Origin of the sequence: Serratia sp. Ag1 (genome assembly GCF_000743355.1) — a bacterium.
Lineage (GTDB): Bacteria > Pseudomonadota > Gammaproteobacteria > Enterobacterales > Enterobacteriaceae > Chania.
On record NZ_JQEI01000003.1, the window covers coordinates 1 to 115,343 of the forward strand.

The following is a 115,343-nucleotide window of genomic DNA, read 5'->3' on the forward strand; positions in this document are numbered from 1 at the left end:
GTATTACTGATCCACTACACAGTGAGTTTATCAAGTTCCGCTTTCGTTCCGGCAACGACCATTCTGGAGCCCATAAGTTTGTCCACCAGCGGTGCTAAATGACTGGACGTTAGTGATACTCCAAACGTACTTTGCTTATCCCGCGTCACGAACACGTAAGGGCGTAGGTCCTCATTGGCTAACGTCGGTTCAATCCCAGCCCATCCCACTACCCACTCATTTTTCAGCCATTCGTTTATGTCGGGATGCTCGGCCACAGTCTCTTTGTCAGCAGAGATGGGATCCTGTTGTTGTTTTGACTTTGTTCCCCTAACCAGCTTTTCAAACTGTGCCAGCACCTCCGGTTTACCCTCCTTGTGACCGCTTGCCTGTCTGACAATTTGTTCGTAGAAGGTGGGGTAGAAGCGCTCAGCCAGCATGACCTTCGCCAACACTGGTCGTTTAATGTCCTCGCCAAACCCCCGTTCATACGCGATAGCCTGACGCAGTATCATCGAGTTGAGGAAGCGTTTTATCTGGCGCGGGTTGCCTCGGGTGCCTTTACTGAGAAGTGGCGTTACGTGCGCGCTAATCTGTAGTGCCTGCTCAATTTCATCTGGTATCTTCTTACCTAACGCCTCAAGCACCACTTCTCTGTCAAATCCTCTACTCATCCAAGGACGTTTCATCTCCTCACGAGCGATGTCGAGCAAGATGGCAAAATTCTTATGTTCTGAACCGAGAGCATTTTCGGCAAGCAAGAGTGTGGTATAAACGCGGGTCTCTGCACTTCCAAGCGCAGGTATCCGAAATGGGACCTGTATCAACTTCTCCAAGTAGTTACGTGCGTAGGTCAACGGTCCAGTGCTTTGAGGTAGATCGGGGAAATGTTTGCGTACCGCATATTCGATCATTGCTTCATCAGCGCCAATAACAAATGCCGTTTTTTCAACAAAAAGGAATAAACGGATCGCTTCAAGCGTAGCTATGGCCGTTTCTGGCAAGCAGCGGTCGAGATCGTCAACAATAACCACCAACTTGTCGACGTCAGCCGCCTTGAGAAGAGCTTTAAATTCTTCGCGGAAAGCATGGATGTGCTTGGGGAGTGTTTCCGCATCGGCATCTGCTTCTTTGATGAAATCACCGGCCATGCCTGCAAATTTCGTCATATCCTCTATGGATATATTATTTTGCGGTTTTTTCAGCATACCGGTGGCAATTTCATAAACACTTTTAAGCTGCTCCATCGTAGGGATACCGGTAAACGACGTGAAGGCAAAACCACCAGCCTTACGTGCCAATTTCAACCAGTCGACTCGGCGCAGCACTTTTTTTGCAGCGTCAGCCACTTTGGTGCAACCCGGGCGGGCCTGCATGAGTTCTTCAACCAGAGTTTCGATGACGACCGTTTTGGCATCCTCAAACCCTTCAAACGTCCATCCGTTGAACCAAATGCAGAGCGTCTTATCTTTCCCTTTGTACGATGCCTCCAGCATCTTCAGAACACTGGACTTACCAGCCCCCCAGTCACCATGTACACCAATAGTAATAGGCGCATCTGGGGTGTGATCGATTAGCTTAACTACCGTTCGAGCAATTGCTTCGTAATATAAAAGGTCTGTTGCTGTTTCCTGATCATTCAAAAACATGTGCATCTCTCCTAAGTACCGCGCACCAACATCGCCCCCCTTGTTGAACCTCAATATCACCCGGATCAACTTAATGGTCAATATTTCAACCGAATAAGCATAAAAATAAAGCATTTACACAAGGGGATATAGTTACCAGCCGCTGTATCGTCAACGTCACATCTTTGCTCGTGAGGGTGTTGAATTCACCATCAGCACACTCGCTGGCTGGGTCGGTGCAGCCGATGTTGCCTTGGAGCCACTGGCGTTGTTGATGCGTAATGGTGCGGTGAACTCACATTGACGCAACTGACCGATTCCGCATGACAAAGAACCAGTTAATCAGTGAAGGTATTTTCCAGGAAGGGAGGCCGTTCGCGCAGACGCTCTTCCGGCCATTCCGGCCAGCGCGTCAACACCAATTTTAACCACGTATACGGCTCCAGACCGTTCAGCCATGCGGTTTCCAGCAGGCTCATCATTTTGGCAACCCGTTGGCCTGCCGCCAATGCCCCGGCGAAAAACCAATTCGATCCCCTTCACCGTAACGTAACACAAACCCGGTTTAAATGACCGGGGATCATTATACGACAACTAAAATAAAGACGCTGAATACTCTTTCAGCTTTGAAATTATTTCGTCTATCTCATTTTTTGGGATAATTATATCTTCAATAAGTGGGCGCTCTATATTCTCCCAAATATTTCTATCGCCGCCATCAACTAATTTCGATATTTTCCCACCTATAACCCTTACTGAATTTTTATTTGAAATGGCAAAAAAATATGCACCAGATTCGTTAATGATCGTAGTGGACGCAAGGAAATCAAGCACTTGCTCAGGATACTCATCATCCTGAGTCGATTCTGGATATGCCAGTTTAAATAAGGTATTAAAAGCATCATTTGTTGATGCATTGAAAATCTCATCATTGCACGGCAGAGCAATAAGAGCATTTGCGTCATCAATGACATCATTAAAATCAACATCTAACGTTGCTGTTCGGATGTCATTTGGATACATATTTCCATTTACAAAAAAGTAAAAAAAACCATTCTTGTAAGATTCACTCCACTGAGGTATGCATTCTACCCAGATAGCAAAACGGTACGGATCGCCAAATATCATACTTACCTCCATTTTCCAGGTAACCCAAACTCTTTTTTAACAGCGTTTGGTATATCACTTTTTTTCAATGGAACTGATGCATCCCCAGTACTTCCTGACCAATGCCATGAGCCATCATTTGTATTTGTAAATTGATGAACATTACCTTGCTCATCCAGTGCGTACATTTTTTTCCCATACGGTATAGAATTACCAAATAATTGAATAGAGTTTGCAGGTTCAGTTCCGGCATTTCTGTTATATCCAGTTTGACCAGGAGTATGCTTCCCATTTGATTGATAAATCAAGCCATTAGTTGCTGTAGTTGGGGTAGGTACAGGCATCGCACTTCCTTTGCTGCCACTATTTCCTTTACCAATCCCAGCCGCAACTCCTGCAGCGCTTGTCCCGGCCACCTGAGCCAGTGAGTTTATAGCAAGCTGTTTTGCTTCATCGGAATCACCAGACATCAGCGCATTATGGATCGCAGCATTTCTGTCTGCTTCCAACTGGATAGTAGTTACCTGAAGAATAGATAATTCGTTCTGTTCTTCCGGGCTTAACCCACCATTAGCTCGCGCTTTTTCCATCAACTCGTTGGTACGATTAGCGTAATCTGCCTGTAACTTGCCAACTTCATTAGCCTTATCAACACAGTCTTGAGCACCGGTACAGTTCACAACACTTTCATGCTGTTCGGCGTTAATCTTCTTATATTTCTCAACTACAGCGCCGCAAGCTTCAGTTCCCTGACACTGAGTCATTTCTTTGGCTCGGTCCTGGTTTTCCTGCACACTCAACGCGTTATTCTCAAGAGCGTTCTTCCCAGCCTGTGCCCCTGCAACAGCATTAGCACTGCTATCACCCACCACGCCACCAACCAGCCCTGCAGCCAAGGTTCCCAGCGCACTGATGGTCTGACGCTGTTCTTCCGTCAGATCGTCACGACTGATACCGGGGTACATCTGCTGGGCGATAAACTCCCCCATTACCGCACCACTGGCTCCTGCCAACGCACTGTTGCCATTCACTGCCGCAGTCACTGCACCCAGCACCGCGTGCGCCATCAGGTTGGCTTCCGTGTTGACACCCCCTTCTCTGGTGGGGTCAAGGGTCAGCTTGTGGATCACTTCTGCCAGATACGGCGCACTGGCACCCGCCAAGGCTTTCGCCATATCACCGCCTGCCAGCCCCTGTATGGCTGCTGTTGCCGCCTGAATACCCTGCTGCAGTGAGCTACCGGTGCCATATTGCTTCATGGCATCTTTATAGGCTTGGGTTTCACGCAGTTGCTCAACTGTCTTATCCGGGTACTTCTCTTTCGCCGCTTTCAGCCCGTTGATATCCCCCTGCGTACGGGCAATATCTGCCGCCTGGCTGCCGATTTCCCCAATAAGCTGCGCTTCCTTCAGCCGGTTCTGCTCTTTTTCCTTGTCAAAGATTTTGTCCAGACCCGGATTGGCGTTCTCAACATCTCGGCTCAGGCCTGCCACGTCTTGCTTCTGGTTGGCCTGGTCACGGACGGTAATCGTGCCTTCACTCACCGCCGATTGGGTCGTTGAACTGGCGCTGCCGCTGCCATTTACCCCGGTCAACAGACCGTTGGCCATATTCCCGGCGAACTGCCCGCCGATAGGGCCACCGCTGCTGATACCCACGCTCTGGTGCTCAACATCATACTCGGCTTGGTTCTCAATATTGCTGAAGCCCAGGGTGCCGGTATCGAGCTTGTTCTTATCCGCCGTGGCGGTAGAACCGATAACCGCCCCGTTGAGCTGGGTATGCTCACCTACGGTGATATCAAAGCCACCTTTTCCGGCGAAGACCCCGGTCTGCTCCTGCACACTGTCGTAGGTCGAGTGCATCTTGTCGCGGCTCAGGTTGACCGAACCACTGGCAGAGCCGAACCCGACGCTGCCACCCGCGCTGACGTTCTGCTGCTTCGAGTCGTAGTTGTCGCTGTCGCGCTCACTGGTGAGCGTCAGGTTGCGCCCCACATCCATCGTCACCTTCTCGCCGCTCACCTGTGCCCCGGTCAAGGTGGTGTCGCGCCCGCTGGTGATATTGAGATTATTACCGGCGTTCAACGTGGTTTCGGTGTGCGTCAGCATATTGCCGCTCTCAGAACCGCTACCTTTGTTGGCGCTGGCGTTCAGAGTCAGGCCGTTCTTGCCCTGGCCGAAGTTCACGCCCACGCCGACAGAGCCGCCGTGGCTTTCGTTCTTGCCATCCACGGTCTGGGTGTTCTGCGCTGAGAGCAGATTGACGTCCCGCGCGGCATTGAGATTGATGTCCTTCCCGGCCTGCAACTGGCTGCCCTGAACGTTGATATCGGTGCCGGTCGAACGGATGTTCAGGTTGTTGCCTGCGGTCAGGGTGCTGCCCTGGCTCTGCGATTGATTGGTCGTCTGCTCGGATTTCGACGACTGGCTACCGTAGGAAAGATTCAGCCCTACCAGGCTGGTTTTTTCATCCCCGGCATTGTTCAGTTCGTTGGCCTGGGCAGCCTGTACCCCACTGAGTGCTGCTTTCATGCCCTGCAAGGCAGCAAGACGGCCACTGCTTTCCTTGCTGGCGTCATTGGCGCTCGATACCGCTGAACTCACCGCACTCCCCACCGTACCGGACAGCGCCAGCGTCAGGCCGCTCTGTTTCTGCTCCACCACATGCTTCTGGGTGCTCTGGTTTTCTGCGGCAAGAACATTCACTTCCTTGCCGGTCAGGTTGATATCTTTTCCGGCCAGCACGTCAGAACCCTGTACCGTCAGGCTATTACCCGCGTTCAACGTGACATTCCCCTGGGTGCTGCCCACGGTGCTGCCGACGCTGGTCCGGGATTTGCCGTCATCGGTGGTTTTGGTGTCGTTGGTGCCATAGCTAAAGCCGATACCGCCGGTACCGGACAGGCCACTTTTCTTCTCCCGCAGCATATGGGTTTCATCGCGCTGCTCGGTGGCGGCTTGCAGGTTCAGATTGTTACCGGCGGTCAAATTTACATCTTGTGTGGCGGCCACGCTGCTGCCTGTGACGGTCAAATCACGTCCGGCCTGCATGCTCACCGTGTCGCCGCTCAACTGGCTGCCATTGACGGTCTGCTGGCTGATCGTGTCCCGCGACTCGGTGGTAGTTTTCGAGAGCATGCCGCTGCTGCCGGTGGCCTTGTAATGCTGGTCCAGTGTGGTGCTGTCGATACCGTGCTGAATATTGATATCGTTACCCGCCGCCACACTGAGCTTGTCACCGGCAGAGACGTTGCCAGCGGTAATATTCACATTATGTCCGGCACCCAGTTGGACGTTACCGGCACCGACCACTTCGCTGCCGACCTGCTGGCTGCTGGAATGGTGCTGCCAGTTGTCGCCCCAGTTGAGGTTGTCCGTGCTGCCGGTGGTCACCGTATTGAGGTTCAGGTCGCGCCCCGCCGTGATGGCGGTGGTGCCGCCTTCGCCGCTGTTGACCACCTGCGCCGCCGTCAGATTCACATCGCGCCCGGCCTGCAACGCTAGCGTGCCATCCGGTTGCTGCACATACAGCCCGGCGACGCGATCCAGCGTGTTACGCACAAAATCGCCACCGGCGCTCTCGGCGCTGCGGGTGGTGGTAATGGCGTTGATATCCCGCCCGGCAGTTGCCACCAGGCTCTGTTGCCCGGCGATCACGCCGCCGACGTTATTGATATCGGTGCGCGCTTTCAGCGCCACATCGTTACCCTGGATCAGCCCGCCCAGGTTGTTGATGTTCTCCGCCAGGATCTGCGTGCTCTGCTGGCCGTTAATGCGCCCGCTGTTGGTCAAATCGCCACCCAGGTTCAGGCCGACATTTTTCCCGGCCAACAGTGCACCGCTACCGTCCAAATCACCCGCCTTGACGGTGGCATACACCTGCGGCACCAGCACCTGCTGGGTGCTGCCGTCCGGCAGCGTCACGGTCTGTGCCACCATCCAGACGATATCGCCCGTCAGCAATGCCATCTGTTCGGCGGTAAGCGCCACACCCAGAGTGAGGTTATATTTTTTACCAAACTCCACCCCGTTGTTCATCAACGCCTTGAACTGATCTTCGTCGTTGGTAAAGCCGTCGAGGTAACGGTTACCGGATAGGGCAATCACCTGCTCGCGGATCAGCCGCTGCTCGTAGTAGCCATCCCCCAGGCGTTTCAGCACGTTGTTCGGATCGGTGGTAAAGGCCTGCATCATGTAATCCGAGCCCAGCCACTGCTTCTGGTTGGTGAAGCGTGGATCGGTTTCCACCAGATACGGACTGCTGTCCGGGCGCACCTGGAACAGGCTGTTATCCGGCAGTTGGGTATTCGGCCCAACGATGCGTACCACCTTGCCCGACTCCCCCAGGCTCACCTCGAAGGTTTTGCCCGCAGGCAGGGTGATCGCCCCCGGCACCACCGGCAGCAGGTTGCCTGCACCCGGCCCGGCAATCGGCGTGGCGTTAATGCCTGCGGTACCCTGAATATCACCATTAATCTCCGCTTTTTGCTGCGCATCAATCACCAGACTGCTGCCCTGGCCCTGGGTGTATTCCGCCAGCGTGCTCGGTTTCAGGGTGATGGCCTGGATCACCGTTGGCGGCTTGTAGTCGGTGACATCAACATTGGACGAGTCACCGCCCTTCTGCTGGTGACGGGAATAGTAAGTCGCCGTGCCCACATCGTTGATCTGACGGTTGGCTTCCACCTCGACGTTATCCAGCGATCCGGCCTGGAGCGCCAGTGCGCCACCGGCAATGATCTGGCTCTTGTCATTGAGCACACTGCCCGCATTGATGCTGAGATTACCCCCAGCAATGATTTTGGCCGGGTCAGACTCTTTCACGCGATCTTCGGTGATGGTGCGGGTGTAGTCGTAGTGGGTAAAACGGTCGCCGTCGGTGGTATGGCAGATCACCCCTTCAATACACAGAACGTTCACTTCGTCCTGGTAGATGTAGATGGTGTAATCCTTATCGTTGTAACGCACGCCGTTATTCAGACGCGCCACTTCGTATTCGGAGATCTGCTCCTGGGAAACCAGTACGTTTTCCAGCGAGAAGTGGTCGTTGACGTTGTTGATTTGCCCGATATTGAGCGCCATATCCCCGGCGGACTCAAGGGTGGAGCTGTGATTATTCAGTACCCCGCCCTGGCCGATGGCCTGGAAGTTGCCATCCAGCGCCCCGCCAATCGCCATAAAGCCATCGCTGTAAATCAGCGCATGGTCGTAGTTGTTGAGGGTGCCGACACCCAGATCCAACCGCTGGCGGGCCGCAATCGTCGCCGCCTGGCCGTTTTCTGCCAGGTTGTTCAGTGTTCCCGCCTGGATAGCTAGCGCATCGCCGTAAATCCGGCCACTGCCGATATTGTTGACAGTGGTGCCGTTGAGGCGGGTATAGAAACCGTCAATCAGGCCATAGTTGGTCATGGTCTGGGTGGCGGTGAGTTGCGTAGTGCCCGCGCTGATTTCCGCAGTGGCACTGTTGAACAGGTTAGTGGCCGTCAGATCCAACTGGTTGCCCGCTTGGATCAGTGACTGGTTGGTCAGATTGCCCTGGGTGGTCAAGCTCAGGTCATGGCCCGCCTGGACTGACCCGGTATTGAAGAAATCCTGCGCCAGCGTGAGCGACATATCGCCCAGCGACAACAGCGAGCCGTCGCCGGTCAGGGAACCGCTGTTCAACGTGAGTTGCTGACCCGCTTCCATGGCACCGGCGCTATTGGTGACCTGTTGGGCCTGGGTGTGCAGGCTGTTCTGTGCGCTCAACAGCCCCGAGGTGTTGTTCAGGCTACCGCTCAGGTTGAGCGTCAGCACATCATCCACGCGCAGTGCACCCAGACTGTTATCGACATCCTGCGCATTCAGCGTCAGGCTGCCGCCCTGGATGCCATGCTGTGCGTCGAGGGTGTTCTGGTTGAGAATGGTCGCGGCATTGAGCGTCACGTTCAACGCGCCCTGGATCAGCCCAGCCCCGTTGTCGATCACCGATTGAGCCGCGTTAAGCGCCATATTGCCCAGCGCCTGGATCTGGCCTTGCTGGTTGTTGATGTGGCTGGCGCTGAGATCCAATGTGCCTTTGCTGAACAGGTTGCCTTGCTGGCTGTTGTCGAACGCAGCGGTATTGAGTGACATCGCTCCGCCGGAGGCCAGCAGCCCCTGCTGGTTATTCACCTCAGCGGTGGTCAGCAACAGATCCCCCTGTGCACTCAGGGTGCCGTTCTGGTTATCGAGTGCATAACCCTGAGTATTCCACTGCACATCCTGACCGGACTGCAAGGTGCCCCAAGCGTTATTCAGCGCCTGCGTCAGCGCATTGATACTGCCCAGTGCGGCGATCTGGCCCTGCTGATTATTGACTGCCCCGGAGGTCAGGGTCAGTTGCTGGTTGCTGATCAACACACCCTGCTGGTTATCCAGAGTGCCAGTTTTAAGCGTCAGCGAACCCTGGCTGGTAATGCCGCCCTGGTCACCGCTGCGGGTGTTGCTGAGTGTTCCGCCCTGGGTGTCAATCAGCAGGTCGGCAGCGCTTTGCAGCAAACCGCCGTCATCGTTGAGCAGCCCGGTGTTGAACAGCGACAGAGTGCTGAGAGAAGCCAGTTGACCGCCCCGGTTATCCAGTAACCCAGTGTGCAACTGCGTATCGCCACCGCCCACCAGCTTACCCTGGCGGTTATCGAGCGCACCGCTGGCGAGCGACAGCGCACCGGTTGCGCCGATCAACCCGCCTGCCGAGTTATCGATGGTCTGGCCGTGGGTGTTCAACGTCAGTGCCGCGCCGGACTGGAGGTTGCCCGCCTGGTTGTTGAGGGCGCCGCTGCCGAGCGTCAATCCGTTATCGGCCAGAATCTTGCCTGCGGCATTGTTGATATTGCCAGTCTGGGCATTCAGCGTATTAGCCGCAATCTGGCCGTTACGGTTGTCGAGGTTGCCGGTCGCAAGCTGCATATCGCCAGCGCTGACCAGTCCACCTTGTGCGCCGCTGTTGCGGTTCAGCACCTCGGCACCGCGACTGTCGAGGCTCAGGGTGGAACCGGCCTGCATCAACCCGCCGGTGTTATCCACCGCGCCGCTGAGCGAGGTCAAACGACCATCGGCGGCAATCAGGCCGTCCCGGTTGTTCAGCGCACCGTCGAGGGTCAGCGTTACATCGTGCTTATCGGCAGCAATCAGCTGACCTTGCTGGTTATTGAGTGTTCCAGCGGTCAGCGACAACGCGCCGTTGGAGAACACAGAACCTTCCAGATTATCGAACAGATCGGTGACGTTGAGGTTCAACGTGCCGCTGCCGGTCTGGGTCATCTGCCCGCCCCGGTGCGACAGGCTACCGGCGTTGAGGGTGATGCTTCCAGCCTGGGTCGTGGTATTGTCCAGTTGCAGTTGGGTACCCGTCAGTGCCAGGCTACCGTTGGACACCACCGCGCCGTTGTCGCCGTTTATCTGTGCGGCCTGAATGGTCAGCGCACCGTCACCGGCATGCACGATGGTGCCCTGCTGGTTGTTGAGGTTGGCGGTCTTGAGCGTCAGGTTTTTACCGTTGCTGGCAATCGTCCCCGCACGGTTGTTAATGCTGGTCGTGTGCGACAGGGTTAAATCCTGCTGGCCGAGCTGCTGCACGTTGCCCTGCTGGTTGGACAGCGCCTTGGCGGTCAGCGAGAGCTGGTCGGCACTGAGTTTACCGCCGTCGTTATTCAGCATCCCGCTGGTACGCGCAGAGAGTGTTTGCGTTGCCGCCAGATTGGCCCCGGCGGTGCGGATATCCCCCACCGTAGCCTGCAAATCGATATTGTCGCCATAGGTCTGGCTGCCGCTGAAATCCAGCGCCGTACCGTTGGCGGAAAGTTGCCCCGCCGCCGAGTTCTGGCCGTTGGCGTTGAGTTGCCCGTGGCTGTTGAGGGTCAGATTGCCACTCGCGCCCAGCTTGCCATCGCTGGCCATACCTGCCGCCAACACACCCTGTGAGGTACTGTTGATACTGGCTGCGGTGAGGGTGGTGTTACCCTGTGCGGCCAGAATGCCGCTGTGGGTCAGTGCCCCTGCCGTCTGAACCTGGGTATTGCCTCCGGCATACAGCTTGCCACTGTTATCCACGCTGCCCGAGGTAGTCAGTTGCAGATTCTGCGTGGCGGTAATGGCCCCGCTGTTGGTGAGCGTGCCATCGGCATTAACCACTACATCACCGGCAATCGCATTAAGCGCCCCGGCATTGTGCACGCCCACCCCAGCTTCGGTGCCCAGCAGGCGGATTTTATTGGCGTACATACCGCCCAGTTGGGACACATCCACCGCGACAAAGGGACGGGGGCTGCCATCGGCAGTTTTTGTATTCACTGTCTGGTGAGTTGCATCCACCTGGTTGCGTCCGGTAGTGACGTTGAGGTCATTGGCCCAGACACCCGCGTTGATTTTTATGGAACGAGCGATCAGGTCGGTATGGTCCTGCAAGCTGCTGTCCAGCCCGCCGCCCTGCACCACAATCTCGCCGCGCTCGACGTTGTAACCGGTCAGTTGGCCGTTGGTCATTTGTGCCTGGCCGGTGGTGAGCGTGGCGCGGTTGGCGTTGATAAAGCCACAGCCGCTGCAGGTGATACCTGCCGGGTTGGCAATCACCACCTGCGCCTTCTGCCCGGCCACTTCGATAAAGCCGTTCAACTGGCTGGGGTTACTGGCATTGACCTCATTGAGAATGACTTTGGCTTCACCTTTTGCCAGCCACGGGTTGGCGGTCACCATCCCGGCGATCTGGGTCTGGGTGTTGAGGTGGCTGTTGTTGAGCACCACCCCTTTGTTATCGACGTCGAACTGGCTGTAGACGTTGCGCGAAACGCCCTCTGCACTTGGCGTCTGGATATTGACCTGTGGCGTGCCGTTGGCACTGCTGATGATGGTCGGCTGCTGGTTGCCCGGCGCGCTGCCATCGGCCACCACCCCTGCCTGCACCGGCTGGATGGCCCCGAGGGCCAGCAGCAGGGCGAAACTCACACCATGAACTTTACCTATCATCTGGCTGAGGGTGTGACCGGTGCCGGACGGCGACGACGCAGCCCCCGCACGGCCAGCCCCGGCGATATCGGGCACCACCATCAGCATGCCACGGGCGGTATTGAAGACGATACGGTATAAATTCTTGTTCACGGCAACATCCTTGAGCGGTCTTGCGGGTATTCGGGAAGAGAAACAGATAAGGGGTGGGCCGCACGCCAGGCGCGAGCCTGCGCGTGACTGATCTGGTCACCCTTGAAATTCATCACACGCTGGCCTTTTTCAGTGCCACGGTGGTAGAGGGAACGGAAACAACGGTCAGGAAACAGCGCATGGGTCACCAGGTGGCGCATAGCCCGAACGTCGCCAAACGGGGCGATCCAGTCGCGTATCCACAGCCTGTAGCCGCAGGCCCAGTCGGCTTCCTGCACCAGGATGGCCGGTTGCGTGAGATAACGCACTTCCGCCTCAGCGTTCAGCCACATCCAACTGAGGAAAAACAGCGGCTGCGTCCCTTTGCTGACCAGCATGTAGTGCTGGTGTTTGATGATCGGCAGCAGTACTGTGGGCAGCGCATGCAGCGGCAGATCCTGGTGCTGGGGCGAGTGCATCCACAGCCAGACGGATGCCCCCAGGACTTCCGCTTCGCTGCGATCCCCGCCCAATATCAGTGGGGCATGGACGTCATAAGCACCTATCTGCATCGTCCTTCCCTCAAAAATCCCAGTTCAATGTAAAACCCAGTGTCACCGGGTTGGTCTTGAAACCGTCGGGTTTAGAGAGGGGGACTCCGGCAAACAGGTCATAACGCGTCTTGAAGGCGCTGCCGCGCACACCGAGCACACTACCGGCCAGATTGGTTCCTGTCAGACCGTCACTTCCACGACCGCTGACGTGACCGTAGTCAGCCCCCAGATACAGTTCCTGGTTCGGCACTGACGTGGTCCAGGCCAGTTCATTGCGTACTGTCCAGCCCGCATTGGCGTTCAGCGTGCGCTCTCCGTCAAAGCCACGCACTGTAAAACGGCCTCCGATGGCAAACTGGTCCTGCGGCGTCAGTGGGGTGTTACTCATCTGGCGCTGGTACTGCACGTTGTAGCGGAATGTCTGTTTGCCCAGTGCAAATGGCACATTCAACTGGCTGGAAAACTGAATGATCTTGCTGAGCGCAGTGGCTTCGCCGTAAAACTCTTCCGGTGCGGGCAGCGCCCCGAACCAGCGGGTGCCGCGCTGGTAGGTAATACCGGCGTCCAATGTGGCCTGCTGGATAAAGTGACGGTGTTGCAGCCCCACGCGCCAGGCGGCGGTACGGCGGCGATTCACCTCTATCTCAGTGTCATTGATGTAGTTCTTCGAGCCACGCGTCAGGATGTCATAGGTGAAGGTGGTCTTCTGGCTGCCGCTGCGGTGCAGGACGCGGCTCAGTTGTACCGTCAGGTTCTGGCTGTCACCGCTGTAGCGAAAATCGCTATTCAGCCCGGCCACGGTCTGGTGATAGTCATAATCGCTGGCGGTCACCGACAGCATGGCGTAACGGAACGGCACCGAGTAGTGGGCGGTGAGGTTTTTGCTGCCCTTGTCATTACCGGGTTGCAGCGCCCGGGTACCGGAAATGTAGAAGAGGTCGCTCAGAGACAGCGGGTTATCCAGTGACAGGGTCAATCCACCTTGATAGCGCCCGGTGTCTTTCGTACCGGAATCATCCAGCGAGGCACCCAGTCGCCAGATTTTAGCCTGCTGCCAGTTGAGCTGAATATCGCTTTCACCGGGCTTTTCAGCGGGAACGATTTCCATATTGGCCTGTACAGTCGGCAGGCGTTGCAGGTTCTCCAGGCCTTGCTCGACAGCACGTAAATCCAATAATTGACCAGCTCGTGGCGGGAACGCATTGAACAGCGTGACATGGCTCCCGCTGTCCGGCGTCAGTTTCACCTGACGGATAAAACCAGGCAGGATATTGAGCTTCAACGTGCCGCTTTTTAAGTCCTGCTGCGGGGCTAGGACGCGCGTGGTGATGTAACCGTGGTCCACCAGGCGGTTCTGCATCGTGCTCATCAGCAGGTTGATGCCCTTGCCCCCCAGACACTGGCCCTGCGCCTGATTGGCGATGCGTTGTAACGGTAACCAGCGCGGCAAAGCTTCCTGACCACTCAGTTCCACGCGATCGATGTTGAAGCAGGGTTTTTCCTGCGGGAACATCAGGCTTCCCAGGCGGGAGGCTGGGGGTAACAGACGCACATCGGGCGTCGACGGCAACAACTGTTGTTCCAGCGCGCGCTGACGTTGCTGTTGCAGTATCAGTTGCTCACTGCCTGTCGCAGCAAACGCTAACGGGGAAATCAGAAACGCAGGCACAGCAACAACGCAGGTGCGGAAATAACACGCCCGACGGATAAAACGGGGGGATGACATCAAACAATCCTTGTTGGAAAACGCTTAATATTTACTTATGTAATTTTGTGTGAATACTATCCACAGGAGCGCTGGTTTGCAACGGTTATTACCATGGTGAATGCAATGCATCTGTTCATAGATTGGGCATTACTCTGGTCGGTAGTATCGCTCACGCAGTCCAGTATATTACTGTGGGTGCTCAGAGGACAGTGAACCGATTTATCATCAAATTTGGTGATATTACTCACGTTCACTGTATAAGTAGATTGCATTACCATATATACCAAGGTAATCCATAGCTAATAAAACCAGCCTTATAGATCTCGAAGATAATACAAATGAACATGATATCTGATGGTTCTACGTTTGAAGAGCAGTGCAATTTTTTACTCGACCAGTTTTGCAAAACTATGGCTTATTTTTACAACAAAAGATTCGTTACACCAAGCCCGGCTGATACCGAGCGCTACGAGGCACTGTTAGAAGAAATCATTAAACAGTCTGACAACGGCAAAAACATCACGACATCTATTTTTGCTGATTACAGTTTTGAGGCAACGCTAGGGCAAAAATTTCATAATTACTTCCCTTGCATCTTGGGTTTTTATCTGAGCGCAAAATTCAACTATGAAAACAATAATATTGACAAGGCATGGTCTGCCTTGGTTGACGCCTTATATTATCTAGGGGTAATCAGCGGGATTTGTCAGGAACGATACCCGGTCAGTCTTGCTACGCAGGAACATGAAGACTCACTGTCATCCCCCAAAAGTATAGCTGGTAAGACAAAGGCTCTACGCTTACACCCAATCAAACACAAACTTGTTGAACTGTTGGATGAAAAAAAGCCAGAGCAGGGCTGGTCATCAAAAAACATGGCTGTCAACGATATTCTCGACGAACTACTTCAATTTAATAAAGATACGAGATCTCCCCTGGCTCCCACAAATCTCAGCAATACCGTACTTAAGTGGTCCTGCAAAGATGAAATCATCAAGGCAGCTTTCGCTCGTGTTGTTACACGATAATGCCAATGACTTAGTGATTTTGAATGAGGTGCGTTTCTATCTCTACTAATGCAAGATGCACCTTATCACCAAGAGCTTTTCACGCTGTCTCAACATACTAGCATCGTAAAAATACGCAACTCAATGATAAATCTGTAATCATTGGTCATATTGACGCTTAGACCGACTTGTATACGTATACAAGTCGGTAATTCGGCACTTATGACGTTCAACACCCTTTAGTCATGCCGTCAATGAGCGTTGCTTCGTTACAGCGGTTAGACTACATCAGCATATAATGAAACAATACCGAATGTGGGCTGTGCTTTTGGCAGAACCATTGGAGCATAAAGGTCTGCTTCGGTCACAAACTTCAGCATCAACTCCACCTGTTCAAGCATAGCCTTGTCATTCTCTGTCACATACAGACAACCAGGATACTCATACACGGTTCGTTCACGTGTATCGATAAAATAGCGTCCATCCCCCTTCGTCACCGTCTGCTGCCAATGCTCACCGAGGCATTGCGCCAATACAGGCCCTGTACCCGCCTGCCCAGCAGAACAGAAGAATATCATTTGCAGGTAATAGCCTTTCAACCGAGCATATCCTAGTTGCCACATTGCACCTACACAGTGCTCTAACCCAGGAATTGCTCGCATACCATCTAACAGTTGCTGGCAATCCTCTGTGATCCGTTTAAGTGAGATATTAGGCTGTACATACGTCAGTTCTATACCAACCGATACAAAGGACGGAGAATGACGGCAGATTTGCTCCAATGCCTGAAATGCCGCCAGTCGATTTTTCGTGCTTTCACGCTCCCAGTCGGCCACCACTTGTTGATGAGATGCAGAGCAGCGACCTTCAACAAGCCCGACGATAAACTGGAACGTTGCGGTATCTTTGAGATCGGTGGATATCGGCTTGTATTGCTCAGCCTGCTGTCCTACCGCAGCAAGCAGCCGTAAATCAGGATGGAGCATCCGATGATCAAAGGCTGCGGGCAACGCAGGTAATAAACGTATATATAGGGAATACAAATCATCTCCAGTATAGGGTTTTGACGCCAGGGTTGACTCCAACTTTCTCAACACCTGATGAAGTTCACTTAGGCGTTCATGATCGCCTGTGATTAGTCGAGTACATTTAGCCGCATGTTCATCTGTGTAGCTAGTTGACAACGTAAGATGTAACTCATACTGACTCAGCATTGATATAGGCAATAATTTATTGATATTCACAGTTAATTCCTTGATTAAATTAAAAGGTCAGATTGCTGTTAACAGACTGACGGGGACGGCCACGCGGCGTGTCTGCCAAAGGAGGTAACTCCCCCTTGCCAAACGAGCGCCCATTCTCAGGTAGAGCCAAGCGAATCCATTCATCCACTTTGGTCAGGTAACGCACTCCGCGTAATAACCCTTGCTGCATGCGAGAATCGTTCCAGGAAACCATCCCTATGCCTAACTCGGTATATCGCTCTTTATGGGCATTACAGTTGAAATAACACCCACGCCCCTCTGTGATTTGGTGTTTCCAGTACTCACCGATCAACTCAGCCAACGTCACGTCTTGCCGTACCAGAGCACCATCGAAGAAAAAGAACATGTGATAGTGATAACGCTTCTCATTACCAAGCTCGAGCTTCCAGGCGTACCCTACTAGGTATTGAAAAAGTCGATTGGCTTTGGCATTACGAAAGAGTCGTTCACGGTCATCACACGCCTGTTGGGCAGTAATCGTTCGTTTTGCATCTTCACCGTATGAAAGGTCAACGCGCACCACCAGTAAGCGACTATAGCGCTCAAACAACCGTGTAATGTAGCGCTCGGCACTACGGGTATTCTTCACACTTGCACGTTCAAACTTAGCCAGTGCCTTACGGTGTTGTGGAGTCCGCACTGCAGCACGAAGATCAGCCAAGAACAGATTCAGGATTTCAGCCGAAAGAGGTTCTGTCCCTGCCAAGACCGAGGAAGGGTGAAATGACTCATCAGCCAACAAACAGTTGGCCAACCGGATGAACACCAAGACTGTCTGATGCAAAGTACGATTTATGTAAGTTAACGATTGCCACTGATGAAACTCCAATGCCTTCAATAACGACTCGCCTACTCCAGCTATACGGGGAAAGGCGTTCCGTGTTATAGGAATATAAGCCGTACTTTCAGCTAACTTCAGAACACATTTAACTTGTTCGATGAGAGCATCCAGTTCATCATTATCTCTAAGTGCAGATAACGTATTGTAATCGTATGTACCAAACGTCTCATCGTGAAATAATAAATCCGATTTGTTAACCAATGACGTTGCTGACGTTTCAGGTATAGGCAAGTTACTCTTTAAGAATTTCTGCATAATATCTCATGGCTCTCCTGCAGGCATAACCAGCCCACAGGAGAGCATGCTCCTAAATAAATTTATACTATGAAATAAAGCACAGTCAGTTTTTTATCAGCTACTACAGAAAATATTACCCAGCCAACGCTATTACTAGTAACGCTGATACCACCTTGCAAGTGAATATATGCAGTCATAATGTTAACAGTGACAGATATTAATTGATTACCTGCTTTATTAGCATTACTTCATGACACTACTATTGATATTACTGATATATAAAAAACTACAATAATCTACTGACTTCAAATATAAGCTATAGCCTGTACTTTATTTCCCGTTGATAGCTATAGATGCAGACCCTACCGCAGCCTGGTTATAGCAAGTTAGTGATCACGCTGGTCACATTTCACCGCACCATCACGTTGTTTTTTACGGCCATCAATCCAGGTATTGATCTCTTCCAGATCCCAACCCTTACTTCCATTCGGGTTAGGCCCCAAAGGAAACGGTAGTGGGAATGTGGGATCGTAATGCTCCGACTTCTCATTCTTGCGGTTGTCTATCGTCGATTTTGACACCGCAAGCATTTTGGCAAGTTCGGCCTTACGAATAATACGCTGCATAACATCAACCTCCAGAACAAGGCTGAGTGAACATGTCAGGTCAGCCCTGTTTGTTCAACTTGATAGCATCCTGGTAAAGGATCCGACTTATCAGAATGCCAACCAACAAAGGCTGTCCCTCGCCTGTGTTGCAGAAAATTTAGCGCATTACGGAAATCAAAAACACTCATTTAGCACCCCTTCTTCTGTAATTTTTTACACGAAGGAAGAGGTGCTAAAGGTCTTGACATTCCATAAAACCCAAAGTCATTCACGTTGATATATTCAAATTAACTATTCCAATACCCCTTGCTACAGGTGCTATTCAGCTATTCGTAGCGGAATAGCACCTGTAGCAGGGTCCTCTCAGGCACGTTTTTTGAAGCCTAATGCCCAGATAACCCAGAGTGTTATCGGCTTTGTTGAATAAATAAAACTTTCAGAAGATTGGCGGATCTGATCGCTACAGTCGTTTCAGTATCGGATCTCCATGGCAAAGCAAAAGTTTAAAATCACCAACTGACCAACCTACAACAAGTCGCTCAGACAGCGCGGTTCGCTGACAGTCTGGCTTGATGAGTCAGCCATTGCTGCATGGACTGAGAATGCACAACCTGAAGGTTGTGGTCGACCGCCTCACTACACCGATATGGCCATTACCACGATCCTGATGATGAAGCGCGTGCTCAACCTGCCGCTGTGCTGCCCCGACTACTCTGGTCAGCAAACGGGTGAGGAGCGTTAACATCACCATAAAAATGCCAACCCGTGGTGAAATCTCGCATCTGGTCATCGACGCTACCGGCCTGAAGGTCTTTGGCGAAGGTGAATGGAAGGTCAATCAGCATGGGGCTAACAGACGAAGGAGTGCGCAAGCTTCATCTGGCAGCAGACAGTGCGACGCACGAGATTATCTGTGCCGATTTATTGCTCAGCGGCACGACAGATGCGCAGGCATTGCCAGGGCTGATCAACCAGACCTAAAGGAAAATCAGGGAAGCCTCTATAGATGGCGCTTATGACACGCGCTACTGCCATGAGCGTTACCATGCGATAGCGAATCAGCCTCTGAGAGGCAGCAATGATGTCTGGAAAAAGAAAGCGGGCTATCACCATCGTTCAGTGGCAGAAACGGTGTTCCGTAGCAAAACCTTGCTGGGTGGCCATCTGAGCTTGCGGGACTATGATACGCAGGTGGGTGAAGCGATGGCGAAGGTTAAAGCGCTAAACCGGATGACGTTGTTAGGTATGCCGCACAACATCCGGATCGTATAACAGGTGTGCCAGCGTGAGCCACGCCTGCCAGCTAATTCTGATTTATTCAACAAAGCCAGTGTGATCACAAAAAAGCCTCCCCAGAATCAGTCTTGGAGAGGCGTTGTGTAAAACTCGTTTACTACTTTGATATTACGTTGAAAAATAAATTTTTTCAGTCAAGTGAATGAATATCTTACCCGTCTTACTTTGGGTAGAGGTGATACACCCTTGCCTGCCCAGATATGACAAAGCACCTTCAAGCGACTCTTTGTTTCGAACAGAGCTGGGTCCTAATTGCAATATTTCATTCTTCGCAATGGTTGTAGTGTTTTTCTTATAGCTGTACGCCAACAACCATTTTTGCAGCGATGACGCGTCAGCAATGAGTTTTACAAAATGGAACTCATGAGGAGAGGAAAAAATACGGCATGCTTGATGGGCATACCACTGGCATATGTAAAAAGCACGTTCTACCATGGAGGCAGATATCTCAGCTTCCTCTCCAGTAAAATAGTGAAAAAGCCCTGCAAAACGCGCAATATTATTGGACATTTTGGATGCGAAGTCACTGATCTCACAATAGGCACCGCCAGGTGCAAGGTGTTTTTCAAAATAATTATGGTATTCATACCAATACATTTTAGCTTCATGAGAAAAAGTCAGTGTAATACGTGGCTGTTCTTGCTGCTGAACCAATAGCTCACGAATTCTTTCATGGAAACGATCCAGCCCCTGACGATGTAATAAGCGGTCATCAAGCAACCGTGTTCCTTTCGTCGATGTTGAGGCATCGATTCGGACAGGCAAACAGCGTGCAAAAAAACCACTGCCACGAGGAATATCCCCTTGGCGTTTCAGAAAACGTTGGAAAACAGCCTCCTGCAGCAGGATGGAGAAAACCAATCGCCCATCAATAACACGGATACTCTCTGTCGTTTTACGGTCCACTGACAGGTCAGCATTATCCCAGAGCAGATTTAATGAACTGAGATCTTGCATCACACCACGCGAGAGGACGTTGCCACCTTCATCTGACATAAGCCCAACGGAACGTCCATGTCCCTCCATCGCCTGTAACAAAGCTTCTATTGTTACATTGGCATACAACATTTTATGCAGTTTCGGGGGGGGAGGCGCAGAGGCATTGTGTGTCAGCAGACGTTCCTCCTCTTCTGTAGTCGATTCATTGCGTTTAGTCTGGCGTTTGATGGCACTCAGAATAGCAGATCGCTTTGCATTCCAAACCAGCCACTCTGTTTCGTGAGTTTTTTGGGCAGCCGTATAAGCCTCGGCGGCGACTAACTCGTGTTCATGGAATGGTTGCATCACCAAGCGATCAGTACTGGACTTACGCTCCCCAGACTCTGCCAGTGTCAGTAAATACAAAGAACTGGATAAATTCATGCCTTCACGAGGGCAAATATCAATTAAGCTCTGGCAGGCCAGGGACATAGCGCCGAACACAGAGTTCATGATCAGCTCAATGGGGGCCTGCGTTATTCCGTCCACATTCTGAACAGCCTCTTGTAGTGATGGAGGCAATGCATCGAAGGGAAAAGGATACTGTACTAACGGTGAAAGTGGGGGTTGGTAAATGATTGGGGGTTTATACATAAAGCCTACCTTAAGTGATTGATGACTATTTTTTCGCACCAAGAGATATAAAACCGCCTAAACATCATATTTTACGCAGACATTATCCTGCCTAGAACAGGCCATAACTACATAAGGTCGGGAATATATCCTAGTAATTTCTCTCAACCTTATTATTTGAATTTTAGAAGTAAGTTTATTTTTACGAAAAAAAACACAAATCCAATTCAATATCAGTTTATTTATCTCACGTTCCTTTCACACTTCATCGTGTCGTGAGGTGCTCGTCATTAACCATAGTTACTGGCATCAACAAAAGCCCTATTTTCCAGCATCAGACTAATGCAGAGTATCAGCACCAACTTTTATTTAAAAATGGAAAAATAAAATCCATGGCGGTATTTTTACGACAACAAGAATTTCACGTCAAGCCAATTTTTCACTCATAAATTGAATTGGGTGATATTGGGCCGCATTGTTAGATAAATATAAAATAGACAAACCAAGAAGTCGCGAGAAAATGCACGCAGTGCCTTAATAGAACAGCATAGTAACCTCACCATTAATTTGTCAGGCTGATGGTGAGATATACCAAGATGAAACTTACTCAACAAAAATACGCTATAACTCGATTGATAGCTGGCTTTGGTATAGCGAATATCTTTCATCGAGCCTCCATTAACTGATGATGATTTCGCATCCTGTCCTCGATAGACATTTTAAACATAAATACATGCCCATTATCCTTGCTTCGATAATTGTAATTAGTCGTTTTTTGTTCATGTTGCCCAATCAATCTATTTTCACACCTATATCACTGAAGGGAATTACGCCACAGCATTAAGCGTGGCGTGTGTTTTCCACTCAATGACGCAGGTTGTACTATGCATGATGAGACACTCTCTCTTTCACCGTTATCCCGCTGGCTGGAGGTTTTATACGCCAAAGCTCTACAAGGTGGCCCAGGTATCAGTTCCGCCTACCAGTTGGCAGAGCAGTACCGCAATACCTTCTCACCCCCGCAAAGCGCTGCCCTGAGTCTGGTCCGCTGGGAAGCCGCCAAGGCGGCCACCAGTGGGTTTATGCTCGGCGTAGGGGGCCTGGTGACACTCCCCTTCTCGCTACCTGCCAGTCTGGTTGGGCCACTGTTGCTACAGTTCAGGTTGATTGCTGCCATCGCTTTGCTGGCTGGGCATGATGTTCACGACGTGCGTACCCGCCATCTGGCTTATCTCTGTCTCGGCGGTACCGTCGCTAAAGACGCCTTGCAGGCGTATGCCACCGGCCTGTTCCAACAGATGTCAACACGCGCCCTTGAACAGGCGACTGAAAAAACAGCTACAGGCCTGGCCACTCGGCTGGCTGCCCACCTCCCCACGGCTCACCTGAGCCATCTTGTGCCACTGCTGAGTGGCGTCGTCAGCGGCAGTCTGGATTATCTGGCAGTACGGTCAGCAGGGGCATTGGCCTGCGCCGCCTTTTTGCACAAGGCCTGAGCCGGTTTTTCCTTACTTGCTACGTCACATCCTGTCCAATTCAGCACCTCGGTGTCAGGAAAATCACCATTTTGACCGCCATACCCTGTCAGGCCCCTCCGTTACAGTAGTCGCCAGTTCACGACCTACGGCCAACACAGGAGAAATACCATGGCGACCTACCGCATCGACCCCGACCTGACATTTTTAGGGCAGTGCTCCAACGACGACCTGGGCGCACTGGTCTCTGTGCTCACCCACGACACCAAAGACGGTAAAAAACGCTGGTCGGAAAGCTTGACCAGCACCCCGGAATACACCCTGTTTTACCCCGACCACCAGAAGTATTGGACGGCTATCGGGGCTGAACTTCAGGCCTTTGGGGCCAACAGTCTGGCGACACTGACCCGACTCAACAAAGGTGTGCTCTACCGGGAGTTACTGACGGATGTGTGTAAAAAACTCAAGGTCAACTTCAGCAAGGAGAGCTCCATTGAAACGATTGAACTGAACATGTTGTTGAAAGTGATGGAGAAAAGCCTGGCGGAAATGACCGAAGAGGCGCTGCAGCAGTTGTCACGTGATATGCAACTCAACCTGTCCAATCCAACGCCTCAACTGGTGTTGATGGCGTTGCAAGCCGCCATTCGCACCTCGGGAGTCGCAGCGCTGGAATTGGCTACATTGGCGGCCATCAGTGTCATCAATACTCTGGGTGGGATTGCCACTATAGGTGCTCTGTTTGCCGCACAACGGGCGTTGACCGTATTGGCTGGCCCCATCGGCTTGACGCTCAGCTCCGCCTGGCTGATTGCCGATATCACCGGCCCGGCTTATCGGGTCACCGTACCGGCCTGCATCATCGTGGCCTACCTGCGCCAGAAACACCTCGCACAACAATAACTCGCGCCCCTGTATGGTCGTACAGGGGAACCTTTCACTCAGGGAATCGATTATGTCCGCACAGGAACGTCGCCATGACAGGCTCGCCTACCGGTTGGCCTCCATCATCAGTCGACTCTTCAATGGCGAATCCCTCTCCGTGGCTGCGTTGGCACGGGAGTTCAATGTCTCGTTACGTACACTGGACCGGGATTTCAACACGCGTCTGGTCGGTCTGGATATGGATTACCGTGAGGGCTGCTATCGGCTGGCTGACTCGCAACGCCCCTTTCGTACCGACAGGGACATCATCCAGTTTGCCAGCATTACTGACGTGAAGCAGTTCTTTCCCGCACTGGACAGAAAGCTGCTGTCCGTGTTGCTCAACAGAGAACGGGACTCGCCCTATATCGTCTATAATGCGCCCCCCAAGCGGTTGCCGTCGTTATTTGGCGGGTTCTATGTCATTACTCAGGCCATTGTGGAAAACCGCATTATCCGTTTTGTTTACGAAGGCCTGAAACACTCAGCCGCAGAGCCCTACAAACTGATTTATTTTGCCGGGGATTGGTATCTGTGTGCTGCCATCAACAACATCATTCAGGTGTTTGACATGCATCACCTGAGCGATATCACACTGACCATCAGCACGTTCGTCAAAAAGGAGGCTATCAACAACATCATCAGCGAAGAGAAGTTCATCACCGCGTTACCGCATTTTCAATATATCAAGGCGTTGACCGCATCCGAATCGGGTCAATAAATATCACAGCATCGTCTATGACCTTATCAATGAGGGGAGCACCATGTCTCTATTTCGCCACCTTGCTACTGCAACGGGAATTATCGGCACCCTGTTTACGGCCTACCAGGCACAAAAAGCCGCCGCAGACACCATGAAAGCGAATGCCTTTTCATCAGGGAATATTCGTGCCGGGCGAGTGGGTGTCCTCTTCATTACCACACTGTTTATCGGTGGCCTGGCAGACGCCCTTATCAAACGGACATTCTCCTGAAAACAATAACGCCATCGACAGCACTATTCACAGACCCGTTTTATTCACACGCCATAATCAATAAGGAATCTTTAATGAAACTGACATTATCTCAATCTCTCGTAGCAAGCCTGATTTTTACCTCCACGCTGACGATAGCAGCCCCGTGGCAAAGTGGTTACAGCAACGGTAACGACGTCTATACCACCAAAGATAAAAGTGGTTCGGTCAAATTCGTGTTGTCCTGTGATGGCTTTGCCACAACGGCGGCCGAAATCGTCAATGCCAGGAATAACAAACAGCTTGCTTACAACTATGCCATTCCCGGCGTCACCGTTATGTCAGTGACGATTGATGGTCAATCCTACACTGCGCCATTCAGTCAGGAGGTGTACAACACGCCACAGAAATTTTCGGCCTTCTATAACGCTTTCCGCAATGCACGCAGCCTGGAAATGACCGTGGGGAATAAAAGCTATACTTTCCCAACCGACGGGCTCAAACAAGCGTTTCCCGCTTATGGCAGTCCTGATTATAAATGCCATGTGGAAAAATAACGGTATTGATTATTGATGAGCCCCAGCGTTTTATTTCCTGTTAATAGCTATTCATACCCGCGTGATTAACTGGATTTAATCAGGCAAGAATACTGACGTTCTTCTTGCCTGTTATCCCTGTTATTCTTTAACACTCGAGGAGGTATTAATACTGACGTATTAATACACTTCATAAACCTCCCTTCCTGAGAGGTTTCCCTCCTTACGGATTGTTTTCCATATTATTAACGACATTGGTGTAAAAATAAATTAGCAGTGTTCAACAGGCTCCCCGGTTATCCGGTGGAGCCTGTTTTGTTATTTAGCGATATTTGAAAAAGGAAAGACTCATGACACGTTTAGCCTCCCGTTTTGGTCGGGTGAATTCCGTTCGCCGCGACCGCCCATTAACCGTTGATGAGTTAGCCCAGTACGTGCCCAGCGTCCTGGGTGACGACAAACATCAATCCCGCAGTGCCCGATACGCCTACATCCCGACCATTACGTTGCTGGACCGGTTGCGCGAAGAAGGTTTTGAACCGTTCTTTGCCTGCCAGACCCGTGTGCGGGATATGGATAAACGTGAACATACCAAGCACATGCTGCGACTGCGTCGTTCAGGGCAAATCACCCAGAAAGAAGTCCAGGAAATCATTCTGTTAAATAGCCACGATGGCTCGTCCAGCTATCAAATGCTACCCGGCTGGTTTCGCCAAATTTGCAGTAATGGCCTGGTCTGTGGTCAGAGTTTTGGCGAAATTCGTGTACCACACCAGGGGAATGCCGTGGAAAAGGTGATTGAAGGGGCTTACGAGGTGCTGGGGATATTTGACCGGATAGAAGAAAGCCGCGAAAGCATGCTGGCATTAACGTTGACACCGGAACATCAGCACGCACTGGCGCACGCCGCACTGACCTACCGTTACGGCGAAGAACACCACCCGGTGACCGAAAGCCAAATCCTGATGCCCCGCCGCTGGGAAGACAAGAAAGACGATTTGTGGACAACGTTTCAACGGGTTCAGGAAAATTTGAGTAAAGGGGGATTATCGGGTCGCAGTGCCAAAGGCAAACGGGCTCAAACCCGTGCCGTCAATGGCATTGACAGCGATATCAAACTCAATAGAGCCTTGTGGGTAATGGCGGAGCAACTTAGGCAGGTGGTAGCCTGATGCAACATGTTCCCGCTGACGCACAGCAGGCAGACGAACATCCGGTGCCATTGGACAACGAACCTGGCAGTCGTTCGATATCTGATGATGATCTGTGTGCCTGGTGCAGCCATCTTTGTTATCGGCCGGGTGAAGTCAGCTTGTGCCAGTTAATTGAAGAGGATGGTGACTGGCCTGCCTGCTTCGATTCTGGTGGTTATGCCCAATCCTGCACCGAATTGCACCTGATAGTGCCAACCATGCCTCAAAACAGCTAAGCACAGTCACGCTCCCTTTTTTACCTGACGATAAACGATCGGTTTCGACGATCGGTTTCCGATTATTGATCTGTACAACCCATTATCTTTGCCGTTTATAGGCCGATAAGATAGGTGAGGTTGTCTGTCGGTATTTCCATAACACTCCAGCAGCATTTTTGTTACGCCAACATCAGGGAAACACCTTGTCCGTTATCACTGCGATAACGGTTTTCAAGAAGGTAAGGGAGAGGCTGTCAATGACCACCTGCTCCTCAATAAGCCTCCATTAAATCAATACGTTATTTTATTACCTACCATAACGTGCAGGCCCCACCGGTTTTTCCGGTGGGGCCTGTTTTGTTATTTATCTCATACAGACGGATATTTTACGTGAATACACATCTTACCGCGTCTACAGCAACGCCTCTGGAAAGCGCAATGACCGCTACGCTGGTGCCTGGCAACCAGCGCTCTTATTTCTGGCCCAAGCACTTCGGCAGCATACCGCAATGGCCCATTTTGGAGCCCCATGCCTTTGGTTGGCTGGATCGCCTGTGCACCGATTATCACGGTGGGCAGTGGGAGTTTTACACGCTAAGCAACGGCGGTGCCTTTATGGCTCCAGAAGGCGATGAGCGGTGGTCACTGTTTAACGGTATGAATGGTAATGGTGCCGACATGAGCGCCGAAGCCGCAGGGATCACCGCCTGCCTGATGGCCTACAGCCACCACGCCTGCCGTACCGAAAGCGAGGCGATGACCGATCATTTCTACCGGCTACGGGAATACGCGTTGCACCATCCCGACAGCCGCGCTATTTTCGCCCTGATTGACTGAGAACACCGACATGAATTCCTCAACATTATTGGCGTCAACCGCATTGCCGTTAACGGCACAGCGCACGGTGAAACGGGCTCTGTCATTACTGGAAAAACACCTGCGCGAACCAGGGGCAGTGTTCACCTCCACCAGCACCGCACGCGACTGGTTACGTTTACAACTTGCCGGGCAGGAACGTGAAGTCTTTATCGTGTTGTATCTCGACAATCAGCACCGGTTGCTGGCATCCGAAACACTGTTCACCGGCAGCATCAGAAGCACGGAAGTCCATCCCCGAGAAGTGGTGAAGGCGGTACTTCGCCATAACGCAGCCGCTGTCATTCTGGCGCACAATCACCCGTCCCAGTTGGCCGAGCCCAGTCAGGCCGACCGACAAATTACCGAAAGATTAGTCAACGCACTGGCCCTGGTTGATGTGAAGGTATTAGACCATCTGATTGTCGGTGGTCTGGATATTGTCTCCTTCACCGAACGTGGCTGGTTACCGGGCTGATAGCCACTTTCTTCCATTCTATTTTTCAGCATTGCGCTGATGTCATGCATCTCCCATTTTATAAGGAACCTTCTCTATGGGCTGGTTATTTTCACACCGCTCTCGCCGTGAGCTGATCGCGGCACTGATCCAAACCGATGACACCGAACACTATCAACACGTGACGCTGGCGCATGCGCTACGGGGTAATGTCCTGTGGTCGGTTGTCCAGAGTACCCCCAAAGATCCGGCAAAAGTCGCCCAAACGGTCATTCATTGCATCCTGATGCAGGGTTCAGGCGGCAGTTGGGGCTATAAAGCGATGGATGAATCCGTACAGCCTTGTTATTACTCCTGCCCAAAAAGCTACCTGACAATGGCCCCGGTCATCAGCCCAGAATGGCGCGAGAGGGTATTGGCGCATCATCAACACCGTTATCCGCAACGGAGTGTAATAAAGGAGGCGAACCAATAATGGTAACAACGCCACTTTTACGTTTTGGTCTGCAATGCAGTTCCGCACATATCAGTGAAAAGGATAATGAGGTGTTGTATCGGATCTCGCATTGTCAGGATGAGTTCAGCGACGGTGAATGGATTTCCTTTTCGGGCACCGGCTATTTGCTGCGATTGGATGCGTGGACCCACCCGGTGTTGCAACTCAAACGGCTGGGGCTGTCCAAAACCTGCCGCCGTCTGGTCACCACGCTGATGAAACGTCATCAACTGAGCTACCTGCATATCGATGCCCTGGGTGAGGTCTTGCCCGACTTTACCACCTTCGACTGGTAATACTCCCCAAGTTTCGCCTTCGCATTATCTCTTTATTTTACAAGGATATTATCTCATGAATACAAACGTATCACCCGTGCCTGGTATCTTTCATTTTCTGCAACATGGCAGCGTGTCACCACAAGACTGGCAAGCCTTATGCCAGGCAATCACCACCGCGTATCTGACGCTGTATTGGCAACCCGGTACGCTGGATTTAGACACCGCGCCGGTAATCTGTGAACACACTGGCAACTGTCTGTACCAATTTGACGATAACCTGGTGAGATTAGGTATGACTGGCTTTAACGGTAAGCGCTTTACCCACCTGGCAGGCGATCCGTTCATTCTCTACCGGCGTCAGACACCGCATGCGCTGATCCGCTGTGATACACGTGGCTATCCCTATCACTGGTTGGTGATGGCCACGCTGTTACTGACCAATACGCTGTGCCCCACAACCTGGACGATTGAATCGGATGTCCCTGTGAAACACTGGCGAAAGGTTGCTCACTGGTTGACCTACTACTACCAGATACCAGTTTCCCTACTTTCTTAAGGAACTGCCCGTATGAAAACCCTCGACAAAATACCCCGCATCACGCCCAGCGCCAATCAGGCTCGAACTGAATACCAGCAACTGCTTGCCTGGTTGCTGGCGCACTGTTACGGCCTGGAGCTTAACGATACGCCCTATCACGACGATCAGGCGATAGCACAACAGATTGAGCATGGCGTCACTGTACGGGAAACCGTCAATGAACTGGTGGAGAAGTTCGACCTGGTACGCATTGATCGCCCCGGTTTCAGCTTGATGGCACAAGATCCCACCTTAAGCAGCGGCGATATGTTACACGCCCGCAGTGCGCTGGGCTTGCGCAGTCCCGTCATTCGCCGCCTCGCCTGACAGCCTTTCACTTACCTCAGTGATCGAACAACACGCCAGCCTCACCGCTGGCGTTTTACTTTTTCAAGTTCAAGGAGTTTTGACGATGAAGGAAACCCAATCCAATACCATCAGCAACGACAGCACTCCGTCTCCTGTCTGGGGTCTGCAATCTGCTATCACGCCACACCTGGGAGCCCGGTTAGTCCAGCAGGGTAATCACCTGCATTTTCTGGCCGACCGTGCAGGTTTTGTCGGTACGTTCTCCCCTGATGCTCTTAAAAGGCTGGATGCCGCTTTTCCGGTGTTGATCGAACAGTTGGAGGCCTGTCTGCGGTCTGGCGAACTCGATCAACGCCGTCAGCATTGCGTCACCGTGCAGCACGCTGATTTTACCTGCGATGCCGATACGTTAGGTAGCTTTGGCCATCTCTATATCGCTGTTTATCAGACAACACCGCCCAACCCGGCATAAGCCGTAAGCACTCACACTCCCCAACCTTTAACCCTGCCTGCGACAACGCGGGCATTTTTTTCTAAGGAACTCAGCGATGCCAACCACATTGAATACTGTCATTGAACCTGAAGTTTTAACCGGTCACACCGACGTGATTTGTTCTACCAGCATTGAACGTATCGTCACTGGCCGTAACGCTGCACTGACGCAAATTGAAGCCCTTATCCACCAGCTTGAAGATATCTCAGCCATCACCAGCAGCATTGGCGGTAGAGTGGCAAGGGACTGGGCAATGAAACAAGATTTCCGCTGTGGCTGCTGGCTGATGGAAAAAGCAGAAACGGCCATGCCGGTGATCACCCGCAACCTTGATCGCGACATATGGCGAGATCTGATGAAGCGCTCCGGTATGCTGTCGCTCATGGACGCTCAGGCCCGTGATCAGTGGTACAGAAATTTGGAGGGAAACGATATTCCTGCCATTAGCAAAACCAACATCCTCAGTACCTTTGAGCAACTGCATCAGAGCAAAAATGAGGTGTTCGAGCGAGGGGTGATCAATGTCTTCAAGTCGCTCTCATGGGATTACAAGTCGAATCACCCTTGCAAATTTGGCAAGAAAATCATCGTCAACAGTTTGGTGAGTTACAACCAATGGGGATTTACACTGAACCACAATTATCGGCGGGATCAACTGGCGGATCTTGAGCGGATGTTGTTCCTGTTAGAAGGCAAGGCTATCCCGGATAATCGTAGCGATCTCACCGCTCGGCTTTATGAGCATATCCGTGCCAATCCGCAGATGGCGAAGGTGTATGAGGATGAGTATTTTTCGATCAAATACTTTATGAAGGGTTCGGCACATCTGACGTTTAAAAAACCAGGGCTGCTTGATAAGATGAATGACATCGTGGCAAAACACTTTCCAGGAATGCTGGCATCACGCTTATGATGGCGGAGCAGGCTGAAGCTCAACGTAATACTAAATCCCTACTACCACGTCTCTTTCTTGTTCGCCATCATTACCAAAACATCACGCAATGCATAGCGTGTTCTTCAAATATCTCCCCAACACAAGGTAAAGGACAACAACTGAAGCCAACACCCAATGGCATACTGGATGGCATACTGAAAACTACTAAAAACAAAAAACCCCAAGATTATTATAATCTTGGGGTTAGAATATGGCGGAGGAGCAGAGATTCGAACTCTGGAACGGTTTCCCGTCGACGGTTTTCAAGACCGTTGCCTTCAGCCACTCGGCCACCCCTCCGCAACGAAGCGAACTATAAACACAGCCGTTCGGCTTGTAAAGCCTGAAACCGTTCAACCGCACGAAAAACCGGCACATAGCGACTGTACGCTGAATAAATCGCCATTTATCCCACAACATACTTAATCGTGGCAGTTCATCATGAGTAAAGATGAGTAAACACTCTTTAATCAAATGGTTGTGCTGCCTATCATCGTAGCTAATTTTGTGATGACCTGATAAGAGAGATCATTATGGACCGCATTGTCGTCTCATCCTCCGCACGTGATTCATTACTTAGCACACACAAAGTGCTGCGTAATACCTATTTCCTGCTGTCATTAACGCTGGGTTTCTCAGCCTTAACCGCAACAGCAAGCACCATGCTGGGCTTACCTGCCCCAGGGTTGTTGTTAATGCTGGTTGGTTTTTATGGTTTGATGTTTTTGACCCATAAACTGGCAGATAGCCCCTTAGGGATCCTGGCAGCGTTCGCGTTTACCGGCTTTATGGGTTACGCCCTGGGCCCGATCTTGAGTTCTTTCCTTAACTCTGGCGCGGGCGATCTGATCGTGCTGGCGCTGGGCGGTACTGCAGTTGTCTTCTTCTGCTGTTCAGCTTATGTACTCACCACCCGTAAAGACATGTCGTTCCTTTCAGGCATGCTGATGGCTGGATTTGTGGTGTTGTTAGTGGCTGTTATCGCTAATCTGTTCCTGCAGATTCCTGCTTTACACTTGGCAATCAGTGCACTATTCATCCTGTTCTCTGCCGGTGCCATTCTGTGGGAAACCAGCAACATTATTCATGGTGGCGAGACCAACTACATTCGTGCAACCGTCAGCCTGTATGTTTCGCTATACAATATGTTCATCAGTTTGCTCAGCATTTTAGGCTTTGCCCGCAGCAACTGATCTGTCGATTGTTAGACGTAAAGCCCCGCAAATCCTGCGGGGCTTATTCGTTTATGCCAATACCCTGGCAACTCGAATTATTTTGGGCCCAGCCGCGTAGAGAAATGCAAAAAGGCCCAATCAAGGGCCTTGGTAACAGCATTTGCAATACTTAATTAAGCCAACTTGCTGATACGTGCAAACTGTTCAAAGTAATCAGGAAACGTTTTCGCGGTGCACTTGGGGTCAAGGATAGTCACCGGGGTGTCAGACAGCGCAACCAACGAGAAACACATAGCCATCCGATGGTCGTTATATGTGCCAATCTCAGCAAACTGCAGTTTGCTTGGTGGCACAATGTGAATGTAATCCTCACCTTCATCCACTTCTGCTCCTACTTTGCGCAATTCAGTTGCCATCGCCGCTAAACGATCGGTTTCTTTCACTCGCCAATTGTAGATATTGCGGATTGTAGTCGTTCCAGAGGCGAACAAGGCCGTGGTCGCAATCGTCATCGCCGCATCAGGGATATGATTCATGTCCATATCAACCCCTTTCAATTCACCACGGCTACATTCAATATAATCATCGCCCCAGGTGATGCACGCACCCATTTTTTCCAACACATCGGCAAACTTGGTATCGCCCTGAACGCTTTTCTTACCAATTCCCGTGACCCGTACCTTACCGCCCTTAATTGCCGCCGCCGCCAGGAAATAAGAAGCAGAAGAGGCGTCCCCTTCCACCAAGTAATCTCCCGGTGAATGGTAGGTTTGCTGACCGCGAATATGGAACACACGATAATTGTCATGAGTCACTTCAACACCAAAGGTTTTCATCAGGTGCAAAGTGATATCAATATAAGGCTTGGAAACCAGCTCACCTTTGATATGGATGGCGGTATCCTGTTGCGCCAAAGGAGCCATCATCAGCAAAGCGGTCAGAAACTGGCTGGAAACGCTGCCATCAACGCTGACATCCCCCCCGACAAAACCACCGCGCAGGCGCACGGGCGGGTAGTCGGTCTGTTCCAGATAGTCTATTTGTGCACCGCCCTGACGTAACGCATCCACCAAATGGCCGATTGGGCGCTCTTTCATGCGCGGCTCACCGGTCAGCACAACATCGCCAGCCCCCAGGCATAGCGCAGCCGCCAGTGGGCGCATCGCGGTACCCGCATTACCGAGGAATAATTCCAGCGGTTGTTTTGCTACCAACGCACCGGCAGCACCCTCTACGCAACAGGTTGTGCGATCATCAGAAAGCTGATAATTCACCCCTAACGCCTGTAATGCATTTAACATATGGCGCACATCATCGCTGTCCAGCAGGTTAGTCAGCCGGGTTGTCCCCTGCGCCAGCGCAGCCAGCAGCAGAGCACGGTTCGAAACGCTCTTGGAGCCAGGTAAATTGATAGTGCCATCGATCAAAGCAACCGGTTGTAACGTCAGGGAATCCACCATGTGAATAAAGCTCTCCAGAATCTGATAAACGAAACGGCCCCGGTGGTCATGCCGGAGCCGCTTTAAGCAACTGCGTAGTATGTTACCCGCTTAACGCAGGCAACGGCAATCAACCGTGGCGACGCTCAAAATCGACCATAAAGTCAGTCAAGGTCTTCACACCAATCAGCGGCATTGCATTGTAGATAGAAGCACGCATCCCACCCACCACACGGTGGCCTTTCAGCGCCTGCAGGTTGATGGCCTCTGCTTCGCTGAGGAACACTTTGTCCAGAGCCGGGTCAGCAAGCTGGAACGGCACGTTCATCCACGAACGGTTGGCAAGCGCCACTTGGCTGCGGTAAAAATCAGACTTATCGATAGTGGCATACAGCAGCTCGGCTTTCGCCTGATTGCGTTTTTGCATTTCAACCAAACCACCTTGCTCTTTCAGCCATTTGAAAACCAGGCCAGAGAGATACCAGGCAAAGGTTGGCGGGGTATTAAACATCGAACCATTTTCTGCCAACACAGTGTAATCGAGGATCGAAGGCACTTCGCGGCGAGCTTTACCCAGCAGATCGTCACGCACAATCACCAGCGTCAGGCCTGCCGGGCCGATGTTTTTCTGCGCACCCGCGTAGATCATGCCAAAACGGCTGACGTCCAACGGGCGCGAAAGAATAGTAGAAGAGTAGTCACCGATGACGACCTTATCGCCGAAATCAGGCGTTTCATCAATTGCCACGCCGTCGATAGTTTCGTTCGGGCAATAATGCACATAAGCGGCATTATCACTCAGTTGCCACTCTTTCATCGGTTTGATGCCGTTTAGGCCATCCACAGAGGTTTTTACATCGATCACATTCGGCTTGCAGTATTTTTCTGCTTCCAGAACAGCACTGTGCGCCCAATAGCCGCCGTCGATATAGTCAGCGGTAGTATGATCACCCAGCAAGTTCAGCGGTAATGCGGCGAATTGTGCACGAGCACCACCGTGGCAAAACAGCACTTTATAGTTGGCAGGGATTTTCATCAGATCGCGCAGATCCTGTTCGGCCTGCTCGGCAACTGCAATGAATTCTTTACTGCGATGGCTGATTTCCATCACTGAAGTACCAAGACCGTGCCAGTTGCACAGTTCCTGTTCTGCACGACGCAACACTTCAACCGGCAGCATTGCCGGGCCAGAGCTAAAATTATAAACCTGAGTCATTTCCCCTCACCACATTCACTGTTCGCCGCAGAGAACGGCCTGCGTAATTCGCCCGAAGTTAACGCTAGTTAACCAACTCCATCGAGTTTTATCACTCACATAACGCTCCTGCAACGCTTATTCGCCCATTAGCAGGAAACTGTACAGATTGCGGGTAACAGGCTCTGTCGTCTCACGGTTTTTTTCTGCGATAAAACGCTGTGACGAGGGCGGATTCAACGGGTTAGCATGGGGGTTTATGCTGAATTATGGGGGCTTAACGCCCCCTTGCTAAACAGCGATTAATACTGATTAAACATCGCCTGGATCTGTTTGGCGTCTTTGGTCTGCGTCAGTGCTAATTGCAGTAGAATTCTCGCTTTCTGTGGGTTCAGCGTACCGGAAGCCACAAAACCAAACTTAACATCATCTATTTCTGCATCTTCGGTCGTGGAACCTGTAGGAACACGCGAGGATCGTACGATCGCCACGCCATTGTGCGCAGCCGTCGCTAAGGTATCAAACACCGTTTTGTACAGATTGCCATTGCCAACACCAGCACTGACAATCCCTTGATACCCTTCGGCGATCAATGCCTTAGCCGGTGCATCTGAAGCGTTGGCGTAGTTATAGATAATCCCCACTTTCGGCAATTCACTCATTTTACTGACGTCGAACGGCGTTTCTGTGGTGTGTTTACGCTGCGGTGAACGCTGATAATCCACTTTGCCGTTATGAATGTACCCCAACGGGCCAAAGTTGGGTGACTGGAAGGTTTGCACTGCTGTGGTACTGGTTTTGGTCACGTCACGGCCATCAAGCACGGTATCGTTCATCGCCACCAACACGCCACGCTTGGCTGATTGAGGATCTGCCGCCACCACTACCGCATTGTAGAGGTTAAATGGGCCATCGGCGCTCATGGCGGTTGCCGGGCGCATCGCGCCGACGATCACTACCGGTTTATCGCATTTGACCGTGAGATCGAGAAAATACGCAGTTTCTTCTAACGTATCAGTTCCATGAGTGATCACAAAACCATCAGTTTTGTCGCAGTCGGCATTAATTTTTTTTACCAACTTGAGCCAGACCTCATCATTCATATCCTGCGAACCGATATTCACCAGCTGTTCGCCCTGCACATTCGCTACATTTTTCAACTCCGGCACCGCTTTAACCAAGGCTTCTACGCCTAATTTACCCGCAGTGTAATTAGACTGCGTCGCTGATTCACCACCACCAGCAATAGTCCCACCGGTCGCCAACAGCGTAATCGCAGGTAAAGCCAAAGCAGAGCCGCTGGTACCCGCGAGTAAAAGTGCCAGGACGCTGCGTTTTATTGATTTCATTACGTTTCTCCATGATTGATAACTTGCTGAATTATGGTCTTTATTCTTATAAAAACTGTGACTGCCGCACAGCTTTAGGAATACGTGGAGCTAAAGGGTAAAAACCCGTATCATTGCACGCTTTTAGTACGCCAAATTAAGTGAAGACAATGACGCAAACTTTTATCCCCGGCAAAGACGCAGCACTGGAAGACTCTATCACCCGTTTTCAGCAGAAATTAACCGATCTGGGCTTCAAAATTGAAGAAGCTTCCTGGCTGAATCCGGTTCCACACGTCTGGTCAGTGCACATTCGCGATCGCGATTGCCCGCTGTGCTTTACCAACGGTAAAGGGGCCAGTAAAAAAGCAGCGCTGGCTTCTGCGCTGGGTGAATATTTCGAGCGTCTGTCCACTAACTATTTCTTCGCCGACTTCTATCTGGGTAAGCAGATAGCCGAAGGCGATTTTGTGCACTATCCCAACGAGAAATGGTTCCCGATCCCGGCAGACAACAGGCTGCCACAGGGTATTCTCGATGAACGTCTGCACGCTTTCTATGATCCGGAGCAGGAGCTGAACGCCAGCGATCTGATCGATCTGCAATCGGGCAATGGCGATCGTGGCATCTGTGCCCTGCCGTTTGTCCGTCAGTCTGACCTGCAAACCGTTTATATTCCGATGAATATCATTGGTAATCTGTATGTGTCCAACGGTATGTCTGCCGGTAATACCGCTAACGAAGCGCGGGTTCAGGGTCTTTCTGAAGTATTTGAACGTTACGTGAAGAACCGCATCATCGCCGAATCCATCAGCCTGCCGGAGATCCCGGCTGAAGTGCTGAACCGCTATCCGGGCGTGGTTGAAGCGATTGCCAAACTGGAAGCCGGAGGGTTCCCGATCCTCTCTTATGATGCCTCACTGGGCGGTCACTACCCGGTGATCTGCGTGGTGCTGTTCAACCCGGCCAACGGCACCTGTTTTGCTTCCTTTGGTGCTCACCCTGATTTCGGTGTGGCGCTGGAACGCACCGTCACCGAACTGCTGCAGGGCCGCAGCCTGAAAGATCTGGATGTGTTTACTGCGCCAACTTTCGATGATGAAGAAGTGGCGGAGCATGCCAACCTGGAAACTCACTTCATCGATTCCAGCGGCCTGATTTCCTGGGATATGTTCAAACAGGATGCCGATTACCCGTTTGTTGACTGGAGCTTCAGCGGCAGCACGCAAGAAGAGTTCGCCACGTTGATGAGCATTTTCGAGCAAGAAGACGCCGAAGTGTACATTGCGGATTACGAGCACTTGGACGTTTACGCTTGCCGTATCATCGTACCGGGCATGTCTGATATCTACCCGGCAGAAGATCTGCTGCTGGCCAACAACAGCATGGGCGCGCATCTGCGCGAGACGTTGCTGCAATTGCCGGGCAGCGAGTGGCAACCTGAAGAATATCTGGCGCTGATCCAGCAACTGGATGACGAAGGCCTGGACGATTTCACCCGCGTGCGTGAATTGCTGGGCATTGCTTCTGGTAAAGATAACGCCTGGTATACGTTACGTGTGGGTGAACTGAAATCGATGCTGGCATTGGCGGGTGGCGATCTTGAGCAAGCGTTGGTCTGGGCGGAGTGGACGCAGGAGTTTAACGCCTCGATCTTTACCCCAGAGCGCAGCAATTACTATCGTTGTCTGCAAACGCTGCTGCTGTTAGCTCTGGAACCAGAGCGCGACCCTGCTCAATATCATACGGCTTTCGTCAAAATGTACGGCCAGGATGCGGTCGATGCGGCTTCTGCAGCGATGAGCGGTGAAGAACGCTTCAATGGCTTGTTTGCTATCGATGCTGATTTGCAGGCATTACCCGCTCATCAGGCACTGCTCGCCGCTTACGCGAAGCTGCAGAAAGCGAAACGCCGCCACTGGGCATAAGTGTCTTCGTGCCCGAAATAGGCAGGGTACATAGGCGAAGTATGAAAATCCATAGCACGCTGGCAGAGACTGGCTGGCGTGCTTCTCCCCAATTCGTCATTAGGCACTTTTCAACGAACTGGACATATAACCCACGATTGTTGCGCAACGGCTAAACATGCGTTAAACATCAGTGAAGCATTATTCATAAAAAAACGACAATAAGTGTATAAAATTAACCCGAAAACGGGTGAAAGCCACTATTCATTCAACATTTTTTGCAAAGATTAAAAAATATTTTTTGATTAAAAATCAAATAATTAACCCATTAATCCTGGTTAATTTTAAGGTTTTTCGCCCTCTTACTTCCTCCCGTTATGATCCAAGTCAATTTTTACCCTATACTGCTTTGCTAGTATCTCATTGCATTGTTTTAACCCTTAAAAGTGAGAGTTAGTGTGAGAGCTGACAACCCCTTCGATATGCTGTTACCTGCCGCCATGGCGAAAATCGCCGAAGATGCGGGGGTGTATAAAGCCACCAAGCATCCGCTAAAAACGTTTTACTTGGCGATCACTGCAGGTGTTTTCATTTCTATCGCCTTTGTCTTCTATATTACCGCCACCACCGGCACCGCTGCCGTTCCCTTTGGCTTGGCCAAACTGGTGGGGGGGATTTGCTTCTCTATGGGGTTAATGCTGGTGGTGGTCTGCGGCGCAGATCTGTTCACTTCCACCGTACTGACCGTAGTTGCCAAAGCCAGTGGCCGTATCACCTGGCGGCAATTAGCTATCAATTGGCTAAACGTCTATATTGGTAATCTATTCGGCGCATTGATTTTTGTGGCCCTGATCTGGTTCTCTGGTCAATATATGGCAGCCAATGGCCTGTGGGGGCTGAATGTTTTACAGACCGCTAGCCATAAACTGCATCACACGTTTGTTGAAGCCGTATGCCTTGGCATTCTGGCTAACCTGATGGTCTGTCTGGCCGTATGGATGAGCTACTCTGGCCGTAGCCTGATGGACAAAATGTTCGCGATGATCCTGCCGGTAGCCATGTTTGTTGCCAGCGGTTTCGAGCACAGCATCGCCAATATGTTTATGATCCCTATGGGTATCGTGGTTAAGCACTTTGCCACGCCGGAGTTTTGGCAAGCCGTAGGGGCCGCCCCTGAGCAATTTGCTCATCTGACCGTAAGCAACTTCATCATCGACAACCTGATTCCCGTGACCATTGGCAACATCATTGGTGGCGGCCTGCTGGTTGGGTTGACTTACTGGGTAATTTATCTGCGTGATGGCGAACAGAAACACTAATCTGTTGGCTGGCACACACCGGGTTTACAAAGAAATCCACATTAGAAGGTAGGTGTATAATGACCGAACTCAACGAGAAGTTAGCTAACGCTTGGCAAGGTTTCAGCGAAGGTGACTGGCAAAAAGAAGTCAACGTGCGTGACTTTATCCAGAAAAACTACACTCCTTACGAGGGTGATGAATCCTTCCTGGCTGGTGCAAGCCAAGCGACGACTACCCTGTGGGACAAAGTTATGGAAGGGATCAAACTGGAGAACCGCACTCATGCGCCAGTTGATTTTGATACCAACGTTGTTTCAACCGTCACTTCTCATGATGCGGGCTATATCAACAAAGACCTGGAAACCATCGTCGGTTTGCAGACTGATGCTCCGCTGAAGCGCGCGCTGATCCCATTCGGCGGCATCAAAATGGTCGAAGGTTCATGCAAAGTTTATGGTCGTGAACTGGATCCACAAGTCAAAAAAGTGTTCACCGAATACCGTAAAACCCACAACCAGGGCGTATTCGATGTTTACACCAAAGACATTCTGAACTGCCGTAAATCCGGCGTGCTGACCGGCTTGCCAGATGCTTATGGCCGTGGCCGTATCATCGGTGACTACCGTCGCGTTGCGCTGTACGGTATCGACTTCCTGATGGCTGACAAGCTGAACCAGTTCAAATCGCTGCAGAGCCGCCTGGAAAAAGGCGAAGACCTGGAAATGACCATCCAGCTGCGCGAAGAAATTGCTGAACAGCATCGTGCTCTGGGCCAGATGAAAGAAATGGCAGCCAAATATGGCTATGACATTTCTGCACCAGCGAAAACCGCCCAGGAAGCCGTACAGTGGACCTACTTCGGCTACCTGGCCGCAGTGAAGTCCCAGAACGGTGCTGCCATGTCCTTTGGCCGTGTATCCACTTTCCTGGACATTTTCATTGAGCGCGACATCAAGGCCGGTACACTGAGCGAAGCACAGGCGCAGGAACTGATCGACCACCTGGTGATGAAACTGCGTATGGTGCGCTTCCTGCGTACCCCAGAATACGATGAGCTGTTCTCTGGCGACCCAATCTGGGCCACCGAATCCTTGGCCGGTATGGGCGTTGATGGCCGTACGCTGGTGACCAAAAACAGCTTCCGTTTCCTGAACACCCTGTACACCATGGGGCCTTCACCAGAGCCGAACATGACCATTCTGTGGTCTGAAAAGCTGCCGCTGAACTTCAAAAAATACGCTGCGAAAGTGTCTATCGATACCTCTTCCCTGCAGTATGAAAACGACGATCTGATGCGCCCAGACTTCAACAACGATGACTATGCCATCGCCTGTTGTGTCAGCCCAATGGTGGTCGGTAAGCAGATGCAGTTCTTCGGTGCGCGTGCCAACCTGGCGAAAACCATGTTGTACGCAATCAACGGTGGTGTTGATGAGAAGCTGAAAATCCAGGTTGGCCCGAAAGAAGCGCCAATGATGGATACTGTGCTGGACTATGACAAAGTCATGGAGCGCATGGACCACTTTATGGATTGGCTGGCCATGCAGTACGTGACCTCGCTGAACATCATTCACTATATGCATGACAAGTACAGCTACGAAGCTGCGCTGATGGCTCTGCATGACCGTGACGTTTACCGCACCATGGCCTGTGGGATCGCGGGCCTGTCCGTAGCCGCTGACTCCCTGTCTGCCATCAAGTACGCTAAAGTCTCCACCATCCGTGATGAAGACGGCCTGGCCGTTGACTTCAAAATCGAAGGTGAATATCCGCAGTTCGGTAACAATGATTCACGCGTCGATGACATCGCTTGTGATCTGGTAGAACGTTTCATGAAGAAAATTCAGAAACTGCGTACCTACCGCAACGCGGTGCCGACTCAGTCGGTTCTGACCATCACCTCCAACGTGGTTTATGGTAAGAAAACCGGTAACACCCCAGATGGCCGCCGTGCAGGCGCTCCATTCGGTCCAGGTGCTAACCCGATGCATGGTCGCGATCAGAAAGGTGCGGTTGCTTCCCTGACTTCCGTTGCCAAACTGCCGTTTGCCTACGCGAAAGATGGTATCTCTTACACCTTCTCCATCGTGCCTAACGCGCTGGGTAAAGATGATGATGTGCGTAAAGCCAACCTGGCAGGCCTGATGGATGGTTACTTCCACCATGAAGCGTCCATCGAAGGTGGTCAGCATCTGAACGTTAACGTAATGAACCGTGAAATGCTGCTGGATGCGATGGAACACCCTGAGAAATACCCTCAGTTGACCATCCGCGTTTCCGGTTATGCGGTGCGTTTCAACTCGCTGACTAAAGAGCAGCAACAAGACGTGATTACCCGTACTTTCACTCAGTCGATGTAATTCACTCTGCCAGCGGGCGGTTACACGCTCGCTGGAAAATACCAAGGCCGGATCTTCCGGCCTTTTTAATACGCTAGTGACACGAGTCTGTTTTGCCAGATAGCTATACCCGTCATACTTCAAGTTGCTTGGGTGTATATCCCATAAGTCTCAAGCCGCTGGCGGGTGGAAAGGGTTATACTGAATGGATATCCGGCAAAACAGTTACTCGGCGCGTTAACCGACCAGCAGGAATCGTTACACTCCGGCACCGGCCCCCTGTTGCCGCATCGCTGATACCTGCCTGGCGGTTACCAGCCTCATTTTAGACTGCGTTTGACAGTCAATTTTGGAGAAAACCCCGCAATGTCGTTAAAAGGCCGTATCCACTCTTTCGAATCCTGTGGCACCGTTGATGGCCCAGGTATCCGTTTTATTGTTTTCTTCCAAGGCTGCCTGATGCGCTGCCTGTACTGCCATAACCGCGACACCTGGGATACGCACGGCGGGAAAGAAGTGACCGTCGAAGAATTGATGACCGACGCCGTCGCTTATCGTCATTTTATGAATGCTTCCGGTGGTGGCGTTACTGCCTCCGGCGGTGAAGCCATTTTACAAGCGGAATTCGTCCGCGACTGGTTCCGCGCTTGCCATCAGGAAGGCATCAGCACCTGCCTGGATACCAACGGCTTTGTGCGCCGTTACGATCCGGTGATCGATGAACTGCTGGATGCCACCGATCTGGTGATGCTCGATTTGAAGCAAATGGACGATGATATCCACCAGAATCTGGTTGGCGTTTCCAACCATCGCACGCTGGAGTTCGCCCGCTATCTGGCAAAGCGCAATCAGCGTACCTGGATCCGTTATGTGGTAGTGCCGGGTTGGTCAGACGACGATAAATCGACGCACCTGCTCGGTGAATTCACCAAAGATATGACCAATATCGAGAAGATCGAGTTGTTGCCTTACCACGAATTAGGCAAGCACAAATGGATAGCCATGGGCGAAGAATATAAGCTGGACGGTGTCCGCCCGCCCAAAGCCGACACCATGGATCGCGTGAAGGGGATCCTGGAGAGCTACGGTCATAAAGTGATTTATTGAACGATATTGGCTTGTGCAAAAAACCGGCGCTCATGCCGGTTTTTTTATTTTCAGGCCGCTGCCAGCGGTGTCTGATGACGATCGGGTTTTCTCAGCAGCATTAGCAGATAAATCAACGCCATTGCGGCGATCGCTACAAACAGCAGGCGATCGGAATAATTCTGCATCAGCATCGAAGTCATCGACGGCCCCAGCAGGCTGCCAATGGTGTAGCTCATCAGTAACGCCTGATTCATTGCCACCAACTCGTACGACATCACCTTTTCACAAGCCCACGACATGGCGACCGGATAAAGAGTAAAACCGGCACAACCGAGAATAAACAGCGCGGGAGCCATGGCATAGTTGCCCAACATCGCGATGCTGGCGAGGATCACCACCAACACCTGAATGCGCAATACCTGCAAGCGACCATAGCGGTCGGCCATCCGCCCGACCGGCCATTGGCCGACAATCCCCGAACTGACCAGTAACGCCATCCAATATCCCACATTGGCATCGCTCATGCCTTGATGAGCCAGATAAAGCGGCATCAGGCCGTACAGCGAACCGAGCAGCATCCCAGAGATAATACAGCCATTGATCCCCAAGCGCGCACTGCGGCGCTTGAACATCGGCCAGACAGCCGCCTGCTGAGGCTCGTCATTCTGGTTGTTCACACGGGCAAACAGCATCGGTAACATCGCCACAAGCACAATCGCCGTCACCCAGGGCACGACGTTCAATAACTCAGTGGATACCATCCCCAGCAACAGTTGCCCGGCTACGGTCCCCAGATAATAAACCATCATATAAGCGGCCAGCAGTTGCCCACGGTTGCTCAGGTTGCCACTGCGCAACAGAGCACTTTCGACAATCACCCAGATCAACGCGCACCCTACCCCAGCCAGAAAGCGCCAGCCCATCCAACTCCAAAAATCCAGAGACAGCGCCATACCGGCCGTTGCCATGGCAAACATCAGGCAGGAAAAATGATAGCTGCGAGTAAAACCAATACGTTTGATCAACTGGCCCGCAATCAACGTGCCAACCAGATTACCGCTGAAATAAGAGGAACTGACCACCCCGACTTGCCAGGTTGACAGTTGGGCATGGGTTAACCAAAGAGGGACTAACGTATTCAAAACGGCAATAGAAACCGTAAGCAACAACAGACCGCAGAGCAACAACAGCACTGGGCGAGAATATGCGGACATAGTGAATTTGAAACCGAACGCGCGAAGTAAAGTGCGCGCATCATGCCACTGGCGATAAAAAAGTCAATCGGTGGTTAAGTGATAACCGCACAATATGTTTATACCCGTCATACTTCAAGTTGCTGGGTGTTTTCGGGTAATGACTTCTCCCCTAGCGGTGAAAGCGAAATATGCCCATGAAAACAGGAGAGTTTACAGAGCCCACAGCCGTTGCAGCGTTCGCTGTCACAATGTAATTGGCGATCGCCAGTGGTGGAAACACTGAAGGCCAACGCCTGCTGCGGGCAGTTAATCGTGCACATCCGGCAGCTATCCTGTCGCCCAAGGCAACTCAGGCTGATTTGTGGGCGCAACAACGTGTCACAAGGCATTTGTTCACGCAGCGCCCCTGTTTGGCAGGCGCTGGTACATTTTCGGCAAACATCGCATTCGGTGAAATCGATGCTTAGAGCCACTTTACCCTGATTAATATTCAATAGCCCATACGGGCAATGATCCACGCAGGCAGCACAGCCATCACACAACGCGCTGAAGAGCGGTTCAGGCACCGCCTGCGGCGGGCGAGCCACCACAGGCAGCGTCAGAGATTCTGACTGGCGTTGAGCGCGATCCATCCAGCCAGTCAGCAATCTGCGCCGGCTAGTGCCTTGCGGTGTCAGTTGCCGATCGTTTTTCATCAGTAATACAGATCCAGCTTAACCACTGGCGCTGAGCAATCTGCTGCCCAAGCGGTTAGCGTGGCTTGCGCCAACTGCGCCAACCCTTGGTAAAACGGGTGCCCGGCATGTTGCTGCAACAGTTCCAGATACCGTGGTGCCCATGGCAGCACGTGTTCCGCCAGTAACCCGGTCACCATCGCCTGCTGCTGTTCTTCTGCCAGCCAAGCCGCCATCATCAGCAACGTCCCGATGTGATCTTCCGGTTCATTGTGATCACGCTGTGCTTCAATACCGTTCACCCGCAACCACTGGCGTAAGCGCAGCGTCGAATCACCAAACAGCACGCTTTCTTTATCCAGATAGACAGAGCCCCAAGGGGGAGCGGGTAACGCATAAGGGCCGACAAACAGGCGCTGATAAGCCTCTGCCAACGTCTCCGGCTGATTATCCGCCATCCCTTCAGCGATCAAAGCGGCGGCCTGCTGGCAGCCTTCATACGGCCATTCTGCAACCCATTGTGGATCCTGCAGCATCGCCAATAATGGTTGGCACTCTTGGCACTCTTGGCTCTCTGGCGGTGCATACAGCAAAATACCCAGCACCCGACCGGTTAACGCGATTTTTTCAAGCATCATAACAAGGGCTTCTCCAGAGGCGCAGCATGCTGCGCCCAGGTTAAACGTCAGCCGCCAACAGCCATGCCGACGGTCATATGCAGGCCGTAGAACACACCACGGCCAATTAACTCACCGACGAAGACTAGCACAAAGCCCAAGGACAGCCCCATTACCCCGGCATTGCCGCGCAGCAACAGCGGATAAATCCAACAACCCAGCCCTAACACCAGTAACACCAGCCGCCAAACCATCAGTTGACCATATTGCGGGATCAGTGCCGAAGCCTGCTGCACTGAACTGCTGATCGTTGCCAGTTCACTACCTTGCAACAACGCTGAACAGACGCTGAGCAACAGCGCCAGCACGCTCAGCATCACCAGTTGGTAACGTCCGGCCACTTCCAGCCCGGCGGCACGCAACAGCAGCACCCCCAATATCGGCCCACCGATAAAGACCGACAGGAAAAAGTTCAGCGTGGTGTAACCGTTATGCCAGGTCGGCACCGTATCAATCTGGTAGACGCGCGTCATAGCGTAGACAAACAGCAACCCCAGAATCATGGTTACGGCTAACCACATTTTCCCCACCGACTGTGGCAGCTTTTTCAGCACGGCCAGCAGCCAGTACAGGCCGCCCACCGCAAAGAACAACGCACCACTGGCAATTTCGTTGCTCAACGCTGAATCACCAATACGGTTCAGCGAATTAAAGGCCCGCAGCGGCGTACCCAAATGCAGCACCGAGGCAACAAACGCGATCCCCATCAGCAACCACAGGAAGAACATCGAGCCGTGTACCGCTTTGCTTTGGCGATCGGTCAGATTGCCGGTGATTAACGCCAGCCCCATCACTATGACGCCGCCCACCACAAACTGCCCTAATACGGTGAACACCATCAGCGGCCATTCATGCCATCCCATACCCATTTTAAACCTCCTTCGGATTGGCCAGATGGCCAGTAGTGTCACCACTTGGGCGGCTGTTGGCGTTCGGTTTCAGCACGATGCAAGGTTTGGTGAAATGGGCTGCCGGCAACGGAGCCACTTCTGCCAAAGTGCCATGCTGTTTGCGCAGCTCGTCGATCGGGCCGAAATCCAACGCACGTAACGGGCAAGACTCCACGCAAATCGGCTTTTTCCCCTCTGCCACGCGCTCATAGCAACCATCACACTTGGTCATGTGGCCTTTTGCCGCATTGTACTGTGGAGCGCCATACGGGCAGGCCATATGGCAATATCGACAGCCGATACAAATTTCTTCATTCACCACCACCAAGCCATCTTCCCGCTTATGCATCGCCCCGCTTGGGCACACCTTGGTGCACGCAGGATCTTCGCAGTGGTTACAGGCGATCGACAGATAATAGGCGAACACATTCTGGTGCCAGCTATCTCCATCCTGCTGCCAATCCCCTCCGGCATATTCATAGATCCGCCGGAAGCTGACGTCTGGCGTCAGGTTTTTATAGTCTTTACAGGCCAGCTCGCAGGTTTTGCAGCCGGTGCAACGACTTGAATCGATAAAGAATCCATATTGCGTAGTCATCAGCTACTCCTTACAGTTTGGCGACCTGCACCAGATTGGTATGAGAAGGGTTCCCTTTAGCCAGCGGTGAAGGGCGCTGGGTGGTCAGTACGTTAATACTGCCAGCATGATCGATACGGCTGCCATCTGGTGAATACCAAGCCCCCTCTCCCAGCGCGACGACTCCCGGCAACATTCGCGGTGTTACCTTGGCATTAATACGCACTTCTCCACGATCGTTGTAAATACGGATCAGATCGCCATTGGCAATGCCGCGCGCACGTGCATCAATCGGATTGATCCACATCTCCTGACGACAAGCCGCTTTCAGCACATCCACATTGCCGTAGGTGGAGTGAGTGCGCGCTTTAAAGTGGAAACCGGTCATCTGCAGTGGGTACTTGCTGCTTAATGGATCTTCAGGGCTTTCAAAACCTGCGGCATAAATGGGTAATGGGTGAATCACATCCTCTTTTTCCAGTTCCCAAGTGGCTGCCAGTTTTGCCAGCTCAGCGGAATAGATTTCAATCTTGCCGGAAGGCGTAGTCAGCGGGTTGGCCTGCGGATCGGCACGGAACGCTTTGTACGCCACGTGGTGGCCTTCAGGATCGCGCTGTTTGAAGATCCCCTGCTGCAAGAATTGCTCATAATCAGGCAGCGCCGGAATTTTCTCGCGGGATTGCTGGTAAAGATGGCGCAACCACTCTTCCTGAGTCCGGCCTTCGGTGAACGCCTGCTCAACCCCCATACGGCGGGCGATCTCGCTGGTCATGTCATAAATATTTTTGCATTCAAAACGCGGCTTGATGGCTTGATCGGCAAAAATAACGTAGCCCATGTTGCCGCTTGAAGCATCGAGACAGAAATCCCGCTGTTCAGACGCAGTGCAATCCGGCAGCACCAGATCGGCATATTTCGCCGATGACGTCATATGGTTATCGATCACCACAATCATTTCGCACTTCTTGTCGTCCTGCAAAATGTCGTGAGTGCGGTTGATTTCAGAATGCTGGTTAACCAGGCAGTTACCCGCATAGTTCCAGATAAACTTGATCGGCACATCCAGTTTGTCTTTGCCACGTACGCCATCGCGTTTGGCGGTCATTTCTGGCCCGCGCAGAATGGCGTCGGTCCACAAGAACATCGAGATACTGGTTTTTACCGGGTTTTCCAGGGTTGGCATCCGCACAAATGGCAGCCCGTAAGAGCCTTCACGCGCGCCGCTGTTGCCGCCATTGATGCCCACGTTGCCCGTCAGGATCGGCAGCATGGCAATGGCCCGCGAAGTTAATTCACCATTGGATTGGCGCTGTGGCCCCCATCCTTGGCAAATATAAGCCGGTTTTACACTGCCGATTTCACGCGCCAGTTTGATGATGCGATCGGCAGGAATACCGGTAATCTGTTCGGCCCAGGCGGGCGTTTTCGCCACGCCGTCTTCGCCTTGGCCCAGGATATATGCCTTGTAGTGGCCGTTGGCGGGCGCACCGGCTGGCAAGGTTTTCTCGTCATAACCGACGCAGTATTTATCCAGAAAAGGTTGATCGACCAGATTTTCGCTGATCAGCACATGCGCCAAACCAGCGACCAATGCCGCATCGGTACCGGGGCGGATCGGTATCCATTCATCTTCACGCCCTGCAGCAGTGTCGGTATAACGTGGATCTATCACAATCATGCGGGCGTTCGAACTCTCACGCGCCTGTTCCAGCAAATAGGTGACACCACCACCGCTCATGCGGGTTTCGCCAGGGTTGTTACCGAACATCACCACCAGCTTACTGTTCTCGATATCGGTCGGGCTATTACCATCCGCCCAACCGCCGTAGGTATAATTCAGGCCAGCGGCGATTTGGGCCGTACTGTAGTCACCGTAGTGATTCAAGTAGCCACCACAGCAATTCATCAGACGAGCGATCAGCGTAGCACCCGGTGGCCAGGAACGGGTCATGGTGCCACCCAGTGTTCCGGTACCATAATTCAGGTAGATGGCTTCGTTGCCATAATCCTTGATGATGCGTTGCAGGTTATCGCCAATCAATGCGAAGGCTTCATCCCAACTGATGCGTTTGAACTTACCTTCACCGCGTTTACCCACCCGCAACATGGGGTATTTCAGACGATCGGGGTTATACACACGGCGGCGCATCGAGCGCCCACGCAGGCAGGCGCGTACCTGATGCAGTTCTTCGTATGCATCATTGCCGGTGTTGTCGGTTTCGACATATTTGATTTCACCATCAACAACGTGCATCCGCAGCGGGCAACGGCTACCGCAGTTTACGGTACAGGCGCTCCACACCACCTTTTCATCGGGCGGCGTGGCAGTTGGTGTTCCAGGGGAGTCGGCTTTTACCTGACGGCTGAATGGCAAGGAGAGCCCGCCAACGGCAAGTGCAAGACCACCGATAGCGCTGTTTTTAACCAGCTCTCGCCGCGAGCACTGTAGGCCTGGCAGTGGTTTTCTGTCGGATTCGCTCATATTCGTTTCACTCTGGGTTGCTTCAGTTAGCCAGTGGTATGGCAACAAAAATCCGCAATCAATGTGTTAGCGCTTTTCGAAAGCAGATCGGTTCAAACACGCAGGCGAAAACATTTTTATGGTGGCCTGCGAACAGCGAAACTATCCTCCTAAAGAGGTAGACTCACTTTGTTCGCAATCAATAAATAGTTGATATGAATAGGTTAATTGATAATGATTTTTATTTCATGTCAGGGTCAGAGGAAAATCTGGTGGAAAACGCGTCAACTCTGTTGAGGAACGATCGTCAGCTATAAAAAAAGCGCCAAAGGCGCTTTTTTATCGGACTCAGAATCGCTTTTAACCGATATATTCTAAGCCACCCATATATGGGCGTAATACTTCAGGGACCTGAATGCGGCCATCGGCCTGCTGATAGTTTTCCAGCACGGCAACCAAGGTACGCCCGACGGCCAAACCTGAGCCATTCAGCGTGTGTACCAGGCGAGGTTTTTTCTCGGTTTTGCTGCGGCAACGAGCCTGCATGCGGCGCGCCTGGAAATCCCACATGTTGGAACAGGAAGAGATTTCACGATAGGTATTCTGTGCCGGTAACCATACTTCCAGATCGTAAGTCTTGCAGGCACCAAAGCCCATATCACCCGTACATAACAGCACTTTACGGTATGGCAGATTCAGCAACTGCAACACTTTCTCTGCATGGCCGGTCAGTTCTTCCAATGCCGCCATGGAATCTTCCGGGCGGACAATCTGCACCATCTCGACTTTATCGAACTGGTGCATACGGATCAAACCGCGCGTGTCGCGGCCATAAGAACCAGCTTCTGATCGGAAGCACGGCGTATGCGCCGTCATCTTCAGCGGCAGATCGTCTTCGTCAAGGATCTCGTCACGCACCAGATTAGTGACCGGCACTTCCGCAGTTGGGATCAGCGCATAGTTGCTGCTTTCTGATTCCTCTTCCAGCGGCTTGGTGTGGAACAGATCTTCACCAAACTTAGGCAGTTGACCGGTGCCATACAAGGTTGCATGGTTCACCAGATACGGCACGTAAGTTTCCAGATAACCGTGTTTCTCGGTATGCAGATCCAGCATAAACTGCGCCAGCGCACGGTGCATGCGGGCCATTTGCCCCTTCATCACCACAAAACGCGAACCGGTCAGCTTTACCGCTGCGGCAAAATCCAAACCGCCAGCCATTTCACCCAGTTCAACGTGATCGCGCACGGTAAAATCGTATTGGCGCGGTTCACCCCAACGGCAAACCTCCAGATTCTCACTGTCGTCTTTACCGTTCGGCACGTCGTCGTCCGGCAGGTTTGGCAACGTCAATGCATAATCACGGATCTCGTTCTGCAGCTTATCCAGTTCGGCTTTGGCTGCATCCAGCTTCTCACCCAGTTCGTTCACTTCGCGACGCAGTGGCTCGATATCTTCACCGCGCGCTTTGGCGGCACCGATGGATTTCGATCGGGAATTACGTTCCGCTTGCAGTGTTTCCGTTTCTACCTGCAGCACTTTACGGCGTTCTTCTTGTGAGCGCAGCAAGTCCAAATCGAGTTTAAAGCCTCTGCGAGCCAGTTTTACGGCGACTGCGTCTAGCTCATTACGCAGCAAATTGGGATCGAGCATGCTAATCCTGTGCTTGTTGTTATTGAAAGAGAAATTGTTGTTTCATGCGGCAACGTTAAAGCCGCACAAAAAGAAGAGTGATGCCTGTTAACCTTACCGCAACGGCAACGCTAGCGGTAGCGTTTTGTCTGGCTATTTTGATCCTGCTCAGCGAGCCATGCCAACTTTTCGCCAATTTTACCTTCCAGCCCGCGCGAGGTCGGATGATAGTAGCGAGTCGCTGCCATTTCTGGGGGAAAATAGCTCTCACCTGCCGCATAGGCGTTGGGTTCGTCGTGGGCATAGCGATATTCCGCCCCCAACCCCATTTCCTTCATCAGCTTGGTTGGGGCGTTACGCAAATGCTCTGGCACATCGTAATCCGCCCTCTCTTTGGCATCGCGAATGGCGGCTTTAAATGCGGTATAAACAGCGTTGCTTTTTGGCGCACAGGCCAGGTAAACGATCGCTTGGGCAATAGCGCGCTCACCTTCTGCAGGCCCGACGCGGGTGAAGCAATCCCAGGCGGCAATCGCCACTTGCATCGCACGGGGATCGGCATTGCCAACATCTTCAGAAGCGATAGCCAGCAAACGGCGTGCCACGTACAGCGGATCGCCACCGGCAGTAATGATGCGTGCATACCAATATAGTGCCGCATCCGGCGCTGAACCGCGTACCGACTTATGCAACGCAGAGATCAGATCGTAATAACGGTCGCCTTTGTTGTCGAAGCGTGCGCTGCGCTCACCGGAGACTTCTTTCAGTAATTCCGGCGTCAATACCCGCATGCCCTGAGCATCGATCTCCGCCATATCGGCCATCATTTCCAGACTGTTCAAGGCGCGACGGGCGTCCCCCCCGACTAACTCTGACAACATGCGCTTGGTTTCTTCCGGCAAGACAATGTTCTGGCCACCAAAACCACGGCGGTTATCTTGCATGGCCTGTTCCAGCACCTGGCTGATATCTTCAGCCGTCAGCGCTTTCAGCAGATAAACACGAGCACGCGACAACAGTGCCGAATTCAGCTCAAAAGAGGGGTTTTCTGTCGTGGCACCGATAAAGGTGATGGTCCCGTCTTCAATGTGCGGCAGGAAGGCATCCTGCTGACTTTTGTTGAAACGGTGCACCTCATCGACAAACAGGATGGTACGGCGACCGGCATCGCGGTTTTGCCGCGCACGTTCGATCGCTTCGCGGATTTCCTTAATACCGGAGGTGACGGCAGATATCCGTTCGACATCCGCCTGACCATAACGGCCAATCAGCTCTGCCAACGTGGTTTTCCCGGTTCCTGGCGGCCCCCACAGGATCATTGAGTGCAATTGCCCAGCTTCAATAGCGCGTGGCAAAGGCTTACCCGGTGCCAACAAATGCTGTTGACCGATGTACTGTGCAAGCGTCGTTGGCCGCATACGCGCGGCCAACGGTTGGAATTCATTGTGGGAAAAATCGAGCGACAGATTACTCACGCAGGCCTCTACTTCCGCTGATCGTCCAGCGTCACTCCCTTCGGCGGGGTAAATTTGAATTTGGCGGCATCAACGCTGCTGTTTTGCTGGCTTTTCAGCTGGTAATCACTGCGTTGACCGTCTTGTTCAACGGCGGTAAAGCTTTTGATCGTACCGCTGTTGGTTACCGTAATCGCAAACTGTTTCAGATTGCCCGTGCTGGCTTTTGGCGTCAGCTCAAAGTCATCGCCTTTCTGCTTAACGTTGTATTGCTTCCAGTCATTGGCATTATTACGGGTGATCAGCATAAATGGCGTGTTACCCGTCGCGCTCTTCAACCAGGTCGCGGTGACCTGCTCAACAAAGGGGTTATAAAACCACAAGGTTTCACCGTCAGAAACCAGCACACTCTCATCTGGAGAAGTCATGTGCCAGTTAAACAGGTTCGGGCGTTTTACCCACAACTCACCTTCACCTTGCTGCACCTCAGCACCATCGCTGCTGGTCACTGATTGAGAGAAACTGGCGTGGAAACTGTTCACTTTCGCCAGGCGACTTTGTAAATCCTGAGCGGCATCCGCCAGCACCGATGTAGAGGCAAATCCCGAAAGCAGACAACAGGCAACTAACAGTTTTTTCATTGTTCCAGATACCTTATGAAATACATATACCGCAAGGCAGCCCCTTGCGGACAAATAACCTTTAACGCTCACCACTTTACCTGAAGCCCTGAGCAGGCTGCCAGAACATTACTTCGAGAAATTCGCGGGTTTACGCTTCTTTGCACAAGGGCCGCGAAAGCGGCCCTTGGTTTATTTCTACATGGCTAGAGAACAGCCATCAATCATGACGCGGCGGAGCCAAGACTTCACGGTTGCCGTTATGCCCTTGCTCACTGACGATCCCCTGCGCTTCCATCTGTTCAATAATACGTGCAGCGCGGTTATAGCCGATGCGGAACTGGCGTTGTACGCCGGAAATAGAAGCACGGCGCTTATCCACGACAAACTCCACGGCCTGGTCGAACAGCGGATCCAGCTCTTCATCACCGTCCAGGCCACCGCCCGCGCCACCTTCACCGTCTTCACCACCGTTGAGGATGCCCTCTTTGTACTGTGGCCGTTCGCGTGCTTTCCAGTCTTTTACCACTGCGTGCACTTCCTGATCGCGCACAAAAGCACCATGCACACGTACCGGAATCGAAGAGTTAGGAGCCAGATACAGCATATCCCCCATCCCGAGCAAAGATTCAGCACCGCTCTGATCGAGAATAGTGCGGGAGTCGATTTTACTGGATACGGTAAAGGCGATGCGCGTTGGGATATTGGCTTTGATCAGCCCGGTAATCACATCCACCGATGGGCGTTGCGTTGCCAATACCAAGTGGATACCTGCTGCACGCGCCTTCTGTGCCAAGCGCGCGATCAGCTCTTCCACCTTTTTGCCGACCGTCATGATCAGATCGGCAAATTCATCCACCATCACCACGATGTAGGGTTCTTTTTCCAGCGTCGGCATTACCGTACCCATACTGTCGCTGGGTTTCCAGAATGGATCCGGAATTGGCCTGCCCATCGCCTCGGCCTGATCGACGCGCTCGTTATAGCCAGCCAAATTGCGCACGCCCAACGCGGACATCAGTTTATAGCGGCGTTCCATCTCGGCAACACACCAACGCAGTGCATTGGCGGCATCTTTCATATCGGTAACCACATCGGTCAGCAGATGTGGAATCCCTTCATAGACCGACAGTTCCAGCATTTTCGGGTCGATCATGATAAAGCGCACTTCTTTTGGTGTGGCTTTATACAAAATACTCAGGATCATGGCATTGACCCCGACCGACTTACCGGAGCCCGTTGTCCCTGCCACCAGCAGGTGCGGCATTTTACCCAAATCGGCGACTACTGGCTGCCCTGAAATATCCTTGCCCAAGACAATCGCCAACGGTGAGGTGTTGTCACGGAATGCCGGGCAATCCAGCACTTCTCGCAGATACACGGTTTGGCGTTTGGCATTTGGCAACTCAATACCCACGTAGGGTTTGCCCGGTATCACCTCAACCACCCGCACCGCCGAGGTTGACAATGAGCGAGCCAAATCCCGTGACAGGTTGGAAATACGTGCCGCTTTGACGCCCGGAGCCAGATCCAGTTCGAAACGCGTAATCACCGGGCCAGGCAGGATATCCACAACGTCAGCCTTTACCCGATAATCTGCCAGACTGGCTTCTACCAGACGGGCTTTTTGTTCGAGCTCAAACGAATCCACCGGTTCCACTTCTCTCGGTGCTTCAGCCAGCAGATCCAGCGTAGGCAATGGCGTGGTCGGCTTCTGCAGCGGTTGATCGTTACGCATCAGGAACGGGTGAATCAGGCTATCCATTGCAGGCGCAGCAGGTTGCTGCTGTACCGGTGGTTGATAAGACTGTTGCGGCTGATAAGCTGGAGCTTGGGGGCGTAGTGCCGGTGACGGTGACGCTTCTGGCTCAAAATTGCCGAAAGGCACATCATCTTCTCTTTCACTTTGCAGCTCAATACGCTCCTCAAGCTGCGGCGATAGCGTGAATAACGGCTCTTTAGGGCCATCATCAACCAGATCTGCCATCGGTGAAAGGCTGTAAGCCTGGCTACTGTCGGCCAAGCGCGAAACTGGCGCGGGTTCAGGTTCGACATGATCCTCACCATAACGAGCCTGCTGCTGTTGCGCAAAAGCCTGGCCAAGTGCCGCTTCCTGCAAAGCATTCTCATCGTCATGCTGATAATCATCGCCATAGCGCTGGTTTTGCTGTTCGGCAAATGCCTGCCGCAGAGCGGCTTCTTGCAGAGCTTCGTCGTCCTGCGGATAACTGGCGGGTTCTTGTGGTAGCAATGTATTGCGCTGACGTTGCTCCTGCTCCGCCATACGCTGTGAAGGCAGTTTGATCCCGTAAGATGCCAGTTCGCGCCGCGTGGGAATGCGCACCGGATTCGGGCGGGGTAATTCCGGACCAATGCCTTGTTTAATCTGAGAGCTGCTATCGCTGGTGGCAGTAAATGTCGGCATAAAGGTGTGGTTTGCCACACCAGTCGCCGTGGCAGTCACGGATGAAGGTTTCACCGAACCCAATGAAGGAGCCTCATCGATGGCACTGAACCCAGCGGAATCGCTGAAATCCACCCGATCGCGCTGTGCGGCAGAAAAATCAAACGGTGATTGCTCACGCGGCGGTTCAACGGAAGTGTTCCAGTCCCCTAAACGCGGCTCATCATCATCTTGATAAGGATCCGCCTGCTGCATTGCCTGCGGTGCTGGCGTTTCTTCCGGGAGCTCAAACGAATACAGCGGTGGTATGCTTTGCTCTGATTCTGGTTCCAACGGATGCGGGTTGGCAGCAGCCGGTGCCTCAACCACTACAGATGTGGATTCAGCGATAGCAGGTTCCTCATCAATAGCACGCAGCCCGCTCAGAAGTGGATCCATATCGTCCTGCGCCACTTCAGTGGCTGGCGGCGCAGAAAACAGCACATCATCATCGTCCAGCCGCACCGCTGGTGCAGTGCTTGGGGCCGGGCTTTCTGGTTCATCAATAAACTTGTCGTCATCGTCATGATAACGTTCATCACCACGTGATCGATTGGTCATAAAAGTAGCGATACCCAGCACGGCCCCACCGATTTTTTCGGCGATGGTCAACCAAGACCAACCGGTGAACAGCGTAAAACCTACGGCCCAAATGCCTAACAGCGCCAACGTAGCGCCAATATCGTTAAACCAGGGCAGCATCGCGTTGCTCAGCAAACTGCCAATGACGCCACCAGAGGCAAAATAGTAGAGATCGTCGACATTCAGCGCGGCTAAGCCGCTTGAGGTAAGCACCAACGCTAAGGTGCCAATCAGGCGCAACGACAAGCCAAAATAGTCAATATAGTCGTGGTTGCCGCGCTGACGAAAGCCAGCCCAGCATAGAATAAGCATGATCGGCGGTATCGCGTAGGCGAGCACTCCGAAGGTGAAAAACAGGGTATCGGCCAACCAGGCACCAACGCCACCACCCAGATTGTGGATCGGTTCATGCCATGCAGTTTGCGACCAACTGGGGTCAGAAGGGTTGAAACTGATCAGGGCAGCCATAAGGTAAACGGCAAAAATCGCTACCACGATCGACACAGCTTCGAGCAAACGCTGCCCACTGCTGAGTTTTCTCAGGGTAACTTCTTTATCTTCTGTGTATTCCTGGCTCAAGAAAGGCTCTCCAGGTTCCTGTTAGCGGACATAGTAACAGCGCCGAGAGACTTTCTCGGCGCCGAAACTGTATGGATAAACAGGAGTATAGCGAATCTAATCAGGTTTTGCACCTGCACCTTACCGTGTTTTGATAACCAGACGGTTACTCTGCTTCACTTCTTCCATCACAACGTAAGTACGGGTGTCATTAACCCCCGGTAAACGCAGCAGAGTTTCGCCCAGCAATTTACGGTAAGCCGACATATCGGGTACGCGGGTCTTCAACAGGTAGTCGAAATCACCGGAAACCAGATGACATTCCTGAATCTCTTCAAGTTTCTGTACAGCTGAGTTGAACTGCTCAAACACATCCGGCGCACCGCGGTTTAACGTGATTTCCACGAAAACCAGCAGGGAAGCGTCCAGATAATGCGGGTTGAGCAATGCGGTATAACCATGGATAAAACCCTGACGCTCAAGACGGCGTACACGTTCTAAGCATGGCGTTGGGGATAACCCCACGCGCTTCGAAAGCTCGACGTTCGAAATTCGCCCATCCTTTTGCAATTCGTTAAGGATATTACGATCGATACGGTCAAGATCTTTACCCGGGCGTTTTTTATTATCTACCATTATTATTGTCTCTCTTATGTTCTTCCCTGCACTTGCCACACCCTTACCAACGTCAATGTGCAAGGGGTTGTTCCAAGCGAAGACCCGATATCTTTGATCAGCGGCTTACTCCCCTAAAGCAGGAAGATGTTTGTCATGCCAACCGCCGTACAGCTCCTTCAGTCTCATTCTCCGCCGTTGTACAGCCTGTCTGTCAACCCCATACAACGAACTCAAATGATGCTCACACGCAGAAGAGAAGCCAAATCCACCTTAACCTGCCGTAACGAAGTAATACGCTGCTTTATTGGCATAAATACAAACGATTTACTGCTGGTGCGGGGATAATTTCTTCTTCCTATGATGTTTTCGCAAATGCGCAGCGGATTGTCAAAGTAAAATAAGCAAAATCAGAAGAACGTACCGTGGGGAAAACGGGGCACCTCATTTTCAGTTAGGAAACTCCGCATGAAAAAGCCAGAAAATTAGCGGCCTAAATGCAATAAAAATGCGTATTTTCACGCATTTATGCACAGATATACTGCTTCCCTCATAATGAGATAAATTACCCTATGTAAAGCCGAATCGGCAGAAAGACATTTTCATCGGCAATACCTATCAAACAAATCGTTAACAACGCTCCCCGATGCTTTTTTTACTGCCGCATTTTCCCTACAATCTTGATCACTGTCCGCCATCGTGGGAAAAGAGGTTATTCATGAGTACGGTTAAACATAGCAAATTACTGATTTTGGGTTCTGGCCCGGCTGGTTACACCGCTGCTGTTTATGCAGCACGGGCAAACCTGAATCCAGTGTTGATCACCGGCATGGAGCAAGGGGGGCAGTTGACCACCACGACTGACGTCGAAAACTGGCCTGGCGATGCCGAGGGGCTGACGGGCCCGGCATTGATGGATCGCATGCGTGAGCATGCTGAAAAATTTGACACTGAAATCGTCTTCGATCATATCAATAGCGTCGATTTGCAACACCGCCCTTTCCGCCTGTTTGGCGACAGCGGCGAATACACCTGCGACGCTCTGATCATCGCGACAGGCGCTTCAGCCCGCTATTTGGGGTTGCCAACGGAAGAAGCGTTTAAAGGCAAAGGGGTTTCCGCCTGTGCAACCTGTGACGGTTTCTTCTATCGCAATCAGAAGGTTGCGGTAGTGGGTGGTGGTAACACCGCCGTGGAAGAGGCGCTGTATCTCTCCAACATTGCGTCTGAAGTCCACCTGATTCACCGCCGTGACAGCTTCCGTTCAGAAAAAATCCTGATTAACCGTTTGATGGATAAAGTGAAGAACGGCAACATCGTTCTGCACACCGATCGGACTCTGGACGAAGTGCTGGGTGATCAAATGGGCGTTACCGGCGTGCGTATCCGTAGCACGAAAGCTGAAAACGAAACCACAGAACTGGCCGTTGCCGGTGTGTTTATCGCGATCGGTCATAGCCCGAATACCGCTATCTTTGGCGATCAGCTTCAACTGGAAAATGGTTACATCAAAGTGCAGTCCGGTATTAACGGCAATGCAACCCAGACCAGCATTCCTGGCGTATTCGCCGCTGGCGACGTGATGGACCATATCTATCGTCAGGCGATTACTTCCGCAGGCACTGGCTGTATGGCAGCCTTGGATGCTGAACGTTATCTTGATGGGATCGCCCAGACTAGCGCGTCGTAAATCCCCCCTAGCTCTACCTCAGGCGGCTGATTAGCCGCCTTATTTATCCCCTGCGTGCTGCCGATCCCGAGTAGCCCACTCAAAAGCGGGCATAGCTTACAGCAACAAGGATATTTATTTTCAGTCTGCCGAGTGACGAGGTAACATTAGCGCTCACTTGTTTCGCTTCAGGTCGAGGCAAACACTTTTTTTAACAGTACGTTAACCTGACCTGTTACAGCAGGCATCGGCGACGCAGACTACCTGATGAAAAAAACCAGACAGTACCAATTAACCCATTGGCTCAAAACCCAGAGCGCGTTGGCGCAACGCTGGTTGCGTCTTTCTATGCTGTTAGGCCTGTTCAGCGGCATTTTGATTGTCGCCCAAGCCTGGCTGCTGGCCTCCCTGCTCCATGCCCTGATTGTCGAGCATCAACCACGCGGCGAGCTTGTTTCCTCATTTATCTGGCTGGCTGCCACCTTTGCATTGCGGGCATTGTTAAGCTGGTTGCGCGAACGGGTCGGCTTTATCTGTGGGCAAGCGATCCGCCAGCGTATGCGGGCACAGGTGCTGGACAAACTGCAACGCCTCGGCCCGGCCTGGATCCAGGGCAAACCTGCAGGTAGCTGGGCCAGCATAATCGTCGAACAGATTGAAGATATGCAGGATTACTATGCGCGCTATCTGCCGCAGATGTATCTGGCCGTTTTTATTCCGCTGCTGATCCTGCTTACTCTCTTCCCAATTAACTGGGCCGCCGGATTTATCCTGCTGGCTACCGCTCCACTGATCCCGCTCTTTATGGCGCTAGTCGGTATGGGCGCAGCGGATGCCAACCGCCGTAATTTTGTCGCATTGGCGCGTTTGAGCGGCAATTTCCTCGATCGTCTGCGTGGGTTGGATACGCTGCGGTTGTTTAATCGCGGCCAGGCAGAGACAGAGCAGATTGCCAGGTCTTCGGAAGATTTCCGCCAGCGCACCATGGAAGTGCTGCGTATGGCGTTCCTCTCTTCTGCGGTGCTGGAGTTCTTTGCTTCTATTTCTATTGCCGTAGTGGCGGTTTATTTTGGTTTCTCCTATCTCGGCGAGTTGAATTTCGGTAGCTATGGCACCGGCGTAACGCTGTTTGCCGGTTTCCTGGTGCTGATCCTCGCGCCAGAATTCTTCCAGCCGCTGCGCGATCTCGGGGCTTTTTACCATGCCAAAGCTCAGGCCGTGGGCGCAGCGGAAGCCCTGGAAACCTTCCTGGCGGCAGAAGAAGGCGAACAGGTCGGGAATGGCGCACAGATTCTGGATCCCGCATTACCGTTGACATTGCAGGCGCAGGATCTGGAGATTCTCTCACCTGACGGTGTATTGCTGGCCGGGCCACTGACCTTCACCTTACCTGCGAATCAGCGTATTGCCCTGGTCGGGCTGAGCGGAGCCGGGAAAAGTTCGCTGCTGAATCTGTTGCTCGGCTTCCTGCCCTATCGGGGTTCGTTGCAGGTTAACGGCACAGAGTTGCGTGAACTGTCCGCAGCAAACTGGCGTCAACAATTAGGATGGGTGGGCCAAAACCCACACCTGCCAGCACAAACGCTAAGGGAGAATATTCTGCTAGGCGCGCCAGAGGCCAGCGAAGAACAACTTCAGCAGGCAATTGAACAGGCTTACGTCAGCGAATTTCTGCCACATTTGCCGAACGGGCTGGCAACCGATTTGGGGGATGGCGCAGCACGCCTTTCTGTTGGCCAAGCGCAACGCGTGGCTGTTGCACGCGCGCTGATCGGCCCTTGCCGTTTGCTGCTGCTGGATGAACCAGCAGCAAGCCTGGATGCACACAGTGAGCGCCGGGTCATGCAAGCCCTGAATCAGGCCTCACATCAGCAAACCACTTTGCTGGTGACGCACCAGCTAGAAGATATTGAACATTACGATCAGATCTGGGTGATGGACAGCGGGAAAATCGTTCAGCAAGGTGATTATGCTACGCTCAGCGCTCAACCGGGCCTGTTTGCCAATCTGATCGCTCATCGCAGCGGGGAACTCTAATCATGCGCGTTTTATTGCCATTCCTGGCGCTGTACCGCAAGCACAGTTTCCTGATTTGCCTGGGGATTATTCTGGCGATCGTCACTTTGCTAGCCAGTATTGGGCTGCTGGCACTTTCTGGCTGGTTCCTGGCGGCCTCCTCATTAGCTGGGTTGGCGGGTTTATATACCTTCAACTACATGCTGCCTGCAGCAGGCGTGCGCGGTGCGGCGATTTTCCGCACGGCGGGGCGCTACGCCGAACGCGTAGTCAGTCATGACGCGACGTTCCGCGTGCTGTCGCATCTGCGGGTGTTCACCTTCAAGCAGATCCTGCCGCTGTCGCCCGGCGGTATTGCCCGCTTCCGCCAAGCCGAGTTGATGAACCGGTTGGTGGCGGATGTCGATACCCTCGATCACTTGTATCTACGGGTGATTTCCCCATTGGTCAGCGCCGCAGTGGTGATCATGGTGGTGACTTTCGGCCTAAGCTGGCTGGATGGCCCATTAGCCTTCACTCTGGGCAGCATTTTGCTCCTGTTGCTGTTGCTGTTCCCACCAGTGTTCTATCACGCAGGTAAGCCGATTGGTGGTGAATTAACCGCGTTGCGCAGCCAGTACCGCACCGATCTGGCCTCTTGGCTGCGCGGGCAAGCTGAACTGGTGATTTTCGGCGCGTTAGATGATTTCCGCACCAAACTGAATGCCACCGAACAGCGCTGGCAACAGCGCCAATGGCAGCAAGCCTCGCTGGGTGGTATCGCTCAGGCCTTAACGATTCTTGCCAGCGGCCTTACCGTCACGCTGATTCTTTGGCTGGCGGCAACCGGTATCGGTTCAAATGCCCAACCCGGGGCGCTGATTGCCCTGTTTGCCTTTGCCGCACTGGCCTCTTTTGAAACCATGATGCCGGTTGCCACGGCATTCCAGCATCTGGGCCAGGTAATCGCTTCTGCCACACGGGTCAAACAGATCATCGATCAGCAACCGGAAGTCTGTTTCCCCGAGAACGGGCCAGCAGCACAGCCGGGCGCAACGCTGAGCCTGCATGATGTCTCTTTCACCTATCCTGGGCAGCCGCTCCCGGTGTTGCATGATGTCACGTTGCCTATTGCTGCCGGTGAACACATCGCACTGCTGGGGCGCACCGGTTGCGGTAAATCCACCCTGTTGCAACTGCTGACGCGCGCCTGGAATGCCGAAAGCGGCGAGATCCTGCTCAATGGTTACCCTTTGAATACCTACGATGAAACCACGCTGCGTTCCATGACCGCCGTCGTCAGCCAGCGGGTGCATATTTTCAGCAGCACGCTGCGTGAAAACCTGCATATTGCCGCTCCGCAGGCCAGCGATGAGGTATTAAAAAATGCGTTGCAGCAGGTAGGACTGGATAAATTATTGGAAAACGAAGGGCTGAATGCCTGGTTAGGGGAAGGTGGCCGTCAGCTTTCTGGCGGTGAGCAGCGCCGGCTGGGGCTCGCACGCGCGTTGTTGCATCAGGCCCCGCTGCTGCTGCTTGATGAACCTACCGAAGGGCTGGATGCTGAAACCGAGCAACAGATTCTGGCTCTGCTACGCCAGCATTGTCGTGGCAAGACGCTGATTCTGGTGACCCATCGCCTGTATGGGTTGGAACATTTCGATCGCATCTGTGTCATGGACGGCGGCAAGATTGTGGAACAAGGCCATCATACCGTGCTGATGCAACAGCCAGGCCGCTATGCGCAGTTCCACCAGCGGCTCGGTAATAAAACAGCCTGTCGGCAACGCTAAGAGGGTTTATGCGTATTGTTATGCTGTCACCGCAGTCGTTGGCGTTTCCTGCTCCAGAGAGTGCCCTGCGCGATCCTAACGGCCTGTTGGCGATGGGTGGCGATCTCACGCTTTCGCGCCTGCTGGCCGCCTATGAGCGCGGTATTTTCCCTTGGTATTCGCCGGGGGAAGCCATTCTCTGGTGGTCACCGGATCCCCGAGCCGTACTGTGCCCGGCAGAATTCCATATCAGCCGCAGCCTCAAGCGTTTCCTGCGCCACGGTAGCCCGTTCCAGATCACTCTCAACCACGATTTTGCCGCCGTGATTACTGCCTGCGCGCATCGCCCGGAAGAAGGCACCTGGATCGGCCCAGAAGTGCGGCGAGCCTATTGGCAACTGCACCAGCAAGGCCACGCTCATTCCGTTGAGGTGTGGCAGGAGGGTCAACTGGTGGGGGGCTTGTACGGTGTCGCGCAAGGAGCCCTGTTCTGTGGGGAATCCATGTTTAGCCGCACAGCTAATGCGTCAAAATGTGCCCTGATGGCTTTTTGCCGCCATTTTGCCGCTTATGGCGGAGAATGGGTTGACTGTCAGGTGCTTAACGCTCACACTGCCTCGCTGGGAGCCAAAGAAATTCCCCGCCGCCAATTTTTGCAGTTGCTGAGTAACCTTCAACGCAGGGTTTTAGCGCCGGAATGCTGGCAACCACAAGTTATACCCCCACATCAGGTTGAACCACCCTCCCCAACAGACTAATTTTGCGGAAACGGTGCATTGTTCACCGACACATCTTTACATAATGTGGGTTTTTCGGCATTATCTTGCCGGTTAAAAACTAAGGTAGTTACACCTAGAGGATTCGATGGCCAAAGAAGACAATATTGAAATGCAGGGCACCGTTCTTGATACGCTGCCAAACACCATGTTCCGCGTTGAATTGGAAAACGGGCACGTGGTAACCGCTCATATCTCCGGTAAAATGCGTAAAAACTATATCCGCATCCTGACGGGCGACAAAGTCACTGTAGAGCTGACCCCGTACGACCTGAGCAAAGGCCGCATTGTCTTCCGTAGCCGTTAATCGGCTCACCCGTTGCCAGCTTTTGGCAACATTGAGGATGTGATCCCTCGAGAGCCCTTTCCGTTTACCCCCGCAGCAGCGTTCAACAGCGAGTTGCATTTGGCGCGAGTAAACTGAGAGGGCTGATTCATTTCTGTACCGCGTGAACTTCACGCATAAAAAAAGCGATGCCGATGCATCGCTTTTTTTGTTTGCTCGCTGCTTAGTGCACCGCACCCTCATCAGCTTTACGCTTCGCAGCGCTGAGGAAGTGGTAGGTCAACTGTTTCTTGTCCTTATCCAGCTCCACTTTTACCGAGCCCCCGTCCACCAGCGAACCAAACAACAGTTCATTGGCCAGCGGCTTTTTCAGGTTTTCCTGCATCACACGCGCCATTGGGCGAGCACCCATCGCACGGTCATAGCCTTTCACTGACAGCCAATCACGCGCTTCGTCACTCACTTCCAGTGACACACCTTTCGCATCCAACTGCGCCTGCAGTTCGACGATAAACTTGTCGACGACCTGCTGGATCACCGCCGGAGACAGATGGTTGAACCAGATAACGTTATCCAGACGGTTACGGAATTCTGGCGTAAACACTTTCTTGATCTCTTCCATCGCATCAATGCTGTTATCCTGCTCGATCAACCCGATCGACTTGCGCTCGGTTTCACGCACACCAGCGTTGGTGGTCATCACCAGAATAACGTTGCGGAAATCTGCCTTGCGGCCATTGTTATCGGTCAGGGTTCCGTTGTCCATGACCTGCAGCAGCAGGTTAAACACGTCCGGGTGCGCCTTCTCGATCTCATCCAGCAGCACTACCGCATGCGGATGTTTGATCACCGCATCGGTCAGCAAACCGCCCTGATCGTAACCCACGTAGCCCGGAGGTGCGCCAATCAGACGGCTGACGGTATGACGTTCCATGTACTCGGACATATCAAACCGCAGCAGTTCAATATCCAACGCCTTCGCCAGTTGCACCGTGACTTCGGTTTTCCCGACGCCGGTTGGCCCGGCAAACAGGAAGGACCCTACAGGTTTACGATCCTGCCCCAAGCCCGCACGGCTCATCTTGATCGCCTCAGTCAAGGCTTCAATCGCCGGATCCTGGCCAAACACCAGCATTTTCAGGCGATCGCCCAGGTTCTTCAGCACATCACGATCGCTGGCAGAGACGGTTTTTTCCGGGATACGCGCAATGCGCGCCACCACGGATTCGATATCCGCCACGTTAACCGTTTTCTTGCGTTTGCTGATCGGCATTAACCGGCTACGCGCGCCCGCTTCGTCGATCACGTCAATCGCTTTATCCGGCAGATGGCGATCGTTAATATATTTCACCGAAAGCTCAACCGCAGCGCGGATCGCTTTGGCGGTATAACGCACGTCATGGTGCGCTTCATACTTGGTTTTCAGGCCGTTAATGATCTGAATAGTTTCTTCCGGTGTCGGTTCAGTGATATCAATTTTCTGGAAGCGACGTGCCAAGGCACGGTCTTTTTCGAAAATATTGCTGAACTCCTGATAGGTGGTGGAGCCAATCACCCGGATCTTGCCGCTCGACAGCAGCGGTTTAATCAGGTTGGCAGCATCCACTTGCCCACCGGAAGCCGCACCGGCACCGATGATGGTGTGAATCTCGTCAATAAACAGGATGCTGTTCTGATCCTGCTCCAGCTGTTTCAGCAACGCTTTGAAGCGCTTTTCAAAGTCGCCACGGTATTTGGTGCCAGCCAGTAATGAACCGATATCCAGCGAGTAGAGCGTGCAGTCTGCCATCACTTCCGGCACATCTCCCTGCACGATACGCCAGGCCAGCCCTTCGGCAATTGCGGTTTTGCCCACGCCGGACTCACCCACCAGCAGCGGGTTGTTTTTACGGCGACGGCACAGCACCTGAATAGTACGCTCCAGCTCACGATCGCGGCCAATTAACGGATCGATGCCGCCCACACGGGCCAGTTGGTTCAGGTTGGTGGTGAAGTTTTCCATACGGTCTTCCCCTCCGGACTGCTCTTCGTTTACCGGGTTCTCCGCACTCGGAGCCTGGCCCGGCTCATCTTTACGCGTACCATGTGAAATAAAGTTCACCACGTCCAGGCGGCTGACGTCGTGTTTACGCAGCAGATAAGCCGCCTGCGATTCTTGCTCGCTGAAGATCGCCACCAGCACGTTGGCCCCGCTGACTTCGCTACGGCCAGAAGATTGCACGTGGAATACCGCACGCTGCAGTACACGCTGGAAACTGAGCGTTGGTTGAGTATCACGTTCTTCTTCGCTGACGGGCAGCGTAGGCGTTGTTTGCTCGATAAAGGCTTCCAGCTCCTGACGCAACGCCGCCAGATCCACCGTACATGCCTCAAGCGCTTCGCGCGCGGCAGGGTTGCTGAGCAATGCAAGCAACAGGTGCTCCACGGTCATAAACTCATGTCTGTGCTCACGCGCTCTGGCGAAAGCCATGTTAAGACTGAGTTCCAGTTCTTGATTGAGCATAGGCACCTCCCAAATAGATTACCTTTCAGTCTGTTCACCAGACTATCTTACTGGCCAGTTTACGCCAGGGCAGTGTTCGCCTCCTTTCGTAACGTACCTCATGTACGTTCCAGGTTACGATGCGCCGCCTGCGCCCAAATTGGCTACGCTGAGAGCGCCTATTGAATCGGACTCCATTCAGGCCTTTTCCAACGTACAAAGTAACGGATGCTCATTCTCCCTCGCATAACGGTTCACATGAACAACCTTGGTTTCCGCCACCTCGGCGGTAAAAACACCGCAGATCGCCTTACCTCGATAGTGCACCGTAAGCATCAGTTGTGTTGCACGTTCAATATCATAAGAAAAGAACTTTTGCAGCACGTCAATCACAAATTCCATCGGTGTATAATCATCGTTATTAAGTATAACTTTATACATTGATGGCGGTTTTACCGCATCGATTTGTTTTTCTTCGATCAAGTGCTCAAAATTTAGCCAATCATTACTCTTGCCCATCGCGGTTCATCTTCTCTAACCATGCCCATAGATGAGGGCACGTTCGGGTTATTCAAAGGGAATATTGCTACTATTTTACCATTTTCCTGGCCAATACGCCGCATGACAAATCAGATAAGACAGCCCTACTTTCCTGCACAATTTGTTACCAAACAATGTCAATATCGTTAACTGCTTCAAACTTTGGTGAACTGCTCACGCCTGTCAAAAGCCGATCCCTTGACGTGATGATCATTTGCTCTAGAGTGTAAATTCGTGAGTTGCTGGTCTTTTGACCACCCGACACTCACCAGAATCAGTTATTCATCTCACCTAAAATACTGCGTTGCGAGGGATGTAGAAGCATGGAGACGGGTACTGTTAAATGGTTCAATAACGCCAAAGGCTTTGGTTTTATTTGCCCAGAAGGCGGCGGCGAAGATATTTTCGCTCATTATTCAACAATCAAGATGGATGGCTACAGAACGCTAAAAGCTGGCCAACAGGTCAGGTTTGACGTTCACCAAGGGCCGAAAGGGAATCATGCAAGCCTTATCATGCCGCTGGAAAGCGAGGCACTGGCCTAGACGCCCTTCAGAGCTCTTCTGCATTGCCAGCTTAAAAATGCCAGCCAATCTATGACTGGCATTTTTTATCAGCTTACTCTTACTCACGGGCCAATGCATCAATCGGATTCAGCCTCGCCGCACTGCGGGCTGGCAAATAGCCGAATATCACCCCAATCGCCGTAGAACAGAGAAACGCACTTAGCAGCGCAGCAGGTGGGAAACTGATCTGCCAGCCCGGCAACACCGCTTGTACCAGCAGGCCGATGGCAAATGACAAGGTGATCCCTAGCGCGCCCCCCACCAGGCAAACCAATACAGCCTCGATCAGAAACTGTTGCAATACATCACCAGAACGCGCACCTACCGCCATACGAATACCGATTTCACGCGTCCTTTCAGTGACCGATACCAGCATGATATTCATCACCCCAATGCCCCCAACCACCAGTGAGATCACCGCCACCAGCGTCAGGAATAGCTGCAACGTGTGCGTAGTTTTTTCCGCAGTCTGCACCAGGCTGTCCATGTTGTAGGTGAAGAAATCTTTCTTCCCGTGGCGCAGCGTTAACAGGCGCGTCAACTGCTGCTCCGCTTCCTGGCTGTTGTAATCCTCGCGAATACGCACCGTAATGGAGTCAAAACTGTCTTTACCTACCAATCGATTCGCCATGGTGGTGTAAGGCACCCACACGCTGAGCGCCTGGCTGCTGCCAAACATTGACTGTTTCTCTTTTGCCACTCCCACTACCGTTGCAGGCATATTGCCAACCAGAATCACCTCACCCACCACATTCTTCTGGTGTGGAAACAAACGGCGCTGGGTATTAGCGTCGATCACCACGACCTGCGCCTGCGATTGCACTTGCAGAGGGTCGATGCCTGCCCCCTGAGTAAAAGCCATGCCATAAACGAGGAAAAACTGCTCACTGACGCCAGTGACGTTGGCGGCCACATCGATGTTGCCAAATCGCAACCGCATACTGCTGCCGATCTTGGGCGACAATGCATTAACGTAAGGCTGCTCGTGCAGCGCCCCCAAGTCGCCATATTTCAACGCCTGCCGGTATACCGGATCATCATCGCCAAAATCTTTGCCTGGAAAAACATCCACGGTGTTGGTGCCGATCGATTTGATATCGGCCAGCACCATTTGCTTGGCCGCATCGCCGATCACCAGGATCGATACCACAGACGCAATGCCGATGATGATCCCAAGCATAGTGAGCACGGTGCGCATTTTGTTAGCCGCCATCGCCCGCCATGCCATCACCAAGGCTTCACGGAACCGGCCTAGCATCTGCTGCCAGGAAGGTGCCGGTGTTGCCAGCTCCAAGGTTTTTGCCTGTGCATTGCCGTGCTTAGCTGCGCCGGAATCCGCAATAATGGCCCCATCGCGAATTTCAATAATCCGTTCTGCCTGACGCGCCACTGCCGGATCGTGCGTCACGATGATCACCGTGTGCCCCTGTTCGCACAGTTGCTTGAGAATGGTCATCACCTCTTCACCAGAATGGCTATCGAGTGCGCCGGTCGGTTCGTCCGCCAGGATCACCTGCCCACCGTTCATCAGGGCGCGCGCAATACTGACGCGCTGCTGCTGGCCACCAGAGAGCTGGCTTGGCCGATAAGCCACCCGTTCCCCCAGCCCTAAACGTTGCAACAACGCGGTGGCCCGCTCCCGCCGAGCCGCTTTCCCCAGACCGGCATAAACCGCAGGCACTTCGACGTTATGCGCAGCACTCAGATGGGGTAACAGGTGGTAACGCTGGAAGATAAAACCAAAGTGCTCACGCCGCAGTTGTGCCAGCGCATCGCCGTTGAGGGTCGCAACATCGCGCCCGGCAACCCGATAAGTACCAGCACTGGGCTGATCCAGGCAGCCTAAAATGTTCATCAGCGTCGATTTACCAGAGCCGGAAGCCCCCATAATCGCCACCATTTCACCAGCTTCAATACTCAGGCTGACGTCTTTCAGCACATCCACCGTCTGATCGCCGGAAAGATAACTACGCCGGATCCCACTCAGCTCCAACAAAGCCGCCATCAGTGAACCCCTACGCCGCCACGGCTGATAATCACTTCGTCACCCACGTCCAGCCCGCTGACGATCTGAACATCAACGTTATTACGAATGCCAATGGTAACCTCACGCGGTTGCTCTTGCCCCTGTTTCAGCAGCGCAACATGATAACGATTGTCGGCAATCTGCTCGCCCAGCGCTGCCAAAGGGATCACCAGTGCGTCGCTGACGCCAGAGAGCTGAATATGCACCTGAGCCGTCATTTGCAAACGCAATAAGCCTTCCGGGTTCGGCACTTCAAAGCGCGCATAGTAGAAAATGGCATTGTTAACCTTTTCTGGCGTCGGTTGGATATCTTTCAGCACGCCATCAAAGCGTTTATTCGGATCGCCCAGTACGGTAAACCAGGCTTTCTGCCCCGGCCTCAGGTTGATAACGTCTGCTTCAGACACCTGTGCTTTCACCAGCATGGTGCTCATGTCGGCCAAGGTCAGGATATTGGGGGCCTGCTGCGCGGCAATCACCGTTTGGCCCTGTTGGGTGGTGATCTGCACCACATCGCCATCCATCGGCGCTTCGATGCGGGTATAGGCCAGATTGATTTTCGCGGTATCCAGGCTGGCCTGATTTTTCATAATCTGCGCTTTGATCGTCTCGACCTGTGCTTTTTTCACCGCCAATTCGGTCGCATACTGATCCAGATCCTGGCTTGATACCGCCTGCTTCTTGGCCAGTTCACGGTTGCGTTGCAATGTCACCGACGCCAGTTGCTGTTCGGCCTGTGCCTGCTGCAATTGAGCCTGCAACTGTTGCAGGGTCGCTTCGCTTTCGCGAATGCTGTTCTGCGCCTGTTGTGGATCAATAATGGCCAGCAGTTGGCCCTTTGTCACCTTGTCGCCGATCTCGACCTTCAGGCTTTCCAACTGGCCGCTGACCTGAGCACCAACGTCAACCTTGCGTACCGCATCCAATTGGCCGGTTGCCAATACGTTCTGTTGCAGATCGCGCTTTGTAACCTTGACGGTTTGAAAATCCACCGGAGTTGGGTGGCTAAAATGCCGATAAACCAGAACAACGAGCACCAATAAAACGGCACTGACTATCAACCTGCGTTTTTTACGCCCTGTTAACCACATCAAGATTTTCCCTACCTGTGCTTATCAATCTTAAGCTACCTAATTTCAGACTAGTCAGCTCGACCACGAGCCAGCCAAATCACGCGCGAAAACATCTTTTTCAGCAGTGGTGGTACTGAATCCGTCCCCCAGGCTCCGGCCTGCATCGCCACTTCGATTGCCAGGTCAGGTTTGGAGGAGTGATGCACTGCCTTGAGGATCACCTTGCGCACCGGCATCTGTGTCTTGAGCGGCACCGAGGCCACTCGATGATAAACCGGGCTGAACCCCTCTTTGTACATAAAGTATTCCATGTTGGGTGCTGGCAGCACCGTCAGGCGATCGCGTTCATTGTCTTCATGATTGTCCAGCAGGCTGCGAACGGTATTAGCGTACTTTTTCCCGGCTTCATCGCCATCCACCAGCGTATACCATTCAATTCCCATCCGACGGGCAAATTTCAGCAGCGGCTTCAGGCCACATTGAGCAAATTCGATCACCCGCACCCCTTCCGCTTCAAAATGGTAACCACACTGGCGCGCCAGTTCGTTCAGCAGCCACACTTCGGTTTCCCCTTCTACCAATAGCCAACAGCGGGCAAACAGCGAAGAAGGCCGATTAAAACGGATATGAAACGCGATGCGGCGCCCATCTTCCGGGCTTAAACCACCCGGCCCCAGACGGTAGGTTGCCACGCGAGCGGACTCACGTACCAGGCGGCAAATATGTTCAACCGGCACCAGCGAAACCAGTTCGCTGGAGTTGGTAGTGGTGATCCGCTGCAACGGCATCTGGTTGAGCAAATTCCAGGCCACCGACAGCATAATCGGATGCAGGCGCGTCTCCGGGTCCTCGACCAATAGCAATGGCCGGGCGTGAGGATCGAGTTTGACGTTGCCCTTAGCCTGCAGCAACGTAGAAAACATGCCCAACAGGATCAGGCGCATGCTGCGGCTGTTGGGCTCAGAAATCGTGCGGTTAATGTTATCCAGCGAACGCCAGGTCTGCCGGGACTCTATCTGACGATGGCGATGGGGCCCAGGTACTTGTGAACCCAGCTCGGCAAAATAGTGTTCCAGCAGTTGCTGCATCGCCGCTAACCCTTGGCGCAGTTCGGAATTGGTTAATTTTTGCGGATTGCGTACCAGTTCGCGCGTCAGTTGATCCAACTGCTGCGCCAAGGCTTCATGGTCGGTAGACGGGGATTCGTTGAAGGTGCTGGGGCGCAAGCGGCGGATAAAACGCGCATCGCGCAAACGTAATACCGGATAGGTGCGGATTAGCGCATGCACCAGTTGCTCGATATGGTGCAAATGCAGCTCATTACCATCCGCATCCAGAAAACGGCGCCAGGTACATACCGTTCCATCATCTTCCAGTTCGCCTTCACAGCAATAGTGAATGCGCCCCAGGTTGTCCTCCCCTTTCGACCAAAGCGGTGACAGATGACGGTAACGTGGCAAATGCGCGTGGCCGATGTCCTTTTCACAGAACGTAAAAATAATCTGCAGATGGCGCTCTTTAGCCGCTTCATCCCCTGGGGGGAAATGAAAATCCCGTGCCTCAAAGCGATACAGCGTCTGTTCCGGTGCCAGAAGAAACGTCATCGCATCCAGCAGGCTGGATTTCCCCCAGGCGTTTTCACCGAGCAATACGGTGTTTTCATCCAACATCAACGAAAGCCGGTTGATGCCACGAAATCCTACAATCTCAATACGCTCTAAAAACATCATCCACCTCGCATGCTCGTTCAGCCCAAATGTGGGTGAACGCCGCTGACACTCTTACACCCCAAGAGTGATATACCTTGAGAATGGTCAAAAAAACCCTTTCAGGTCAAGCAGACATCATCAAATCTGTTGCTTTACTCTGGCGTTCATTTTAGTTAGCGTGTTGAGCTTGCCGGGTTCCCGGCCTTCTCCCAGATTAAAGGACACTCGTTTCATCATGTATTCAGGACTGCTGATTATTCTGTTACCGCTGATCGCCGGTTATCTCATTCCCTTGCGCAGCAAACCCCTGATTCAGACTATTAACCGTCTGTTAAGCTGGATGGTATACGTCATTCTGTTCTTTATGGGCATCAGTCTGGCCTTTCTGGAGAATCTCAGCAGCAATCTGGTGCTGATACTCCAATATACTTTGGTGTTTTTCCTGTGCATCTTCTGCGCCAACCTACTGATGTTGTTTGTGCTGGAACGCCGTCGGCCATGGAAAAACACCTACAAACAGGAAAAACCGCCTTCGCGCCTGCATATGGCGTTGGAATCCCTGAAACTGTGCGGGGTGGTGCTGGGTGGTTTTGTTCTGGGCCTGACGCAATGGCAGTGGCTACAATTTGCCAGCAAAGGTAGCGAATACGCCCTGCTTTTCCTGCTGTTACTGGTCGGTATTCAGTTACGCAACAGCGGCATGACGCTGCGCCAGATCGTGCTGAATCGCCGTGGCACTATCGTGGCGTGCGTTGTTGCCGTCAGCGCCCTGGCAGGCGGTGCGCTGGCAGCACAATTGCTGGGGCTACCGCTAAAAACCGGGCTGGCGATGGCTTCCGGCTTTGGCTGGTATTCACTTTCCGGGATCCTGATTACCGATGCTTACGGCCCAGTATTGGGTAGTGCGGCATTTTTCAACGATCTGGCACGTGAACTGGTGGCCATTATGCTGATCCCTACGCTGGTGCGCCGCAGTCGTTCTTCGGCGCTGGGCCTGTGTGGAGCCACCTCGATGGACTTCACGTTGCCGGTTCTACAGCGCAGCGGCGGGTTGGACATGGTTCCCCCGGCGATCGTGCATGGTTTCTTGTTGAGCCTGCTCGGGCCGGTCTTGATCGCACTGTTTTCCTGATCCTTTCGGCGCGGTCCACCGCGCCTTTGCAAAAATTGCGTAATAATTCCCATCCGCACGCTAACTTGTCCTACATCAAACTTAGGTAAAGTTGTACAAAAAAAGCTTTTTTAAGCCTGCACTGCCGATCTATTCTCAAAACAGGCATTGGCAATGCAACTTTAAAAAAGGAAGCGATTATGTTCTGTGTGCAATGTGAACAAACTATCCGGACACCGGCAGGTAACGGCTGCTCTTATGCCCAAGGAATGTGTGGCAAAACGGCAGAAACCTCCGACCTGCAAGATCTGTTGGTCGCCGCGCTGCAGGGTCTCTCCGCCTGGGCCTTACAGGCTCGTGCGTTGGGCATTGTCGATCACGATGTCGACAACTTCTCCCCACGCGCTTTCTTCTCAACGCTGACCAACGTGAATTTCGATTCCGACCGCATTATCAGCTACACGCGTGAAACCATTTCTCTGCGCGAATCACTGGCCGCGCGCTGCCGTCTGCTGGATGCCAGCGTGCGTGTCGATCATCCACTGGCCGCCTTGCAACTGGCGGGCAACGATATGCCAGCGTTACTGCAGCAGGCGGCACAGTTCGCTCTCAATACCGATAAAGCCGAGGTGGGTGACGACATTCACGGCCTGCGCATGTTATGCCTGTATGGCCTGAAAGGGGCCGCCGCCTATATGGAGCATGCCCATGTGCTGGGGCAGTTCGACAACCAGATCTACGCCAATTATCACGCCTTGATGGCCTGGCTTGGTACTGCGCCACGCGATGTTGATACCTTGCTGAACAATGCCATGGGCATCGGCAAAATGAACTTCAACGTGATGGCATTGCTCGATCGCGGCGAAACCCTGGCCTATGGCGATCCTCAGCCTTCTTCCGTCAACGTGCGCCCGGTGGCAGGTAAAGCCATCCTGATTTCTGGCCACGATCTGGAAGACCTGCGCCTGCTGCTGGAACAGACCGCAGGCAGCGGTATCAATGTTTATACCCACGGCGAAATGCTGCCAGCACACGCTTACCCAGAACTGAAGAAATTCCCCCATCTGGTGGGTAACTACGGCAGTGGCTGGCAGAATCAGCAGACCGAATTCGCCAAATTCCCGGGCCCGATTGTGATGACCTCCAACTGTATTATCGACCCGAACGTCGGTAACTATGGCGATCGTATCTGGACACGCAGTATGGTGGGCTGGCCGGGCGTTAAACACCTGGAAGGGAACGATTTCAGCGCGGTGATCGAGCAGGCACAACAGCTCAACGGCTTCCCATACAACGAGCTTGAGCACCTGATCACCATCGGCTTTGGCCGCCAGGTGTTGTTGAACGCGGCTGATACGGTGATCGATCTGGTGACTCAGAAAAAACTGCGCCACGTCTTCCTGGTTGGCGGCTGTGACGGTAGCCGTGAAGATCGCAGCTACTTCACCGATTTCGCCCGCAGCGTACCGCAAGATTGCCTGATCATGACGCTGGGGTGCGGCAAGTACCGTTTCAACAAGCTGGACTTCGGCACGCTGGAAGGTCTGCCCCGCTTGCTGGATGTCGGCCAGTGCAACGATGCCTATTCAGCCGTGATGCTGGCGGTGAAACTTTCCGAGAAACTCGGCTGCACGGTGAACGATCTGCCACTCAGCCTGGTGCTGTCCTGGTTCGAGCAGAAAGCGATCGTCATCCTGCTGACGCTGCTGTCATTGGGGGTGAAGAATATCGTTACCGGCCCAAGCGCACCAGCGTTCCTGAGCGATAACCTGCTGGCGGTGCTGAATGACAAATTCGGCCTGCGCCCAATCACCACCGTAGAGCAGGACATGCAAACACTGCTTGGCTAAGGCCATTTTCCGGGGCTGCGATGGCGGCCCCGTTTTTTATTTTTGAGGTGCTTGATGACCCCACCCAGCCCACTTTGCCCGAACCCGATGAAGGTGCACTCCATCCAGCAGGAAACCACCGACGTCTGGACGCTGAACCTGATTACCCCTGATGTTTATTTTTATCAACCGGGTCAGTTTGCGCTGGTCAGCATTCGTAACAGTGAAGAAACGCTGCGCGCCTATACCCTTTCCTCTTCGCCCGGCTTAAGCCGCTTTATCAGCCTCAGCGTGCGCCGCCTGCCCGAAGGCACCGGTTCGCGCTGGCTGACGCAAGAAGTCAAACCCGGCGATGTGCTGTGGTTATCTGACGCTCAGGGGGATTTCAGTTGCATCCAGCACCCCAGCGATCGTTATCTGATGCTGGCTGCCGGTTGTGGCGTTACGCCGATCATGTCGATGTGCCGCTGGCTGGTGGCGAATAAGCCACAGTGCGATATTCGCGTTATCTATAACGTGCGTACTCTGGCAGACGTGATTTTTGCCGATGAATGGCAAGAGCTGTGTACCGCCCACCCACAACTGCAGTTGACGCTGATCGCCAAACAGACTGCGCATTCTGGCTTGCTGAATGGTCGCCTCAGCGCAACGCTCCTGCAGCAGGTAGCACCGGATATTACGGAACGTATCGTGATGGCCTGTGGTTCTGAGCTTTATATGCGACAGGTGGAACAACTCTGTGAGCAGCTTGATGTCCCGGCTGCGCACTTCCACAAAGAACAGTTCCATACCTCTGCGGATCAGCTCAGCGAACAAGACGAGCCACTGACGCTGCGGATCGGCCAGCCGCTGCGTGAATTCCGCGTTCCGGTCGGCAGTACGCTACTCGCAGCGTTAGAAGCCCATAAACTGCCGGTCAATGCCGCTTGTCGTGCTGGCGTGTGTGGGTCCTGTAAAACCCGAATTGTAGATGGCAACTACACCACCACCAGCACCATGACGCTGAGCCCGGCAGAGATCGCACAAGGTTATGTCTTGGCCTGCAGTTGCCAGCTACAGGGTGATGTAACGCTCGGCTGATCGAACCTCGTTAACAGCAGAAATTGCACGCTGCATTTTCTGCTTTTTCAGCGCCGCAATCCGGTTATGATGGGAGCCATTTCTCTGATTGACGATAAGGATTCGTATGCTCATAGATTTACGCAGTGATACCGTTACACAGCCTAGCGCGGCCATGCGCAGCGTCATGGCTAATGCCGACGTCGGCGACGATGTGTATGGTGACGATCCAACGGTAAACGCACTGCAAGCAGAAGCCGTCAGGCTCTCCGGCAAAGAGGCGGCGCTGTTTCTGCCTTCCGGTACTCAAGCCAATCTGGTAGCCCTGTTAAGCCACTGCCAGCGCGGCGAGGAATATATCGTTGGCCAGCAGGCACACAACTACAAATATGAAGCCGGTGGTGCCGCCGTGCTGGGCAGCATCCAGCCGCAACCAATCGAGGCTAATCCCGATGGCACTCTGCCGTTGGACAAAGTCGCAGCGGCGATCAAACCCGACGATATTCATTTCGCCAAAACCCGTCTGCTGAGCCTGGAAAACACCATCAGTGGCCGCGTGTTACCACTTGATTATCTGCAACAGGCCTGGCAATTCACCCGCGAGCACCACCTGGCACTGCACATTGATGGCGCGCGTATTTTTAACGCTGCCGTAGCGCTCAACGTTCCGTTGAAAACCATCGTGCAATACTGCGATACCTTTACTATCTGCCTGTCGAAAGGGCTGGGAGCGCCTGTGGGCTCGCTGCTGTGCGGCAGCGAAGCGTTTATCCAGCGTGCTAACCGCTGGCGCAAAATGACCGGCGGCGGGATGCGTCAGGCCGGTATTCTGGCAGCGGCGGGCCTGTATGCGCTCGAACATAACGTGGATCGCTTGCAAGAGGATCACGACAACGCTCAATGGCTGGAACAGCAATTGCGCCATATCGGTGTAGACATCGCGGAGCCAGGCGCGCAGACCAACGTGCTGTATCTGCGCCAATCTCCCGAGATGGCCGCCAAACTCGGCTCATGGATGCGTGAAAATGGCGTGCTGATCAGCTCAGGGCCGCTGACGCGGATCCTGACCCACCTCAACGTCAGCCGTCAGGATCTGCAGAAAGTGGTCGATTTGTGGCAACAATTCCTGCATCAGCATGCCTGATGCCGCTTAGTGCCTCTCCCCTGAGGCTTTTCAGGGGAGAACCTCAGCACAATGTCAGACCACCATTCGGCCATACAACCAGTAGCCAACACCCAGGATTACCAACAGGTTCAGTACCACGCTGAGCATGAAATAGGTTTTGAAAGGTTGCTTTTGCGTTTTATGCCGGAACAGCTGTTGGCCGAGGATCGCCCCGATCCAGCCCCCAATCAGCCCGAACAGTAAGAGCGTGATTTCCGGCACACGTGGCCACTTTTTGCAGGCAGCGAGCTTATCCCCACCATAAATCACCAGCGTCAGCAGGTTAACCAACAACAGCCAGAGCCAAAGAGGGGTTGCAAGGTACAGGCAAGCCACGGAGAGCAGCGCCAGGAAGAAATAACATAACCAATTGATCTTCATAAAGTTCAAGTATTCATCGTAAAGTACGTTGCGTATAGTGAACCGACGCCAGATCAAATGCAACGCTGAATATCCACACAAAAAATGCATTTAATCCACGAATTTGGCATCCTGTCACTCCGCTTACTTCAACGATAACAATACAAGGCAGTATTGATGATACCCCAACGCATTCTGGTTCTCGGAGCCAGCGGCTATATCGGCCAGCATCTTATCCCTCGCCTGGTGGAACAGGGGCACGAGATCACCGCCGCAGCACGCCGTATAGAATGGCTGGAAGAACAAAACTGGCCACACGTCAATTGCCGCTACGTCGACATCTATCGCACAGAAACGCTGGCCGCCGCCTTATGGCAGATTGATACCGTTTACTATCTGATTCATGGGATGGGGGACGGTGATGGCTTTATAGAAAAAGAACGCCAAGGGGCTGAGAATCTGCGCAATGCCCTGCGCGGTTCCAAGGTCAAGCAGGTGATATTTCTCGGTGCCTTGCAGCCAGAAGGCGAAAGTTCACCGCATCTGATAGCACGCAAGCTGACGGGCGAAATTCTGCGCCAAAGTGGCATCCCAGTAACCGAACTGCGTGCCAGTATTGTCGTCGGCCCAGGCTCCGCCGCATTCGAAGTGATGCGCGATATGGTCTACAATCTGCCGATCCTCACGCCTCCGCGTTGGGTGCGCTCCAAATCATCGCCGGTTGCCCTGGAAAACCTGCTGGTTTATATGACCGAGCTGCTGCAACACCCAGCACAAGAAAACCGAATTTTTGATGTCGCCGGGCCGGAATACATCAGCTATCAAACGCTGTTCGAGCGCTTTATCGCCATCAGCGGCAAGAAACGCTGGCTGATTCCGATCCCGCTGCCAACACGCTTCATTTCGGTGTGGTTTATCAGCATGATTACCTCTGTTCCCACCTCGATCGCCAGTGCGCTGATCCAGGGGCTGAATCACGATCTCCCCGCCGATGGCCAACCGCTGCAAGCCTTGATTCCACAAAGGCTACAAACCTTTGATGAAGCGGTGAAAGAAACGCTGCGCCACGAAGATGAAGTCATCGACTCTGCCGACTGGGGTTACGACCCGGAAGCACGCGCCCGCTGGCGGCCTGGCTACGGCTTTTACCCGAAACAGGCCGGGTGTATGCTGGGAACGCAGGCCTCCAGTGACGCCTTGTGGCATGTAGTTCAACAACTGGGGGGCAAGGAAGGTTACTTCTATGCCAACATCCTGTGGCAAATTCGCGCCCGCATGGATGATATGGCAGGCAATGGTATCGTTTATGGCCGCCCCGCGCGGGAAACGTTGCAAGTCGGCGATCTGGTTGACGGCTGGAAGGTGATCACTATGAAGCCGCTGCGCCAGTTAGCCTTGATGTTCGGTATGAAAGCCCCAGGCCTCGGCAGACTGACATTCAGCATTAAAGATCTTGGCGATCGTCGCCAGCTCGATGTGCGCGCCTGGTGGCACCCTGCTGGTTTTAGCGGGCTGCTGTACTGGTTTGTGATGATGCCTGCACATCTGTTTATTTTCCGTGGCATGGCCAAACGCATCGCCAAACTGGCCGAAGAGTACGATCACCTGCGCCCTTACAAATAGGGCGGCGGCTATTTACCGATCAACCACACAGTTTGCGGCAGTGGTTGAGTGCTCTCTGATTGCATAGCGCCATGATTCACGGAAGAATGGCGCCTTATTTTTGGTGAGAACTCGAGTTCGCTATGAAGGTATTGGTCACCGGTGCAACCAGTGGTTTAGGCCGTAACGCCGTTGAATATCTCCGCCGTCAAGGCATCAAAGTCCGGGCCACAGGTCGCAACCAGGCGATAGGCAGCCTGTTGGAAAAACTGGGCGTCGAATTCATTCATGCCGATCTCACCAACCTCGTTTCCTCGCAGGCCAAAGCCATGCTGGCAGACGTAGACGTGTTATGGCACTGCTCCAGCTTTACCTCCCCGTGGGGCACGGAAAAGGCGTTTGAACTGGCCAACGTGCGTGCCACACGCCGTTTGGGGGAATGGGCTGCGGCCTATGGCGTCGAGCAGTTCATCCATATCTCTTCACCAGCAATTTACTTTGATTATCGCCATCATCGCAATGTGGGCGAAGACTTCCGTCCGCTGCGCTTCGCCAATGAGTTTGCCCGCAGTAAGGCTGCGGGTGAACAGGTGATCCAGCAACTGGCGTTATCCAACCCGCAAACCCACTTTACTATTCTGCGCCCGCACGGGCTGTTTGGCCCACACGACAAAGTGATGCTGCCACGCCTGCTGCAGATGATGAAGTACTACGGTAGCCTGCTGCTGCCGCGTGGGGGCAATGCGCTGGTGGACATGACTTATCTGGAAAACGCCGCTCACGCCATGTGGCTGGCAACGCAACGGCAGGATACGCCGTCGGGCCGCGCCTACAACATCACCAACCAGCAGGTGTGCCCGTTACGCGAGGTGGTACAACAGTTGATCGACGAATTGGGGATAAAGTGCCGCATCCGCTCGGTGCCTTATCCGATGCTGGATGTGCTTGCTCGCGGCATGGAAAAGTTGAACAACAAAAGCGAAAAAGAGCCCGTACTGACTCACTATGGCGTAGCCAAACTCAACTTTGACCTGACGCTGGATACCTCCAGAGCACAGCAGGAATTAGGCTACCAGCCGCTGATTTCGCTGGAAGAAGGTATCAGCCGCACGGCTCGCTGGCTGAAAGATCACGGCAAGCTGCACGGTTTGTAATCAGGGTGTCGCACCGTATTTACTCAGCAGTGCATCAATAATCGCTTCACTCTCGGCATCCGATTCACCGCGAAAATCGCTGGGCCGGAAATGCATCTGAAATGCTGCCAGCAAATTACGCTGTTGCTTGGCATCCCACTGCGGATCGACGGCATAACCATAACGTGCCAGCTTTTCCAGCATCGTAGCCATCGGCACTGATGCCTGTTTATCACGCCCCGCCAGATAACGTTCTACCTCCGGTTGCTCCGGCCAGGCGCCAATACCCGCCTGCGCCAACTGTTGCCAAGGGAATAACGGCCCAGGATCCTGTTTACGCTGCGGGGCAATATCGCTGTGGCCTACCACATCCGTCGGTTTTATAGCATAACGCTGCACAATATCGCCGCTGAGGTGAATCAGCAGCTCAATTTGCTCGCGGCTGTAGGGCTGCCACTGTTTGCCCAGCAAAGTATGGCGGAAACCAGGGTTGACGATCTCAATCCCCAGCGAAGTGTCATTCAAGTTGGTACGCCCGCGCCAACTGCTGGCACCGGCATGCCAGGCCCGCATCTCTTCGGGGACCAATTGAAAGGCGACGGGTTTGCCGCACCGCAGTGAAGGATGCTCAGGCAGCAGATAATGAGCGCTGACGTGCTCATCGGTCAGCGTTTTCAATGAGGAATGGAAATCCTCGGCGGTGTAATGCATGACCAGAAAACGGATGCGCTGATCGGCTCCCTGCGCCTGATGCTGCGTTTCCACCTGATAACTGCCGCGATCCACCACGGTGCTGTGCCGTGAGTTTTGGCAACCTACCAGTAGCATTAACGTTATGGCAATGATCCCTAACCTGATGTTCATCTGCCTATTTTCCTGTTTCACTCAAACGCTTCCTGAGCAAGGATACCACCTCAGCCACCGCACGCTATACGCGGGTTGTCCAATGCCTGCATTGACTATGCACAAATTCTCAGCAACTTAAAAAAATTCGCTATCAATATCACACAGTACGCGACAAATCCGCCATTCGTGCGCCAGTATCGGTATCTTGTGCTATTGTTTCATCATTATGACGCACAGTAATAAATTTTAACTCACAAAGATTGCATAAGTATTCTGTGGAAGTTAACATTCGCGACATCAATGTCTATTCAATTCCGGCGCATGAGTATTCAACTTAAAGATATCAATTGCTTTTACGGCGCACATCAGGCGCTGTTCAACATCACACTGGATTGCCCAGCGGGGGAAACCCTAGTGCTGCTTGGCCCAAGCGGCGCAGGGAAAAGCTCATTGCTGCGGGTGCTGAACCTGCTCGAAATGCCACGTTCAGGCCACCTGCAGATCGCGGGCAATCAATTCGACTTCAAACAGACGCCGAGTGAAAAAGCCATCCGTGAGCTGCGCCAGAACGTCGGCATGGTGTTCCAGCAATATAATCTCTGGCCCCATCTGACGGTGGTGCAAAACCTGATCGAAGCCCCTTGCCGCGTGCTTGGTTTGACCAAGGCACAGGCAATGGAGCGTGCCGATAAGCTGCTCAAGCGCCTGCGCCTGACCGACTTTGCCGATCGTTTTCCGCTGCATCTTTCCGGCGGCCAGCAGCAGCGCGTAGCGATTGCCCGCGCGTTGATGATGGAACCCCAGGTGCTGTTGTTCGATGAACCCACCGCCGCGCTGGATCCAGAAATTACCGCCCAGATTGTCAGCATCATCCGCGAACTGGCCGGTACCGGCATCACTCAGGTGATCGTCACCCACGAAGTTGAAGTGGCACGTAAAACCGCCAGCCGTGTGGTGTATATGGAAAACGGCCATGTCGTGGAACAGGGCGATGCCAGCCACTTTGCGCAGCCGCAAACCGCTGAATTTGCCAACTACTTATCACACTAATAATTTGACTTGCTGTTTTTAGGGGAGTTTGCAATGAAAAAATTTATCATTGCCGCCGTTCTGGCAGGCATCAGCGTTTCCGCCTCTGCGGCTGAAAAAGTCCGTTTCGCCATGGAGGCTTCCTATCCTCCATTCGAATCTATCGGAGCCGACAATAAAATTCAGGGCTTCGACATCGATCTGGCTAATGCTTTGTGTAAAGAGATCCAGGCTGATTGCAGCTTCACCAACCAGGCCTTTGACAGCCTGATCCCCAGCCTGAAATTCAAGCGTTTCGATGCGGTCATATCTGGGATGGACATCACCCCTGAGCGCGAAAAGCAGGTGCTGTTCACCCAGCCTTACTATGCCAACTCAGCGTCGTTTATTGCGCAGAAAGGCAAAGTGGCCGACGTCGCTACGCTGAAAGGTAAGCGTGTTGGCGTGCAGAACGGCACCACTCACCAGAAATACCTGACCGACAAGCACCCGGAAATCAACACAGTGCCTTACGACAGCTATCAGAATGCCATTCTGGATCTGAAAAATGGCCGGGTTGATGCGGTATTCGGTGACACCGCTGTGGTCAACGAATGGCTGAAGCAGAACGCTGAATTGGCCACCGTGGGTGACAAAGTGACTGACCAAGGCTACTTCGGTACCGGGCTGGGCATCGCCGTGCGTCAGCAAAATACCGAACTGCAGGGCAAATTCAACGCCGCCCTGGACAAAATCAAACAGGATGGGACTTACGAAACCATCTATAAAAAATGGTTCCAGCAGTAATCATCATCCATGAATGAAATTCAACCTTTAGCCAGTGCCGCCGGGATGACCGTCGGCCTTGCCGTTTGTGCCCTGATCCTTGGGCTGATCCTGGCGATGCTGTTTGCCGTGTGGGAATCGTCACGCTGGAAAGTGGTCAGTTGGCTCGGCACCGCTTGGGTGACCGTGCTGCGCGGCCTGCCGGAAATTCTGGTCGTGCTGTTTATCTATTTCGGTTCATCGCAACTGCTACTGATGCTGTCGGATGGCTTTACCCTGAATTTTGGCCTGTTCCAGTTGCCGGTCCAGTTGGCTATCGATAACTTCGAAGTCAGCCCGTTCCTGTGCGGCGTGATTGCGCTGGCCCTGCTCTATTCAGCCTACGCCTCACAAACGCTGCGGGGTGCGCTGAAAGCTGTACCACAAGGCCAATGGGAATCCGGTCAGGCGCTGGGCCTGGGGAAAGCAGCAATCTTCTTCCGCCTGATCATGCCGCAGATGTGGCGCCATGCATTGCCTGGTTTAGGTAATCAATGGTTGGTGCTGTTGAAAGATACCGCGCTGGTGTCACTGATCAGCGTCAACGATCTGATGCTGCAAACCAAGAGCATCGCCACCCGCACTCAGGAACCCTTTACCTGGTACGTGATCGCAGCGGCGATTTATCTGCTCGTGACCCTGCTCAGCCAGTACATCCTCAAACGGATCGAACTCCGTACGACGCGTTTTGAACGGGGGCCATCCTGATGCTTGAGTTCTTACCCGAAATCCTTAAAGGGCTACATACCAGCCTGTCGCTCACCATTGTGGCGCTGTTGGTGGCTTTACTGCTGTCGCTGCTGCTGACGGTGATCCTGACGCTGAAAATGCCGATTCTCGCCCCCCTGGTGAAAATCTACATTACGCTGTTCACGGGTACTCCATTGCTGGTACAGATCTTCCTGATCTACTACGGCCCAGGTCAGTTCCCAGTGATCCGCGAATATCCGTGGCTGTGGAACCTGCTTTCACAGCCTTGGCTGTGTGCGATGATCGCGCTGGCGCTGAACAGCGCCGCCTATACCACTCTGCTGTTCCACGGTGCGGTACGGGCGATACCAAGCGGCCAGTGGCAATCTTGCGAAGCTCTGGGCATGTCGCGCAAGCAGACGCTGCGCATTCTGCTGCCGTTTGCCTTCAAGCGTGCGCTGTCGTCTTACTCCAACGAGGTGGTGCTGGTCTTCAAAAGTACCTCGTTGGCTTATACCATTACGCTGATGGAAGTCATGGGTTATAGCCAACTGATGTATGGCCGCACTTACGATGTGATGGTATTCGGTGCCGCCGGTATTGTTTACCTGTGCGTCAACGGGTTGCTGACATTACTGATGCGCCAGATAGAACGCCGCGCTCTGGCATTCGAACGCCGCAACTGACCTTCCCCGGCTTTATCCAGCCCTGCTTGATGCAGGGCTTTTTTATACTCCCCACTAAATTTTAAGTCATTTAAATTGCATATTAATTCATTAAATGACATATTGTCAGCATAGTCACCCAAAAAGCCGCCAGATAAAATCCAATGATGGCGCGATAAAAAATATTTTTGACAGGAGTTTTACGCATGAAAAAGCTATTAGTTGCCGCCGCTATCCTGGCCGGAGTTACCTTTAATGCCAGCGCCGCAGATACCATCCGTTTCGCCTCTTCAGCCACTTACCCACCGTTCGAATCTCTTGATGCTAATAACCAGATCGTCGGTTTTGATATCGATCTGGCGAAAGCCCTGTGCAAGCAGATGCAGGCAGACTGCACCTTTACCAATCAGGCATTTGACAGCCTGATCGCGGCGTTGAAATTCAAAAAGTATGACGCGGTAATCTCTGGAATGGACATCACACCAGAGCGCAGCAAGCAGGTTTCTTTCACTCAGCCATACTATGCCAACTCAGCGATCGTGATCGCCGAGAAAGGGAAGTTCAACTCGCTGGCTGATTTGAAAGGTAAAAAAGTCGGCATGGAGAACGGCACGACTCACCAGAAATACCTGCAAGACAGACATCCTGAGATCAACACCGTCTCTTATGACAGCTACCAGAATGCGGTTCTGGAACTGAAAAATGGCCGCATCGATGGGGTGTTCGGTGATACTGCGGTGGTCAACCAATGGCTGAAGACTAACCCGACGCTGGCCCCGGTGGGCGAGCATGTCACAGATGCAGCCTACTTTGGCACCGGTTTGGGTATTGCTGTACGTCCTGATAATCAGGCGCTTTTGGCTAAACTGAATGCCGCGCTGGAGGCAATCAAAGCGGATGGCACCTACAAGGCGATCAACGACAAGTGGTTCCCGCAGTAAACATCTTACATGCTTCTTAAGAGCCTGCTTGCCAGGCTCTTTTTAATTACGCACCAGCAGCGTCAGCACTTCATAATGTGCAGTGTGCGGGAACATATCAAACAGTTGAACGCGCTCAATACGGTAGTCCGCTAACATGGTGATGTCTTGCGCCATACTCTGCGCATTACAGCTCGAATAGAGAATAAATCCCGGTGCCATGCGGTTGAGATACTCACACAAGTCTTTACCAATCCCACGGCGCGGTGGATTGACCAACACCAGTTCCGGCACTTCCCCTTCTGCCGTGGCAAAACGGGTTGAATCCAGGGCCTGGAAATCAACCTGCTGCAAACCCAGCGTCTGCGCCGACTGCTTGGCACAGGCGATAGCCTCAGCGCTGATCTCAATCCCGGTCAAATGCGTTTGTGGCTGCGCACAGTGCAAACCAAAACCACCCACGCCACAAAACAGATCCCACATGCTCTCGATACCCAACGCCTGTACCCAATCGCGCGCAGTTGCATACAGAAAGCTGGCGACCTGCGGGTTAGTCTGGAAAAAACTCTGCGGACGAATATACAACGGTATCTGATTGAACTGCTCTTCCAACGCTTGCTGTTCGGTCAGTGGGATTTCGTACTCCCCTTCCATAATCGCCATATGCACTGGCTGAATATTGGCGGAAATCACCTGCAACTGCGGCAACTGCTGCTGTAGCCAAGGCAAAGCCGCACGCAACTGCGCCACCTTGCTCTCTGAGCGCAGTACAAAGCGCAACATCATGCCGCCATTATAAGTGCTTTCGGTCAGCAGCAGATATTTCAGTTCACCGCGTTTGCGCGCTACGTTGTAAGGCGTCAACCCAGCGCGGGCAATAAAGCTTTTTAATAAGCTGAATACCGGTGTAAAGCTGGCGGGATAAAGTGGACAGGCGCACAAATCAACCGTTGAGCCATCACGGTGCAACATCCCCAAGAGCGGGCGTTCAACACTGCCGCTCACCACCATTTTGGCCTTGTTGCGAAATGCACTTTGCTCACCAGCAACCAGCTCTAACCACTGCGCAACCGGGCGTTCAGCCAGTAGCGATTGGAGGTGATGCTGTTTTTCAGCCAGTTGCTGCGAATAGGGCTTTTCCAGCCACTGGCAGGAACGGCAAGTGCTTGCCGAGTACAAAGCGCAATGCATGAATGTTAACCGTGAAATCAGGGTGACCAATGAGGGCGCAGATTGTAACACTGTCTGGCTGCAAAAACTTATCTGTAACCGGTGAAAAAGCGCCGCCAGAACACGCGGCGCGTTGAGTCAGGTTAATGCTATCAACCGCGAGCCGCCCTTTGCAGCTCGCGCGCACGCTGTTTCTCTGCGCGTGCCATAAACCACCAGGCAATAAAACCGAGAACACCAACAACCAACAGGATCAGCGTCGCCAAGGCGTTAATTTCCGGGTTGACCCCCATCCGCACGCTGGAGAACACCAGCATCGGCAACGTAGTGGCCCCTGGCCCGGCAACAAAGCTGGCAATCACCAAATCATCCAGCGACAGGGTAAACGCCAGCATCCAGCCAGAAAGCAAGGCTGGAGCAATCATCGGCAGCGTGATCACAAAAAACACTTTCAGCGGCGTAGCGCCCAAATCCATCGCGGCTTCTTCAATCGATCTATCCAGCTCACGCAAGCGCGAACTGATCACCACCGAAACATAAGCGGTACAGAAAGTCACGTGCGCCAACCAGATAGTGAACATACCGCGTTCCGACGGCCAGCCGAAAGCATGCCCCATAGCCACAAACAGCAGCAGCAACGAAAGGCCAGTAATCACATCCGGCATAACCAGCGGTGCCGTCAGCATAAAGGCGAAGCCGGTTGAACCACGGAAACGACCAAAGCGCACCATTACCACAGCCGCAATGGTGCCAAGGATCACCGCCGCCGTAGCCGACGCCGCCGCGATGGTCAGACTCAATCCAACGGCTCTGATCATCGCCGAATCATTAAATAGCTCGACGTACCAACGGACTGACCACCCTGCCCATACGGTTACCAGCTTTGAGCTGTTAAACGAGTAAATCACCAGCATCAGCATTGGCGCATACAGGAAGGTGAAACCCAGCACCAGAATGGCAATACGCCATGGTGAACGCACGACCGGTAAGTTATTCATCCCTGGCCTCCCATTTCCTTGTTCTGGTGCTTGTGGAACCAGATAATCGGCACAATCAACAGTAACAGCATGATCGTGGCCACCGCAGAGGCCACTGGCCAATCACGGTTATTGAAGAATTCCTGCCACAGGACACGGCCAATCATGATGCTATCAGGCCCACCGAGCAGTTCCGGGATCACAAACTCGCCCACCGCCGGGATAAATACCAGCATCGAACCCGCGATAATGCCGCCGCGCGTCAATGGCACAATCACGCTGAAAAGGGTTTTCAGCGGTTTGGCACCGAGATCCAGCGAAGCTTCCACCAGCGAATAATCGAGACGGATCAATGCGGTATAGATCGGCAACACCATAAACGGCAGATAGGAATAAACCACGCCGATATACACCGCCAGATTGGTATGCAAGATCACCAATGGCTGATCGATCACGCCTAACCACATCAGAAAATTATTCAGCACGCCGTTGTTCTTCAGGATCCCCATCCAGGCATACACGCGGATCAGGAACGATGTCCAAGAGGGTAGAATCACCAGCAACAGCAGGATGTTACGCGTTGAAGGCTTGCTGTGCGCCACCGCCCACGCCAGCGGATAACCGATTGCCAGGCAGCACAGCGTAGAAATCGCCGCAATCTGCAAAGATTGCAGATAGGCGTCAATGTACAGTGGATCCTCAACCAGTTGCAGGTAGTTGGCAAAATTCAACGCAATATCGAGCTTGCCCTCTGCCCAAGTCATCAGATCGGTATAAGGTGGCACTGCCAGCGCCAGTTCCGACAGGCTGATCTTGAAGACGATCAGGAATGGCAACATAAACAACAGCACCAGCCACAGGTACGGCAGCGCGATCACCAGTTTGCGGCCATGAGCCATCTGCAAACGCTGGATGAACGCTTTTATCGCACCGGGCGTGCGGGCTGGGGGTTCCGGCGTACGTTCAGAAAGCAATGTCATAATGGTTACTCCTCACCTTCTCAACTACACCGTCAAGACCACACAGCTATCGGTTTCCCAACACAGGCGCACTTCATCACCCCAGGTTGGCATTCCGCGACGGAAGCGGTGACCATTTTGCAACTGAGCACTGATCATTTGCCCGCTGAGTAATTTCACATGGTAGATCGACAGATCGCCCAGGTAGGCAATATTCACCACTTCGCCAACCGCAAAGTTGCAACCGTCTTCCGGCAGATCTTCACACAGCATGATTTTTTCTGGGCGCAGCGCCACTTGGATCGGCACGCCATCGACAACAGAAGCATCGGGATCCACTTTCAACGCATGGCGCAAACCAGGGCTTTGCAGGATCAGGGCATCGTCCCGCCGCTCTTGCAACACGCAGTCAAACACGTTAACGGAGCCGATAAATTCAGCGCTGAAACGGCAGTTCGGGTGTTCATAAATCTCTTCCGGCTCACCAATTTGCACGAACTTCCCACGATTCATGATGGCAATACGCCCCGCCATAGTCATCGCTTCTTCCTGATCGTGGGTGACCATGACACAGGTCACGCCTACGCGCTCCAGGATATCCACCACCTCGAGCTGCATACGATCACGTAGCTTTTTATCCAACGCCCCCATCGGTTCATCCAGCAACAACAGTTTTGGCCGCTTAGCCAAACTGCGAGCCAACGCCACGCGCTGACGCTGACCACCAGAAAGCTGGTGCGGTTTACGCTTTGCGTATTCCTGCATATGCACCAGAGAAAGCATCTCCGTTACGCGATCGTTGATTTCCGCACGTGGCATTTTGTCTTGCTTGAGGCCAAAAGCGATATTTTGCTCCACGGTCATATGCGGAAATAGCGCATAAGACTGGAACATCATGTTCACCGGGCGCTGGTACGGCGGTACGTGGGACAGATCCTGTCCATCAAGAACAATCTGCCCAGCCGTGGGCTGTTCAAAGCCAGCCAACATGCGCAATAGCGTGGATTTTCCGCAACCGGAAGGGCCGAGCAGTGCAAATATTTCGCCTTTGTAGATCGTCAGGCTCACGTCTTCGACTGCATTCTGGCCATCAAAGGTTTTGGTGAGGTTGCGAATTTCCAGCAGAGGGGTGAATACCTTCTGCGATTTGGCTTGAGGACGGGGAATAACGTCGTTCAATCGGGGTGCTCTCCGGATAAAGCAGTACAGATAACCACGGTGATGACCATGGCCCAAAATGGCAAAGCAGGCGGTTAGCTCCCGCCTGCTGGTCAGATAATATCAAGCCCTATCTGCAGAGCTGTTAAATATTACTTCCCGCTTTTAACTTTAGTCCAAGCGCGGGTAATAACACGGTCAACTTTCGGCGACTGTACGTTCAAAGCAAACAGCTTGGCACGAATATCCGCAGGTGGATAAATGTTCGGATTATCGCGCACCTCGGCATTGACCAGCGGAGTAGCTTCATTCACCGCGTTGGCATAAAAGACGTGGTTACTGATGTCGGCAATAATTTCCGGCTTCAGCAGAAAGTTCAGGAATTGGTAAGCCGCCTCTTTGTTTTTCGCATCTGCTGGCATCGCAAACATGTCAAAATAAGCCAGCGCCCCTTCTTTCGGAATGGTATAGGCCACATTGACACCGTTCTTCGCTTCTTTGGCGCGGTTGGCCGCCTGCATGACGTCACCGGACCAGCCGATAGCCACGCAGATATCGCCGTTCGCCAGATCGTTAATGTACTGCGAAGAGTGGAAATAGCGGATATTCGGGCGCAGCTTCATCAGCAAATCGTTCGCTGCTCCGGTGTAATCTTCCGCATTGGTACTGTTTGGATCTTTGCCCAGGTAGTGCAATATGCTGGCATACACTTCACTTGGCGCATCCAGGAACGACACGCCGCAGCTTTTGAGTTTTTCCAGGTTTTCTGGCTTGAGGATCAGATCCCAGCTATCAACTGGCGCATCTTTACCCAATACAGCTTTCACCTTGTCGACGTTATAACCGATGCCGGTCGTTACCATCATATAAGGGATGCCGTATTTGTTGTCTTTGTCGTTATTAGCCACCAATTTCAGCATCTCAGGATCGAGATTTTTGTAATTGGGTATCTTGCTCTTATCCAGTGCTTCAAAAATACCGGCCTTGGACTGGCGCTCAAGGAAATTGGACGAAGGCACCACCAAGTCATAGCCAGTACTGCCCGCCATCAGTTTGCCTTCCAACACTTCGTTGGAGTCGAAGACGTCATACACCACTTTAATACCAGTTTCTTTCTGGAATTTAGCGAGGGTATCCGGCGCAATATAGTCGGACCAATTGTAGATGTGCAGCGTATTTTCCGCAGCTGACGTTGTGGCAGAAACAGCCATCAGCAAACCGGCGACAACACCCGATAACCACTTTTTACGTTGGTTGACCATCCGTAACTTCCTCCAAAAACAAGGGGTAAATTTGTATCCTGAATTGATACAAAACCTTCAACTCATCGAGCACAATCGTTATGGCTATGAATGAATGGCTATCCAATTGATTATTTGCATTTTTTATCTGCTCAACCTGCGTACTCATCATAGAGAAATACAAGCCCTAACAGAATCAGCAGCATAACCGGAGTTGCCAGGGTGTACCAGCCTTCAGAGTAAAAAACGCCTTTTCACGATTTTTTATGTAGCAGTTCTTTATGTGCTACGCCAATTGCGGTAAAAACAGCGATAAATATGTGGCCATAAAGAGAAAATGCAGAATATTTTATTGCGGAGGTTATCAGTGGCAGCATGCCGCAGGAGCTACGGCATGCATAACGTACAGAGGGATCAATGCAACATTGGCTGGCGGGCAGCGGTAGCCGGGTTATCTTCTTCGTCACCCATAAACAGCAGATCATTCGCCCTGGCTTCCAGGATAACCATCGAGATCTGATCTTCCCCCTGCTGCATAAAATGAGCAAACTGTTCGTAAGCCACGCCAACGGCAATGCTCAGCGACTGGCAGACAATCAGTTTTGGCAGATTATCATCCTGAATATCGACAAATGCCTTGATCGTCAGTGAACTGGCATTGATCTGGCTCAGATCGGCCACTAAAGGGATCAATGCCGTCGGTTTTACCTCAGCCAACGCAGAGAACAGAACCACATCATCGACCAGATCAATTTTGGCATCAAACACGCCTTCGAAGTTTTGCATATGCGGCAAGTGCAGCGCCTGGCAAGAGTCACATTCAAAGAATGAGATACCCAGTTGATCCAGCCAACGTCGTAATAACGCCAAATCGGGGACGATGAGTGAATCCATTTGTAGCCAGCCTCACAATGTTCAAAAACGTGAAAAGGCGCATAGCTTACGGAATATTCAATCGATATACCACGATCAAAGGCACTAAATTCGTTAATCAGATAATTACGAACGATGCAATACAAAATATTACTAGGTAAAAAAGGGAGTTACCGCCTCTGAGCTCCCCCTCCTGACTTCAGCCGAAAACCAGGCTTACCACATTGCTCGATGTACTCAATCATCATTTCGGCAATATCCAGCCCTGTGGTGGTTTCTACCCCTTCTAGCCCCGGCGAGGCGTTCACCTCCATCACCAAAGGCCCGCGTTCAGCGCGTAAAATATCGACACCGGCTACGTCCAGCCCGAGCGTTGCAGCAGCTTTGATCGCCGTAGCACGTTCTTTGCCAGTAATATGCACTTTGCGCGCCGTGCCCCCGCGATGCAGGTTTGAACGAAATTCACCGGGTTTGGCCTGCCGTTCAATCGCTGCCACCACTCGCCCGCCCACCACCAGACAACGGATATCGCTGCCTTGCGCCTCGCGAATATATTCCTGCACCAGAATATGGGCATTCAGGCCACGGAACGCATCAATCACGCTCTCTGCTGCCTGACGGGTTTCCGCCAGTACCACGCCAATCCCCTGAGTGCCTTCTACCAGTTTCACAACCAACGGGGCCCCACCCACCAGCTCGATCAAATCGCCCGTATCATCCGGTGAATGGGCAAAACCGGTGATTGGCAAATCGATTCCCTGACGCGCCAACAGCTGCAGTGAGTGCAGCTTGTCGCGCGCGCGGGTGACAGCAATGGATTCATTCAACGGGAAGCTGCCAAGCAACTCAAACTGGCGCAGCACGGCGGTACCATAAAAGGTAATCGCTGAGCCGATACGCGGGATCACCGCATCATAGCGCTCCAATTGGCGACCACGATAGTGAATGGTCGGTGCTGCCGGATTGATATTCATATAGCAAGAGAGCGGATCGATAATGTCGATACTGTGCCCGCGTTGTTCTGCCGCTGCTCGCAGCCGTTTGCATGAATACAATGAACCATCACGCGAAAGAATGGCAATTTTCACTCGTCACCCCGGACGTTATCACCTGCGCAGGCAGGCACACCCATAGCCACAGTTATTCCTGCGAGCCGTGGTCATTTTTATCGGCTGTTGGCGTTTTCTTCGGTGGTTGGCGATCGCGCAATAACGGGCTGAATCCCTGCGCCACACGCCAGACCAGGCACGCCGCAGCCGGAACCATCAACGCCACACCAAGAAAGATCATACCCACTGCGATCTGTTGCGAAGCCAACATACCGGGTAAACGCACGTAGTCATTAATACTCAGGTAAGCCAGCACCAATAACACCATGCCAACACCCTCAAGCACTAACACCGAGCGCGATAAGTCACCGAATGAACGCATATTTTCCTCTCCCAACTTGCTGTGCTCAGTGTAGTGAATTCCCCGCTGCTGCAACAGCCTTAATGATTAATTGGTTCTGCGAATCAAACCAACAGGCAGAGTCTGCTTTTTTTTGCCTGTGGCAACGGGCATAGTAGGGAGTAATATCGTGAATGATCGCGCTCCTGGGGTCTTTTTATGACGGATGGAGTGTCGTTACAATAGCGGTCAATAATTTGAATAACAGACTAGGAGTGTGACATGTTTGCTGTAATCTTCGGCCGTCCAGGCTGCCCTTACTGTGTCCGTGCGAAAGAATTGGCAGAAAAGTTGACAGAAGAGCGCGATGACTTCAACTTCCGCTATGTTGATATCCACGCTGAAGGTATTTCGAAAGCCGATCTGGAAAAAACGGTCGGTAAACCGGTAGAAACCGTGCCACAGATTTTTATTGATGAAAAACACATTGGCGGCTACACCGATTTCGAAGCTTATGCCAAAGAAAATCTGAGCCTATTCCAGTAACCCTTTACTGTGAAACCGTCAAAAGGCACCTCTGGGTGCCTTTTGACTTATTACTATCCCCCACTACTGCAATGCATTCCCAACAGCACGGATAAATAAATACAACATTGCGCCAAAGGTGTACCAGAACACGGCACTGATGGTATACGCCAGTTCCTGCCAGAGTGAATAGCCGGGTGTCAGCCAGAAATAGTGGATAAACAAGCAAAGAGGCACCGCATAGAGCGCACCGAGCAGTGGGCACAGAATACGTTTCTTGCTCGATAGATAGCTGGCAAGCGCACCAGGGATCACAAACAGCAACAACCCCGTTTCACCATGATGAGTAGATTCTGAACCACTGAAAAAACCGCCCTTCTGCCCCAGAAAAATCAGGCTGAACAGCAGAAAACTGGCAAAAATACCCAACCAGTAACGATGGCTGGTCATATAGGTCTCCTCTTTAGCGATGTCACCACTGGCTTCATCGTAAAAACAGTCTTATCACAGCGGCTGTGATGAGTAGCCAAAACTGGCTGAACTTTTCCTTGGTTATTAAAGAGGGTTAAATGTATCGGGTAGCGCGTGCTTTATGCTGGCTGTCGCGTGTCATAGAGACTAGAATAAGCGCCGCCGATCGATGGTCTGCATTGCCTTCCGCTGGTTAACTGTTCTATAAGTTTTTATCCCTATATTCTATGGGTAAATTTATATCTTATAGTTTTATACATCAAGAATTTACTGGTAAACAATAAGTTATCCCAAGTGAACATAAACGTCGCTAGTTTGTTAAGCGGTAACTATATCCTGTTACTGTTTGTAGTCCTCGCCCTGGGGCTCTGCCTCGGAAAAATCCGTCTGGGTTCCGTTCAACTCGGTAATTCCATTGGCGTTTTAGTGGTGTCGCTGTTACTCGGCCAGCAACATTTCGCTATTAATACCGAAGCGCTGAACCTCGGTTTTATGCTGTTTATCTTTTGTGTTGGCGTTGAAGCTGGCCCGAACTTTTTCTCAATCTTTTTCCGCGACGGCAAAAACTATTTTATGCTGGCGCTGGTCATGGTCGGTTCAGCGATGGTGCTTGCCCTCGGTCTTGGCAAACTGTTCCAATGGGATATCGGCCTCACTGCAGGTATGCTCGCCGGTTCAATGACCTCCACACCCGTGCTGGTAGGGGCTGGCGATACGTTGCGGAACACCATCACCAACGGCCCGGCGTTGCTGGTGGCCCAGGATCATCTGAGCCTGGGCTATGCACTGACTTACTTGATTGGTTTGGTGAGCCTGATTTTTGGTGCACGCTACCTGCCAAAACTACAGCACCAGGATCTTTCGACCTCAGCCCAGCAGATCGCCCGCGAACGTGGCCTGGATACCGACAGCCAACGCAAAGTCTATCTGCCGGTGATCCGCGCTTATCGCGTCGGTCAGGAACTGGTGGCCTGGGCTGATGGCAAAAACCTGCGTGAACTCGGTATTTATCGCCAGACCGGCTGTTATATCGAACGTATTCGCCGCAACGGTATTTTGGCCAACCCAGACGGTGACGCCGTGTTACAGGTCGGGGACGAGATCTCGTTGGTGGGTTACCCCGATGCCCATGCACGCCTCGATCCCAGCTTCCGTAACGGTAAAGAGGTGTTCGACCGCGATCTGTTGGATATGCGTATTGTGACCGAAGAGATCGTGGTTAAAAACAGTAATGCCGTGGGTAAACGCCTGAGTCAGTTGAAACTGACCGATCACGGCTGCTTCCTCAATCGCGTGATCCGCAGCCAGATTGAAATGCCGATTGATGACAGCATTGTCCTGAACAAAGGCGACGTCTTGCAGGTCAGCGGCGACGCACGCCGCGTGAAGAGCGTGGCAGAGAAGATTGGCTTTATCTCGATTCATAGCCAGGTTACCGATCTGTTGGCATTTTGCGCCTTTTTTATTATCGGTTTACTGATTGGGCAAATCACCATCCAGTTCAGCAACTTTTCATTCGGTATCGGTAATGCCGCAGGTCTGCTGATGTCCGGCATTATGCTGGGTTTCCTGCGTGCCAACCATCCCACGTTCGGCTACATCCCGCAGGGTGCGCTCAATATGGTGAAAGAATTTGGCCTGATGGTATTTATGGCGGGTGTTGGCCTGAGTGCTGGTGCAGGCATTGGTAATAGCCTGGGTGCCGTTGGTGGGCAGATGCTGATTGCCGGTTTAATCGTCAGCCTGGTCCCGGTGATTATCTGTTTCCTGTTTGGCGCCTACATTCTGCGCATGAACCGTGCCTTGCTGTTCGGAGCCATTATGGGAGCGCGTACCTGTGCCCCAGCAATGGAAATCATCAGCGATACCGCGCGCAGTAATATCCCTGCGCTGGGATATGCCGGAACCTACGCTATCGCTAACGTATTGTTAACTCTGGCAGGTTCGCTGATTGTGGTGGTCTGGCCAGGGATATGGGGATGATGTATTAGCGAGAGGAGTCATTTCGAAGAAAATATTTTCGTTTTTTTTATCGGCAGCCAGAACTTTTCGATCCGCCGATAGTCTGAATTAGTGCCACTGCTTTTCTTTGATGTCCCCAATTTGTGGAGCCCGTTAGTCCCGCCGTTTTAGGTTCAAGACTAGCGGGTTTTTTATTGCCTGAATTCTAGTAATTTTAAAAAAACATACAATAAATTGTCCCCTCGAAAAGGATCCTCAAATGTCTGTATCTGCACAGGTTGCTATTGATCGTTTAACAGTAAAATACCCACACGCCGTATCTTGGGCGTTTGGCGATTCACCAGAGCTTGCCGATGAACTTGTCGCATTAGTCATTCAAGGTAAAAAAACCGCTAGTTGTGGTTCCTTAAATTCCTTTGAACAAGAAGATGTATCTCCTTCAATCGGTGGCTACAGTATCATTCTGAATGGTATCGGCCAGCCCGTTTGCGTCATCAGAACTCTTGCCCTACGCATTGTTCGGTTCTCTGAGGTTACCGAAGAACAGGCAAGTAAAGAAGGTGAAGGCGATTTAAGCCTGAATTACTGGAGAGCCGCTCACCAGGCCTTTTTCGCACGTGAAGGGACTTACACTGAGCACATGGAGCTCGTCTTTGAAGAGTTCCAGCTTGTCGAAGTCTTGTAAGGCAACTTTAGTTTCAGCCCCAAAGCAACCCAAACAGGGTTGCTCCCATCACAAAAACATAAAAAAATCTAATGAATAAATTTGAATTTCCAGATAAACATTATGAATAGCAATAAACTGCTATTGCAATAATGAATATAACTCTTTTTTATTACTCGACACTATTTAAAAGCAATCACTTATTAAATAGCAGAATAACCAATTGAATTCACAACATAGCCAGAAAAATAGTGAAATGTGCTGTTGAAAAAACACTATTGTTAGAGAGGAGTCACCATATGATACCGCTCCATAAAGACAAGTAACAATTTCTATGCTTTTTGGGGAAAAGACTTATCAAACTCTATGTAATTTTATATGATCAATATTAACACTCATTAACGAGAGGATTAGTAATGCTTGATTCTTTCACAATAAGTGAAAGTAAAGATTTGTTAATGCTTTTACTTATTTGCCTGCTACTCATTAGAATGGGAGCCTTTACATTTCTGTTTAAAGTAATATCGGGCGTAGGTTTCCGTAGCGAAAAGTTAAAAACACAGAGCAACCACTCCTTTGAAACGCAAATTTACCGGCTATTAAAAGGGATCAATGTTACATCCATAGACGATGCAAAGTTGATTGAAGAGAACATTAAAAAAGGCAGATTTATACGCACGTCCTTTTGGTTTAGCGGTTTCTTTGGCCCTATGGGGCATAAAAACTTCATCGGTTTTGATTTCATTCTGGTTAGTTTTATTTTTGCCTTCAGTGCTATTTATGGCGTTAACTTAATAACTGATACACTTCTAAATTATAAAAATGGATACGCCACCTTTAGTCAGCAGGGTAACAAAATTTATGTCTCCCCTGAAAATATATACAATAAAAACTCAGGTATATTAATAGATAAAACACATTGTGCTCAGTATCAAAGCTCTCTTCCGCAAATTTATGATGATGCATGTGGTTATGTCACCTCAACATCAAAAACAAAAGTCAAAACACTACTCAAGGCAATAGAAAATGAAAGAAACAAAGCTATTGACTCTATAATCACAGGATTATGCTTCCTCGCTGTCTCTACAATGCTATTTCTCGGATTTATTATATTCAACTCTTTAAATAAAGAGATCTGCAATATAAAAAGTAGCATTAAAAATGATGGTACTTAGGGGATATACATTATGCTGTCGGCAGACCAAAACTTATCTCTGTGTTTCAAGCAATGCAATCTGCCGGTCAACGCTGACTGGCAGATTGCATTGATGAAAAATACTTGGCTATCTGCTGGCACTTATTTCTCTACGGCACGCCCGATAGACTCGCTGGCAGACCAGATGCGGTAACGTACTTCAACATCTTTAGGCACGTAAACCACGATCGGTAACCTGCTGTTATAACGCTGCATCGCTGCGTCTCCTAAATGAGCAGCAATAAATTCCTGTCGTTTACTGTTATCCGGGCAGGCCATCATTGTGGAAGCCGGTGCTGAAAGCTTTTCCAACACCAGATAGTTATAACCCCAACCGTCCAACGTTCTGCTTTCTAAAGTGCCCCCCATCATATGGCGGTTACAATCCACGCTGAGCGTTTTACCGATCAGTAATTCCACTTTGAAATTCTGTTCATTTTCCTGTTTCGGCAAATAAATCACCTGTCGGGTCATCCCCTTCTCTGCTTTTGGGAATGGGGCAACCTTTTCCAACGGTTGCAGGCTGAGATCGTCATTTTCACCAGTTGTCGTTGCAGCAACCACGCTGACAGAAGCCATCACCAGCAGGCTAGAAAACACGAGAGAAAGTTTGTTCATTTTTTATCCCTATGATTTATGGCGTCATAACAATGTACGCTAGCACAGTGTAAACCACCTAATTATAGGTTAAATCTGGATATCCTCTTCCTTACCGATAGCCAACTGCATAACCCACTAAGGTTTTCTTAAGACGGAATGATTACAGTAGTATTATTCGTTACCGTAAATGCGCTACGGCAAGCACTCACCGAAGCTAGCGGAATATTCATTAAATCAATCCTCAACAGCCATGCAAATTAAGAATGATATGCTTTACACACTGCCAGCATCCTTTTACCGTTGGCAGGTTTTTGGGCTGCTTGTCAGCGGATTGCTGTTTGTCTGGCTGTCACGCAATGAGCAACTGGACTGGACAATCAGCAATTACTGGTTCGACACCGCAAGCCAGAGTTTCCCATGGCAGAACAATGACTGGTTGGATCTGATCAATCATCGCTTGTTGAAGCTCGTGGTGATCATCTGTACGGTACTGGCGCTTTTTTGGGGTATATACCGCCGTAATCCGCGTTTGATCGTCACCATGTTGTTGATTGGTATCGGGCCATTAGTCGTCGGTATGTTAAAAGCGGTGAGCGCCCATTCCTGCCCGTGGGATCTGCTGGAGTATGGTGGCAAAGCGATGTCGTTCCCCCTGTTTGGCAGTACGCCTGCTTTCCCAGGGCCAGGCCGTTGTTTCCCCGGCGGCCATGCATCCAGCGGTTTTGCTCTGATGGCATTGTTTTTTCTGTTTTACCCGCAACGTCCGCACCTTGCTTATTGGTGCTGGATAGGCGGTATCGCCTGCGGCATGTTGATGGGATTTGGTCAGATCATGCGTGGGGCACATTTTCTTTCCCATAACCTGTGGGCCGGGTGGTGGGTCTGGTTCAGCCAACTGGCTGTTTATTGGTGGGTTAGCAGTTATTGCAGCCGTAAGACGAGGTAATGCATCATGGAGCAACTAAACTATCTGCTTTTCGCCTGGATCAATGCCACCCCGGCCAGTCCGGAATGGTTGATCGATCTCGCCACATTTTTCGCTCGGGATCTGATCGCCATTATCCCATTACTGATTGTCGGTTTGTGGTTCTGGGGGCCACGGCAGCAGCTATCCGCTCAGCGAGAAGTGGTGACTAAGGCGACAATTGCGCTGTTATTTGCCATGAGTGCCGCAAGCGCTATCGGTATGTTGCTACCGCATGAACGGCCATTTGCGATCGGTGTTGGCTATACCTTCCTGGCACATGCGCCAGACAGTTCTTTCCCCAGCGATCACGGTACCGCCATCTTTACTTTTGCACTGGCGTTTTTATGCTGGCACCGCGCCTGGTCTGGCCTTCTGCTGATGACAGCCGCTGTTGCCATTGCCTGGTCACGGGTATTTCTTGGCGTCCATTGGCCGTTGGATATGGTCGGTGGTTTCCTGGTGGGCCTTGTCGGCTGTCTATTTGCACAGTTGGTCTGGAATCTGTTTGGTGAAACGATCGCCTATTTGCTGACCCGCCTGTATCACTTCCTGTTTGCTTTCCCGATCCGCAAAGGATGGGTGAAAGAGTAGTATCAAGCCTCCGCAGGCAGGGCATAGGCTCTGCCTGTTTCAGTTTTCCCCCAATACCCACCATCGCTCGGCCCTTGGGCCGCAACGTTACCCTACTTTGCCACCTCAATGTTATTTAAATAACATTTATTGCTGAGCATCTTGCAAACTCTCTTTAAAACCTAGTAGTAACAGCTATCAATCAGCAATTCTCAATGTTAGGATAATTACATTCAATTATATTGTAACGACCTGAGAGGAAGCACTATGACCGCTGAACAGATTGATTATGCACGTTATATTGACCACACCCTGCTGGCGATGGATGCCAGCGAAAGCCAAATAGCCAAATTGTGCGAAGAAGCACAGTTGCATAATTTTTATGCGGTGTGCGTTAACTCCGGCTATGTCCCATTGGCAGCACACCTATTGCAGGAAAGCGAAGTTAAAGTCTGTTCAGTTATCGGTTTCCCACTGGGTGCGAGCCTGACCGTCGTCAAAGCGTTCGAAGCTAAAGCCGCCATCGCGGCTGGTGCACAGGAGATCGATATGGTGATCAACGTCGGTTGGCTGAAAAGCGGGCTGCTGGATGAAGTACGAGCAGATATCGCCGCCGTACGCGAGGTTTGTGCCGCCATTCCACTGAAAGTCATCCTGGAAACCTGCCTGCTCAGCGATGCTCAAATTACCCAAGTTTGTGAGATGTGTCGCGAGCTTGACGTCGCCTTCGTTAAAACATCCACAGGCTTCAGCACGGGTGGCGCACGCGAAGAGCACGTCAAACTGATGCGTGCCACCGTGGGCAGTGAGATGGGGGTTAAAGCCTCCGGAGCAGTACGCGATCGCGCTACTGCCGGGAAAATGATCGCCGCAGGTGCAACACGCATCGGCACCAGTTCAGGCGTAGCAATTGTTTCTGGCGACAACGCGGCAGCCGGTAACTACTGAATATCGACGTAATTTACTTGATGTGGGGTGACGCTACTTATGCACCCCGCTTTGTTGCGCGAACAGGAGACTAGATGGAAAAGCGGCGTGAAGATCGTATCAACCGGTTAATTCAGGCATTAAAGCGTTCTGACAAGATCCATCTGAAAGAAGCTTCCGCATTGTTAGGCGTCTCGGAAATGACCATTCGCCGCGATCTCAATGCAGAACCTGCCGCCGTAATTTTACTGGGGGGTTATGTGGTGGCAGAGCCGCATAGCAATGGCGTTACCCATTATTTTGTCTCTGACCAACAGGCTAAACAGGTGGCAGAGAAACAGCGCATTGGTCTGCTGTCAGCAGCTTTGATTAAAGAGAACGACACTGTATTTTTTGACTGCGGCACCACCACCCCAGCGATTATTAACGCCATTGCCGACGAGCTCACGTTCACTGCGGTCTGCCATTCACTCAATACTTTTCTGGCATTGCAGCATAAGCCCAACTGCAAAGTGATCCTGTGCGGTGGCGAGTTCAAGCCGAATAACTGCATATTCACCGCCGTTGGCCAACATAATGAACTCGATCACATCTGCCCCAACATCGCTTTTATCTCTGCGGCTGGTCTGACCCTGCAACAGGGGGCTACCTGTTTTAACTTTGACGAACTGGAAATGAAGCACAAGGCGATGCACATGGCGCAACAAAAAATTCTGGTGGTGGATCACAGCAAATTTGGTCAGGTCAAACCGGTCTGCATCGGTCCATTGGCGCAGTTTGACCGGATCATTACCGATCGCCAACCTGAACATGAGTTCACCAAATTCTGCAATGAGCAGGCGATCGCCATCCGATTTTAACTTGCATGTTGCGATTGGCGGTACAAATTATCAGCAATCAAACCTGAGAAATGGCTTATTAGCAGTAAAAAGAGGTTAATGAGTTGCAACAACTCGCTCAAGTTATTATTTCCTCCGAAATAAAACTGCCGCTAATTACGCAGGAGTACGAATATTATAAATCTGATTTGCACGGCAAAATCTGCCCCACTAACTTGCGCAAAATATCGGCAGCAATATTTATTAATATGATAATTAAATATCCGCTAGCGGTTCCAACTATCGACGCTAAAGATCAGTCCTCCCCTCATTAACCGCCTAATAAACAAAAAATTAAACTTATAACACCAGCGGTCAAAACTCTTTCACCATAATGGAAATGGTTTTCAGCCAAGTTCAAATATCTCACTGATACATATTGCCAATCAGGAGTAAAAAACCAGTCTTTTATCTGGGTAAAATAGTGAAACCCCATTTAACTGCGCATGATCATAAAGAATGCCACGTAGCATGAACCGCCTAACAATCGCGTAACAGTTGCACGAAAAACCGACCCAAAGACAACAAATCGCACAAATGACGCATTTGAGAGTGCGATCACGGTTGTTTCTGCTGTAAATCGTTATCTTGCCGCCAACAAAAATCGGCAGGCAAGGAACCGCCGGCAGAAGACACGGTTTTTTGCTATTTAATAGCAGAAAGTCATTGGGTTAATTATCCAGCAAGCATGCCAAACGATAATTATACCCGTCATACTTCAAGTTTCTTGGGGTGTCGCATAATAAATAACCAGGGGATTCCTATCTCCCAAAAGTAATACCTGATGCGGATCTCTGACGAAATCTGATATTTCGCCAGGCAGCCTTGTCCTTAAAAATTGCCTTTAATTTCAAATTAACGTGTTCACTTCGGAGATATTTATGGACACTACACAGACCGGCACCATTGCCTCTGCGGCCTCAACTTCCAGTACAACCTGGCGCAAATCTGACACCATGTGGATGTTGGGCCTGTACGGCACCGCCATCGGCGCAGGGGTGCTGTTCCTGCCTATTAACGCCGGTATTGGTGGTCTGATTCCCCTGATTATCATGGCCATCATCGCCTTCCCGATGACGTTTTTTGCCCACCGTGGCCTGTGCCGCTTCGTTCTTTCAGGGAAAAATCCCGGTGAAGATATTACCGAGGTGGTAGAAGAACACTTTGGTATCAGCGCTGGTAAGTTGATCACCCTGCTCTATTTCTTTGCCATCTACCCTATCCTGCTGGTTTACAGCGTGGCGATCACCAACACCGTTGACAGCTTTATCACCCACCAATTGGGCCTGGTCTCACCGCCGCGCGCTGTTTTGTCTCTGATCCTGATTGCTGGGCTGATGACCATCGTGCGCTTTGGCGAACAGGCAATCGTGAAAACCATGAGTATTCTGGTGTTTCCGTTTGTCGGCGTGCTGATGATGCTGGCACTGTATCTGATCCCTAACTGGAGCGGTGCCATTTTCGAGAACGTCTCTCTCGCCGGTTCCGGCAGCAGCTTGGGGCATGGCCTGGTGATCACCCTGTGGCTGGCGATCCCGGTGATGGTCTTCTCCTTTAACCATTCGCCGATCATCTCCGCTTTCGCGGTAGCAAAACGTGAAGAATATGGTGCAGGTGCCGAGAAAAAATGCTCACGCATTCTGGCTTATGCCCACATCATGATGGTTCTGACGGTGATGTTCTTCGTCTTCAGTTGTGTCTTGAGTCTCTCTCCGACCGATCTGGCCGAAGCTAAAGCGCAGAATATCTCGATCCTCTCTTATCTGGCCAACCACTTTAACAACCCGATGATCGCCTATATTGCCCCGGTCATCGCTTTTATCGCCATCACCAAATCGTTCCTGGGCCACTATCTGGGGGCGCGCGAAGGCTTTAACGGCCTGATCTCCAAATCCATGAAGAGCCGTGGAAAAACCATCAGCAACAATAAACTGAACCGTATCACGGCGATTTTCATGCTGATCACCACCTGGATCGTCGCGACGTTGAACCCGAGCATTTTGGGCATGATTGAAAACCTCGGTGGCCCGATCATCGCCATGTTGCTGTTCCTGATGCCGATGTATGCCATCCGTAAAGTACCTGCAATGCGCAAATACAGTGGGCACATCAGCAACGTCTTTGTGGTGGTAATGGGGCTGATTGCTATCTCTGCCATCCTGTACACCCTGTTCGGTTAATCACGCCCAACCGGCGCCAGATGGTGCCGGTTTTTCGGTATTCCCCTTCCTGGTATTCAAGCCTGTCACCTGAGAAGAAGGTTAAGACGATGATCAGCGTTTTCGATATTTTTAAAATCGGTATCGGCCCATCCAGCTCCCATACCGTCGGCCCGATGAAAGCGGGCAAACAGTTTACCGATGATTTAATCGCTCAAGGTCAACTGCGCGACACCACGCGCGTGGTCGTCGACGTCTATGGTTCGCTGTCCCTCACTGGCAAAGGCCACCATACTGATATCGCGATTATTATGGGCCTGGCAGGGAATCTGCCACATGACGTGGATATTGACAGCATTGCCGGTTTTATCCGCGATGTGGAACAGCGTGGCCGTTTGCTCTTGGCTAACGGCGAGCACGAGGTCGATTTCCCACGCCAAGGCGGTATGAACTTCCACAGCAACAATTTGCCGCTGCATGAAAACGGTATGCGCATCAGCGCTTACGCCAGTGAACAACTGTTGTACAGTAAAACCTATTACTCTATCGGTGGTGGTTTTATCGTCGATGAAGAGCATTTCGGCCAACCAGCCCGCAATACCGTGCCAATCCCCTACCCTTACCGTTCCGCGCAAGACTTGCAGCAACATTGTAAGGAAACCGGGCTTTCGCTTTCCGGGTTAGTAATGCAAAACGAGCTGGCGCTGCGTGGCAAAACTGATATCGAAGCGCATTTTGCTGAAGTGTGGCAGGTGATGCGCACCGGAATTGAACGCGGAATGAATACGGAAGGGCTGCTCCCCGGCCCCATGAAAGTTCAGCGCCGCGCTGCCGCTCTGCGGCGTATTTTGGTGACCGGTGACAAAAACAATATTGATCCGATGAACGTAGTCGATTGGATCAATATGTTCGCTTTTGCGGTGAACGAAGAGAATGCCGCTGGTGGCCGCGTGGTCACGGCACCCACTAACGGTGCCTGCGGTATTATCCCCGCCGTATTGGCTTATTACGACAAATTCATCCGACCAGTGAATACCAACTCGTATAGCCGTTTTTTCCTCGCCTCGGGAGTGATTGGTACACTGTATAAGATGAACGCCTCTATCTCCGGCGCTGAAGTCGGTTGCCAAGGAGAAGTCGGCGTCGCCTGCTCCATGGCGGCAGCCGGATTGGCGGAACTGATGGGTGGCAGCCCGGCGCAGGTCTGCATTGCGGCAGAAATCGCCATGGAGCACCATTTGGGGCTGACCTGCGATCCATTGGCCGGGCAGGTACAGGTACCCTGCATAGAGCGTAACGCTATTTCTGCGGTCAAAGCCGTCAATGCTGCCCGCATGGCGCTACGCCGCACCAGTGAGCCACGTGTGTGCCTGGATAAGGTAATCGAAACTATGTATGAAACCGGTAAAGATATGAATGCCAAGTACCGCGAGACTTCGCAAGGTGGGCTGGCAATCAAAGTGGTGGCATGTCATTGATCTTCAATGAGTCACTCAGATGGTTAACGTCTGTTATTTAAGCGCGAAATCGCACCGTTATGCAGCCATAGTTAAAACCAGGCAACGTTGCCATTAACTTCAGGGACGGCCAAGCCGTCCCTGAGTCTTTATTTTAGGCGGCTAACGCCTTGGTAATTTTCTCGTACAGATCGCCAGACAGGTTTTCCAACCCTTTCAACTGCTCCAACGCATTACGCATCAATACCTGACGAGAAGCATCGTAACGTTTCAAGCGAATCAGCGGTTCGATCAGTCGGGCAGCCACCTGCGGATTACGCTGGTTGAGATCGCTGAGGATCTCGACCAGGAACTGATATCCGCTGCCGTCCGCCGCGTGAAATGCTGCCGGGTTGGCTGAAACAAAGCCTCCAATCAATGAACGGGTGCGGTTCGGGTTACCCAGGCTGAACGCGCGATGCTGCAACAAAGCACGCACCTTGCTCAGCACATCTGCCGCTGGGCTGGTGGCCTGCAACACAAACCATTTGTCCATCACCAGGCCATCCTGATGCCAGCGTTCATCAAACTCGGCCATCAACGCATCACGGCACGGCAATTGCGCACCCACCGCCGCCGACAGCGCAGCCAGCGAATCAGTCATATTGTCCGCCAGCTGGAACTGTTTCATCACCAGCTGATTTGCCTGTTCTGTCTCGCCAAAGGCCAGATAGCTCAGGCAGACATTGCGCAACGAACGCTTGGCAATATCACCATGCTCAACACGGTAACCGTCAGTGTTGTTGGCGCGATACACCGCCAGCCATTCATCAGCCATCTCCTGGGCCAAGCAGCGGGTGATCGCATCATGCACTGCGGCAATCGCTTCCGGGTCGATGGTGGTAAACAGCTCAGCAATTTCGTTCTCTGAAGGCAGTGTCAGGATCTGCGCCGCCAGAGCCGGATCCAGCTTCTCATCCAGCAATACCGCCCGGAACGCATCGGCAACGTGCAACGGTAAGCTCAACGGCTGTTTTTGCTGGTATTTGGCCACATTGAGCTTGATATAGGTAGCCAACAGGCTTTGCGCTGCATCCCAACGGGCAAACTCATTGCGCGCATGTTGCATCAGGAAAGTCAGTTGTTGATCGCTATACGGATAATCCAGCTTCACCGGCGCGGAAAATTCACGCAGCAACGAAGGCACGGGTTGGTGTGCAACGCCATCAAACACAAAGGTCTGCTCCGCTTCGGTTACATTCAGCACGTTGTTGACTGGCGCACCGCCTTTCTGCAACGCAATAACATTGCCTTCGCTATCGTACAGTTCAATATCCAGTGGAATATGCAGCGGCAGTTTTTCTGGCTGATCCGCCGTCGGCAAGGTTTTCTGGCTGACATGCAGACGGTATTGCTGATGTTCAGCATCATATTCATCACGCACCGTCAGCAACGGTGTGCCCGACTGGCTGTACCAGCGGCGGAACAGCGAAAGATCGACGTTAGAAGCATCCTCCATCGCCTGGACAAAATCATCGCAAGTTGCGGCGCTGCCATCATGACGTTCAAAATACAGTTGCATCCCCGCCTGGAACGGCTGCTCCCCGAGCAAAGTGTGCATCATGCGGATCACTTCAGAACCCTTTTCATACACCGTCAGGGTGTAAAAGTTGTTCATTTCGATCACTTTGTCTGGTCGGATGGCATGTGCCATCGGGCTGGCGTCCTCGGCGAACTGGGCGCCGCGCATCACCCGTACATTATCAATGCGGTTAACCGAGCGGGAACCGAGATCTGAGCTGAACTCCTGATCGCGGAATACCGTCAGCCCCTCTTTCAGGCTGAGCTGGAACCAGTCACGACAGGTTACGCGGTTACCGGTCCAGTTATGGAAATATTCATGGCCGATCACCGCTTCAATATTCAGATAATCTTTGTCGGTGGCCGTTTCTGCCTTCGCTAGCACATACTTCGAGTTAAAGATATTTAACCCTTTGTTTTCCATTGCACCCATGTTGAAGAAATCGACGGCCACGATCATGTAGATATCCAGATCGTATTCCAGGCCAAAACGGGTTTCGTCCCACTTCATTGAGTTTTTCAGTGAAGTCATCGCCCAATCGGCACGATCCAGGTTGCCACGATCGACGAACAGTTCCAGCGCCACCTTGCGCCCAGAACGCGTAGTGAAACTATCGCGCAGCACATCAAAGTCCCCGGCTACCAAAGCAAACAGGTAACTAGGTTTAGGGAACGGATCCTGCCACTGCACCCAGTAGCGGCCATCGGCCAGTTCACCTTCAGCGATCCGGTTGCCGTTGGAAAGCAAGAAAGGATAACGCGCTTTATCCGCGACGATCCGGGTGGTGAAGCGAGCCAGAACGTCTGGACGATCAAGATAATAGGTAATATGGCGGAATCCTTCGGCTTCACATTGAGTACACAACGCCTCACCGGATAGGTATAGCCCTTCCAGCGCGGTATTTTTAGCCGGGTGGATATCATTGACGATAGTCAGGGTAAATTGGGCCGGTAACTGCTCAATAATCAGTTGGTTATCCTGCTGACGATAGTGGCCCCATGGTTGACCATCAACCTGAAGATTCACCAGCGCCAGATCTTCACCATCAAGGAGAAGAGGAGCTCCCACAGCCCCTTGGCGCTTGACCTGGCTGACGGCGGTAACGCGCGTGTTCTCAGCATCCAGCTCGAAATTTAAATCGATATCGGTAATGGTGTAATCAGGTGCGCGATAATCGTGGCGAAACTTCGCCTGTGGCTGTTGTGTCATAGAAACCCTTCGACGTTTCAGTAAGTTGCAGATATTGGCCTAGATAACGTCATACTCGTCTTGGTGGTTGGATGGCGTTGCTCTTCGGCGGCCTGATTGTCAATAAACTGTACCACAGCCACGGAAAAAACCCAGAGATGACCGTATGGCCTGGAGAAACAGCGGCCAGAAGACGGCTACTTATCATGATGTTATCAAGCCAGGCACCAGCATAAAGCTTGACCCACATCGCGATGAATACAGTCTATATTTGGTTTTGTGTTTAAAATAATTAACATTATAATTTTTATCATTAAATAGACTAAACTCGCCAGCTTATTGGATTCTCTGGCTTTTCTCATCAGGAAGGTTACCCCGGCCCGATAATGGCACGTTTAATCCTCGACCCATTCCCGCCATTTGTGGTGTGATGAGGCTTCTATAACAGGATAATCCGGGTATACTCCCCCCACTTTTTATGGTGTTCCGGATTTAGATGCGCCCGACCAGGATGCTGTTACGCGATATGACTTTATACGCTTCCCCGATTTTGACCTCATTGCTTGATACTGATGCCTATAAGCTTCATATGCAGCAAGCCGTGTTCCATCGCTATCCCGGCGTTACCGTTGCGGCGGAGTTTCGTTGCCGTGGTGACGAAATGCTGGGGGTTTATGCCGACGAGATCCGTGCTCAGGTTGCCATGATGAGTAAACTGGCACTGACCGAGGACGAGTTTCAGTATCTTTCGGGCCTACCGTTCTTTCAACAGGACTACCTGACCTGGTTGCGTAGCTTCCGTTATGCTCCTCAACAAGTCACTATCGATAACCACGAAGGCGAGCTGCAGATCCGTATCGCCGGGCCGTGGCTTGAGGTCATCATGTGGGAAGTCCCCTTGCTCGCCGTGATCAGTGAAGTGGTACATCGCCACCGGTCACCAGAAGTGACGCCTGAAATGGCCGTCAGCCAACTGCGTAATAAATTAGTGCAGTTCCAACATATGGCTGAAGGGCTAGATACCTCAGGCTTCAAGCTGATGGATTTCGGCACTCGTCGCCGTTTCTCTCGTGATGTGCAACACGCCATCGTCAGCACGCTGAAAAGTGAATTCCCTTATCTGGTCGGCACCAGTAACTACGATTTGGCCCATCGGTTGGCTTTAGCTCCGCTAGGCACGCAGGCTCATGAATGGTTCCAGGCTCACCAGCAGATAAGCCCTGAGCTTGCCAATAGCCAGCGTGCGGCGTTACAAGCGTGGTTAGATGAATACCCCGATCAGCTAGGTATCGCGCTCACTGATTGCATCACTATGGATGCTTTCCTGCGCGATTTCGGCCCGCAGTTTGCCCTGCCTTACCAAGGGTTGCGTCATGACTCTGGCGATCCATTTGAATGGGGAGAGAAAGCTATCGCCCATTATCAGGAGCTGGGTATCGACCCCATGAGCAAGACGCTGGTGTTTTCAGATAATCTGGATCTGGATAAAGCTTTAGCGCTGTACCGCCATTTTGCTCAGCGTATCAATCTGGCCTTCGGCATTGGCACACGCTTGACCTGCGATATTCCTGGCGTCAAGCCGTTGAATATTGTGATTAAGCTGGTCGAATGTAACGGTAAGCCCGTGGCAAAACTGTCTGATAGCCCAGGTAAAACTATCTGCCAGGATCAGGCGTTCGTGAAAGCACTGCGCAAAGCTTTCGATCTGCCGCTGGTGAAAAAAGCCAGCTAATTATGCCCGCCGGCAAATCATCAATGCCGGCTTCTTTCCTTCCTTTATATGTTACAGCCGCTTTTTTCTCTTCCTGTAAGAAATGTTACGCGATACTGATGATTTCTACTTGTGCTCTGCAACGCGGCAAGTAACATAGCAACATCCCCAAATTCTTGGGTTGTTAGCTATTCCTGAACCAAAACTTATAAAGAGAGAAATCTATGAGCGTAGTGCCTGTAGTCGACGTACTGCAAGGTCGTGCTGCGGTTGACAGTGAAGTCACCGTGCGCGGTTGGGTGCGTACCCGGAGAGATTCTAAAGCTGGTATCTCCTTCCTCGCCGTTTATGACGGCTCCTGCTTTGATCCGTTACAGGCCGTTGTTAATCATTCTCTGCCGAATTATCAGGATGAAGTTCTGCACCTGACTACCGGTTGCTCCGTGGAAATCACCGGTAACGTGGTAGCTTCTCCAGGTGAAGGCCAAAGCTTCGAACTGCAGGCCACGGCAATTAAAGTTGTTGGCTGGGTTGACGATCCAGATACTTATCCAATGGCGGCCAAACGTCACAGCATTGAATATCTGCGCGAAGTGGCTCACCTGCGCCCACGCACCAACCTGATCGGTGCCGTTGCCCGCGTGCGCCATACTCTGGCACAGGCAATTCATCGCTTCTTCCATGAAAATGGGTATTTCTGGGTATCTACGCCACTGATTACCGCTTCTGATACCGAAGGGGCCGGAGAAATGTTCCGCGTTTCTACGCTGGATATGGAAAACCTGCCACGCACCGACAAAGGTGAAATCGACTTCAGCCAGGATTTCTTTGGCAAAGAAGCGTTCCTGACCGTCTCCGGGCAGTTGAATGCTGAAGCTTACGCCTGTGCACTCTCAAAAGTGTATACCTTTGGCCCAACCTTCCGCGCCGAGAACTCCAATACCAGTCGTCATTTGGCTGAATTCTGGATGATCGAACCTGAAGTTGCTTTCGCAACGCTGGATGATGTCGCTGGCTTGGCCGAAAGCATGCTCAAGTATGTCTTCCAGGCCGTCCTCAATGAGCGTGCTGACGATATGCAGTTCTTTGCAGAACGCGTAGATAAGGATGCCATTGAACGCCTGAAGCGCTTTGTTTCTTCTGATTTCGCGCAGGTGGATTACACCGAAGCGGTTGAGATCCTGATCGCCTCCGGCCAAGCCTTCGAGAACCCGGTATCTTGGGGCATCGATCTTTCATCCGAGCATGAGCGTTATCTGGCAGAGAAGCACTTCAAAGCGCCCGTGGTAGTAAAAAACTACCCTAAAGATATTAAAGCCTTCTATATGCGTATGAATGAAGATGGTAAAACCGTAGCCGCAATGGACGTTCTGGCACCGGGCATCGGCGAAATCATCGGGGGATCGCAGCGTGAAGAGCGCCTTGATGTACTGGATCAGCGTCTGGCAGAAATGGGGTTGAATAAGGAAGATTACTGGTGGTATCGCGATCTGCGTCGCTACGGCACCGTGCCGCACTCCGGTTTTGGCTTGGGTTTTGAACGCTTAATCGCTTATGTGACCGGTGTGCAAAACGTACGTGATGTGATCCCATTCCCTCGTACACCACGTAACGCAAGCTTCTAGTTGATCCCAAAAGACATTTTTTGAACTATTTTTGTACATTTTTAAGGCCAGCATTGCTGGCCTTTTGTATTTTTCATTCTTGATCCAGGTCACAAAGTTCCCTTAATTTTACATTTTGTAACACATACTTTCTTTTTGAAACTCGATTGCGATGTTAGTAGCATTTTCGTTCTAGATTAACCCGCCCGTGAATGGAACACTGCGTGCAGACACAGGACGACACCAAACTATCAACAATAGTTCCCAAAGAATTATTGGCGGCAGTGGCAAGGTGTCCGAATAACACCAATGAGGGTAATAATGATGAAGCGCAACATTCTTGCAGTAGTAATCCCGGCTCTGTTGGCAGCTGGTGCAGCAAACGCAGCAGAAATCTACAACAAAGACGGCAACAAGTTGGATCTGTATGGTAAAGCTGTTGGCCTGCACTATTTCTCTAGTGACAAAGGCGATGACGGCGATAAATCCTATGCACGTCTTGGCTTCAAAGGTGAAACCCAAATCAATAGCGAACTGACCGGTTACGGCCAGTGGGAATACAACTTCGCAGCGAACAATACTGAAGGCGGTTCTGATGCTCAGAATGGCAACAAAACCCGTCTGGGCTTTGCTGGCCTGAAGTTTGCTGACTACGGTTCATTCGACTATGGTCGTAACTACGGCGTAGTGTACGACGTTGAAGGTTGGACCGATATGCTGCCTGAGTTTGGTGGCGATACCTATACCTACACTGATAACTTCATGAATGGCCGTGCTACCGGCGTAGCGACCTACCGTAACAAGAACTTCTTCGGTATGGTTGATGGCTGGAACTTTGCACTGCAATATCAGGGCAAAAATGATCGTTCTGACCTGAAAAGAGCTAACGGCGACGGTGTAGGCGTTTCTACCACCTATGCAATCATGGATACCGGTGTTAGCGTGGGTGCAGCTTACTCCTCTTCTAACCGTACCATTGAGCAAAAAACCCAAACATCTGCTGGCGGTAACGTTGCTGAAGTATGGACACTGGGTGCCAAGTATGACGCTAACAACGTCTACTTTGCGACCATGTATTCAGAAACGCACAACATGACTCCATTTGGTAGCCTCAGCAAAGCTATTGCTAACAAAACTCGCAACTATGAAGTGGTTGCCCAATACCAGTTCGATTTCGGTCTGCGTCCTTCCATTGCATACCTGCAATCTAAAGGTAAAGACTTGGTTCAAGAGTTCAATGGCTCAATGTATAACAACAAAGACCTGGTTAAATATGTGGATGTTGGTGCGACTTACTACTTCAACAAAAACATGTCTACCTATGTTGATTACAAAATCAACCTGCTGAACGAAAATGATTCTCCGTTCTACAATGCTGTTGGTATTGCTACAGACAACATCGTAGCTACTGGTCTGGTTTACCAGTTCTAAGTTGTTACGCTTAATGGCAGCCTAATGCCATATGAGTTAAGAACAGGGCTCCGGCCCTGTTTTTGTTTTTTAGTTCTCCTGCCGTTTTTTATTCTGTTATTACGTCTTTCTCTGTCATTTTTTGTGCTGAATCTGCCACCATCACAAGATCGATGTGTTTTTCTCGCAAACGGTTGGCAAAGCCGATAACTGGCGCTACCCTGATGCTTCTGTCTGCTTAACTCTAGGCCATGGAAGCAATCCGACATGTTTGAAAAAATCACCGCAGCACCTGCCGATCCGATTCTGGGTCTGACCGATATTTTCCGCGCGGACGCCCGTCCGAACAAAATCAACTTAGGTATTGGCGTCTATAAAGACGAAACAGGTCAAACACCAGTCCTGACCAGCGTCAAGAAAGCTGAACAATACCTGTTGGAAAATGAGACCACCAAGAATTACCTTGGTATTGAAGGCATCCCTGCGTTTGCTAACTGCACGCAAGAGTTACTGTTCGGCAAACAAAGCCCGGTCATTGCCAGCAAGCGTGCGCGTACCGCGCAAACACCTGGTGGCACTGGTGGCCTGCGTGTCGCGGCAGACTTTATTGCTAACCAAACCAACGCCAAACGTATCTGGATCAGCAACCCAACCTGGCCTAATCATAAAAATGTGTTCGGTGCCGTTGGTCTGGAAGTGCTGGAATATGACTATTATGACGCGGCTAACCATGCATTAGACTTTGATGGCCTGCTCAACAGCCTGAAACGCGCAGAGGCTGGTGATGTGGTGCTGTTCCATGGCTGCTGCCATAACCCAACCGGTATCGACCCAACCGAAGCTCAGTGGACGCAATTGGCTGAGCTTTCCGCCGCCAAGGGGTGGTTGCCGTTGTTCGATTTTGCCTATCAGGGTTTTGCCAAAGGCTTGGAAGAAGACGCGCAAGGTTTGCGTATTTTTGCCGCCAAGCATCAAGAACTGATCGTTGCCAGCTCTTATTCAAAGAACTTTGGCCTGTATAACGAACGTGTTGGTGCTTGTACCGTGGTCGCTGCCGATGCTGAAACCGCCGATCGCGCATTCAGCCAGGTTAAAGCGGCAATCCGTGCCAACTACTCCAACCCACCGTCACACGGTGCCGCAGTGGTAGCGACCATTCTGGGTAACGAAGCATTGCGTGCCACTTGGGAACAAGAACTGACCGAGATGCGCCAACGTATTCACCGCATGCGCCAGTTGTTCGTGAAGACCTTACAAGAAAAGGGCGCGAAGCAGGACTTCAGCTTTATTATCAACCAAAATGGGATGTTCTCTTTCAGCGGGCTGACCAAAGAGCAGGTCCTGCGCTTGCGTGACGAATTTGGCGTTTATGCCGTTAACTCTGGCCGCGTTAACGTAGCGGGCATGACGCCAGACAATATGGCACCGCTGTGTGAAGCCATCGTTGCCGTGCTATAAGCTGAGCGTTTGATTTTGATATATAAAGGGGCGCTCTGCGCCCCTTTACTCTTTTTGTCTTACAGAGAGGAATCCCGGTTACCAGACGGGTGGTTCTTCACGCAGGAAAGGGTTAGTTTGGCGTTCCTGCCCAAAGGTGGACATTGGCCCGTGCCCTGGAATAAACGCAATATCGTCACCCTGCGGCAGTAATTTGCTACGGATTGAGTTAATCAGCGTTTGATGATCACCACGCGGGAAGTCGCTTCGCCCTACGCCACCGCTGAACAACACATCACCCACCAGCGCCAGACGCGCTTTATCGTTGATAAAAGCAACGTGGCCTGGCGTGTGCCCAGGGCAATGCAGAACATTTAGCGACATCTCACCCACCTGTACGCTATCCCCTTCGGACAACCACTGGGTCGGCGTAAAGGCCGCACATTCAGCCAAACCAAACATACGGCTCTGTGCCGGTAAACCCTCAAGCCAGAAGGCATCTTCTTTGTGTGGCCCCAAAATCGGCACCTGATAATACTCAGCCAACTCAGCGGCTGCCCCTACGTGATCAAGATGCCCGTGAGTCAGCAAAATCTGGCTGATTTCGACACCTGTTCTTGCTACTTCCGCTTTCAATTTTTCTGGCTCACCGCCAGGATCTACCAGAGCGGCCTGCTGCGTTTTCTCACACCAGATAAGAGTGCAGTTTTGGCTGAACGCCGTTACGGGAATAATATGATATTTCATAAAGCTCCAACGAAAAAAAGCGCCATATCCGCAGGGATTGGCGCTATTCACTCATGGTGCACAGTGTTACCAGGTCCGCACCGGGCCGGTATCAATGTGTACAAAGTTGCTACGTGGATAATATCCAACCCCCCCAGCACGCATTTTTAACGCCGCTTTACGGATATTACTCAGTTGGATACCTTCAATATGGAAATCCATCGCCTGCCCTTTGGTGTGATAACTCTGCTTAGCCACACCGCGGCTGCGTTCACGCATTTCATTATTGGTTGTTGAAGAACGATAACCTGAAATCAGCTGAATCGGCTTGGTCGTTCCCAGCAAACCTTGCAAGCGATAGAGATAATCAAACAGATGCGGATCGATCGTCTTGGTCTTATTGGCACGATAATCGCGGAAGATATGGTTCAACCGCACCAGCTCTTCTCGATTATAGCCTTTGCCATTGAAGAACTCGGCTTTGATAGATTCACCGGTATTCAGATTATTAAGAACCAGAATACGCGGACGGGCGGTAGAAAGACTGGCAAACGCTTGCCCAGGGAGCAAGGCGATACCCATGGCTGCACTGCCCAACGCTAGCCATTTACGACGATGATGATCAATTTTGTCCATGACTCTTTTAAACCCGGCAAGAATGTCAAAATAAATGCACAAAACTGCGCACAGCCCGAACCATAACCGCCAGCCTACGCTGAGTCAACCCGATA

Annotated in this window: 97 protein-coding genes, 1 tRNA gene and 1 pseudogene; 54 read left to right on the plus strand and 45 right to left on the minus strand. The window is 52.0% G+C overall.

The annotated features are described in order from the left end of the window. Positions 1-14 precede the first annotated feature (14 nt). Complete coding sequence (gene qatA / locus IV04_RS01365) at positions 15-1,628, minus strand: Qat anti-phage system ATPase QatA (protein ID WP_081893152.1); 1,614 nt, start codon at positions 1,626-1,628, stop codon at positions 15-17. A 112-nt stretch (positions 1,629-1,740) separates the two neighbouring features. Here qatA and IV04_RS27085 point away from each other — a divergent pair, with 112 nt between their 5' ends. After that, positions 1,741-1,911 carry a transposase gene (locus IV04_RS27085; protein ID WP_152562788.1) on the plus strand — a complete coding sequence of 57 codons (171 nt, stop codon included), beginning with the start codon at positions 1,741-1,743 and terminating at the stop codon, positions 1,909-1,911. Between the two features lie 34 nt (positions 1,912-1,945). Here IV04_RS27085 and IV04_RS01370 read toward each other — a convergent pair whose 3' ends face one another. From IV04_RS01370 to IV04_RS01390, 5 genes are all read right to left on the minus strand, one after another. Further along, a complete protein-coding gene (locus IV04_RS01370; protein ID WP_081893153.1) occupies positions 1,946-2,089 on the minus strand; it encodes a transposase domain-containing protein in 144 nt (47 codons plus the stop codon). 112 nt (positions 2,090-2,201) lie between these two features. Beyond that, a complete protein-coding gene (locus IV04_RS01375) occupies positions 2,202-2,735 on the minus strand; it encodes an immunity 42 family protein (protein ID WP_037393764.1) in 534 nt (177 codons plus the stop codon). A gap of 2 nt (positions 2,736-2,737) precedes the next feature. Further along, positions 2,738-11,830 (minus strand): hemagglutinin repeat-containing protein, encoded by a 9,093-nt coding sequence (locus tag IV04_RS01380; protein ID WP_051916551.1) that lies wholly within the window; start codon positions 11,828-11,830, stop codon positions 2,738-2,740. Beyond that, complete coding sequence (locus IV04_RS01385) at positions 11,827-12,381, minus strand: toxin-activating lysine-acyltransferase (protein WP_037393767.1); 555 nt, start codon at positions 12,379-12,381, stop codon at positions 11,827-11,829. Before IV04_RS01385 ends, IV04_RS01380 begins: the two co-directional genes overlap by 4 nt. 10 nt (positions 12,382-12,391) lie before the next feature. Then, positions 12,392-14,089, minus strand: coding sequence for a ShlB/FhaC/HecB family hemolysin secretion/activation protein (locus tag IV04_RS01390; protein WP_152562783.1), 1,698 nt, complete (start codon positions 14,087-14,089; stop codon positions 12,392-12,394). 320 nt (positions 14,090-14,409) lie between these two features. On the opposite strand from IV04_RS01390, the gene IV04_RS01395 reads away from it, so the two are divergent. Further along, positions 14,410-15,099 carry a hypothetical protein gene (locus tag IV04_RS01395; protein WP_037393769.1) on the plus strand — a complete coding sequence of 230 codons (690 nt, stop codon included), beginning with the start codon at positions 14,410-14,412 and terminating at the stop codon, positions 15,097-15,099. A 257-nt stretch (positions 15,100-15,356) separates the two neighbouring features. Here IV04_RS01395 and IV04_RS01400 read toward each other — a convergent pair whose 3' ends face one another. The 3 genes from IV04_RS01400 to IV04_RS01410 all read right to left on the minus strand — a co-directional run bounded on the left by IV04_RS01400 (position 15,357) and on the right by IV04_RS01410 (position 18,047). Then, complete coding sequence (locus tag IV04_RS01400) at positions 15,357-16,322, minus strand: hypothetical protein (RefSeq protein ID WP_037393771.1); 966 nt, start codon at positions 16,320-16,322, stop codon at positions 15,357-15,359. A gap of 19 nt (positions 16,323-16,341) precedes the next feature. Further along, positions 16,342-17,439 (minus strand): inovirus-type Gp2 protein, encoded by a 1,098-nt coding sequence (locus IV04_RS24610; protein WP_051916553.1) that lies wholly within the window; start codon positions 17,437-17,439, stop codon positions 16,342-16,344. A gap of 368 nt (positions 17,440-17,807) precedes the next feature. After that, the gene (locus IV04_RS01410) at positions 17,808-18,047 is read right to left on the minus strand and encodes an AlpA family transcriptional regulator (RefSeq protein WP_051916569.1); all 240 of its coding nucleotides are present in this window, start codon (positions 18,045-18,047) and stop codon (positions 17,808-17,810) included. 469 nt (positions 18,048-18,516) lie between these two features. Here IV04_RS01410 and IV04_RS24945 point away from each other — a divergent pair. After that, a pseudogene (locus tag IV04_RS24945) lies at positions 18,517-19,301 on the plus strand (transposase). A 132-nt stretch (positions 19,302-19,433) separates the two neighbouring features. Here the strand turns inward: IV04_RS24945 and IV04_RS01420 are convergent. Beyond that, positions 19,434-20,897, minus strand: a complete 1,464-nt coding sequence (locus IV04_RS01420; RefSeq protein ID WP_051916571.1) for a YfjI family protein — start codon at positions 20,895-20,897, stop codon at positions 19,434-19,436. 863 nt (positions 20,898-21,760) lie between these two features. Between IV04_RS01420 and IV04_RS01425 the strand changes: the two genes are divergently transcribed. From IV04_RS01425 to IV04_RS01495, 15 genes are all read left to right on the plus strand, one after another. Beyond that, the gene (locus IV04_RS01425) at positions 21,761-22,372 is read left to right on the plus strand and encodes an EcsC family protein (protein WP_051916573.1); all 612 of its coding nucleotides are present in this window, start codon (positions 21,761-21,763) and stop codon (positions 22,370-22,372) included. Positions 22,373-22,522: 150 nt separating this feature from the next. After that, entirely contained in the window at positions 22,523-23,254 is a 732-nt protein-coding gene (locus IV04_RS01430) for a DUF3944 domain-containing protein (protein ID WP_037393774.1), read from the plus strand. A 52-nt stretch (positions 23,255-23,306) separates the two neighbouring features. After that, positions 23,307-23,996, plus strand: a complete 690-nt coding sequence (locus IV04_RS01435; protein WP_037393777.1) for a YafY family protein — start codon at positions 23,307-23,309, stop codon at positions 23,994-23,996. A 43-nt stretch (positions 23,997-24,039) separates the two neighbouring features. Next, positions 24,040-24,249, plus strand: coding sequence for a hypothetical protein (locus IV04_RS01440; protein WP_037393780.1), 210 nt, complete (start codon positions 24,040-24,042; stop codon positions 24,247-24,249). 74 nt (positions 24,250-24,323) lie between these two features. Further along, on the plus strand, positions 24,324-24,785 hold the full coding sequence (locus IV04_RS01445; protein ID WP_037393784.1) for a hypothetical protein: 462 nt from the start codon (positions 24,324-24,326) through the stop codon (positions 24,783-24,785). A gap of 329 nt (positions 24,786-25,114) precedes the next feature. After that, complete coding sequence (locus IV04_RS01450; RefSeq protein WP_037393787.1) at positions 25,115-25,936, plus strand: DUF932 domain-containing protein; 822 nt, start codon at positions 25,115-25,117, stop codon at positions 25,934-25,936. Continuing rightward, positions 25,936-26,193, plus strand: a complete 258-nt coding sequence (locus IV04_RS01455; protein ID WP_037393789.1) for a hypothetical protein — start codon at positions 25,936-25,938, stop codon at positions 26,191-26,193. The genes IV04_RS01450 and IV04_RS01455 overlap by 1 nt, the downstream gene beginning before the upstream one ends. A 420-nt stretch (positions 26,194-26,613) precedes the next feature. Continuing rightward, positions 26,614-27,012, plus strand: coding sequence for an antirestriction protein (locus tag IV04_RS01460; RefSeq protein ID WP_051916576.1), 399 nt, complete (start codon positions 26,614-26,616; stop codon positions 27,010-27,012). A gap of 10 nt (positions 27,013-27,022) precedes the next feature. After that, positions 27,023-27,508, plus strand: a complete 486-nt coding sequence (radC, locus tag IV04_RS01465) for a DNA repair protein RadC (RefSeq protein ID WP_037393792.1) — start codon at positions 27,023-27,025, stop codon at positions 27,506-27,508. A gap of 76 nt (positions 27,509-27,584) precedes the next feature. Beyond that, positions 27,585-27,962 carry a hypothetical protein gene (locus IV04_RS01470; protein ID WP_037393796.1) on the plus strand — a complete coding sequence of 126 codons (378 nt, stop codon included), beginning with the start codon at positions 27,585-27,587 and terminating at the stop codon, positions 27,960-27,962. Further along, positions 27,962-28,279 carry a DUF5983 family protein gene (locus IV04_RS01475; RefSeq protein WP_051916578.1) on the plus strand — a complete coding sequence of 106 codons (318 nt, stop codon included), beginning with the start codon at positions 27,962-27,964 and terminating at the stop codon, positions 28,277-28,279. Before IV04_RS01470 ends, IV04_RS01475 begins: the two co-directional genes overlap by 1 nt. A gap of 55 nt (positions 28,280-28,334) precedes the next feature. Then, on the plus strand, positions 28,335-28,817 hold the full coding sequence (locus IV04_RS01480) for a hypothetical protein (RefSeq protein ID WP_037393798.1): 483 nt from the start codon (positions 28,335-28,337) through the stop codon (positions 28,815-28,817). Between the two features lie 12 nt (positions 28,818-28,829). Next, positions 28,830-29,165, plus strand: coding sequence for a TA system toxin CbtA family protein (locus IV04_RS01485; protein ID WP_051916580.1), 336 nt, complete (start codon positions 28,830-28,832; stop codon positions 29,163-29,165). Positions 29,166-29,250: 85 nt separating this feature from the next. Continuing rightward, positions 29,251-29,619 carry a type IV toxin-antitoxin system YeeU family antitoxin gene (locus IV04_RS01490; RefSeq protein ID WP_037393800.1) on the plus strand — a complete coding sequence of 123 codons (369 nt, stop codon included), beginning with the start codon at positions 29,251-29,253 and terminating at the stop codon, positions 29,617-29,619. Between the two features lie 76 nt (positions 29,620-29,695). Continuing rightward, complete coding sequence (locus tag IV04_RS01495) at positions 29,696-30,553, plus strand: DUF4942 domain-containing protein (protein ID WP_037393801.1); 858 nt, start codon at positions 29,696-29,698, stop codon at positions 30,551-30,553. Between the two features lie 233 nt (positions 30,554-30,786). Here the strand turns inward: IV04_RS01495 and IV04_RS01500 are convergent. Next, positions 30,787-30,874: transfer RNA gene (locus IV04_RS01500), tRNA-Ser, on the minus strand. Between the two features lie 233 nt (positions 30,875-31,107). Here IV04_RS01500 and yccA point away from each other — a divergent pair. Further along, positions 31,108-31,767 carry an FtsH protease modulator YccA gene (gene yccA, locus IV04_RS01505; protein WP_037393803.1) on the plus strand — a complete coding sequence of 220 codons (660 nt, stop codon included), beginning with the start codon at positions 31,108-31,110 and terminating at the stop codon, positions 31,765-31,767. A 155-nt stretch (positions 31,768-31,922) separates the two neighbouring features. On the opposite strand, the gene aroA is transcribed toward yccA, so the two are convergent. The 3 genes from aroA to ansB all read right to left on the minus strand — a co-directional run bounded on the left by aroA (position 31,923) and on the right by ansB (position 35,732). Continuing rightward, a complete protein-coding gene (gene aroA, locus IV04_RS01510) occupies positions 31,923-33,209 on the minus strand; it encodes a 3-phosphoshikimate 1-carboxyvinyltransferase (protein ID WP_037393805.1) in 1,287 nt (428 codons plus the stop codon). A 109-nt stretch (positions 33,210-33,318) separates the two neighbouring features. Continuing rightward, positions 33,319-34,404 (minus strand): 3-phosphoserine/phosphohydroxythreonine transaminase, encoded by a 1,086-nt coding sequence (gene serC, locus IV04_RS01515; RefSeq protein WP_037440559.1) that lies wholly within the window; start codon positions 34,402-34,404, stop codon positions 33,319-33,321. A 281-nt stretch (positions 34,405-34,685) separates the two neighbouring features. Continuing rightward, positions 34,686-35,732 (minus strand): L-asparaginase 2, encoded by a 1,047-nt coding sequence (gene ansB / locus IV04_RS01520; protein WP_037393810.1) that lies wholly within the window; start codon positions 35,730-35,732, stop codon positions 34,686-34,688. Between the two features lie 149 nt (positions 35,733-35,881). On the opposite strand from ansB, the gene ycaO reads away from it, so the two are divergent. The 4 genes from ycaO (at position 35,882) to pflA (ending at position 42,365) form a co-directional block, all read left to right on the plus strand. Beyond that, entirely contained in the window at positions 35,882-37,639 is a 1,758-nt protein-coding gene (gene ycaO / locus IV04_RS01525) for a 30S ribosomal protein S12 methylthiotransferase accessory factor YcaO (protein WP_037393813.1), read from the plus strand. A 437-nt stretch (positions 37,640-38,076) separates the two neighbouring features. Next, positions 38,077-38,937 (plus strand): formate transporter FocA, encoded by an 861-nt coding sequence (gene focA / locus IV04_RS01530; RefSeq protein ID WP_037393817.1) that lies wholly within the window; start codon positions 38,077-38,079, stop codon positions 38,935-38,937. Between the two features lie 59 nt (positions 38,938-38,996). Continuing rightward, positions 38,997-41,279, plus strand: coding sequence for a formate C-acetyltransferase (gene pflB, locus IV04_RS01535; protein WP_037393820.1), 2,283 nt, complete (start codon positions 38,997-38,999; stop codon positions 41,277-41,279). A gap of 345 nt (positions 41,280-41,624) precedes the next feature. Then, the gene (gene pflA, locus IV04_RS01540; RefSeq protein ID WP_037393823.1) at positions 41,625-42,365 is read left to right on the plus strand and encodes a pyruvate formate lyase 1-activating protein; all 741 of its coding nucleotides are present in this window, start codon (positions 41,625-41,627) and stop codon (positions 42,363-42,365) included. Positions 42,366-42,415: 50 nt separating this feature from the next. Here the strand turns inward: pflA and IV04_RS01545 are convergent, their stop codons facing one another. The 11 genes from IV04_RS01545 to lrp all read right to left on the minus strand — a co-directional run bounded on the left by IV04_RS01545 (position 42,416) and on the right by lrp (position 56,747). Beyond that, positions 42,416-43,561, minus strand: coding sequence for an MFS transporter (locus IV04_RS01545; RefSeq protein WP_037393826.1), 1,146 nt, complete (start codon positions 43,559-43,561; stop codon positions 42,416-42,418). Between the two features lie 107 nt (positions 43,562-43,668). Further along, positions 43,669-44,238 carry a 4Fe-4S dicluster domain-containing protein gene (locus IV04_RS01550; RefSeq protein WP_051916582.1) on the minus strand — a complete coding sequence of 190 codons (570 nt, stop codon included), beginning with the start codon at positions 44,236-44,238 and terminating at the stop codon, positions 43,669-43,671. Further along, complete coding sequence (dmsD, locus tag IV04_RS01555; protein ID WP_037393827.1) at positions 44,238-44,855, minus strand: Tat proofreading chaperone DmsD; 618 nt, start codon at positions 44,853-44,855, stop codon at positions 44,238-44,240. Before dmsD ends, IV04_RS01550 begins: the two co-directional genes overlap by 1 nt. 47 nt (positions 44,856-44,902) lie before the next feature. Continuing rightward, positions 44,903-45,763 carry a DmsC/YnfH family molybdoenzyme membrane anchor subunit gene (locus IV04_RS01560; protein WP_037393829.1) on the minus strand — a complete coding sequence of 287 codons (861 nt, stop codon included), beginning with the start codon at positions 45,761-45,763 and terminating at the stop codon, positions 44,903-44,905. Between the two features lies 1 nt (position 45,764). Then, the gene (locus IV04_RS01565; RefSeq protein ID WP_037393831.1) at positions 45,765-46,382 is read right to left on the minus strand and encodes a DMSO/selenate family reductase complex B subunit; all 618 of its coding nucleotides are present in this window, start codon (positions 46,380-46,382) and stop codon (positions 45,765-45,767) included. 10 nt (positions 46,383-46,392) lie between these two features. Further along, a complete protein-coding gene (dmsA, locus tag IV04_RS01570) occupies positions 46,393-48,843 on the minus strand; it encodes a dimethylsulfoxide reductase subunit A (protein WP_037393833.1) in 2,451 nt (816 codons plus the stop codon). 339 nt (positions 48,844-49,182) lie between these two features. Then, entirely contained in the window at positions 49,183-50,475 is a 1,293-nt protein-coding gene (gene serS / locus IV04_RS01575; RefSeq protein WP_037393836.1) for a serine--tRNA ligase, read from the minus strand. A gap of 110 nt (positions 50,476-50,585) precedes the next feature. Continuing rightward, entirely contained in the window at positions 50,586-51,929 is a 1,344-nt protein-coding gene (locus IV04_RS01580) for a replication-associated recombination protein A (protein WP_037393839.1), read from the minus strand. Between the two features lie 8 nt (positions 51,930-51,937). Then, positions 51,938-52,549, minus strand: coding sequence for an outer membrane lipoprotein chaperone LolA (lolA, locus tag IV04_RS01585; protein WP_037393842.1), 612 nt, complete (start codon positions 52,547-52,549; stop codon positions 51,938-51,940). A 199-nt stretch (positions 52,550-52,748) separates the two neighbouring features. Further along, complete coding sequence (locus tag IV04_RS01590; protein WP_037393844.1) at positions 52,749-56,132, minus strand: DNA translocase FtsK 4TM domain-containing protein; 3,384 nt, start codon at positions 56,130-56,132, stop codon at positions 52,749-52,751. Between the two features lie 120 nt (positions 56,133-56,252). Beyond that, entirely contained in the window at positions 56,253-56,747 is a 495-nt protein-coding gene (gene lrp / locus IV04_RS01595) for a leucine-responsive transcriptional regulator Lrp (protein ID WP_037393846.1), read from the minus strand. Between the two features lie 697 nt (positions 56,748-57,444). Between lrp and trxB the strand changes: the two genes are divergently transcribed. The 5 genes from trxB to infA all read left to right on the plus strand — a co-directional run bounded on the left by trxB (position 57,445) and on the right by infA (position 63,245). Then, positions 57,445-58,416 (plus strand): thioredoxin-disulfide reductase, encoded by a 972-nt coding sequence (trxB, locus tag IV04_RS01600; RefSeq protein WP_037393848.1) that lies wholly within the window; start codon positions 57,445-57,447, stop codon positions 58,414-58,416. Positions 58,417-58,662: 246 nt separating this feature from the next. Beyond that, positions 58,663-60,432: a cysteine/glutathione ABC transporter permease/ATP-binding protein CydD gene (gene cydD / locus IV04_RS01605; RefSeq protein WP_037393850.1), complete on the plus strand. Its 1,770-nt coding sequence runs from the start codon at positions 58,663-58,665 to the stop codon at positions 60,430-60,432. A 2-nt stretch (positions 60,433-60,434) separates the two neighbouring features. Further along, complete coding sequence (gene cydC / locus IV04_RS01610) at positions 60,435-62,183, plus strand: cysteine/glutathione ABC transporter ATP-binding protein/permease CydC (RefSeq protein ID WP_037393853.1); 1,749 nt, start codon at positions 60,435-60,437, stop codon at positions 62,181-62,183. A gap of 8 nt (positions 62,184-62,191) precedes the next feature. Beyond that, entirely contained in the window at positions 62,192-62,920 is a 729-nt protein-coding gene (gene aat / locus IV04_RS01615) for a leucyl/phenylalanyl-tRNA--protein transferase (protein WP_037393856.1), read from the plus strand. A gap of 106 nt (positions 62,921-63,026) precedes the next feature. Continuing rightward, the gene (gene infA, locus IV04_RS01620; RefSeq protein ID WP_002211347.1) at positions 63,027-63,245 is read left to right on the plus strand and encodes a translation initiation factor IF-1; all 219 of its coding nucleotides are present in this window, start codon (positions 63,027-63,029) and stop codon (positions 63,243-63,245) included. A 202-nt stretch (positions 63,246-63,447) separates the two neighbouring features. Here the strand turns inward: infA and clpA are convergent, their stop codons facing one another. Further along, positions 63,448-65,727, minus strand: coding sequence for an ATP-dependent Clp protease ATP-binding subunit ClpA (gene clpA / locus IV04_RS01625; protein ID WP_037393859.1), 2,280 nt, complete (start codon positions 65,725-65,727; stop codon positions 63,448-63,450). Between the two features lie 177 nt (positions 65,728-65,904). After that, complete coding sequence (clpS, locus tag IV04_RS01630; RefSeq protein WP_037393861.1) at positions 65,905-66,225, minus strand: ATP-dependent Clp protease adapter ClpS; 321 nt, start codon at positions 66,223-66,225, stop codon at positions 65,905-65,907. Positions 66,226-66,569: 344 nt separating this feature from the next. Here clpS and cspD point away from each other — a divergent pair, with 344 nt between their 5' ends. Further along, positions 66,570-66,791: a cold shock-like protein CspD gene (cspD, locus tag IV04_RS01635; protein WP_037393863.1), complete on the plus strand. Its 222-nt coding sequence runs from the start codon at positions 66,570-66,572 to the stop codon at positions 66,789-66,791. A gap of 79 nt (positions 66,792-66,870) precedes the next feature. Here cspD and macB read toward each other — a convergent pair whose 3' ends face one another. From macB to IV04_RS01650, 3 genes are read right to left on the minus strand one after another with little or no spacing between them, the layout of a single operon-like run. Next, positions 66,871-68,817: a macrolide ABC transporter ATP-binding protein/permease MacB gene (gene macB / locus IV04_RS01640; RefSeq protein ID WP_037393866.1), complete on the minus strand. Its 1,947-nt coding sequence runs from the start codon at positions 68,815-68,817 to the stop codon at positions 66,871-66,873. After that, positions 68,817-69,929 carry a macrolide transporter subunit MacA gene (gene macA / locus IV04_RS01645; protein WP_037393869.1) on the minus strand — a complete coding sequence of 371 codons (1,113 nt, stop codon included), beginning with the start codon at positions 69,927-69,929 and terminating at the stop codon, positions 68,817-68,819. The genes macB and macA overlap by 1 nt, the downstream gene beginning before the upstream one ends. 50 nt (positions 69,930-69,979) lie before the next feature. Continuing rightward, positions 69,980-71,638, minus strand: a complete 1,659-nt coding sequence (locus tag IV04_RS01650; RefSeq protein WP_037394312.1) for an ATP-dependent endonuclease — start codon at positions 71,636-71,638, stop codon at positions 69,980-69,982. 217 nt (positions 71,639-71,855) lie between these two features. Between IV04_RS01650 and IV04_RS01655 the strand changes: the two genes are divergently transcribed. The 4 genes from IV04_RS01655 (at position 71,856) to ltaE (ending at position 76,763) form a co-directional block, all read left to right on the plus strand. Further along, positions 71,856-72,752, plus strand: a complete 897-nt coding sequence (locus IV04_RS01655; RefSeq protein ID WP_037393872.1) for a lysine exporter LysO family protein — start codon at positions 71,856-71,858, stop codon at positions 72,750-72,752. A 179-nt stretch (positions 72,753-72,931) separates the two neighbouring features. After that, a complete protein-coding gene (hcp, locus tag IV04_RS01660) occupies positions 72,932-74,581 on the plus strand; it encodes a hydroxylamine reductase (protein ID WP_037393874.1) in 1,650 nt (549 codons plus the stop codon). 54 nt (positions 74,582-74,635) lie between these two features. Further along, a complete protein-coding gene (gene hcr / locus IV04_RS01665; protein ID WP_037393876.1) occupies positions 74,636-75,640 on the plus strand; it encodes an NADH oxidoreductase in 1,005 nt (334 codons plus the stop codon). 106 nt (positions 75,641-75,746) lie between these two features. Further along, complete coding sequence (ltaE, locus tag IV04_RS01670; protein ID WP_037393879.1) at positions 75,747-76,763, plus strand: low-specificity L-threonine aldolase; 1,017 nt, start codon at positions 75,747-75,749, stop codon at positions 76,761-76,763. A 54-nt stretch (positions 76,764-76,817) separates the two neighbouring features. Here ltaE and IV04_RS01675 read toward each other — a convergent pair whose 3' ends face one another. Beyond that, positions 76,818-77,165: a DUF1294 domain-containing protein gene (locus tag IV04_RS01675; protein WP_037393881.1), complete on the minus strand. Its 348-nt coding sequence runs from the start codon at positions 77,163-77,165 to the stop codon at positions 76,818-76,820. Positions 77,166-77,321: 156 nt separating this feature from the next. Between IV04_RS01675 and IV04_RS01680 the strand changes: the two genes are divergently transcribed. After that, positions 77,322-78,767, plus strand: a complete 1,446-nt coding sequence (locus tag IV04_RS01680; RefSeq protein WP_037393884.1) for a DUF2867 domain-containing protein — start codon at positions 77,322-77,324, stop codon at positions 78,765-78,767. 122 nt (positions 78,768-78,889) lie between these two features. Next, positions 78,890-79,900, plus strand: a complete 1,011-nt coding sequence (locus IV04_RS01685; RefSeq protein ID WP_037393887.1) for an NAD(P)-dependent oxidoreductase — start codon at positions 78,890-78,892, stop codon at positions 79,898-79,900. On the opposite strand, the gene IV04_RS01690 is transcribed toward IV04_RS01685, so the two are convergent. Beyond that, the gene (locus IV04_RS01690) at positions 79,901-80,743 is read right to left on the minus strand and encodes an N-acetylmuramoyl-L-alanine amidase (RefSeq protein ID WP_037393890.1); all 843 of its coding nucleotides are present in this window, start codon (positions 80,741-80,743) and stop codon (positions 79,901-79,903) included. A 303-nt stretch (positions 80,744-81,046) separates the two neighbouring features. Between IV04_RS01690 and artP the strand changes: the two genes are divergently transcribed. The 5 genes from artP (at position 81,047) to artJ (IV04_RS01715) (ending at position 84,854) form a co-directional block, all read left to right on the plus strand. Next, complete coding sequence (artP, locus tag IV04_RS01695) at positions 81,047-81,775, plus strand: arginine ABC transporter ATP-binding protein ArtP (protein WP_152562789.1); 729 nt, start codon at positions 81,047-81,049, stop codon at positions 81,773-81,775. 33 nt (positions 81,776-81,808) lie between these two features. Continuing rightward, positions 81,809-82,540, plus strand: a complete 732-nt coding sequence (gene artJ / locus IV04_RS01700; RefSeq protein WP_037393896.1) for an arginine ABC transporter substrate-binding protein — start codon at positions 81,809-81,811, stop codon at positions 82,538-82,540. A gap of 9 nt (positions 82,541-82,549) precedes the next feature. After that, entirely contained in the window at positions 82,550-83,266 is a 717-nt protein-coding gene (gene artQ, locus IV04_RS01705; protein WP_037393898.1) for an arginine ABC transporter permease ArtQ, read from the plus strand. Continuing rightward, entirely contained in the window at positions 83,266-83,934 is a 669-nt protein-coding gene (gene artM, locus IV04_RS01710) for an arginine ABC transporter permease ArtM (RefSeq protein WP_037393900.1), read from the plus strand. The genes artQ and artM overlap by 1 nt, the downstream gene beginning before the upstream one ends. A gap of 185 nt (positions 83,935-84,119) precedes the next feature. Further along, complete coding sequence (artJ, locus tag IV04_RS01715) at positions 84,120-84,854, plus strand: arginine ABC transporter substrate-binding protein (RefSeq protein ID WP_037393903.1); 735 nt, start codon at positions 84,120-84,122, stop codon at positions 84,852-84,854. Between the two features lie 42 nt (positions 84,855-84,896). Here artJ (IV04_RS01715) and rlmC read toward each other — a convergent pair whose 3' ends face one another. The 8 genes from rlmC to IV04_RS01755 all read right to left on the minus strand — a co-directional run bounded on the left by rlmC (position 84,897) and on the right by IV04_RS01755 (position 92,642). Then, on the minus strand, positions 84,897-86,024 hold the full coding sequence (rlmC, locus tag IV04_RS01720; RefSeq protein WP_037393906.1) for a 23S rRNA (uracil(747)-C(5))-methyltransferase RlmC: 1,128 nt from the start codon (positions 86,022-86,024) through the stop codon (positions 84,897-84,899). Positions 86,025-86,155: 131 nt separating this feature from the next. Then, entirely contained in the window at positions 86,156-87,001 is an 846-nt protein-coding gene (gene potI, locus IV04_RS01725) for a putrescine ABC transporter permease PotI (RefSeq protein ID WP_037393908.1), read from the minus strand. Further along, positions 86,998-87,960: a putrescine ABC transporter permease PotH gene (gene potH / locus IV04_RS01730; protein WP_037393910.1), complete on the minus strand. Its 963-nt coding sequence runs from the start codon at positions 87,958-87,960 to the stop codon at positions 86,998-87,000. The genes potI and potH overlap by 4 nt, the downstream gene beginning before the upstream one ends. A gap of 24 nt (positions 87,961-87,984) precedes the next feature. Then, positions 87,985-89,118: a putrescine ABC transporter ATP-binding subunit PotG gene (potG, locus tag IV04_RS01735; protein ID WP_037393913.1), complete on the minus strand. Its 1,134-nt coding sequence runs from the start codon at positions 89,116-89,118 to the stop codon at positions 87,985-87,987. Between the two features lie 131 nt (positions 89,119-89,249). Further along, positions 89,250-90,359, minus strand: a complete 1,110-nt coding sequence (gene potF / locus IV04_RS01740) for a spermidine/putrescine ABC transporter substrate-binding protein PotF (RefSeq protein ID WP_037393916.1) — start codon at positions 90,357-90,359, stop codon at positions 89,250-89,252. A gap of 393 nt (positions 90,360-90,752) precedes the next feature. Then, positions 90,753-91,232 carry a YbjN domain-containing protein gene (locus tag IV04_RS01745; RefSeq protein WP_037393918.1) on the minus strand — a complete coding sequence of 160 codons (480 nt, stop codon included), beginning with the start codon at positions 91,230-91,232 and terminating at the stop codon, positions 90,753-90,755. A gap of 149 nt (positions 91,233-91,381) precedes the next feature. After that, complete coding sequence (gene rimK / locus IV04_RS01750; protein ID WP_037393920.1) at positions 91,382-92,299, minus strand: 30S ribosomal protein S6--L-glutamate ligase; 918 nt, start codon at positions 92,297-92,299, stop codon at positions 91,382-91,384. A gap of 52 nt (positions 92,300-92,351) precedes the next feature. After that, positions 92,352-92,642 carry a YbjC family protein gene (locus IV04_RS01755; RefSeq protein ID WP_051916584.1) on the minus strand — a complete coding sequence of 97 codons (291 nt, stop codon included), beginning with the start codon at positions 92,640-92,642 and terminating at the stop codon, positions 92,352-92,354. A 240-nt stretch (positions 92,643-92,882) separates the two neighbouring features. Between IV04_RS01755 and IV04_RS01760 the strand changes: the two genes are divergently transcribed. Next, entirely contained in the window at positions 92,883-93,146 is a 264-nt protein-coding gene (locus IV04_RS01760) for a GrxA family glutaredoxin (RefSeq protein ID WP_037393922.1), read from the plus strand. Positions 93,147-93,209: 63 nt separating this feature from the next. On the opposite strand, the gene IV04_RS01765 is transcribed toward IV04_RS01760, so the two are convergent. Beyond that, positions 93,210-93,575: an inner membrane protein YbjM gene (locus IV04_RS01765; RefSeq protein ID WP_037393925.1), complete on the minus strand. Its 366-nt coding sequence runs from the start codon at positions 93,573-93,575 to the stop codon at positions 93,210-93,212. A 315-nt stretch (positions 93,576-93,890) separates the two neighbouring features. On the opposite strand from IV04_RS01765, the gene IV04_RS01770 reads away from it, so the two are divergent. The 3 genes from IV04_RS01770 (at position 93,891) to IV04_RS01780 (ending at position 97,397) form a co-directional block, all read left to right on the plus strand. Next, entirely contained in the window at positions 93,891-95,579 is a 1,689-nt protein-coding gene (locus IV04_RS01770) for an aspartate:alanine antiporter (protein ID WP_037393928.1), read from the plus strand. 238 nt (positions 95,580-95,817) lie between these two features. Continuing rightward, the gene (locus tag IV04_RS01775) at positions 95,818-96,243 is read left to right on the plus strand and encodes an ASCH domain-containing protein (RefSeq protein WP_037393931.1); all 426 of its coding nucleotides are present in this window, start codon (positions 95,818-95,820) and stop codon (positions 96,241-96,243) included. A 395-nt stretch (positions 96,244-96,638) separates the two neighbouring features. Continuing rightward, on the plus strand, positions 96,639-97,397 hold the full coding sequence (locus tag IV04_RS01780) for a hypothetical protein (protein ID WP_037393934.1): 759 nt from the start codon (positions 96,639-96,641) through the stop codon (positions 97,395-97,397). Positions 97,398-97,519: 122 nt separating this feature from the next. Here IV04_RS01780 and eco read toward each other — a convergent pair whose 3' ends face one another. Then, positions 97,520-98,035, minus strand: a complete 516-nt coding sequence (gene eco / locus IV04_RS01785) for a serine protease inhibitor ecotin (protein ID WP_037393937.1) — start codon at positions 98,033-98,035, stop codon at positions 97,520-97,522. Between the two features lie 169 nt (positions 98,036-98,204). On the opposite strand from eco, the gene IV04_RS01790 reads away from it, so the two are divergent. From IV04_RS01790 to IV04_RS01815, 6 genes are all read left to right on the plus strand, one after another. After that, positions 98,205-98,963 carry a phosphatase PAP2 family protein gene (locus IV04_RS01790; protein WP_037393940.1) on the plus strand — a complete coding sequence of 253 codons (759 nt, stop codon included), beginning with the start codon at positions 98,205-98,207 and terminating at the stop codon, positions 98,961-98,963. A 6-nt stretch (positions 98,964-98,969) separates the two neighbouring features. After that, a complete protein-coding gene (gene ybjG, locus IV04_RS01795; RefSeq protein WP_037393943.1) occupies positions 98,970-99,575 on the plus strand; it encodes an undecaprenyl-diphosphate phosphatase in 606 nt (201 codons plus the stop codon). 246 nt (positions 99,576-99,821) lie between these two features. Next, a complete protein-coding gene (gene deoC / locus IV04_RS01800) occupies positions 99,822-100,502 on the plus strand; it encodes a deoxyribose-phosphate aldolase (RefSeq protein WP_037393946.1) in 681 nt (226 codons plus the stop codon). Positions 100,503-100,576: 74 nt separating this feature from the next. After that, on the plus strand, positions 100,577-101,341 hold the full coding sequence (gene deoR, locus IV04_RS01805; RefSeq protein ID WP_037393949.1) for a DNA-binding transcriptional repressor DeoR: 765 nt from the start codon (positions 100,577-100,579) through the stop codon (positions 101,339-101,341). 899 nt (positions 101,342-102,240) lie between these two features. Beyond that, positions 102,241-103,539: an HAAAP family serine/threonine permease gene (locus IV04_RS01810; RefSeq protein ID WP_037393952.1), complete on the plus strand. Its 1,299-nt coding sequence runs from the start codon at positions 102,241-102,243 to the stop codon at positions 103,537-103,539. 89 nt (positions 103,540-103,628) lie between these two features. After that, positions 103,629-104,996, plus strand: a complete 1,368-nt coding sequence (locus tag IV04_RS01815; RefSeq protein ID WP_037393955.1) for an L-serine ammonia-lyase — start codon at positions 103,629-103,631, stop codon at positions 104,994-104,996. Between the two features lie 133 nt (positions 104,997-105,129). On the opposite strand, the gene pepN is transcribed toward IV04_RS01815, so the two are convergent. Next, positions 105,130-107,745, minus strand: coding sequence for an aminopeptidase N (gene pepN, locus IV04_RS01820; protein ID WP_037393958.1), 2,616 nt, complete (start codon positions 107,743-107,745; stop codon positions 105,130-105,132). A gap of 505 nt (positions 107,746-108,250) precedes the next feature. On the opposite strand from pepN, the gene pncB reads away from it, so the two are divergent. From pncB to IV04_RS01840, 4 genes are all read left to right on the plus strand, one after another. After that, positions 108,251-109,456 carry a nicotinate phosphoribosyltransferase gene (gene pncB, locus IV04_RS01825; protein WP_037394319.1) on the plus strand — a complete coding sequence of 402 codons (1,206 nt, stop codon included), beginning with the start codon at positions 108,251-108,253 and terminating at the stop codon, positions 109,454-109,456. Between the two features lie 203 nt (positions 109,457-109,659). After that, positions 109,660-111,060: an asparagine--tRNA ligase gene (gene asnS / locus IV04_RS01830; RefSeq protein ID WP_037393961.1), complete on the plus strand. Its 1,401-nt coding sequence runs from the start codon at positions 109,660-109,662 to the stop codon at positions 111,058-111,060. 300 nt (positions 111,061-111,360) lie between these two features. Next, positions 111,361-112,470, plus strand: a complete 1,110-nt coding sequence (gene ompC / locus IV04_RS01835) for a porin OmpC (protein WP_037393964.1) — start codon at positions 111,361-111,363, stop codon at positions 112,468-112,470. Between the two features lie 246 nt (positions 112,471-112,716). Further along, positions 112,717-113,907: an amino acid aminotransferase gene (locus IV04_RS01840; RefSeq protein WP_037393966.1), complete on the plus strand. Its 1,191-nt coding sequence runs from the start codon at positions 112,717-112,719 to the stop codon at positions 113,905-113,907. A 78-nt stretch (positions 113,908-113,985) separates the two neighbouring features. Here IV04_RS01840 and IV04_RS01845 read toward each other — a convergent pair whose 3' ends face one another. Then, positions 113,986-114,633, minus strand: a complete 648-nt coding sequence (locus tag IV04_RS01845) for an MBL fold metallo-hydrolase (protein ID WP_037393969.1) — start codon at positions 114,631-114,633, stop codon at positions 113,986-113,988. Between the two features lie 66 nt (positions 114,634-114,699). Then, positions 114,700-115,248, minus strand: a complete 549-nt coding sequence (locus tag IV04_RS01850; protein ID WP_037393972.1) for a YcbK family protein — start codon at positions 115,246-115,248, stop codon at positions 114,700-114,702. Positions 115,249-115,343 lie beyond the last annotated feature (95 nt).

What these genes read in the sequence shown, in the direction of transcription:
- qatA (WP_081893152.1), bottom strand. Translation starts at nt 1,628, where the DNA reads ATGTTTTTGAATGATCAGGAAACAGCAACAGACCTTTTATATTACGAA.
- IV04_RS01780 (WP_037393934.1), top strand. Translation starts at nt 96,639, where the DNA reads ATGCTTGATTCTTTCACAATAAGTGAAAGTAAAGATTTGTTAATGCTT.
- IV04_RS01755 (WP_051916584.1), bottom strand. Translation starts at nt 92,642, where the DNA reads ATGCGTTCATTCGGTGACTTATCGCGCTCGGTGTTAGTGCTTGAGGGT.
- IV04_RS01775 (WP_037393931.1), top strand. Translation starts at nt 95,818, where the DNA reads ATGTCTGTATCTGCACAGGTTGCTATTGATCGTTTAACAGTAAAATAC.
- IV04_RS01675 (WP_037393881.1), bottom strand. Translation starts at nt 77,165, where the DNA reads ATGAAGATCAATTGGTTATGTTATTTCTTCCTGGCGCTGCTCTCCGTG.
- IV04_RS01545 (WP_037393826.1), bottom strand. Translation starts at nt 43,561, where the DNA reads ATGTCCGCATATTCTCGCCCAGTGCTGTTGTTGCTCTGCGGTCTGTTG.
- IV04_RS01475 (WP_051916578.1), top strand. Translation starts at nt 27,962, where the DNA reads ATGGTAACAACGCCACTTTTACGTTTTGGTCTGCAATGCAGTTCCGCA.
- cspD (WP_037393863.1), top strand. Translation starts at nt 66,570, where the DNA reads ATGGAGACGGGTACTGTTAAATGGTTCAATAACGCCAAAGGCTTTGGT.
- IV04_RS01390 (WP_152562783.1), bottom strand. Translation starts at nt 14,089, where the DNA reads ATGTCATCCCCCCGTTTTATCCGTCGGGCGTGTTATTTCCGCACCTGC.
- aat (WP_037393856.1), top strand. Translation starts at nt 62,192, where the DNA reads ATGCGTATTGTTATGCTGTCACCGCAGTCGTTGGCGTTTCCTGCTCCA.
- IV04_RS01690 (WP_037393890.1), bottom strand. Translation starts at nt 80,743, where the DNA reads ATGAACATCAGGTTAGGGATCATTGCCATAACGTTAATGCTACTGGTA.
- trxB (WP_037393848.1), top strand. Translation starts at nt 57,445, where the DNA reads ATGAGTACGGTTAAACATAGCAAATTACTGATTTTGGGTTCTGGCCCG.
- IV04_RS01495 (WP_037393801.1), top strand. Translation starts at nt 29,696, where the DNA reads ATGCCAACCACATTGAATACTGTCATTGAACCTGAAGTTTTAACCGGT.
- ybjG (WP_037393943.1), top strand. Translation starts at nt 98,970, where the DNA reads ATGGAGCAACTAAACTATCTGCTTTTCGCCTGGATCAATGCCACCCCG.
- hcr (WP_037393876.1), top strand. Translation starts at nt 74,636, where the DNA reads ATGACCCCACCCAGCCCACTTTGCCCGAACCCGATGAAGGTGCACTCC.
- IV04_RS01395 (WP_037393769.1), top strand. Translation starts at nt 14,410, where the DNA reads ATGAACATGATATCTGATGGTTCTACGTTTGAAGAGCAGTGCAATTTT.
- artP (WP_152562789.1), top strand. Translation starts at nt 81,047, where the DNA reads ATGAGTATTCAACTTAAAGATATCAATTGCTTTTACGGCGCACATCAG.
- IV04_RS01560 (WP_037393829.1), bottom strand. Translation starts at nt 45,763, where the DNA reads ATGGGTATGGGATGGCATGAATGGCCGCTGATGGTGTTCACCGTATTA.
- IV04_RS01650 (WP_037394312.1), bottom strand. Translation starts at nt 71,638, where the DNA reads ATGTTTTTAGAGCGTATTGAGATTGTAGGATTTCGTGGCATCAACCGG.
- IV04_RS01790 (WP_037393940.1), top strand. Translation starts at nt 98,205, where the DNA reads ATGCGCTACGGCAAGCACTCACCGAAGCTAGCGGAATATTCATTAAAT.
- potH (WP_037393910.1), bottom strand. Translation starts at nt 87,960, where the DNA reads ATGACATTGCTTTCTGAACGTACGCCGGAACCCCCAGCCCGCACGCCC.
- IV04_RS01430 (WP_037393774.1), top strand. Translation starts at nt 22,523, where the DNA reads ATGGCGACCTACCGCATCGACCCCGACCTGACATTTTTAGGGCAGTGC.
- IV04_RS01850 (WP_037393972.1), bottom strand. Translation starts at nt 115,248, where the DNA reads ATGGACAAAATTGATCATCATCGTCGTAAATGGCTAGCGTTGGGCAGT.
- IV04_RS01420 (WP_051916571.1), bottom strand. Translation starts at nt 20,897, where the DNA reads ATGTATAAACCCCCAATCATTTACCAACCCCCACTTTCACCGTTAGTA.
- pflB (WP_037393820.1), top strand. Translation starts at nt 38,997, where the DNA reads ATGACCGAACTCAACGAGAAGTTAGCTAACGCTTGGCAAGGTTTCAGC.
- lolA (WP_037393842.1), bottom strand. Translation starts at nt 52,549, where the DNA reads ATGAAAAAACTGTTAGTTGCCTGTTGTCTGCTTTCGGGATTTGCCTCT.
- IV04_RS01410 (WP_051916569.1), bottom strand. Translation starts at nt 18,047, where the DNA reads ATGCAGCGTATTATTCGTAAGGCCGAACTTGCCAAAATGCTTGCGGTG.
- pflA (WP_037393823.1), top strand. Translation starts at nt 41,625, where the DNA reads ATGTCGTTAAAAGGCCGTATCCACTCTTTCGAATCCTGTGGCACCGTT.
- artQ (WP_037393898.1), top strand. Translation starts at nt 82,550, where the DNA reads ATGAATGAAATTCAACCTTTAGCCAGTGCCGCCGGGATGACCGTCGGC.
- IV04_RS01375 (WP_037393764.1), bottom strand. Translation starts at nt 2,735, where the DNA reads ATGATATTTGGCGATCCGTACCGTTTTGCTATCTGGGTAGAATGCATA.
- IV04_RS01810 (WP_037393952.1), top strand. Translation starts at nt 102,241, where the DNA reads ATGGACACTACACAGACCGGCACCATTGCCTCTGCGGCCTCAACTTCC.
- hcp (WP_037393874.1), top strand. Translation starts at nt 72,932, where the DNA reads ATGTTCTGTGTGCAATGTGAACAAACTATCCGGACACCGGCAGGTAAC.
- IV04_RS01745 (WP_037393918.1), bottom strand. Translation starts at nt 91,232, where the DNA reads ATGGATTCACTCATCGTCCCCGATTTGGCGTTATTACGACGTTGGCTG.
- lrp (WP_037393846.1), bottom strand. Translation starts at nt 56,747, where the DNA reads ATGGTAGATAATAAAAAACGCCCGGGTAAAGATCTTGACCGTATCGAT.
- eco (WP_037393937.1), bottom strand. Translation starts at nt 98,035, where the DNA reads ATGAACAAACTTTCTCTCGTGTTTTCTAGCCTGCTGGTGATGGCTTCT.
- artM (WP_037393900.1), top strand. Translation starts at nt 83,266, where the DNA reads ATGCTTGAGTTCTTACCCGAAATCCTTAAAGGGCTACATACCAGCCTG.
- IV04_RS01370 (WP_081893153.1), bottom strand. Translation starts at nt 2,089, where the DNA reads ATGATGAGCCTGCTGGAAACCGCATGGCTGAACGGTCTGGAGCCGTAT.
- IV04_RS01815 (WP_037393955.1), top strand. Translation starts at nt 103,629, where the DNA reads ATGATCAGCGTTTTCGATATTTTTAAAATCGGTATCGGCCCATCCAGC.
- radC (WP_037393792.1), top strand. Translation starts at nt 27,023, where the DNA reads ATGAATTCCTCAACATTATTGGCGTCAACCGCATTGCCGTTAACGGCA.
- IV04_RS01385 (WP_037393767.1), bottom strand. Translation starts at nt 12,381, where the DNA reads ATGCAGATAGGTGCTTATGACGTCCATGCCCCACTGATATTGGGCGGG.
- IV04_RS01840 (WP_037393966.1), top strand. Translation starts at nt 112,717, where the DNA reads ATGTTTGAAAAAATCACCGCAGCACCTGCCGATCCGATTCTGGGTCTG.
- ycaO (WP_037393813.1), top strand. Translation starts at nt 35,882, where the DNA reads ATGACGCAAACTTTTATCCCCGGCAAAGACGCAGCACTGGAAGACTCT.
- deoC (WP_037393946.1), top strand. Translation starts at nt 99,822, where the DNA reads ATGACCGCTGAACAGATTGATTATGCACGTTATATTGACCACACCCTG.
- infA (WP_002211347.1), top strand. Translation starts at nt 63,027, where the DNA reads ATGGCCAAAGAAGACAATATTGAAATGCAGGGCACCGTTCTTGATACG.
- IV04_RS01470 (WP_037393796.1), top strand. Translation starts at nt 27,585, where the DNA reads ATGGGCTGGTTATTTTCACACCGCTCTCGCCGTGAGCTGATCGCGGCA.
- ompC (WP_037393964.1), top strand. Translation starts at nt 111,361, where the DNA reads ATGATGAAGCGCAACATTCTTGCAGTAGTAATCCCGGCTCTGTTGGCA.
- IV04_RS01485 (WP_051916580.1), top strand. Translation starts at nt 28,830, where the DNA reads ATGAAAACCCTCGACAAAATACCCCGCATCACGCCCAGCGCCAATCAG.
- aroA (WP_037393805.1), bottom strand. Translation starts at nt 33,209, where the DNA reads ATGGTGGATTCCCTGACGTTACAACCGGTTGCTTTGATCGATGGCACT.
- macB (WP_037393866.1), bottom strand. Translation starts at nt 68,817, where the DNA reads ATGGCGGCTTTGTTGGAGCTGAGTGGGATCCGGCGTAGTTATCTTTCC.
- IV04_RS01440 (WP_037393780.1), top strand. Translation starts at nt 24,040, where the DNA reads ATGTCTCTATTTCGCCACCTTGCTACTGCAACGGGAATTATCGGCACC.
- IV04_RS01480 (WP_037393798.1), top strand. Translation starts at nt 28,335, where the DNA reads ATGAATACAAACGTATCACCCGTGCCTGGTATCTTTCATTTTCTGCAA.
- IV04_RS01460 (WP_051916576.1), top strand. Translation starts at nt 26,614, where the DNA reads ATGACCGCTACGCTGGTGCCTGGCAACCAGCGCTCTTATTTCTGGCCC.
- IV04_RS01445 (WP_037393784.1), top strand. Translation starts at nt 24,324, where the DNA reads ATGAAACTGACATTATCTCAATCTCTCGTAGCAAGCCTGATTTTTACC.
- serC (WP_037440559.1), bottom strand. Translation starts at nt 34,404, where the DNA reads ATGACTCAGGTTTATAATTTTAGCTCTGGCCCGGCAATGCTGCCGGTT.
- dmsD (WP_037393827.1), bottom strand. Translation starts at nt 44,855, where the DNA reads ATGATGCTTGAAAAAATCGCGTTAACCGGTCGGGTGCTGGGTATTTTG.
- asnS (WP_037393961.1), top strand. Translation starts at nt 109,660, where the DNA reads ATGAGCGTAGTGCCTGTAGTCGACGTACTGCAAGGTCGTGCTGCGGTT.
- dmsA (WP_037393833.1), bottom strand. Translation starts at nt 48,843, where the DNA reads ATGAGCGAATCCGACAGAAAACCACTGCCAGGCCTACAGTGCTCGCGG.
- yccA (WP_037393803.1), top strand. Translation starts at nt 31,108, where the DNA reads ATGGACCGCATTGTCGTCTCATCCTCCGCACGTGATTCATTACTTAGC.
- ltaE (WP_037393879.1), top strand. Translation starts at nt 75,747, where the DNA reads ATGCTCATAGATTTACGCAGTGATACCGTTACACAGCCTAGCGCGGCC.
- cydD (WP_037393850.1), top strand. Translation starts at nt 58,663, where the DNA reads ATGAAAAAAACCAGACAGTACCAATTAACCCATTGGCTCAAAACCCAG.
- clpA (WP_037393859.1), bottom strand. Translation starts at nt 65,727, where the DNA reads ATGCTCAATCAAGAACTGGAACTCAGTCTTAACATGGCTTTCGCCAGA.
- IV04_RS01565 (WP_037393831.1), bottom strand. Translation starts at nt 46,382, where the DNA reads ATGACTACGCAATATGGATTCTTTATCGATTCAAGTCGTTGCACCGGC.
- artJ (WP_037393903.1), top strand. Translation starts at nt 84,120, where the DNA reads ATGAAAAAGCTATTAGTTGCCGCCGCTATCCTGGCCGGAGTTACCTTT.
- clpS (WP_037393861.1), bottom strand. Translation starts at nt 66,225, where the DNA reads ATGGGCAAGAGTAATGATTGGCTAAATTTTGAGCACTTGATCGAAGAA.
- IV04_RS01455 (WP_037393789.1), top strand. Translation starts at nt 25,936, where the DNA reads ATGCAACATGTTCCCGCTGACGCACAGCAGGCAGACGAACATCCGGTG.
- IV04_RS01490 (WP_037393800.1), top strand. Translation starts at nt 29,251, where the DNA reads ATGAAGGAAACCCAATCCAATACCATCAGCAACGACAGCACTCCGTCT.
- IV04_RS01550 (WP_051916582.1), bottom strand. Translation starts at nt 44,238, where the DNA reads ATGAAAAACGATCGGCAACTGACACCGCAAGGCACTAGCCGGCGCAGA.
- potF (WP_037393916.1), bottom strand. Translation starts at nt 90,359, where the DNA reads ATGGTCAACCAACGTAAAAAGTGGTTATCGGGTGTTGTCGCCGGTTTG.
- artJ (WP_037393896.1), top strand. Translation starts at nt 81,809, where the DNA reads ATGAAAAAATTTATCATTGCCGCCGTTCTGGCAGGCATCAGCGTTTCC.
- IV04_RS24610 (WP_051916553.1), bottom strand. Translation starts at nt 17,439, where the DNA reads ATGCAGAAATTCTTAAAGAGTAACTTGCCTATACCTGAAACGTCAGCA.
- IV04_RS01765 (WP_037393925.1), bottom strand. Translation starts at nt 93,575, where the DNA reads ATGACCAGCCATCGTTACTGGTTGGGTATTTTTGCCAGTTTTCTGCTG.
- IV04_RS01685 (WP_037393887.1), top strand. Translation starts at nt 78,890, where the DNA reads ATGAAGGTATTGGTCACCGGTGCAACCAGTGGTTTAGGCCGTAACGCC.
- IV04_RS01450 (WP_037393787.1), top strand. Translation starts at nt 25,115, where the DNA reads ATGACACGTTTAGCCTCCCGTTTTGGTCGGGTGAATTCCGTTCGCCGC.
- deoR (WP_037393949.1), top strand. Translation starts at nt 100,577, where the DNA reads ATGGAAAAGCGGCGTGAAGATCGTATCAACCGGTTAATTCAGGCATTA.
- rlmC (WP_037393906.1), bottom strand. Translation starts at nt 86,024, where the DNA reads ATGCATTGCGCTTTGTACTCGGCAAGCACTTGCCGTTCCTGCCAGTGG.
- IV04_RS01760 (WP_037393922.1), top strand. Translation starts at nt 92,883, where the DNA reads ATGTTTGCTGTAATCTTCGGCCGTCCAGGCTGCCCTTACTGTGTCCGT.
- potI (WP_037393908.1), bottom strand. Translation starts at nt 87,001, where the DNA reads ATGAATAACTTACCGGTCGTGCGTTCACCATGGCGTATTGCCATTCTG.
- macA (WP_037393869.1), bottom strand. Translation starts at nt 69,929, where the DNA reads ATGTGGTTAACAGGGCGTAAAAAACGCAGGTTGATAGTCAGTGCCGTT.
- IV04_RS01425 (WP_051916573.1), top strand. Translation starts at nt 21,761, where the DNA reads ATGCATGATGAGACACTCTCTCTTTCACCGTTATCCCGCTGGCTGGAG.
- IV04_RS01845 (WP_037393969.1), bottom strand. Translation starts at nt 114,633, where the DNA reads ATGAAATATCATATTATTCCCGTAACGGCGTTCAGCCAAAACTGCACT.
- pncB (WP_037394319.1), top strand. Translation starts at nt 108,251, where the DNA reads ATGACTTTATACGCTTCCCCGATTTTGACCTCATTGCTTGATACTGAT.
- IV04_RS01680 (WP_037393884.1), top strand. Translation starts at nt 77,322, where the DNA reads ATGATACCCCAACGCATTCTGGTTCTCGGAGCCAGCGGCTATATCGGC.
- IV04_RS01655 (WP_037393872.1), top strand. Translation starts at nt 71,856, where the DNA reads ATGTATTCAGGACTGCTGATTATTCTGTTACCGCTGATCGCCGGTTAT.
- serS (WP_037393836.1), bottom strand. Translation starts at nt 50,475, where the DNA reads ATGCTCGATCCCAATTTGCTGCGTAATGAGCTAGACGCAGTCGCCGTA.
- pepN (WP_037393958.1), bottom strand. Translation starts at nt 107,745, where the DNA reads ATGACACAACAGCCACAGGCGAAGTTTCGCCACGATTATCGCGCACCT.
- ansB (WP_037393810.1), bottom strand. Translation starts at nt 35,732, where the DNA reads ATGAAATCAATAAAACGCAGCGTCCTGGCACTTTTACTCGCGGGTACC.
- IV04_RS01435 (WP_037393777.1), top strand. Translation starts at nt 23,307, where the DNA reads ATGTCCGCACAGGAACGTCGCCATGACAGGCTCGCCTACCGGTTGGCC.
- cydC (WP_037393853.1), top strand. Translation starts at nt 60,435, where the DNA reads ATGCGCGTTTTATTGCCATTCCTGGCGCTGTACCGCAAGCACAGTTTC.